The sequence below is a fragment of the Sphingobacterium sp. B29 genome, assembly GCF_001952815.1.
GTDB classification, from domain to species: domain Bacteria; phylum Bacteroidota; class Bacteroidia; order Sphingobacteriales; family Sphingobacteriaceae; genus Sphingobacterium; species Sphingobacterium siyangense.
The window spans coordinates 3,575,628-3,690,970 of record NZ_CP019158.1; the positions used below are offsets into that span (position 1 = coordinate 3,575,628).

Below are 115,343 nucleotides of genomic sequence, written 5' to 3' on the forward strand. Positions count from 1 at the left end.
CTTGACTTTAAGGCCAATACAGCGGTTTCATTTGCACGTCCCTTTGCCGATGAAATACCCTTTAGCAAAAGAGCTGCACTATCGAGATCTTTCACGATCGCATTGACACACTCCTCATAGCTGTTTCTTGGCACCATATAGTCTTTATCATTCAATGTATAGATCTTATTATCAATCGGTATACCTCCATAAAAACGTAACAGCTGTTGATAATAATACCCACGTAGGAAATACGCCTCGCCTAAAAGCTTGTCAGCCTTTGCTTTGTCAAACTTGGGTGAGCTTAAATTAGCAATGGCGATATTTGTTGCCCGTATACGCGTATACATACGTCCATATTCATAAGTATCCATTATATAGCCTTGATCAGCTGGATTTGATCGAGATTCGGTGACAGTATTTATCCCGCGATTAGGGTGTGTAAATAAAGCCTCATCTGTCATGGACGCCATTTCCTGTTCATAAAAGCCTCCTACTCCAAAGCCGTTATAGATTTCTGTCACGAAAGCCTCAGACAACCCAGCATCCGACCAAACAATCTCCTGTGGCACTTCACTGAGTGGCTTTGTACTTACAAAATCGTCATTACAAGCTTGTAATGAAGCAGAAAGTACAAATAGTATAAGTGATATATTCTTAATTTTTTTCATTTTTTTTTTCTTAGTTAAGTTCTTGCGATAACAGCTGGTTAGAACGATAATAATGCGCCGACATTAATCAATCTCGCCTGCGGATAATATTGGCCCAACGCATTCACAGCTTCTGGATCGTACATTTTTATCTTACTCCAAGTAATGAGGTTCATCCCATTTGCATAGAGACGTAATGAACCAATACCAATTTTGCTACAAATACTTGAGGCTAAATTATACCCCAATTCTACGTTTTTCAACCTTAGATAATCTGTACTGCGCATCCAATAGGTGTTGTTATAGGAATAATATTGATTACCACGATCTGTCAAACGGGGGTATACACTGCTCGGGTTACTAATGCTCCAGCGTTTATCGTAGAACTCTTCTACAAAATTTCCGATAGAACCCGATTCATCCGTGCCTACACGTATCTCTCCACCTGTAGCTCCCTGAAATAGTACCGATAGATCAAAGTCTTTATAAGTTAAGCTAAAATTGAACCCGCCCTGGAACGTAGGATCACTATTTTTGTCACGTCTAACTTTATCATCTGGTGTTATTTTTCCATCACCATTGAAATCTTGATACTTCATGTCTCCTGGACGTAAAGTTTTTGTAATGGCGCTGTAATCCAACTTATTGTTGGCAATGTCTTCCATGTCACGGAATACGCCATCATAAACATAATAAATATCCGTTTTGATAGGTTTACCTGTGCTTTGTTGCCATGCTGGCGCGCCAGGAGCTTCATCCCAGAAGATAATTTTGTTTTTCGCATAACCACCATTGACACCTACAGTATAGCCCAAATCTCCCACTTTACCACGGTAACCTAAATTAAACTCCCAGCCCTTATTATCCACTTTACCAATATTTTCTGCTGGCAATGTCATCCCTGTACTTTGCGGTATGGAAGCATTTTTCCGCCATAGAATAGAATTGCGACGATTTTTAAAGATGTCAAACTCGAAATTTAACTTTCCTTGCAAAAACTGAAAATCAAATCCAAGATTATAATTATTGGCGACCTCCCAAGTAATCATTTCGTTAGGAACGCGGCTTTCATAAAGAGTCTTAGCTAGTTTATCGTTGACGATATAGGTTCCAAAAGAATAGGTTGAAAAATACTGATATTCTTGTAACTTGTCATCATAATAGATGTTGTCATTCCCCATCTGGCCATAGGAGGCACGTATCTTGAAATAATTAATTACAGGTACATTTTCCTTCCAGAAATTTTCTTCCGATACGACCCAGCCCGCCATAGCACCTGGGAAAAATCCAAATCTTTCACTTTCAGGGAACATATACGAGCCGTCATAACGCCACAGAAATTCCGCGATGTATTTACTTTTGTAATTATAGCCGAATCGACCAAAGTAATTTAACCTTGCTCTTTTCCATGCAGATCCGTCATTATTTTTTTCCTGTTCTCCACCCGCGAAAAGATAATCGATGGCATTTGAAAGAAAATAGCGACGATATGCACTAAATTTATCATTATCGATTGTTTCTCTGTTGATACCAGCAATAGCATTCACTTGATGGTCACCAAATTTTCGGTCAAAGCTCAAGATCCCTCCAAGCAAGATATTTAGCTGATCTTCATTACTTTGATTTAAATTTGGGTCGGCAGGACCGCGTCTTCCCGGAACCAGTTGTGGTGTAGTACCATCCGCTTCATAGGCCCCTTGCCAAGAATATAATGTCCAGGGTGTAACCCATGTTTTTTGATTTTTTACATATTTGTCAACAGAGGCATTCAATGTTAATTTAAGGCCATCTATCCATGGATTTGTAATCTCAACCTGCCCATTTGTTTGAAAATAGTAGCGTTTATCGTGATCGTAGCCTGTCGCATTAGTGGTAATTACCACCGGATTTTCGCCATTTTCGATATCTGGTCCTGGCATTCCATTGGGCCAAATTGCTGGTTGTGTCGGATTTCCCCGCATCAACATCCTAAAGACAGTACCAGCACTCTTAGTAGGGAAATTCCGATTTTCCTGTCTTCCTAAAACACCAAATTGTGTTTTGATATACTGGCTGATATTAGCATCTAGATTAATCCTTAAATCATATTGTTTATATCCTGTAGCCGAGTTCTTATAATAGGCATCTTGATTTTGATACCCCAGAGACATGAGATACTTTACATCCTCGGTACCACCATTAATTTGCAAGTTATGCCGTTGTTGAGGGGACCAGTCTTTTAAAGTTGCCTTATACCAGTCCGTATTCGGATGTCCCCAAGGATCTGATCCATCCTTGAACTTTTGGATATCTTCCGGTTTAAATGGCGCATCTAATACTCCGCCCCCCTGCTTATTGTAACTACCTTTATCATTGATAGCGGTGTAAGCCGCAGACCATTCTTCAACAGGTAGGTTATAAATCTCCAACTCATTACGGATCTCAGCAAATTGAGCTGCATTGGTCAATTTAGGTATTACAGTCGGCTGAGAATATCCCTGATTAAAAGTATAAGAAAACTGAGGCTTTCCTGTCTTTCCTCTTCTTGTCGTCACAAGGATAACCCCATTTGCTGCCCGGGCACCATAAATAGCAGCGGATGCATCCTTTAAAACCGAGATATTTTCTATATCGCGGGGATTGATCCGGTCGATTCCGCCTTCCCGTGCAGGAACCCCATCGATAACGACCAGAGGACTGCTATTTCCTAATGTATTCGTACCCCGTATTTTGATATTGGAACCATCGTATCCAGGCTCAGCGCTTCCATTGGTCGCTGTAACTCCCGGTACTCGTCCTGTTAATGCATTGGAAACGTTCAACGCCGGAGATTGAGCAAGGTCACTTCCCTTGACAGTAGCTACAGCACCTGTAACCGTTTCCTTACGTTGTTTCCCGTAACCAACAACAACGACTTCTTCGAGATTGGATTCCGAATTCAAAAGCGTGACATCTATCGCATGCCGTCCTTTAACAGATTCATCCATAGACTGCTTACCCACCATCCTAAAATTAATGATCGCATTCATAGGGACCTTATCCAACTTGTACTTACCTTGACTGTCGGTTTTTGTTACAAGGTTCGTTCCATTTACAGATACTGTTACTCCAGGAATAGGAATTCCTGTTTCATCATGTACAGTTCCGGAAACGCTTTGCTCCTGTTGAAAGAGAATTCCATAGCTTGCGAGGGTTGCAGCATCAACGATTTGAGGACTCAGGGCCACTAAAGAGCACAACGATCCAGTCCAAAACGCTCTCTTCCATTGATTTGAGAAATAATGGCAGTTAATCATAAAAACTGTTTAATTGTTTAAATTTTGTGTTTAATTAGTTATTTTTTTACTCCTTAAAGACATATCGGTTTAGGCGTCTTATCAGAAGTGGTTTATAATTGTTTATCTAACATGAAAATACGAAAATAAATATACAAAGCAAGTGTTAATTTTACACTATTTAACACTTTAACTTTAATAAGCTGAAAATAAATAGTTTGCAAAAATAAAAATGGTTCGCCTTATTTTTCGATCAGGTATAAAACAACCTTATTAGGATGATACCTTGTACAAAAACGCTAACTGCTCGTCTTTAAAAGAAATTTCCGACAGAAAAGTATACTCTAGTAAATCGAAAGTATATTATCAATTTTTTAAATAATAATATGCATCTTTATTCCTTATAATTAGATCTATAATTGATTGTTTTAAAACAACTATGTGTGTACAAACAATGGAGCTCAATACGGATCTATTAATAGCAAAGAAATAGTTATATCTACGAACAAAACTATGCACATAAAAATCAGGCAAGAAAAGTCAAGTGATCCAACTATTGTATTCGAACTGATCCGACTCGCTTTTGAAAACGAACATTATAGCGATCATCAAGAGCACATTCTAGTAGAAAAACTGAGAAAGAGAGCGGAATTTATACCACAACTGTCCATGGTAGCAGAGGTTGAGGGAGAAATATTAGGCTACATCCTCCTGACAAAGGTGCAGATTATTGATAAAGAGAATCAAAAAGTTTTCGATTCTCTTGCCTTGGCTCCTGTCGCTGTGCTGCCTCTGTTTCAAGGAAAAGGAATTGGCGGAAAATTAATTCTTGGCGCCCATCAGATTGCAAAAAAATTGGGTTTTGGATCGGTAGTTGTGCTCGGACATGCAGACTATTATCCTAAATTTGGATATGTACCTGCATCAGTCTATGGTATAAAATTTCCATTTGATGTTCCTGATGAAAATTGTATGATAAAAGAACTGACAGACAATTCCTTAAAAGGTATACAGGGCACTGTCCATTATCCAGAAGAGTTTGGTGTTATTTCATAAACCAAACTCTTCATTATGATTTGATGCTAATTAACAATTCTATTTAATATTTAATCGGATAGTCTTGCATAAATTCAAACTGATAACCATCTTTTTTCAATGCATCTATTAAAGAAGACAACTCCTGCTGTCCCTTTTGCGTTTGAAACATATCATCATGCATCAAGAAAACAACATTATTAGGCACCATTGAGCTTTTATTGTTCATGTAATTCCGAATGTGTGACAAAGTAGACTCCTGGCTTTGTATTGGTGCACCAGTGATGCTATTAAGCCGCCACTCGACATCCCAACCATAAATTGTATATCCGTTCTTATGCAATAGATCGGCGGTGCTGGATCCATTCTTCAGGTCGATCTTACGAACATCATCATATATCCAGATATTCCTGCCCGGAAGTCGAACGATCTTATGTTTTAGATTGAGATCTTTTTCATTCTTTTCAAAATCAGCAAATGCATTTTGGGGGTTATTATAAAATCGAGAATACTGATTGTTTGCATGTGTATAGCTATGATTATAACAGGCTATAAGCGGATTGGATTCATAACGGGCAAGATCGCGTTTCCGCCCTTTGCTCATATTAGCGTGCTTACCAATCAAGAATACACTCACTTTAATGTTTTTTTCTTTCGCTATAGAATCAATAAAGGCACTACCAATCAATGGTCCGTCATCGAAAGTAAGGTAGATATGTTTTGGATACGTATCAAATGCTTTCCGCAGGGAATCCTTAAGTTCACGTTTTTGTTGTTTGATCGGAACAGGATGCAAGCTATCTACTGTAAATTGAATCTGATTTTTCTGAAGTGAATCCCACCTATTTAACAAATGTGGTATTTTTTCCTTGACAACCAATTTTTCCGTAAGTGTGTCTTTCAGCTCGCCTTTTCCCAAGACTTTGTTTGAAAAATCCTTACATGCGGTTACACTAAACATTGTACTACAAATGAAAAGTACCACAAACAACCTACTACACTTCATATCAATCGCTATAACTTTAATGAATTTCTTTTTTCAAAATTACTACAAAAACCTATTTATTAACCATAAAATCTTACAAATCCCTACTTTCAGGGATAAGGTTAGTAACCTTCAACAATCCCGTACACCTCTTTTTATGGCTTCAGTTTTTATTATAAATCCGATATAAGAAACAATCGTGCCACTTTTTTCGACAGTTGGTCTCTATTTCTTTTTGAAAAATAGTGCTTTGTTATATTCAAAATTCATGCGCGCTATATTCAAAACTGATATACCTTGTGGGCACTCCACCTCGCAGGCTTCTGTATTCGTGCAGTGACCAAATGACTCCAAATCCATTTGTTTCACCATATTTAAAACGCGTTCACTGCGCTCTTCTTTTCCCTGTGGAAGCAAAGCCATATGGGTAATCTTTGCGGAGGTAAATAGTGCTGCACTACCATTTTTACACGTTGCAACACAAGCACCACAGCCAATACAGGCCGCTGAGTCAAATGCTGACTCAGCTAACTCATGAGAAATAGGAATCACTGTCGCGTCTGGGGCTTGACCAGTATTGATGGATACAAATCCCCCAGAAGAAATAATTCGGTCAAATGCCGAACGGTCCACTTTCAAATCCTTTTTAACCTGAAATGCTGCTGATCGAAAAGGTTCGATAAGAATCGTATCATTATCTTTAAATGAACGTAAATGTAGCTGACAGGTGGTTGTATGCTTAAGAGGTCCATGTGCAATGCCATTGATCATCATACCGCATTGCCCACAGATCCCTTCACGACAATCATGGTCAAACTCTACAGGGTCGTCTCCATGCGTAATAAGCTGTTCATTCAGGGTATCCAACATCTCCAAAAACGACATATGTGGATTGAGATCTGTTAAGGTGTAAGTAACTAATTTTCCTGTAGCGTTGCGATCTTTTTGCCGCCATATTTTAAGGTGTAAATCCATAATCGTTCTATTTATTTATAGCTCCTTACAGTTGGTTGTATCTCTTCAAAAATTAATGGTTCCCGAATTAGCTCAGGTTCTTGCCCCTCTCCCTTCCAGGCCCAAGCGGAAATAAACTGGTATTCAGCGTCATTCCGTAATGCCTCCCCATCTGCAGTCTGATATTCCTCCCGGAAATGTGCCCCACAGGATTCGTTCCGCGTCAACGCATCATAACACATCAATTCTCCAATTTCAAAGTAATCGGCTACACGTCCAGCTTTTTCCAGTTCCGTATTTAAGGTATTGGCTTCACCACTAACAATAACATCTTTATAAAACTCTTGCTTCAACCTATTAATCTCCACAATAGCATGACGGAGGCCTTTCTCATTACGCGCGAGCCCACAATAGTCATAGAGTATTTTACCCAGTGTTTTATGAAAATAATCCACGGTTTTACTGCCTTTAATCTTTAAAAATCGATCAATTTGTGCACGAACACCTACCTCTGCACGTTCAAACTCAATATGGTCTGTAGAAATTTTTCCCGTGTGAATATCGTTTGCCAAATAATTTGCAATCGTATAGGGCGCAATAAAATAACCATCCACAGAGGCTTGGAGTAAAGAATTGGCACCCAATCTATTTGCACCGTGATCTGCAAAATTAGCTTCACCTAACGCAAATAAGCCCGGCAGGCTTGTCATCAGCTCATAATCTATCCATAATCCCCCCATTGAAAAATGCGCGGAAGGTGAAATCATCATCGGTTCTTTATAAGCATCATATCCCGTGATCTTTTCATACATATCGAACAGATTACCATATTTCTCTTGTATTTTTTGTTTCCCCTGTTCTCTAATAGCTTTCGCAAAATCAAGGTAAACAGCATTTTTAAGTGGACCAATCCCAAAGCCAGCATCAATCCGTTCTTTGGCCGCTCGAGATGAAATGTCCCTTGGAGCAAGATTACCAAATGCCGGATAACGACGTTCTAAATAGTAATCTCTCTCTTCCTCAGGAATAGCGTTTGGTTCCCGCTTCTCATCTTCTTTCAAAGGAACCCAAATCCTTCCGTCATTACGTAACGACTCTGACATTAGTGTTAATTTAGACTGATAATCGCCGGACTGCGGCAACGAAGTTGGATGAATCTGAATCCAGCTCGGGGAGGCCATTAATGCCCCCTTCTTGTGTGCCCGCCAAATGGCAGAGCCATTACAGCCCATTGCTAGTGTCGATAGATAATAAATTTTACCATACCCTCCGGTTGCCAATATAACGGTATGTGCAGCGTGTCGTTCAAGCTCCCCTGTATCAAGATTTCGAACAATAACGCCTCGGGCCTTTCCATCTATTACGACGATGTCGAGCATTTCATGTCTGGAGAAAAGCTGTACGGCACCTTTGCCGACCTGACGCATAAGTGCCTGATACGCTCCCAAAAGAAGCTGCTGTCCAGTTTGACCTCTCGCATAGAATGTACGACTTACCTGTACACCTCCAAAAGATCGATTATTCAGATAGCCTCCATATTCACGACCGAAAGGAACACCCTGTGCAACTGCCTGGTCGATTAAATTGAGCGAACATTCGGCCATACGATAGACGTTGGCCTCACGGGCACGAAAATCACCGCCCTTTAGCGTATCAACAAACATACGATAAACACTGTCCCCGTCATTTTTATAATTTTTTGCGGCATTTACACCTCCTTGAGCAGCCACAGAATGTGCCCTTCTCGGACTATCCTGAAAGCAGAAGGATTTTACCTGGTATCCCATCTCCCCAAGAGAAGCCGCGATGGAGCTACCTGCCAGTCCGGTTCCGATAACGATAACATCCAGTTTTTTACGATTTGCAGGATTAACAAGCTTGGCAGTCTTTTTATAACGGGTCCATTTTTGATCCAATGGTCCATCCGGTATTTTTGAATTTAATGTCATAACTTCTCCCCCTTATTTAACTGTAAAAAATATATAAATAGGCATCAAAGCAAAACCAATGCTGATGATGACCGAATAGCTGATACCAATAATCTTAAACCATTTAACAAATTTGGGATGGAATAAGCCTAAAGTTCGAATCGCACTATGAATCCCATGAATAAGATGATAACACAAGGCAACCATCGATAAAACGTAAATAAGAACATACCACCATTGCTGAAAAACCTCGATTACAAGTACATATAAATCCTTGTTACCGCGTTCATCAAGTGGAGGAGCGCCAAATTTGTACACGTACCAAAAATTCTGGAAATGGATAACTAAAAAAATGAGGATCAGGGTCCCTAAAATCCCCATATTGCGCGAATACCACTTACTTGCTCTTCCCCGATGATCTGAAACATAGTGGGCACCGGTCTTTTTATTCTTTACGGTGATGATCAATCCGTCCAACGCATGCAAAATAATGCTGGCATAGAGTACGTAAGAAATAATTTTGATCAAGATATTGCCTGCCAAAAAATGGGAGTAGGCATTAAATTGTAGATGTGCTTGTTCCTGCGGTAAGAATAGCTGTAAGTTCCCTAGAAAGTGAATCAGTAAAAAGAACGCTAAAAATAAACCCGTCAGACACATAAGCATCTTCTTTGACAATGTAGATAACATAATAAGATCTTAATTTTAATAATAGCCTATAACCTTCATCCACAATCCACCAACGCCCATATAAATCACCAATAACACGATACCAATTTCCAGTCCACGCAGCCACCATGATTTTAAATCGACATATCCGCTTCCAAAAAATACCGGTGCAGGGCCGTGGCCATAATGTGTCAAAACACCATAGATAGAGCCCAAGAATCCAAGCATCATTGCAAGCAACATTGGCGGAATACCCAAAGAAACACCAACCCCCAACAAGGCCGCATACATAGCCGCAACATGGGCGGTAGCACTCGCAAAAATGTAGTGACTAAAGAAATAAACAAGAATGATTACCGGAAAGGCTATTTGCCAACTTAAATCACCAATCTGTACTTTGATCAGGTCGCTAAACCAGCCGATAAAGCCAAGCTCATTTAAGGAACTGGCCATCATAACCAAAACAGCAAACCAAACAATCGTATCCCATGCTCCTTTTTCGGCTTTAACATCCTCCCAGGTCAATACAGAGGTCAGTAAAAGTAGTGTCAAACCGATGAAGGCTGTGGTTGTAGCATCAATTGAAAAAGAACCACCAAAAATCCATAATGCCAATAAGATAAAGAACGCCAAAAGCATTAACCATTCATTCCTGGAAATTGGTCCCATCTCTTTTAATTTCTGCGCCGCCATCTTAGGTGCATCACCTGTTTTTTTCAATTCAGGTGGATATAACTTATAAAGAACAAGCGGTACTACAAAAAATGCGACAATACCGGGTATAAATCCAGCAATCGCCCAGGACATCCAGGTAATATCAATTCCTAGGTTCGCAGCAAATTTTTGACACATTGGATTACTGGCCGTTCCCGTCAAAAACATCGAAGAAGCAATTAGATTCATATAATAACTATTTAAAGTTAGATAGGATCCCAATTTTCGATGTGTCTCTGGCTTATCTGGAACAGAATCAAAACTAATTGCCATCGATTTCATGATGGGATAAATAATCCCTCCCCCTCGGGCTGTATTACTGGGAATAGCCGGAGCCAAACAAACATCCGCCAAGCCCAATCCATAAGCAAGTCCTAATGAACTCTTTCCAAAAACTCGAATAAAAAGAAAGGCAATTCGATTTCCCAGTCCTGTTTTAATAAAACCCCGGGCAATGAAAAAGGAGATACCAATCAACCAAATTACCTTATCTCCGAAACCCGTCAAAGCTTTAGTAATCGACTTACCCGCATCTCCAGGGGCTAATACTTGTGTCAGGGCCGTAAACGCGATGGCCATCATACACATGGTACCCATAGGAGCTGCTTTTAAAATAATCCCAAGAATGGTTGCAGCGAAAATTGCAAATAAATGCCAAGCTTCCGGACTGACGCCTTTCGGTATTGGGATAAACCATAAAATGAGTGCTACTAGAAAAGTAATGGCAACATTTTTAATACTGATTTCTTTCATGATAAACGTAGTTTAATAGATTAGAATCGACTTTGTACTTGAACAATAAATAAATTTTTGTTGAATTCGCTGGTATTCTCTGTCTGCTTTTTATATCGGTCCAATTGAAGTCCCAACTGTATCCTTGCACCATAATTTTTTAAAAATTCCAAACCAAACATCGGCGTATATGTTTGACGCGCATTTGCATTGAGTTTATAATTAGGATCAATGTATTCATATCGACAAGATAGCTCGAAAGCGCTTAAATTGAAATAATTTACTTCATACCTTAAGTTCGGTAGAAAGTAGATGCCGCGGACCAGATAGTCACTCAACTTGGATGTCCGCGCACTTTCTTCCAAAGAATAATACAGGTTATGATTGATCGCCTGCTTTGCTTCCAGTTGCATATCAAGATTCCATCGTTTGCCAAAACTGACATTACCAGTTAGATCTACCCCCAATGCATGTACCTGTTTCTTCATCACATCGCCAACGCCACCATTAAGTCCTAAATTAACACCGTACTTCTTTGAAAGTCCAAAAACCAGACGAGTGGCATATTGCTTACCATTATCGTTATCAACAACTTGATTCTTCCCGTTCCCATTCACCACAGATAGGGAATAACTAAAGGGCATATCGCCTAGCGTAGTCTCGCCTGTCGCAGCAACCCCGATTTGAAAACTTGCCCAACCTAATTTACCGAATTCAAGATACTGGTTCGACCAGTCCAAAGATTTGATGATGTCAATAGGATAAGTTTCCTCGATGCCAAACCAAGGACGAAATTGGCCCACTGTGATTGCCAATTTGGGACTAAATGTATATTTCAAGTAGGCATTTTCGAGCACTTTTGTTTTGGGATCACTTTTGAAATCTGCAAGGTTAGCTAATACGGCAACTTCAGTACGCTTACTAATTTGAGCGCGCATCTGTACCCGCATATATTTCACCATAAAATTGTTATCCGTACCTGAACCATCACTGTGATGTAGCCCATTGACATCAACATCTTTTGTCGCACTAACAAGGTAACGGGCCTGAAACAAACCTTTCACCTGAAGCTTGGGATAAGTCGTGTCATCTTTTTTTTTGTTGCACAGAATCAACTTTATTTTCTTGTACAGTACCTGGTTCTTGCCCTTTGACCAAGGTATGGCTCAATAAACATGCAATTGAAATTGGAATGTAGCGTTTCTTCATACTTAAACAATTTTATTCTTAGCCAGTAGCCCAGCTCACTTCTCATTGTTAATAATCTTGTCGTTTAAATCTAATGTTGTATTATCAACACATAGCTTTAAAAAATGTTTTGTTATTCTAATAAAATTTAATAACTGTAAGAAAATCAAACTGATTAAAAAAAGATCAGGTATAAATTCCACGTTTTTATGTAATTTCACAAGCGAATTTCAATACAATCTAAATTTAAAACCTATAGATTGATCTTTTTATGAATTTTGCACTTCATGAAAAAACTTCATCATTTAAATATGTAATACATTTTAGAATCGATAAATATATTATGAAAGAAAAACTAATCAGAACATGCTTTATTGGCCTTGCGCTCCTTTTAATCCAAAGCTTTTCAGTATCAAGCGTTCACGCCAAAGACAAAGAAAAACCCGCTATGTTTTGGACCTGGCTAGATTACAACGCCAAAACAAACTTTGATTCTATTTGCCGTGAGATGAACTATCTGGGGATCGATGGCGTGATGTTAAATGCTGCTAGTCCAGATGAGTATCGTGTAGCGATTCCCATTGCAAAAAAATATGGCATTCAAGTTATCGCCTGGCTTTGGACGATGAACCTGGAACATGATAGAGATAAAATACTCAAAGAACATCCAGATTGGTTCAGCGTCAATCGCAACGGAAAAAGTCTCGCAGATACCACTGCATACGTTGGTTATTATAAGTTTTTATCGCCTGTAGTACCAGGAGTAAAAGAATACATCAAAAAGAAAATTGAATCCTATTGTGAAGTTGAGGGATTGGAGGGTATCTCTATTGACTACAACCGTTATGTGGATGTTGTCCTCCCCACAACCCTTTGGCCTAAATACAATATTGTCCAAGATCGCGAGTATCCCGCTTGGGATTACGGATACCATCCCATTGCTATAGAAAAATTTAAAAAACAATATGGCTATGACCCTCGTGCACAAAAAGATCCATCGAAAGATCTCAAATGGCGCCAATTTCGTTGCGATCAGATAACAGATATCGCCAATATGATTGCAGAAATTGTTCATTCTCATGGCAAAACAATGGCGGCATCCCCTTTCCCGACCCCCAAAATGGCTTCACGTATGGTACGGCAAGATTGGGGTAAGTGGAATTTAGATGTTGTTTTTCCGATGGTGTACAGCAATTTTTATACAGAAGATCCAAGCTTTATTAGCGATTGTACCTTAGAAAATGTGCGCGACAAAGGTGCAAATACGACCTTATACTGTGGGTTGATGGCTAAAAATAATGAGGAAATATTTACCGATATGGATGAAGCGCTAAATAATGGTGCGCAGGGAATTTCTATTTTTACCATCCATAGCCTAAAAGATCCTCAAATCAAGGAAAAATTCAGAACCTATACAGCTGCTGCGAAAGCGAGAAAAGCTCAAAATAATGGAACTTTAACACGCTTGGCGCACGTGAAAATCGAAAATAATCCCTTCAAAAAAGAAGGAATTATGAAATTAATCAACCAAAAGATACAAGATTTGGTCCGTTCAGAAAACCCTGCTGCGAGCCCGATAGCATTATCAAAATATAAAAAAATAGATGCATATGATGTGACTCAAAAATACCTGGTTACTGATAAAGTGAGCAAAAAGAATTTTTACGTCACCTTCTTTTTCTATGGCGGTATACTTTCCGGTTGGAATGTTGATCCAGCTCCAAATGCAGCCTAAGGGATGACCTACTAGGAAGAGGTGCTAAAATGTTATCTATTTAGCACCTCTTTTCTTTTTAATACACTGTTCCCTATCTTTGGAACGAACAAATAATTAAAAAATGAGAAAAAATGTTAGGTTGGTAGCCTGTGTTATAGGCTTGATATGTTGTGGATCAATTCCTGTAGCCTTTGCTCAAAATGGCATTCAAAATCAGCAGGATGCTAAAACCGCAATTATTGATAAAGCATTATTGGATAAAATATTGGATAAAAATAGACAGTCGTTCAAAGAAGGTAAAGTAGCCGATTATATTCCGGAATTGGGTAAAGCCAACGCATCGTCCATCGCTCTTTCGGTTGTAAATAGTGATGGAACAATCGTTAGTATCGGAGATGTGCAACAAAGATTTACAATTCAGAGTATTTCAAAAATTGTTTCATTAATGGTCGCTGTATTGGAAAACGGAGAACGAAATATTTTTGATAAAATGGGGTACTTTGGTACAGACAAACCTTTCAATCATTTTGCGAATTTGGAAACATCGGGTAAACCGCTCAATCCAATGATGAACGCTGGTGCCATTTTAACGACATCGCTTATTAAAGGAACAGGTGAGGAACCTTTTCTTAAAATACTCAATATGATTCGTTTTATAACAAATAATGAAAAGATTGAGTATAGTAAATCCGTATATAATTCGGAACGGGAGACTGGAAATCGAAACAGAGGTATGTTCTATCTGATGCGCAACAATGGACTCATTGATGGTGAAGGTGAAGATAAACTAAATAATTATTTTAAACAGTGCTCAATTGAGATAACCGCAGAGGATCTAGCTAAAATAGGTTTCTTTTTTGCCAATCACTGCGTGCGTTATGACGGAAATAAGCAATACAATAATCCAAGTCTATCTCAGCTAGTTCAATCGCAAATGCTCATTGCAGGTATGTACGAATTTAGCGGCGAATATGCCAGAACTGTGGGACTTCCAAGTAAATCGGGCGTGGGTGGTGGAATCGCGGTAAGTATACCGAATAAAATGGGTATAGGGGCCTATAGTCCAGCCTTGGATCAACACGGTAACTCGGTAGCCGCTTATCGCATGATATTAGATTTAGTGAAAGAGAAATCACTAAGCCTCTTTTATTAACCTTAGTAAATTCTAGTTAACTATAACATGATACGGACAGAACCAATCATCGCAGTGGATAACGTTCCCAAAAGCTCACAATTCTACCAAAAGCTTTTAGGCTGTGCGAGTCAACATGGAGGAGAAACATTTGAAATTCTCACGGATAACGGAACTGTTATTCTTTGTTTACACAAATGGGGTGAACATGATCACCCTACTATGCGGAATCAAATACATGCAGGGAATGGATTCATATTATTCTTTAGAGTAGACAATTTAAAGCAAATTTTCGAAAACGCTACTTTGCTAAATGCAGTCATAGAGAAAGATATACATTACAATGAGAATTCTTTGAAGGATCAATTTATTCTACGTGACCCCGACAACTATTACCTGATTGTATCAGCCTAGTCAGATCTATTTGTTTGTCAATTGCATACAGGATTGTATTCATCGGTAAAATCTCCGTTCTTAAACCAGTTTAACTTTTGTATTGAATGTTTGATGCAACTTTGTCTTATCAAAATTTAAAACAATGACCACACGATTTAATATTGCAAAAGTAGATGCAACCGCCTATAAGGCGATGATGGGATTGGAAACATATCTCAACGATATTTTTTTAAATCCTATTCAGAAGGAACTCATAAAAATACGTGCTTCACAGATCAATGGCTGCGCCTTTTGCTTAGATATGCACACGAAGGATGCACTGAAGTATGGTGAAACTCCACAACGGATATTTTTATTAAATGCCTGGCGGGAAACGGATCTATTCACCAAGGAAGAACAGATATTGTTGGAGATGACAGAAGAGATCACATTGATACATCAAAAGGGATTGACAGAAAGCACTTTTCAAAAAGCAAAAGAAATATTTGAAGAAAAGGAGATTGCACAAATTATTATGGCAATTATTACCATAAATGCGTGGAATAGAATTGGCATCAGCACGCATTTGGAACTATTAAAGTAGTTTTAGGCGCTTTCGCAAAAAAGCCTTGTCCAATATTGGACAAGGCTTTTTCATTTACAAATAATTTCCTTTTATTTTCCTGTTAAAATCCCAATTATCATTTATCTTTATTAGGAAAACCTATATAAATACATGATTATGAAAATTATAAAAAAAATCCTCATTGTTTTAGCGATCATCATCGCTATCCCATTAATTACAGCGATCTTCGTCAGTAAAGACTTCTCGGCCCAAAGTGAGATCACGATCGATAAGCCAAAGCAGGAAGTGTTCAACTATGTAAAAATGCTTAAGAACCAAGATAACTTTGGTGTATGGCAACTCTCAGATCCCCAAATGAAAAAAACTGAACAGGGTGTAGATGGTCAAGTTGGCTATAAATCCAGCTGGTATGGTAAGAAAGTTGGTAAAGGTTCACAGACTATTACAAAAATAGTCGATGGCGAAACGATCGAAACATCCCTCGATTTCGGCATGGGTGAACCAGCCAAGGGTTATTTCATCTTAAAAGAGATCTCGCCTAATCAAACGTCGGTGACTTGGGGGATTTCAGGAAAATCGCCCTATCCATGGAACTTTATGAACTTATTTATGAATATGAACAAAGATTTCGATCAAGGGCTGAAGAATCTAAAAAATAGACTAAAATAGAGACTATACAAAGTAAAAAAAGGTGGTTAAAATAAACTTTACTTTAACCACCGTTTCTTATTTTTAAAAGGAACAAAATTTATCTTCTGCGCATTAAAATTCGTAGAATATACCAAAACAGCAACATTATTGATGAAAATAGCTGTAGGGCTGCCCCAACGTATTGTTCGTTGCCGTAACTATACTTCAGATTTTGAGTTTGATAGAGTATGCTTCCGGAAGCAAGTGCAATCATTGCAACCGAGAACCATAATCCAAGTTCAAAACCAAAAATAGCTCCAGCGACAATTGCCCCCAAGGATAAGAAACCCCCAATTACCAGGATATTCCTGAGAAATGAAAAATCCTTATTGGATACAAATGCAACGACAGTAAGCCCAGTAAACAATGCCAAAGTCATTATACTTGCTTGATAAATGACACTAATTCCTTCGGTCATAAACACCGCCATAAAAATCATTGGGAGGAAGATGATCGCTTCCAGTACAATATAGAAAGCTAGTCCTAGATATTGGGTTTGACGGCTTTGCGAAAGTGTCCATCTTGATGAAAGTGTGGACCCTAACCAAAAACATCCCAATAAGAATAACCAAATAAATTTTCCGCTAACCATCCAAACGATAAAATCATAAGGGATCAATTTGATCAGCAAAGTTTCCAAAACGATAAATGCTAAAATCGAAAGCGCAACATGAAGATAGGTTTTTTTATAAAACACTCCCCTTTCAGCGTCATCATTGATAAGAATGTACTCTTGTGATTCCATAAAACAAATACGATTGATTAAATAACGATTAAAAATAAGCATTAATTCTATTTCCACAAGAAAGAAGTTTGCATAGGCTTATAAAAAAAGAACCCCGCCTAGCGGGGTCCATTCAAACAAACAACTTATTTCCAGCCTCCTCCCAAATCTTTATAGATATTGACAACAGCATTGAGCTGCTGCTTCTTCGTTTCTATCAATTCAAGTTTCGAATCCAGCACATCGCGTTGTGTCATCAAAACCTCCATATAGTCTGCCCTCGCTGATTTAAAGAGATCATTTGACACAGACACGGAATTATTCAGAACCTCAACTTCTTTTGTTTTGAAATCGTAGCTGCGCCCTAGGTTTTCAATATTAGAAAGTTGTGTAGAGACTTCTAAGTAAGCATTCAGAATTGTCTTCTCGTAATTATATACAGCCTGTATTTGTTTGGCGTTGGCCGTATTAAATTCCGCTTTAAGCCCATTTTTATTTATCAATGGTGCTGCAAGCTCCCCTATTAGATTATACAAAACTGATTCAGGCATCTTAAATAGATAAGAAGGCTTGAATGCCTGTAAACCCAAAGCCGCCGAAATCTCCAAAGAAGGGTAAAACTCTTTCCGCGCGATCTGTACGTCCAACTTCGCGGCAGCGAGCTCATACTCTGCCTCACGAATATCAGGTCTATTGCTCAGTAATTGGCTCGGTATGCCTGTTTGAACCTTCGCCGGGATCAAATCGACAAAATTGCTTTTGTCGCGTTTGATCTCTTGTGGAAAACGCCCCAATAGAAAATTAATACGGTTTTCAGTTTCTTTGATCTGTTGCCTCGTCTCAAATTCCATGCCCTTGGTTTTCAATACTTCAGCCTCAAACTTTTGAACCGCCAGTTCTGTTACACGAGCAGCCTGTTTCTGCAATCGGATTACCGAAAGCGCATTGTCCTGTAGCTCGATATTCTGTTTGATAATGGTCAACTGATTGTCCAATGCCAATAATTCATAATACGAACGGGCAACCTCGGCAATAAGGCTACTCAAGACAAAATTTTTCCCCTCTACCGTAGCAAGATAGCGGTTGAGTGCGGCTTGTTCAGAGTCCTTAAGTTTTTTCCAAACGTCGATTTCCCAGCTTGCATACGCACCAATTGTCAAATCTCCTAGTGGATCCGGCATTTCCTTTCCAGGAGCAATTTCTGTACTGGCATCACCCGCCCCCTGGCTGGTATATCGTCCGACTTTTTCAACACCTCCTCCAGCACGTAAACCAACGGTAGGTTTTAACGCCCCTTTTCGTAAAAGAATATCGTTTTTTGCAATTGCCAACTCCTGCAAAGTAACATTCAGTTCCTGATTGTTTTTTAAGGCTGTATCTATTAATACAGCTAGATTTGGATCAGTAAAAAATTCACGCCACTTAACCGATGCTGAATTTGTTGTGTCAGATTTATCTACGTCTGTAAATTGCTGCGGAACAAATTTATTCTCCTGTATTTGTGTCGCTTTCGGAACCTTACATCCCGTCACTGCTGCTGAAAGCGAAAATGCAATGACCCATTGTATTTTTCTGCGATTAGTCATTATTATCAAGTTCTTCAGTTAATGGATTTTCATCTTCGTGTTTAATAAGCTTACGTCTAGAGGCAATAGTTCCGAAGATATAGTACAAGCCTGGTATCACTAAAATACCGAACACTGTTCCAAACAACATACCTCCCGCTGCTGCCGTACCGATCGTACGGTTTCCTATCGCCCCAGGGCCAGACGCCATAACTAAGGGAATCAAGCCTGCGATAAAGGCAAAAGATGTCATCAAGATAGGTCTAAACCTAACTTTTGCACCGTCCAAGGCAGCTTCAATAATACTCAATCCTTGGGAATGCCGCTGAGCAGCAAACTCAACAATCAACACGGCATTTTTACCAAGTAAACCTATGAGCATGACCAAAGCGACCTGTGCATAAATGTTGTTTTCCAATCCCAATAACTTCAATAATAGAAAGGCCCCGAAGATTCCGATTGGTAAAGAAAGCAACACCGCAAAAGGCATAATAAAGCTCTCATATTGAGCGGAAAGTATCAAATAAACGAAACCAAGACAAATTAAGAAGATATAAATCGCCTGATTTCCGCGCCCTACCTGATCCTTGGAGATACCAGCCCAATCAATGCCATAGCCTCGAGGTAACGTTTTGGCAGCGACTTCATTAATCACCTGAATTGCTTCACCACTACTGTAGCCTGGTGCGGCAGAGCCCGAGATTTCGGACGCCATATACATATTGTGCCGAGTGATCTCAGAAAGACCGTAAACCTTTTCCATATGCATAAATGCTGAAAATGGGACCATTTCGTCTTTTTCATTCTTCACGTATAGCTTTAAGATATCTTCCGGCAAAGCCCTGTATTGCGGCAAAGCCTGAACCATAACTTTATATTGGCGGTCATACTTAATGAAGTTCGTTTCGTAATTACTACCAACCAAAGTCGAAAGCGTATTCAGTGCATTATCAATAGTAACCCCCTTCTGTTGCGCCAGATCATTGTCTATATGCAACATATACTGCGGAAAACTCGCGCTGTAGAAGGTAAATACAGACGATAATTCAGGCCTCTTGTTCAATTCACGTACAAAATCCTTACTTACCGTTTCCATTTTCTTGTAGTCACCAGAACCGGCTTTGTCCAGAAGACGAAGCTCAAATCCACCCGCGGCACCATAGCCCGGTACGGCCGGTGGTTGGAAAAATTCGATAGACGCCCCTGGGATATTTTTGGCAGCAGCCTCTAGTTGCTCAATAATCTCTTGCGAGGATTCTTTACGTTCTTCCCAGCTTTTCAAGTTGATCAAACAAGTACCTGTATTTGCCCCAGTTCCTTCAGTCAGGATTTCATAACCAGCTAACGACGATACCGATTGTACACCATCAATGTTTTCAGCTTCTTTTTGCAATGTCTGGGCCGCTAGATTGGTTCGTTCCAATGTCGATCCTGGCGGCGTTTGAATAATGGCATAAATCATCCCCTGGTCTTCATTGGGGATAAAACCTGCAGGAACAGCATTATTCAAAAAATAGGCTCCAATACAAAAACCTATCAATACTAAAAATGTAAACACCCGTTTATCCACTATCCCTTTCAACAGGTAAACATATTTGTTGGACATCTTATCAAACAATCTATTGAAAGAATCAAGAAACTTATCGATAATGGATTTCTTTCTTGGCTTGCCATGATTATTCTTCAGCATGATCGCACATAATGCTGGAGTCAGTGTCAATGCCACAACACCCGATAAGATGATAGATGTTGCCATGGTAATGGAAAACTGCCGATAGAATATCCCTACGGGACCAGACATAAAGGCAACGGGGATAAAAACTGCCGCCATGAGGAAGGTGATCGCAACAATGGCACCGCTGATTTCATGCATTGCTTTTTTGGTTGCCTTATAGGCCGAAATATGAAGCTCTTCCATCTTAGCATGGACGGCTTCAATAACCACAATCGCATCATCCACAACCACACCAATGGCGAGCACCAATGCAAACAGTGTGATCAAGTTGATGGTAATTCCAAAAAATTGCATGAACAAAAATGATCCCACCAATGAAACCGGCACTGCAATGGTTGGAATCAAGGTCGAGCGCCAATCTCCTAAGAATAGAAAAACCACAATAGCAACAAGCACAAATGCTTCCAATAAAGTATGGACTACCTTTTCCATGGATGCATCCAAAAATTTTGAAACGTCATAACTGATTTCGTAATCCAGCCCTTTAGGAAAAGATGCCTTCAATTCCTTCATTTTGCTTTTAACGTCTTGGATTACCTGAGAAGCATTACTTCCATAGGATTGTTTTAAGACAATCGCTGCGGATGGTTTTCCATTCAGTGTAGAATAGATATCATACATCGCCGAACCGAATTTGATGTCCGCAACATCTTTTAAGCGTAACATTTCACCATTCTCACCCGCACGTAACACGATATTGCCATAGCCTTCAGTTGTCGTAAAACGTCCGGGGTATTTCAATACATATTCGAAAGATTGGGAGGTCATACCAGATGACTCGCCGGCTTTACCTGGCGAAGCTTCCAAACTCTGCTCTGATAAGGCTTTCATCACCTCTTCTGCAGAAATCTTGTAGGCTGTCATACGATCTGGTTTCAACCAAATACGCATCGCTAATTCGCGCGTTCCAAGAATATTAGCCACCCCAACACCGTCTACACGACGTAATTCGGAGACAATATTCATGTCCGCATAGTTATACATAAAGTTTCCATCAAGCTCCTTGTCTTTGCTATAGAGATTGATGTACATGAGCATGTTGGATTCTTCACGTGTAATCTTCACCCCCTCACGTACCACAATTGGAGGAAGCTTATTCACCACAGAAGCCACACGGTTCTGCACATTTAATGAAGCCTGATTCGGATCTGTTCCTAGGTTAAATACCACCTGGATGCTTGCCTCCCCGTCGTTACCGGCATCAGAAGCCATGTATTTCATGCCCGGAACCCCATTTATCGCCCGCTCTAGCGGTATGATAACTGATTTAATCATCAACTCACCATTTGCTCCAGGATACTCCGCAGTGATATTCACCTTCGGTGGCGATATAGATGGAAATTGTGTTACAGGAAGCTGTACCATAGAAAGCACACCCAAAAACACAATGATCAGTGATATAACGATCGAAAGTACTGGTCTATTTATAAAACGACTAAACATAGTAATTTAAGTGTAAGGGGTCTATTCTGTTTTTAACTTCAAATTTGAAATGGCGTCTTTAGGTTGCACAAAGCTGTAGTTGATTTTATCATCCTCTTTCGCTTTCTGAATACCGTCCAACAAAAATTTATCATCTTTTTGAAGTCCGCTCGTTACCACATACAGATCTGGTAGGGAGTTACCGATTGTGATATGACGAGCTTTTAATTTGCCATCCTTATCGACTACATACACATATTTACGGTCCTGCATTTCGTATGTCGCTTTCTGTGGAATAATTAAAACCTGTTTCAACGGAAAGTTCATCACCACCTTGCCGCTCTCGCCATGTTTTAATAGACGGTTTGGATTGGGGAATTTCGCTCTAAAAGCAATATTTCCAGTTTCACTGTTAAATTCACTTTCTATGGTCTCTACAAGACCATTTTGAGCAAATAGCTCATTATTGGCCAGTAGCAGGCCCACATGGGTATCCCCGCGTTTACTAACGTTAGTTTGATAACTTAAATATTCTGGTTCGGAAACATTGAAATAAACCAACATCTCACTATTATCGGACAGACTTGTCAATAATTCGCCTTCATCCACCAAACTTCCCAATTTCAATGGAATCCGATCAATGGTTCCGTCAAAAGGTGCCCTGATTTCTGTAAAGGAGAGATGTAATTTTGCAATCGCTGCCGCAGCTTTGGCTTGCTCAAGCTTCGCTTTAGCCATAGCGAGTTCGTTGGGCGATACAACATTTTTATCAGCTAATGTTTTTGTATTTTGAACTTCAATTTCTGCTACATTAACTTCTGCAGAAGATTTGCGGTATTCGGCCTCATACATCTTCGGCATAATCCGAAAAAGGAGTTGCCCTTTATGGACAAATTGTCCTTCGTCCACGAAAATCTGCTCAAGATAGCCTTTCTCTTGAGCCCGAAGCTCAATATTTCGGAAAGATCTAATCTGGGAGACAAAATCCTTACGGATAGTTGTATCCATTTGTACCGGAGAGGTCGCTGTAAATTTCTCTTTTTCTTCCTTTTCTTCCTTTTTGGAAGTACACCCGATTTGGCATAAGCTAATAGCCAAACTAGCGAGTATAAATACTCTTTTCATTTGTAAGCGTCTAATTAAAAAAATAAGTTTGATTGTTTGTTGTGCTGGTTGGTGAAATACCTCTACTTTGGTTTATGGCCGTTTCGACTTGTTAATAGATTGTACAAATCGATTACAACGCAATGGAGCATCCCTTAGGATATCCACCAAAGCATATGAAATTTCGAAGGGTATATTTTAAATTCTCCAGTTTTGTTGAAGAACGTATCTTTGAGGGAAAAGATAGGCTATGAAATTGCAAAAAGGAATCTTCTTTGCAAATCGAAAAACAAAAACAAAAAGGACAATTGCAAAAAGCAGCAGCGCAACAAATTGAGACGTTACCTGCAAATCCTTGGTCAATTGAAAATTCTCGGCATCAAACTCCTCTATAACGGGATTATCACTGTGTATATTACCATAAAATAGCGGATCGATGTGATTAACCGATGCATCAATATACTTCTGCACGTCGGCATGATTATGCTGATACATAAAACTGACAGCTGGTCGATCGGATTCAATGAGCACAGCATGGCTATTACTGCTTCTGATAAATAAGAAGCATAGGAAAAGGAGTATGGTAATAACCGCTTTCATTGCGGAGCAAATATACTAGCGTACAAATAATTTTAACGATCTTTAACACATTTTAACAAAACAATTACAATCCACAGATTTCCGCTAGAAAAGTGATAATTGCAAACCCCGTCCATTTGTTCGCAAAGGTGCTGCATCTCCAAAGACTGTCCTGCCTCCATACTTCCAAGAATCCCTTCGTTCCTCTGCTATAATTTGCTGAATATCAAACTGTGGCTGAAAATCTTTTTCGCTATCCAGGACGATCTGGTGCAACTTGTTGATTGATTTTAACTTTTCACCATAACCCAGTTTAGATTTTTCAACACCTTTTTGTAAAATCTGAATGCTCTCATCGTAAATGGTCAATGGAACCGGAAAAGGATGTCCATCTTTTCCTCCATGAGCAAAGGAAAATCGAGCGGGGTCGTTGAACCGTGAAGGCGCACCGTGGATCACCTCACTAACCAAGGCCAATGACTGTAACGTGCGGGGGCCAACTCCTTTTAACAGCAGCAGATCTTCAAAATGGCTTGGTTGACTTTCTCGGGCGACGTACAACATCGCTCCCAATCTTTTCAAGTCAACATCCGAAGCACGTACATCGTGATGAGCTGGCATAATAAGTTTAGCGAAATCTTGCATTACTTTACTTGAATCCTCTCCCACTATAGTCATGATACCTGCTCTATTGGCTGCCGCTTCTGCAGCTGTCAAGTTGAGGATTATACCTTGCGAAGGCCCACTGATACCAGCATGAGGTTCTTCAACGAACGATTTTACCTTTTCAGAATGCCAATGGTAGCGACGAGCAGTACCATCCTTTTCATGCATACCTTGTTGGACAACAGACCAATTTCCCTGATCTGTTACGATAAAATTATGTAAATACAGTTGGTAACCATCTTGAATGGCTGTGTTATCCACTTTAGCGACAAGCTTACTGCTACGAATCAAGCCGTTGCCATCCAACCCAATTCGATCTGACAACTGAAGTAGTTCCTGTGGAGTCTGCATAGACAACTTGCCTTTCCCCCCACAGATATAAAGCCCCAGCGACTTCGCATCTGGATTAATAGCGCGTTTTAATGCTCCCATAACAGCCGTTGTGATCCCCGAAGAATGCCAATCCATCCCGAGAACGGCACCAAAACTCTGAAACCAGAATGGATCTGCCAGTCTTCTTAAAACTTCATCTTTACCATAATCCATGAGTATAACTTCAACTATTGAACGACCTAGGGAAGCCATACGTTCGTAAAGCCACGCTGGTACTTTTCCATAGTGTAATGGGAGATCTGCAATGCCGGACCGTTTCATTGTAAACTAAATATATTAGCACAAATCTATCTCTTTTTCATATAAAATAAAAACGGCTAGATAATTTCTAGCGTTTTTATTTTATAATCAATCTATATACTACACCTGAGCATATAACTTAGGGCTCATCGAAGTAGCGGCACATGTCACAGCTTCACTATTTACCGGTTAACGCTGATAAAAATCCAGCTCGGAACGAAGGATCTTTCTCTGAAAATTCAATAGAATGCTTATACGTGTCTACATTAAAGAAGAGCTCCGCTGGAGCAGCTTTTTTATTGTCCAAAAATAGTTTAAAGCTATATGCTGTTTTTTTGGACAAGTCAGCATTCACCTTATTGGATGAAAAGACATTCGGAAGAATTACATCTTTTGTAAAAGAATCAGTTGTAGGCGTCTGAAATAAGTCACCTAACGCTTTAATTAAATTATCAGACTGTTGACCCGATGACGAGATTCTAATTTTACCTTTGGTAAAACCGACGTCATCACTCGGCTGACCATCTATTATACCTGCGGGTATAAAATCTACAACCTCAAACTTCGCTCCTACAGTATCTTGTTTGTAAAGAGATTTTGTGATATAGATCCGACTTGAATCGGTTAAGATCTCATCTGTGATACGTAGAAAAAAGTTCTTCTTTTCTGCGCCCGGTGTACCATTCGTAAATTGTTCGATTTTTACACCTTCAATTTTGTTAACCGTTGTTGTATCACTTCCATCAGTTTTCTTCTGATTGGAATTTCCGCAACTAGCCATCAGCACCGTAGCGGTTGCAAGAAATGCTATAGATTGAATCTTGTACATATTGAATTGTTTGTTATCAGTTATTAATGAATATTGCTCTTATAATATTACCATTATTACTGATAACAAACAACTATTATCAATGTTTTTATTTTATTTCAATAAAGCATCGTATAAAATTTCCACAGGATGATAAGATTTTCTTCCTACACCATCTTTAATCTGATGCCTACAGGAAGTACCCGCCGCAGCAATTAGCGTATCGGATGATGTTTTACGTATGGTTGGTAACAAAACCAGCTCGGCCACTTTCATCGAAACATCATAATGTTCAGCCTCATAACCAAATGATCCTGCCATACCACAACAGCCCGAAGGAATAGTTTCTACGCTAAAATTCGTCGGGAATGATAGAACCTGTTCTGTCACAGTCACGAGGTGAAAAGCCTTTTGGTAACAGTGACCATGCAGCTTTATCTTTTTTGTTGTTCCAGTAAACTGTTCCGGATGAATACGCCCAGCCTTCATTTCAGTCAACAGAAATTCGTCAATCATCAACGCATTTTTGGCTACTTTTTGTGCCTCAACCCGCAAATCATCGTCTACTAAACTCAAATACTCGTCTCTAAATGTAATTATCCCTGATGGTTCAACGCCTAAAAGTGGCGTATCATCCGTAATTAACCCCTTTAGGAAATGGATATTTTGATTCGCAATCTTCTTTGCTTCTTTCACAAACCCTTTGGAAAGATAAGTCCGCCCACTTTGCACATGTTTTGGAATGATTACTTCATACCCCAATGCCGTCAATAATTTATATGCTGTAATACCGATCTCTGCATCATTATATTCCGTAAACTCATCCGAAAAAAGATAAACACGACGCTTGGCATCACTTACCACTGCTTGCTTTTTTACCCATTGGGTTAAGGTCGTTCCATTGACGGTTGGCAAGGAACGCTTTGGCGCAAATCCTACTGTTTTTTTGACCATTCCCGACAAGAAATCATTTTTGACCACAAAATTATAAAGAGGTGCAACCCACGATCCAAGTTTCTGAGACTGGGTGAAATTAGCAATTAATTTTGTTCTAAACCCCGCGCCATGCTCATCATAATAGTGTTGTAAAAATTCTGCTTTCATTTTAGCAACATCAACGCTGGAAGGACACTCCGTTTTGCAGCCTTTGCAACTTAAACAGAGATCCATGACCTCTTTGATCTCTTCATGATCGAAACGGTTTTTCTTTGTAGAATTCGTCAAAAACTGACGCAGCATATTTGCCCGTGCCCGTGTTGTATCTTTTTCATCACGTGTAGCCATAAACGACGGACACATTGTTCCACCTGTAATTTCAGTCTTTCGGCAATCTCCCGAACCAGAACACTTCTCCGCCAACCGAAGGATAGACTCATCTTTAGAAAAATCGAAGTAGGTCTTTATTTCAGTTCGGTTGTTATCGTTGTCATAGCGCAAATGAGAATCCATCGGCGGTGTGTTAACAATCTTATTTGCATTAAAAACTCCCTGTGGGTCAAAGATGAATTTGACTTCCTCAAGTAATTTATAAACTTTTTCGCCAAGCACTTTGCCAATAAACTCTCCGCGCAGACGACCATCACCGTGCTCACCACTCAGCGAACCGTTATATTTTAACACAAGATCACTCGTCTTCTCGAGGATTGAACGAAAAGTACGTTTCCCGGCTGCTGTTTTCAGATTTACAAAGGGTTCGATATGCAGCTCTCCCGCTCCTGCATGCGCATAATAAGATGCGTGTACGCCCTCTTCTATCAAAAGCTTTTGAATATCCCGCACGTAAGCAGGTAGGTCCTCAGGTGAAACAGCACAATCTTCAATCAAATTTACAGGCTGACTGTCCCCAGGCAAATTACGGATTAAACCAAGGCCCGCTTTGCGCACATCCCAAACTAAATTCGTCTGTTCAATACCGGTAATATAAGGATAGGCATATCCTAAGCCACGAGCAATTAGATCCGCTTTCAAGGCCATCGCTTTCGATTCTGTTTCAGCTGCTGTCTGCCCCCTAAACTCAACAATTAATAAAGCTTGGGGATCACCCTCAATAAAAAAACGATTATACTTATAGGTTGGATGCCCAACCGTGAAATCCATGATGTATTTGTCTACCAATTCAGATGCTTCTGGCTTATGCTCCAGGGCAATCACGTTGCCATGCATACACTCCACCATATCTGCAAAGTGAACACAGAGTAAACCTAGCTCCTGAGGTGGTAAGGACATCAATTTGAGTTTCGCCTCTGTAACGATAGCCAAAGTTCCCTCGGATCCTGCTAATAAATTACACATATTGAAAGGGGCTGAACGATCAGCAAGAATATCCAATGCATAACCGGTATTTCTTCTTGTGATGGATCGTTTGGGGTAGCCCGCTTCTATAGCACTTAAATGCTGTGGATCTGTCAATAATGCATTCATATTACGATAGATATCCCCTTCACGACCAGCCAATAATAATTTCTTAAAATATGCTGCTTCATCAATCGCCTCAAAAGTCACTTCAGAACAGTCGTCCAAAAGTACGTTGGCCGAAATCAAATTGTGCCGTGTATCTCCCCAGACAATTGAATGCAAACCCGAAGAGTTATTGCCAATCATTCCACCAACCATGGCACGGCTTGCCGTCGAAGTTTCAGGCCCAAACATCAGTCCGAATGGTTTAAGATAACTATTTAAGTCGTCACGGATCACGCCGGGTTGCACCCGAACCCACTGCTCTTCGACATTAAGTTCAATAATACCCTTAAAATGACGCGAAATATCCATAATAATACCATGGCCTACAACCTGTCCCGCCAAAGAGGTACCGGCAGTACGTGGTATTATAGTTATCCTCTGCTGCTGCGCAAAATCAATTAATTTTTTAATGTCATCAATATCAGCTGGTATTGCTACAGCCAACGGCTTTTCCTGATAAACCGACGCATCGGTCGAATAGGCAAGCAACATTGTTTGATCCTTGGTTTCATTGGTATAAAAGAGCTCCCCCTTGAGTTGAGACGCTAATAAGGCTAATTGATTTTGATCTTTCACTTAATCTGCATTTAATGTATGAAACAAATTTAGTCAAATTTATGCATCGGAAAAAGAGATGAATGCAAGAAACGCACAAATCAAAAACAAAAAACGCATAAAAACGCAAAACAGGGTAATTTACCACAAAAGTCAATTTTATTTCGTTCCTTCAAACAATGCGTGTATTTTTGTGGCGCTACATCATTTAGTTAACGATTGATATCTTCCTTATATGCGTAATCTATTCCTTCGCTATACGCTTCATTCTGATTTTATTATATACACCATTCGGGTATTGATTGGCTTCCTTATAGGCTACCCACTCTTTGTATCCTTTCCCCAGTATTCTGTTTCTTGGACACTCATATCGATTATCCTGGTCATTTCGCCGCAAGAGAATGAATCAAAAAAAATAGCTATCGATCGCGCTAAATCCAATTTTATAGGTTCGGCAATCGGGCTTAGTTTATATTTTGTACCTATTTCACAACTGTACGCCATGATTATTGGCATTGTCGCGTCGTTGATCACATGTAAGCTACTCAACATCATGGCTGTGGCGCGAACATCTATGGTCGCACTAATTATCGTCTACCTTCATGAACAGCAAAGCCGCTCCTACTTCGCTGCCTTGGATCGCTTTGGCTGTGTCTGTTTAGGTTGTCTGATTGGATTGGGGGTCATCCTGTCTACAAGAAATATTATTCTGAAATTAAGAAAAAGGTATAATTGTTGAATTATATCGCTAGGCAACCTAAAAAGCAATATACTTACTTTCAGCACCATAACCCAGATGGTTATGATTTCTTTACAATGAATTCGAATAAAATTCACATATCGTTCCGCTTTATCAGAATAATATTCAGAATTGTACAAATAATTTTGAATATTATACTTTTTTACCTACCTTTGCAGTCGAAATGACAAAAGTAGAATATAATTTAGACCAAGTCGACTATAAAATCTTGCGCTTAATGCAGGATAATGGACGGATCAACAATGCCGATATCGCAAGAGAGTTAGGCATGGCACCATCAGCAATTCTCGAGCGCGTAAAGAAGCTTGAGCAAAAAGATGTGATTTTAAAATATAGTGCCAAGATCAATCCTGCCGCGGTCGATCAGAAACTTTTATCGTTTATTTTTATCAAAGCCAATGATATTATTGGCGAACAGGGTGTAGGGTTGGCACTTGCCGAAATCCCTGAAGTTCAAGAAGTACATGACATTGCAGGTGATGATGGTTACCTTATTAAAGTAAGAACTGCAGATTCTACAGGTTTAGTGGATCTCATGCGAAATACCTTAAGTAAAGTTGAAGGTATTATTTCAACGCGAACAACAATTGTACTTCAGACAGTCAAGGAAGATCAGCAGGTTGTGATACCTGAGTAATAGAAAGGAGGTTTAATTATGTTGCAAGGACAAAAAAAGGCAGCTAGCCCAGTAATGGTTGTTGTTGCTTATTTCATTATTTATGTGGTATGGGGCTCTACCTTTTTCTTTATAGAAAAAGCATTGCATAGTTTCCCCCCATTTATTTTGGGTTCGTTTCGATTTGTTGCAGCCAGTGCAATCCTAATGACATATTGCGCCATAAAAGGATATAAATTATTTAACAAGCGTTCTATTCAGGAGGCCGCAATCGTAGGTTTTTTATTGCTCTTTGTCGATATGGCAGGGGTTATTTGGGCCGAGCAATATGTATCTGGTGGTGTTGCCGCTATTATTGCTGCTGCTGCTGCAATCTGGTTTATATTATTGGACAAACCAAAATGGAAAGAAAACTTTAGCAGCATTAGCACAGTTGCTGGTGTAGCATTAGGTTTCTGTGGTGTTGTGATGCTATTTGCTGAACAGATCATGGCGACCAATGACAATACAGATGGCACCCTTAAGGTGATTGCCTTATCGATTTTAGTATTGGGTTCTATCGCTTGGACTGTAGGTTCATTGATTTCCAAGTATTTTAAAAAATCTGAGAAAGAAGAAAAAGAGGATCTACATGTTATGGTGAAGACCGCGTGGCAAATGGTTACCGCGGGTGTACTCTTTAATATCACGGCGCTTTTTACCGGCGAATATGCGTCATTTACACTGCGTAGTGTGGCGCCTGTAGATTGGTTCAATTTGGGGTATTTAATTACATTTGGCTCAATTCTTGCTTTTAGCTCTTATATTTGGTTATTGCAGGTGCGTCCAGCAATGGAAGTAAGTACCTATGCGTATGTGAACCCAATTATTGCACTTATTTTAAGTCATTTTTTCACTTCGCACGCGGTAACCTCCTTGCAAATTGTCGGTTTAGCCGTTATTCTATTTTCAGTCTTGTTGATGAACTGGAAAGCGTATCGCACCAAACTGTCGTCGCGCAGCAAAAGGAAAAAGATCATCCAACAAGGTAATAAGCTGGAGAACTTGAAATCAGCAGATCGCCAAATGGATGCCAATACTATTCCTGACACGGAATTAGTTCACTAGGTTGTTATTTTTCTAATTATATGGACAAAGCTTAATGTGTAACAATGTTAAGCTTTTGTTGTTTTTAAAAATTAGCTAACATTGGATAAGATTTGTTCATATATAATTGGCTAACTTTGCAAAGTATTTGGTTAAATTAAAAAGAATGAATATATCGAAGCAAATTGCCTTTATTGGTAGCCTTGGTGTCGCTTCGCTTTTGATGGTTACAGGTTGTACAAAACAGCTCCATCCAACGCAAAAAGATTTCCAACAATATCATATCAATAGCGATATGCAAGCTGATCCTGCAGTCGTATCAATCTACGAGCCCTTCAAGCACAAAATGGAAGCGGAAATGAACCGTGTGATTGGACATGCGGACAAAGCATTGACAAAAGAGAAAACAGCGGAAACATTAATGGGCAACTTTTTTTTGTGAAGCCTTGTTGTGGATGAGTGAACATAATGCCCATAACCCTGCGGATTTAGCTTTCGCAACAAAGGGTGGGATTCGAAATGACCTTAAAGCAGGAGATATTACCGTAGGACATATTTTCGAGGTTATGCCCTTTGAGAACACGTTGACTATACTCGAACTAAAGGGTAGTCAGATTCGTCAGCTTGCTGACTATATCGCAACAACACATGGTCAACCTATTGCTGGAATGACTTTGAAAATTACAGGCAACAAAGTTCAGGACATCAAGATCAAAGGTCAAGCTATTGAAGACGATAAGTTATATAAACTAGTGACCTATGATTATCTTGCCAATGGTGGTGACAACCTTACCCTGTTGACACAACCTGTATCGCGGGCAGATTATCCGCAACGTATGCGTGAAGGTTTGATTGAATATGTGAGTGAATTAACGAAAGAAGGCAAAAAAGTAAATGCAGAATTAGATGGAAGAATTAAAATCAATTAACCGAAGATCATTTATCAAGCAAGTTGGGGGATTTTCTGCTGCAGTTGCTTTGGGATCACTTCCTTTTCAAGTCGACGCGAAAAGCAAAAAGGTAAAACTTACAATTTTACATACCAACGATGTTCATAGCCGTATTGAACCGTTTCCAATGGACGGCGGTAAATATCAGGGATTGGCTGGTGTTGCGCGCAGAAGTACACTTATCAATAAAATCCGCAAAGAAGAAGAACATCTTCTATTACTAGATGCAGGCGATATGTTTCAAGGTACCCCCTATTTTAATCTTTTTGGAGGAAAACTTGAACTTGATCTCATGACAAAGCTGGGTTATGATGCGGGAACATTCGGAAATCATGAATTTGACAATGGTCTTAACGGCCTTGTAAAGTATCTGGATCACGCTAAATTTCCGTTCTTAACGGCCAATTACGACTTCAAAGGAACTGTATTGGAGGGGAAAACCCAGGATTATACCATATTCCATAAAGGTGGAATAAAAATAGGCGTGTTTGGACTAGGAGTAGATATTGAAGGATTGGTTGACCCCAATAACTTCAAGGGAATGAAATATTTGGATCCTATTGAAGTATCCGACAAGGTGGTCCGCATATTGAAGGAAAAACACAAATGTGACTTGGTCATCTGTTTATCGCATTTGGGCTATCAATATGAAAACGATAAAGTGTCAGATCTAATCCTTGCCGCTAAAACCTCAGATATTGACCTAATTATCGGCGGCCATACTCACACCTTCTTAAATGAACCAACACTGGTTACCAATTTAAAAGGAACGAAGACCGTTGTGAATCAAGTCGGTTTTGCCGGGATTAATCTGGGACGAATTGACTTTATTATGGAACCGGGGTCTGAGAAGAAACAAATGGTCGCAAGTACCTATCAAGTCAATCCTTCAATTCCGGAGTCCATGTTGGCATAATGTGATCTAATTTTAATAAATGCCAAGTTGACTAATCAATTTGGCATTTTTTTTACCAATACTACAAGAAGACGTATGAATTAAAAAACTTATACGATCTATACAAGCTGATTCATCATTCAATGAAAAGAATTTTATCGATATACCTCGACTCCTTTAAGGGACTGTCTCAAGCCGCATGGCTACTTGCCATAGTTATGCTCATCAATAGAATGGGAAGTATGGTGATTCCCTTTCTTGGTCTCTACATGACCCAGGTTCTACATTTTGACATTAAACAGGTCGGTGTGGTATTGATGAGTTATGGATTCGGCTCCGTTTGTGGTTCCTATATCGGTGGCTGGCTGACTGATCGGATTGGTAGTTTCAAGGTTCAGTTCGGAAGTCTCGTATTGGCTGCTCCTTTATTCTTACTGATTCCACATTTCAAAGAGGTGCAGTCGTTATCCATCATGATTTTTACGTTAAGCTTAATCTTTGACGCCTTTAGACCTGCAAACTCGGTGTCAGTGGCGAGTTACGCTAAACCAGAAAATATCACGCGTGCTTTTTCATTGAATCGCCTAGCCATAAATTTGGGATTTTCAATCGGCCCAGCGGTTGCTGCTTTTTGGCCACCATCTCATTCAATTGGATCTTTTATGGAAATTCTTTTGCCGTCCTTTGCGCTGCAGTCATTTTCTTTGTCTTTTTTCATAAACGACAAAAAAGAAGCGATATCAAATCAAAAAAAGAGATTATCTCCGAAAACGAATTACCTCAAAAAGGACGAAATCCTTATACAGACCTGCCCTTTGTCTTATTCAATATCTTTTGTTGTATTTTCTCATTTTGTTTCTTTCAACTGATTACCACTTTACCTATCTTTTACCGTGAAGTCCACCATTTGAACGACCACCAAATCGGATTTCTACTCGGTTGGAGTGGTTTCGTTATCGTATTGCTGGAGATGTTTATCGTCCATATCGCTGAAAAAAGATTCTCGTTAATTAGCACGCTCGTCTTTGGAACATTTTTATGTGCCAGCTCTTATGCCATGCTAAATTTTACAGGCGGGCTGGGTTGGTTATATTTCACATTCTTTATTTTTGGTCTCGGCGAAATGCTGACATTACCCTTTATGGCAACGGTCTCCGTTAACCGCTCGACACCCAAAACACAAGGAGCATACATGGGCTTCAATTCCCTTGCTTTTTCAGCTGCAAATATATTTTCACCACTTTTAGGGACAAGCATAGTTGACTCCTTTGGTTTTACAACACTATGGTGGGCAACTGCATTGACTTTATCTGCAACGGCAATCGGGTTCTATTTGGTTCTGAAATGGATGAAATAGTATAAACTAAATAAACAAAAAACGGGTGTATTTAATTTTAAATACACCCGCTTTTCATTACCTATAGCCGAAACCTACCAAATTTTGATACGCTTATCGACTGGAACAAACATTTTGTCGCCGTTCTTTGTATCCCAAGCTTTATGGAAAGCATCCAGGTTAATGATCGGCGCAAAAGCACGGTACTGTGCCGGAGAATGCGGATCAGTTTTCACTTGATTGACCACAAACTCGTCTGTTGTCTTCGTTCTCCATATGGTAGCCCAGGAAAGGAAAAAGCGCTGGTCCTGCGTAAAACCATCTATTAATCCAGGATTTCCCTTATCTTTCAGATAGAGTTGCAATGCATCAAAAGCAACTGATGAGCCTCCCAAATCCCCTATATTCTCCCCTAATGTAAAGCGACCGTTCACAAAAACGCCTGGTACAGGTTCATAGGATTCAAATTGACGTACCAAAGCATCAGCCGCTGCTTCAAATTTCGCCTTATCACTGTCGCTCCACCAGTTGTTCAGGTTTCCGTTTCCATCGTATTTCGCACCCTGGTCGTCAAATCCATGCGAAAGTTCATGACCAATTACCGCACCGATACCACCAAAATTAACTGCAGCATCAGCCTTATAATCATAGAACGGCGGCTGGAGAATAGCTGCCGGAAAGACAATCTCGTTAAACAATGGGCTATAATAAGCGTTTACAGTCTGCGGAGTCATCCCCCATTCTGACTTGTCTACTGGCTTATCTTGTTTCGCCAAATTTTGGTAAAATGCCCATCTACTCGAAGCCAATACATTTTCATACAACGATGTACCAACATCAAGTTTGCTATAATCTTTCCATTTATCCGGATAGCCAATTTTAACTTTAAACTTAGCCAGTTTGTCCAATGCCTTTACTTTCGTTTCATCCGACATCCAAGTTAATCCCTTGATATGCTGCCCGAAAGCTTTAACAAGATAGCTTACAAGTTCTTCAGCTTCAGCTTTGGCCTTCGGAGGGAAGTTTTCTTTCACATATAATTTTCCCAATAACTCCCCTGCGATCGAATTGACAAATTCCACACCACGCTTATCTAAAGCACGCTGCTCCTTTTGTCCTTTTAACTTACGACCCCAGAAGTCAAAATACAGATCATTAAGCTCCTGTGTAGTATATGACGCTGCATTATTTAAAATATGAAATGTCAATATCTCTTTGATTAGCGGTAGATTTTCAGGATTGAAAACTCGATCCAAATTCTCATAATACTTTATTTCCGGCACAATCACAGTATCAGCCTTAAAACCGACATCCTTTAGGTACTTTGCAATATCCACGTTTTTCACCATCTTTTTTAGATCTGCTACAGCGATCGGATTATATCGACCATTAGCATCACGTGATTGCTCAACAGTTTTAAGGTTTGCGGCCATCTGCTTTTCAAAAGCAACAATTTTTGGACCTTTTAAATCCTTCGTAACTTGGCCCGATTTAGCATAAAGTGCAGAAATATAATTTGAATAGTCAGTTAAGGTTTCTTCGTTCTTCTTGTCTTTTACTTGATAATATGAACGTCCTAAACCTAGACTTCCGCCACCAAGGTATACCGTATTAACATCGGAATTTTTAAGATGTGCATATACATAGCCACTAAAAAAAGGATTTCCACCAATGGGTGCTACCTCAACAAGATATTTATATAAATCATCGAAATTCTTAACGGCTGCAATTTTAGTGAGATAAGGTTTAACAGGCGCTAAACCAAGTTTATTGCGCGTTTTCATATCCACAAATGATTTATACAAATCACCTATCTTCTGATTGTCTGTACCCTTTTGGAACTGTCCAGATAATGATTCTTGCAAAACCTTCAAAGTAGCAATATCGGTATTTTCACGCAATTCGTCAAAAGAACCCCAACGTGCTTTATCAGAAGGTATTTTGACCGTTTTCATCCATTGCCCGTTCACAAAATTATAAAAGTCATCTTGCGGACGAATACTCTTATCCATGTAACTCACATTGATTGCATTGTTTTGCGCATGGCTTGCCAACGAGCCACAGGCTAACAAGGCTGCTAAAAGTAGATTTTTCTTCATATAAAAATTTAGTTTGTTTATCGCTATACACAAACTTAAGAAAAGTTCTTCTATTGTTGATGCAACAAATATGGTTCTAATGACAACCAAAAGTAAGAAGCATAGCTGGGTCTATGCTTTATTGCGGGTTGATTTGCGTAGTATAAGGATAAAAATAAGGAAGAATAAAGCGATACCAGCGATCCAGACCCACGGATTAGCATACCATAAAGTACCATTCGCTTCTTTCAGTTTTTGATTTTCTTCTTGCGTAACCTGTGCTTTCAATACAAAAAATGAAAGAACAGAACCAACTAGTAAAGCAGTCTTTTTCATATTTAATCACTTAACATGAATAGAATGCTTTTTTAGCCGTTTTTGTTTGAAATGAATTAAATTATCCTTGTTTGATTTCGCCTAAGTAAACCACATCTTTCAGATCAAAAGGAGTTTCTTGATACACGAAGTAATTCAACCAGTTATTGAAAAGCAGGTTCGCATGGCTTGTCCAACGCACTAGAGGACGATTTTCGGGATTGTCATCGACATAATAATTTGCAGGCATAGCAATCTCCTGCCCTTTTTCTAAGTCTCTTTTATACTCTTCGTCCAATGTAAAAGGAGCATATTCTGAATGTCCCGTCAAATAAAATTCTCGTCCACCTCGTGAAGAAACAATAGCAATACCTGCTTCCGGCGATTCCGAAAGAATTTCTAAACCCTCTTTCGCCAGTAGATCATTCTTCTCAATGGTCGTATGGCGGCTGTGCGGTATAAAGAACTCATCATCAAATCCACGGAATAGCGGATGTCTTTTGTTTAACGTAGTATGCTTAAATACACCAAAAAGCTTTTCCGCTAATGGCTTCTTCTCTACACCATAGAAATGATACAATGCAGCTTGAGATGCCCAACAGATATACAAACTTGATGTTACATGGGTTCGTGCCCAATCGAAGATGGTCTGAATTTCTGCCCAGTAGGTCACTTCCTCGAAAGCAACCATTTCAACTGGAGCCCCCGTAATAATCATTCCGTCGTAGAAATTCTCCTTAACCTCAGTGAGGCTCTTATAAAACATTTCCAAATGCTCTTCAGGAGTGTTCTTTGACACATGCGTTTCAAGTCGCAAAAATTCCATTTCCACCTGCAAAGGATTATTTGACAGCAAACGAATAAAATCTGTCTCTGTCGTAATTTTAAGCGGCATCAAGTTCAGCACTAAAACGCGAAGCGGTCTAATGTCCTGCTCATTTGCTCTTAAATCACTCATGACAAATATATTCTCCTTTTTCAACAGCTCAATGGCAGGAAGGTTATTAGGAAGTTTGACCGGCATAGATAATTTCTCCTTATACAATTAGCATGCAAAATTAGCAAGAAAATGCCATAAATGCTAAATGAAACATAAATTATCTTCCATTATATTAATATAATCTCCAACATCAAAATCTATTCCTTACTTAAATCCAATAGGGATTTTCTGAATTTCTGCGACCCAAAATTCATTCCACCTACATGCTTAATGACCAGCTTACCAGCCTTGTCCAAAATAATTGTTGTGGGTATGCTTGTGGTACTCAATCCATTCGGCAACGCCGAATTTAATTGATAGACAGGTAGACTATATTTCCTTTTCGCCATAAATTTCCTCGAAGCGCTAAGATTTCCATCAATATCGACAGACAAAATAATAATACTATCGTTGCTTTTAAAATCCTTATAGAGTTGATCCAATGAAGGCATCTCCGCAAGACAAGGTGGGCACCATGTCGCCCATAAATTAATAACCACAACTTTCCCCTTGAGTTGATTTAGGGTCAACACATTGTTTTTACTGTCCCTAAAACTAAGATCATATCCTTCGGTCCAGCCATTGTCCTCCCCTTCGGCAACAGAACGTGTACTTGCTTTACCCGGAAATGGGCTGCAAAACAACAAACTAACCAAGAAAAGGACAGTATAATTTACTCTTTTTCTCATACAACACTGTTTCTAAGCATAAACATTAACATAACGTTTGCATCCTAATTTGATTGTCTCTAAATCAGAAAAAGCAATCTTTTTTTATCCTATTTTTTAATTCATTATTTAGCGCCGATATAGGCATAAATTCCGTTTTGGAATACAAAAGCCGAAAGATATGTGTAAAAGATATTACAAACAAATTCGGGGATATGTGTATTATATAGTATGAAAATAAGTAAATGAATATGAGCAAAGAGAAATCAATACGAGAAATTGAAATTAACGGAAAAGTTTACCAGTATAGTGCTATTAAAGATCTTCCTGAAGGTAATATCACGCACCTGCCATTTAGCATCCGGATACTACTGGAAAATGTATTGCGTAACCATGATGGATTCAGTATCACGGACGAGCATGTCAATACCCTGATTCATTGGACTCCACAGCCTGTTGACAAAGATATACCCTTCAAACCGGCCAGAATTTTAATGCAGGATTTTACCGGAGTACCTGCTGTAGTCGATATGGCTTCCCTACGTGCCGAATTCATCCGTCATGGCAAGGATGGACAAAAAATAAATCCCGCTATCCCTGTGGATCTAGTCATAGATCATTCCGTTCAGGTCGACTACTTTGGCACAGACTACTCGTATGACAAGAATGTCGAGTTGGAATATGAACGCAACCGCGAGCGTTATGAACTCCTTAAATGGGCACAGAAAGGATTGAAAAATTTCACTGTTGTTCCTCCGGGTATGGGTATCTGCCATCAGGTCAATTTGGAATATCTTGCCAAAGGAGTAATTGAACGCGACAATTGGCTTTTTCCGGATACCTTAGTAGGGACGGATTCGCATACACCAATGGTCAATGGTATTGGTGTACTGGGTTGGGGAGTTGGTGGCATTGAGGCTGAAGCAGCCATGCTTGGACAACCCATCTTTTTCACCTGTCCTGAAGTTATCGGCCTTAAACTTATGGGCAAGATACCAGCGACATGCACCGCCACAGACATGGTCCTTTCGATAACAAAAATACTTCGCGATAAAGGTGTTGTGGGTAAATTTGTTGAAGTATTTGGCGATGGATTGGACAGCCTTTCGGTGACAGATCGTGCGACAATCTCCAATATGTCCCCAGAATTTGGCTGTACGGTTACCTATTTTCCGATTGATGACCGAACCCTTGAATACATGCATAGCACCAATCGTAGTGCAGAGCAGATTAAAATCGTTGAAGATTATTGTAAAAGCAATTTACTCTGGCGCACTGGCAAGGAAGAAATTCAATATTCGTCGGTCGTTGAATTCGATTTATCAAGCCTTGAACCAACTGTATCTGGACCCAAAAGGCCTCAGGATAAAATTCTAGTGAAGGATTTAAAAACCACATTTTCACAACTTTTGGACAGCGAACACCATCGACAATATGTCCCTGTTTTGCAGCGATCGGAATCTGCCTGGCTTGCTGACGGCGGTTCAGGAACAGAGTTTACCTTTGGTAAAGTACCTGTCGAACATGATTCACCGCATGAAGTTATTCAAGAGTCTATTCATGCCGTTCGCATCAAACACAATCATAAGGAGTATATTGTCAGTGATGGCAGTATTGCGATCGCAGCTATAACAAGCTGTACCAATACTTCGAACCCTACTGTCATGATCGGTGCAGGATTATTGGCCCGTAACGCCATCGAGCGCGGACTGCGCACCAAATCCTGGGTAAAGACCTCTTTAGCCCCTGGCTCAAAAGTCGTTACACAATACCTTGAAAGATCAGGACTTAGTGCTGATCTTGATGCCCTGCGTTTTCATACCGTAGGTTACGGTTGTACCTCCTGTATTGGAAACTCCGGTCCTCTTCCGCCACAAATAGCAGAAGCGGTGGAAAAAGGTGAATTGATTGTTGCCTCGGTATTATCCGGTAACCGAAATTTTGAGGCCCGTGTGCATCCACAGGTCAAAATGAACTTCTTAATGTCGCCAATGCTTGTTGTTGCCTATGCACTGGTCGGAAGAGTGGATATTAATCTCCTGGAGGAACCATTGGATTACGACCCTAACGGTCAGCCCGTATATCTGAAAGATATTTGGCCAAGCCGCGAGGATATTATCGAAACCGTCAATGCCTGTGTCAAACAATCGGATTTCCAAGAAGTCTATGATGTCATCTTCGACGGGTCGACAGACTGGCAAGAACTTGAAGTGAATCTTGATCAAAATTACCAGTGGGACAATACGTCCACCTACATCAAAGAATCGCCATTTTTTGAAAATTTACAAGCAATTCCTAATCCAATACAGGATATTCAGAATGCAAGGGTATTACTTTATCTTGGTGACTCGGTGACAACAGATCATATCTCACCCGCTGGTTCATTCAAAGAAGAAACTGCAGCTGGACAATACCTCAGATCACATCAGGTAAGTAAAGAAGATTTCAATTCTTATGGATCTAGACGTGGGAACCACGAAGTCATGATGCGCGGAACATTTGCCAATGTGCGTATTAAAAACAAAATTACCGATCGTGAAGGTGGATTTAGCCGTTACTTTCCCACAAATGAGGTGAAGACGGTGTATGAAACCGCAATGGAATATCGCAAAAACAACACAGCGCTCATCGTACTGGCAGGAAAAGAGTATGGTTCGGGTTCCTCCAGAGATTGGGCAGCAAAGGGAACATTTCTCCTTGGCGTGCGTGCGGTTATTGCTGAAAGTTTCGAGCGTATCCACCGAAGTAATCTTGTCGGTATGGGCGTAGCACCGCTTGTATTTATCAATGACGAAAACGCAGAGAAATTAGGACTAGATGGGACAGAAGTCTATAGCATCTCAGGACTTGAGACCGATTTAACACCCCATAAACTTCTTTCGGTAAAGGCGGTACATGACAATGGAACAGTAACCAATTTTCAAGTGAAAGCAAGACTCGATTCAGCCATTGAAATAGAGTATTTTAAGAATGACGGTATTCTACAATATGTACTGCGTCAGTATTTAAAGAACAACTAACATTGTGCAAATAGAGAATCGGAATACCTAAAATAGTAAAGGGCACTGATCAGTGCCCTTTAACAACTATATAAAAACCTACCAGAGTTCTACAATACTTCAGTCTTACACCCAGCACCCCAAGAAGTATGTTTTATGGCTACGCCAAAAATAGCCATAAAAAATCCCACTTTTTATCCCTGAAATCAGGTATTTTGTTCGCAAGCGAAAATAGCGCCTTTGACTTTATTTTAAAGTAAAATCATTCGGCAGAATTCCTTATTTTCGCTAAAATCAATGCCAACACGATACAGAATGGAAGAACTTGTCGAAAAAACAATCTCTAAACAAACATTTACAGCTGAACTGAAGCAAGTTCAGGAATTCTACAAATGCACCTTTGAGCAATGTGATTTCCAGAACGCAGAACTCGTAGATCTCCTATTCACAAATTGTGAATTTAAATCATGTAATCTTTCCAATGTCAGTCTAAAGGGCACACAATTAGATCATGTTGTTTTTAATGACTGCAAAATGCTCGGCATACACTTTAATGAATGTAGTTCATTTTCCTTTCATGCCAATTTCAGCAACTCGGTTCTGGATTACTCCTCTTTTTTTGAAAGAAATATAAAGAAGTTCCAGTTTGAACAATGCTCTTTGCAACATGTGGATTTTGAACGGGCCAACCTCCAACAGGTGCTGTTTAAAAAAACGAATTTGCTAAATGCCCGCTTTGTACAATGCAATCTCGAGGGCTGCGATTTTCGGTCTTCGATCAATATCCAGCTAGATCCAGAGGTCAATCGTATGAAAAAAAGTAAATTTGGCCCGGAACAACTGCCTGGCCTACTACTTAAATATCAGCTGGTTATTGATTAAATATGGGGAAGACCGTTCAGCTAACTCCCCAAATCAATGTATTCATTTGAAACATGTTGATTTATCGTTAAATAACGGATTTCAGGGATAAAACTCCCCACTTTGAATCAGGATATTTGTCATTCAAAGTTTAAGAAGATGAAAAAAATATCCCTATCATTCGCAGCTATCTTAGCGGCCAGCACAATGTCGTTTGCACAGATCAATAAAGCATTCAAGATCAACTATGCTATTACGTATGCTGTCGATCCCAGTGAAGAAGCACAAGCAGCTCCAGTTTCTGTGTACGAAGCGTATGTTAACAATGATAAAATAAAAGTCATATCGGCTTCCGGAGACGGCGAAGAGTCAATCTTTCTCATTAAAAAAAATGAAGAGCAATCAATTATATTGTACCCAGGACTGGCAAAATACGTCGTTAAAGAAAATGCGCTCAGCCCACATGCAATCAAATTCGTCCCAAACCAGACGAAAATGATTGCCGGTTATCCCTGCAAACTAGCTCAGGTCGAAATTCCTATTTCAGAAGATAATGACGAAAACAGCACCTTATCGATCTGGTATAGCGATAAATTGCCAGCCACCTATTGGGAGGGATTTGATCTGTTTAAAAAAATCCCCGGGGCGGTGCTGCAGTTAACAACACCTCTTGGAATGGATATGATTGCCCAGAACATCGCCGATAGCCAACTGGACGATAAAGATTTTATCGTTCCTGAGGATTATGAGCAAGTAGCATCCATTTATGACGACGAGGAAGATTCTGAAGAAAGCAACCAGATTGCTGAAAACCTGTATTTATTTGAAGATGCTGCAACTAATCTCCTAGGGGTACAAGACGGTGAAGAAAAAACAATTGTACCAGCACAATATCTATACATCGCACCATTTGTTGGCGATATTAGTATAGTTCAATATAAAAATGAAAAATATGGTGCCATTAATCTGGCCGGTAAACCAATCATTCCCTTCCAATACGATTATTTAGGATACGATGATCACCTTGGACAACTGGTTTTTGGACTAAACGAAAAATATGGGGTCATGGATAAATCTGGCAAAATTTTAATTTCCGCAAATTATGATATGATATCGTTCATTAACGGTGGTTATGCCGTATTTCAGCAGAAAAATAAATATGGTATATTGAATCAGGCGGGCAAAATAATTGTCCCGGCGACCTATAGCTATATTTCTGAAAATAATTCAACGCATTTCATCAGTATTGAAAACGACACGTATAATCTTACCGAAATAAAAACCAATAAAATCGTTGCTCCCGACTACGATTTGATTTCAGTTACAGAAGAACCTAATCTTTTCCTTGCTAGTAAAGATGGAAAATATGGTTATTTAGATGGCCAGGGAAAAGTGGCCATACCGTTTATATACAGCGGGGCCACCTCTTTCAGTGATGGTGTAGCTTCTGTCTCATTAGCGGATTCGGACGATGTAATTTTGATTAATACAAAAGGTGAACGTGTAGAAATGGATGCCGCGGCAGAGGCAACAGACACAATTTAAGAACCAGAAACCAAAAAAGGCAGCAGATATACCTGCTGCCTTTTTTGTTATACGCTTGCCGATCATCAAAGATCAATAGGAGTTTATTTTTTCCTTTTAAACAGCTTTTTGCCGATCGTAAATAAAATCACCACGATAATACCTCCTCCTAGGCCAAATAACAGCTCTTTTATCATTCCTGGCAGAGTTGGTAGCGCATGGTGTAAGAAATCAATATAATGCGCAAATATTCCGCCTGAAACCAGAATTAAAGCAAATGTACCTACAACAGCCAATAATTTGATAACAAAGGGTAGCGCACGGACTAAAAACCGACCTAGGCTCGCAACAGGACCTTTTTCACGGGAGGTTTTAATTAATTTATAACCTGCATCGTCCATACGAACGATAAGTGCTACAATACCATAGACTCCGACTGTGGCTAGAAAAGCAACAACCGAAACCGTAATAATTTGTAAGGATAAGCTTTTTCCCAGAACCGTTCCCAAAGCAATAATGACGATTTCCACAGAAAGAATAAAATCTGTAGTAATAGCCGATTTTACCTTCGCTTTTTCAGCGGCAACTGAGTTTTCAGCAACGACAGTCTCCACTTTTGTTTCCTCCGTAGGATGTTTGCGATAGAACAGGTATTCAATAATCTTCTCAACACCTTCAAAAGCAAGATAGAAGCCTCCCAAGATTAAAATATATTTGATGGCAATTGGAAAAAAGACATTCAGTAATAATGCTATTGGTACAATTATCAACTTATTGAGCAGTGAGCCCTTTGTAATTGCCCATAAAACCGGGAGCTCGCGTGAAGCTAAAAAGCCAGTCGCTTTCTCGGCATTAACCGCTAAATCGTCACCTAAGATTCCAGCAGTTTTTTTTTGTTGCGATTTTACTCGCTACTGCCACATCATCCATCAACGCTGCAATATCATCTAGAATTGCAAATATTCCTGAAGCCATATTTATATAAAAATTGAACGTAAAAATATAAATTTAATTCAATTTTGAAATAAGGAATTTAATCCATTTGCAATATCAAGCTACATTACTTTTGAATTAAATACGTAATTTTAATACCACAAGGACAACCATTATGAAAAATTTGCTTACACAAGAGGAACAGTCAATGCTACTTGAAACGCTAAAAGAAAGGTTTCAGAAATTCCCCAAACGACACCCACAGATCAGCTGGGACGAAGTAGTGCATAAATTGCTTGAAAGCCCCCAAAAATTATGGAGTTTGTTCCAAATGGAAAAGAGCGGTGGCGAGCCCGACCTTGTTATTATTGATCCAAACAAAAAGCAGTATGCTTTTGTGGATTGTACAGAAGAAAGTCCCAAAGGAAGAAGAAGTCTCTGTTTTGACCAAAAAGCCTTAGATGACAGGAAGGAAAACAAGCCTATTGGAAGCGCTGTCGAAGAAGCTAAAAAAATGGGGACCGAGCTGCTTTCTGAACAACAATATCGCCAACTCCAAATGTTAGGTGAATTTGATTTAAAAACTTCCAGCTGGATACAAACTCCAGCGGGTATTCGTAAGCTTGGTGGCGCCTTATTTGGTGACAGACGTTACAACCAAGTTTTCACCTATCATAATGGCGCGATCTCCTATTATGCGGCACGGGGCTTTCGTACCATACTTTTTCTTTAAATAAAAGCACTTAAGCATCAAAATATAAAACCTATATGAAAACAATTTTAATCGCCACCCTACTCTTTTGCTTGGGAGCTGCTCAACCCCTTTTTTCACAAGTATCTTTTCCTTCTTTCTTGGAAGGGACGTGGAAGGTTGACAATAAAGAGGAATACGAACAATGGGATCGTATAAACGAACATGAATTAAAAGGCCTTTCCTATGCGTTGAAAAATGGCCAAAAGATAGTTAGCGAATACCTAAAATTGACCAAAATAAAGGATAAAATTATATATACAGCACTGGTCATCGGACAAAACAATGGGAAAGAAGTCAATTTTGAGCTAAATTACCAGGATAGTACCTATTCTTTTGTCAATGAGGTCCATGATTTCCCTAATTTCATTCGATATACACGCGTCGCTACAAACCGACTTCATATTGCAGTGGAAGGAAAATCGGGAAAAGTCAGATCTTTTTATGCGACTAAAATCGTACCGACAACGACCGTAGCGAACCCAAATTACGATCATGAACTCGCAAAAAAATTAGGGGCCGATGATTATGGAATGAAATCCTACATCTTTGTCCTCCTGAAAACTGGCGAGAATAAAACAACAGACAAACAATTTATTAATGAATGTTTCAAAGGTCACATGGAAAATATCAATCTTCTCGTAAAAAATGGGCAACTGATTGTTGCTGGCCCGTTTGGGAAAAATGACAATAACTTCCGGGGGCTTTTTATCTTAAATAACATGGCTTCTATTGATGCGGCAAAGCATATTTTAGAAAACGATCCAGCGATAAAGAATGGTCTCTTAGAAGCTTCATTTTACCCTTGGTATGGTTCAGCTGCTTTGGCAGAATACCTGTCCCAAGTAGATAAAATCTGGAAAAAACAACATTAGCTGTTTGTTCGTGACATACAGCTGTCATTTGCCGATCTAACTTTGGGGAAAACTAAAAGACATGAAAAATCAAACAATCCCTTCATTCAGTATAATTGGCCTCGCCATCCGTACGAGCAACCAAAATGGACAGGCAGCTAAGGACATTCCGGAACTTTGGGCCCGCTTTTTTAAAGAAGATGTATTAAGCCGTATTCCCAACAAGATATCCAACGAACTTTACTGTATCTATACCGAATATGAAAAGGATCATACCCTACCTTATACGACTTTCTTGGGCTGTAAAGTAAGCAATCTTGAAGAAGTACCCGAAGACTTGGATGGTATTCATATCGCTGAAAATCATTACCAACACTTTACCGCGGAAGGAAGTTTAGAAGATGGCATCGTTTATGAAACTTGGCAAAAGATATGGAGTTCGGATTTACCAAGAACGTATGCCGCAGACTTCGAAATATATGGCGAAAAAGCCCAAAATCCACAAGATGCAAAGGTGGATATATATATAGGTATCCATTAGCGGTATACCGTAACAAAAAGTATGTCTTAAGGTATTTATCATTTATTTTAAACTAAATAACCCTTACCTTTGTGCCGATTTAAAGAAAAACATTATGCAAGGCAATACGACATACAGAAAAAAAGTTGTTCGATATAGCTATTTAAAATTAATTGGAAGTTCAGCTCTCGTTAGTATCATTTGTTGCTTATTGGCATACAGCCTCAAGCACAGCACAGGTTATGTACAGGAAGAATTGTTTGAAAGAGTATCTTCCTGGAATCCTAAACTGTTTATTATTCTACCCAGCATCGGTATTACAGCTATTTATTTCTTACGGAAATACGCTTTTCAAAACAGAAAAAACAAAGGGATCAAAGAAATCTATACAACATTGGAAACAAGAAAAGACCATTTGCCTTTTTTTAAGATTCCTTCACATTATATCAATGGTTTTCTAACTGTAATTTTCGGTGGTTCAACCGGTGTTGAAGTCTCCACAGTTGTTGCCACAGCTACAGTAGGCAACCAAGCGTATAAGAGATTACATCCGGCTTGGGCCTACAAAACCGAGTTGATCTGCGCAGGCGTAATTGCTGGAGTCACACTGTTGTTTGGAAGCGCATTGGGTGGTTTTCTTTTCGCTTTTGAGGTAATTGCACGGAGATATAATAAGACTTTACTCATTAGTGGAATAACTTCAATGGCTGTGGCGTCCGTATTTGTTTATTACCTTGAGGCAAGTCCTTTATTTACATTTGAAGTAAAAGCATGGCGATGGCAGGCGATCCCTTTTGTCGCTATTTTAGGACTGATTGGCGGGATCTTAGCGTTATATTTCACTAAAATTGTTATTTATGCAAAATCCTATTTTGCAGGCATAAAAAGTAATTTTATCCGTGTCAATTTGGGCGCAATCACCGTTGGGACGTTTATCTTTTTCTTGCCGGCACTGTATGGCGACAGCTATCATGGTCTTGGAGAAATTCTAAAAAGCAGTCTGCATGATTCTGTTAATTTACTGTACTTTCTTCCGCTGATTCTGCTTGTTCTCTTAAAACCTTTTGTAGCCTCTTTGACTTTAGGTGCAGGTGGTGATGGCGGCGTTTTTGCCCCAAGTATTGTTACCGGTGCATTGTTAGGCGTTTTGTTTGCACAGCTTTGTAATCATTACCTGGGCACACAATTGGTGGTTATAAATTTTGCTCTTTTTGGTGCTGCAGCAATGCTTTCTGCGGCTATACACGCACCATTTACGGCAATCTTTATTATTGCAAGCCTTGTTCCTTCAGGCTATTTATTACTAGCACCGCTACTCATCAGCAGTTTTATTGCGAAAGCGCTGGCAAAAAAACTATATCCTTATAATGTATACACCTATAAGGAAGTGGCGACAGCCAAACCACTTTAATCTCACGCATTGATCAACAAAACATGATCAAATTATAATAAAAAAGCGTCTCAAATACATTTGAGACGCTTTTTTCATGATTTAATCTTCCCTGCTCCCATCATCTGCCATACGGACTATCTTGGGCGAAAATTTTGCCACGACATCAACAAGATCTTTTTGTGAAGCCATTACGGTATGGATGTCTTTATAGGCCATCGGCGCTTCATCCATCCCTGCCCCAAGCAACATAATACCTTTATCTTTAAGCATCGAATGGAGATCATGGGAAGATAGCGTTTTAATCGCTTGCGTACGGCTCATCAGTCGACCTGCCCCATGAGATGCCGATTGTATCGCATTCGACTCCCCTTTTCCACGAACCAAAAATCCTGGTGTAGCCATGGAGCCTGGAATAATCCCCATTACCCCTTTTGCAGCCGGTGTAGCACCTTTTCGATGGACAATAACCTCTTGACCATTCCAGGTTTCCTTCCATGCAAAATTGTGGTGATTTTCAACCTTCGCCAACGATTCGGCCCCTAAAGCCAACGTAATCTTTTCATGGATCACTTCATGGCAAGCTGATGCATAATCGCCGGCGAGATTCATCGCTAGCCAATATTCTTGCCCTTCATGGCTGTCCAGGTCCAGATAGGCCAGATTTTCCGCTTGGTAAGGCAACTTACACAAGGATTTGGCTAATTTTGTATAATGTGCAGCAATGGTAGCGCCCATTCCTCTTGAACCTGAATGGGTCAATAAGCCTAAATAGGCTCCGCTATCAATGTTCAAAACCTCATCTCTTTCTTCAAATTCGACTATACCGAACTCCACAAAATGATTCCCCCCACCCGAAGATCCCAATTGCGTCCAGGCCTTATCCTTCAATGAAGAAAGCAAACTGTTTTCCCTAAACAACTTGTTATCTAGTACCTCATGATCGACACGTTCATGTCTCAAATATCCATTGCCAGCACCAAACTTACTATTACGCAGAATAATGTCTTTCAAGGTCATTAAATTGTCTTCCAAAAATGAGGCTGGCAAATCAAAGATCGACAAAGCCATACGACAGCCAATATCGACACCGACCCCATAAGGAATCACCGCATTATTAGTCGCCAGTACTCCACCAATTGGCAACCCATATCCTTGATGCGCATCTGGCATCAATGCTCCCGCAACTGAAACAGGTAATTTCATGGCGACACTCATTTGTGCTTTCGCCCCTGTTTCGATCTCAGACGCACCATAAATCGTATATTCCGCCGGAGTCTCGTTCAATGCAATTAACGTCTTATCAATAGCCTCTTGCCCAAGTATGGCATGGGCCAAAATTCCGAAAACAGCATCTTCTGAATAGCCGATTGGATCTTCCAAGACAGCCTTGAACTTTTCGAGTATTTCTACCCGCGTAAAACCGTGTCTTTTACTGTTGATTTTCAATGCAACACCCAAAGTATGATTCTCTTTATATCCTAATGCAATTAAATCATTGCCATTTATTCTCTTATTTTCCATTTTTTTACTTTCTTTTTTGATGGAGCAGCCATACAACTTCTCCAAAGCAGGTAACAACATCTCTTTACGTTGCTACCTGCACCTCTTTCAACTTATTAATCTTTTATTTCACAAACAATTGCTTGAGCTGATCAACAATCTGTCCATTTCCGGAAACCGAAATCGTATTGATCTTTTCAGCAATCTTTTCAACATATTCCATTTCCTTCAATTTAAACAACATACTGTTTTCTTCCATCAGCTTCGCAGTATTCAACAAACTCCGTGTTGAAGCAGTCTCTTCACGACGCATGATGCTATTTGCCTGCGCCCTCTTCTCTGCAATCAACACCTGGTTCATGATGTCTCGCACATCTCCTGGTAAAATAACATCTTTAACACCACAGGTCAACAGTGTTATACCCAAGCCCGCGACTTGTGGCAATGTGTTTTCTAAGACATAGCCCTGTATTTCAGTCTTTCGCTCCATCAACTCGTCTAAAGTCATCTGGCCAATATAGGACCGTAAGGTCAACTGCATCAACGAATACAATTGCTTTTCATATTCTTTATTATCCAATAGCGCTTTGACAATATCCACAATCTGATATTGCAGCGTGAAATTGATTCTGATCTGTGCCTTATCTTTGGACAAGATCTCCTGTCCTACCACTTCCAATGTCAAGACCCTCATATCAGCTTTTAAAATCGCTATGGTTTTTGCATTCTTCCACCAACAATACGTTCCCGACTTCAAAATATCCACAAACACACCGTCTACAAAAAGCAGCGCTTTCTCATTTGGTTCAATCTTATATTGACGTACATAATAGCCTAAGCTCTGCTTCTCCAGCAATTGACGATTAACAGATGCAGGGATCTCAATCTCCGTAATGTCTTCCAATTGAAATCTGCGTTCGCGCAATTCCTTCCAAAAAACATGCCTGCCAGACGCTAACGTCTTTTCAAAATTACCATTCAAAAAAACAAGACAGATCTCCGTATCACCCACTTCAACGATATCGACCAATTCGCGAAAACCTGTCAACTGCAACAGTACATCGACATTGCGACTGGAAGGAAATGGATGAGTAATCGTGTACTTCTCCAGTTTTTCACCAAATCCCAACCAGTAGTTACCGGATTTCAAAACACGGATCACCGCATTGTTCTTAACAACCAATCCGATTTCGTCTGTGGTTAGCTGTACTCTTTTCATTGTATATTCTTTTAAATTTTCCTCATTTCTATTATAAAACCTGCTATTTTTTATCCCTTGACCTCAAGCGGGATTCGAAAGTCCTGGTACCCTTTTTTAAAATCAAAAGTCGATGAACAAATACCCCATCTTATTGTCATGACTTTTTATGATAAATCTAGACACCTCATCTTAGGAATCTCAGGCCATCAATCAATTGCTCAATCGCATGAAAACAGCGTATAAGCAGGATAAAAGATAGCAAGCTTCTACCAAATGACCTTTTTGAAGAAAGTCTTAACTTTGAATGTCCGAATGGACAGTTCGATGCAATACCCTTATGCTATTCCATCCGAAAATGGAAGTGGGATTCGAACCCACACGATTGTGTTGTTATTCTAACCAGACTGAACTATCCTGATTGCTCAAGAGTAGGAATCGAACCTACGACCCACAACTAAATGCTTTGCTCTACCCTTGAGCTACCTTTTTTACAGGAGAGGATTCGAACCTCTATCACGAGCACTTTCCTTTCAACTTCTCGTTTTATCAGTATATTGAAACTCATAGAGAACAATACTAACCTGCTATACTGAAACAGGTGACCAGGATGCAATCTGAAGAAGAAAGGCTCTTTTATACTTCATAATAAAGTATATATCTTAAAGCTTTTCGCTATAATTTCCATCAAAGAACGTTTGTCATTGTTGACATTACAAATATCATTGGTTTAATACGCAGGGAATTTGCGTAACAATAAAAAGAAATAAGAAAAACTCATATAAAATTATATAGATCTGATATACAGGTAATAAAAATAAATAATTGTTGTAAAAAAAGATTAGAAGTCCTGAACTACGCAAATTCATTGCGTCTTAAATCGACATGGTAGACTTACGGCCCGCTGCATTATTTCAAAAAGAATGGAAAATTAGATTTTTTGATGAATATTCTGTTGAATATAGTGGTAATCCGTGATCATGTTATCCAATTTATATCCTAATTTTATTCCAATATTAAGACGATATCAAAAAATGAAAAGTTTATGTACAACAATAGGGCTGTTTTGCATGTTAGCAAGCTGTACAAATTCAGCGCAAGACCATAAAAGCGCTACGGCAAATCATCCTGCAAAGCAAATACCATTCAAAGACAGCACAAGGACAGCGGAGCAAGACACGGCAGTGGGTGAGAATCAGCAAGCAGAAGCTTGGTTGAAAGGAATTTTTCAATGTACAGGTTCCGCATCTGGAAAATATTGTTACTATCTGGATAAAGAGGACGCATTATGTACCAAGCGATTCCAAGCCTTTTTAAAAGATGCGAATGAAATTTACGGGCCCTCCAACCTCACAGATGAAGAACTACCCAAAGCTGAGGCAGCTTACAAGGCAAAATGGGAAAAAATCTACCCCTTATATACAGCGGAAACCTGGTTATTTGGAAGAGGTAATGACGACGCATTGGATATCAAGGATGTCAAAATCGACAAAGTAACTGAAAGCAAATTTATCGTATTTATTGATTACGGTAATGACATCCGAACAAAAAATGAAGTTCAATTGGTCAATGAGCAAGGTGCTTATAAAATAGATTATTGCAAGACGACTTTCCTACACTAAACGTTACCCCCCAGCATTGAAAATGCCAATTTTCTAGACGATAAATTGGCATTCTCAATTTATGATTATTTGCTACTTTCAATTAAGCTTGGAAACTATTGTTCCATTTGACCACATTTCCCTGATGGATAAGCCCATCGACGGTTGAGATGCGAGAAACTGCTTCTGCAGAACAACTCGCATCGACAAAAAGGAGGCTAGCATCATCTCCAACTTTCGGCCATACGGAATTCCCTTGATCATCAAGCGGAATTTTGCCATTGGTCGCATAACGAAGGCAACGGGATAACTCGAATTCAGTTTCATAACCATATAATTCCGCAGCTAGATTGGCTTTTTGAAGCATATTACCGCTACCGAAAGTACCCCAATGGTCCTGAACATTGTCGTTTCCTACAAAAACTTCCACTCCCGCTTTTTTCAGTTCCCGAAATGGCATCAACATATTGCGAAAAGGAACCGAACTGCAGATACCAACTTTCGCTTCTGCCAATCGTTCGGCCGTATGTGCTAAGTCCTTTTTCGGCATGTAACCTAAGGCGAAAGCATGACTGATAAATGTACGTCCCTGCAATGCCGGATTTTCCAATGCTTTATCAATCAAATAATGTATGGTCTTAACACCTGATTCCCCACCCTCATGCAAGTGGATATCGATTCCTTTGTTATTATCCAATGCAAGTTGAACTGTCAAGTCCATCGGTTTCTCAATACTGCCGTCAATACTAAAGGGATCCAAACCACCAATAAAATCTACCTGCTCCCATTTAGCGACTTCCTCCATCAGCTTCGCTGATGCTGTGTAGAATAGACCGTGCTGAGGGAATGCAACCAGTTCTGCAGCAAATGAATATTTTAAATGTTCCAGCGCCTGTAACAAATGCTCCAATGACTTCGTCCCCGATGTAGGGTCTACATTAAAATGCGTACGTGCAAAATTTGTTCCGTAGCCCTGCAATAGCGCGATTAACTTTTCGGCCCGTTCGACAGAGGTTTTCAACAACTCGGGGATAATCACCTGTTCCTTGGCAATCATATCTTTTACAGTCCTATTTTTTGGAAATACCGCCTTCCAGGGCAGGCCATATAAGGTTTTGTCCAAATGAATGTGCATGTCACGGAATGGCGGCAATGCCAATTTACCTTTCACATCAAAGGCTTTTCCGCCCCCTGCCGATTGCGCAGGCTCAATACTTTTTATTTTATTTGCCTCAATTTGAATATCAAATAATGCTGTTTTCGTAGCAACAATTTCTTCCTTCTCATAAAGAAAGCCTGTTTCTAGCAATACATTCTTCAACAAATATGTCTCTTGATTCTGATTGATCTCATTCATACCTATATCATTTTTACCAAAGCTAAGTGATTTGAGACAATGATCTTTGTACGAATTATCACAGCTTATGTAGATATTATGGCTGCGCTTTAAACTGGCTTGGCGTCATATTCGTATGACTTTTAAAAAACTTGCTAAAGCTTGCATTATCGTAAAACCCTAAATCAAAGACAATAGCTTTGATCGTTTTATCCGAAATTTTAAGCAACCGCTTTGCTTCCAGTAACACACGTTCCTGAATCAAAAATGAAGCTGATTTCTGTAAAACCCGATTACTTAACACATTCAGATAATTTGCCGAAATATTTAGCTTCTCGGCATAAAAAGCGACTGATTTTTCACTTTTATACCATTCATCGATAAGCTGCACAAATTTTGCCATAATTGGATTAGCCTGATATTGTTCATAATCATCATAATTATCCTGAACGATCTTGCTGATCAGAAGCGTAATTACTTTGACCCGTGCGTAAATCAATTCCCATAGGATCTCACCATCCTGTAAATCATTTGCAATTGCCTTGAATTCTGTCAATAACGACTGAAAATTGGTCGTTGAAAGATCAATGACCAAATGCTTAAGATAATAAGAAATAGGAAATCGCAACGCAGGTAATAAACTTTCGAACCAATGTCTGCTGATCATGAGCTGCAGCGCATAGGTAGGATCAGCCATCTGCCACTGATGTACCTGTCCCGGAAAAACCAGATGTAGCTGATTTGCGCCTAGTACAAAACGGTCAAAATCTATTGTATGTGTACCTACAGACTCCTGGAATAATAAAAGGATAAAAAAATCGTGTTTGTGCGGTTCACTAATTTCTCTAGGGCCAATGAGTTCATGAAAAAGTAAATCGCGGTCAGCGATAATCCCTTCCTGGAATTTCTGCAGGTCTAATATTGGAAAATGGTCGTTGGGTTGATACATAAACAGTATTCCAAAGATAGTATCTAAATATTAAAACAAAAAACAAAAGCTAGTGAGAGCTGGTAACAATGCTAAAAATTACGACTAACTTATGACCAACTTCGTCATGTAAGCACAGTGAGTCCACAGTAAGTCCACGTTGAGTCCACCTTTTTAAGTGCATTTACTATGGATGCATCGTACAGACATACTGCTTACAGTCCGAAGTTGGTTACTTGTAGTCCATAATTTGTTCAAATGAAACTCTTATTGTTTGGACTCCTTGTATAAAAGAAAATTGTTACGATTATAACTATTGTTTAATATAAAAAAATGTTACTTTAACGCGGTTGCCAGGGTGTCAAGGGATATTGAATGCCGACGCCCCCATATCTAATTTAAAATCGAGAAATGCAAATCGAAATCGGTCGTATATTTTATGAAATAGTTCCCTGGAATAAAGATTATATCCAAATTTCGGGTAGTTCATCACCCTATCGTGTACATGCTCCGGCACATTGCGATGTTGCTTTCCTTAAAGAATACATCAAGTTAAACCCGCCAGAAAGTAAATCGGAAGGTATATCCTATTCCTATCTAGAAAATCCCTACTACCTATTTGGAAAACCTTATTTGGTCAAAATCTATCCTTCCACAACGCTAGCAACCGTTGAACTGACAGCTACAAGTATATGTGTATATCAAAAGAAGAGCACGAATACATTGAAATTACTGCACAAATGGAGTCAGGAATTACTCTATCATGAAATAATCAAGCAGATTGCTTATTGGGAAGAACAGTTGGATATATATGATGTAGCTACAGTAACCATCCATAACTTATCCAAAAACGATTTTAGAATCGTTGAAGGTGGATTTCATTTTTCAAATCGACTCATTGATTTCGAAAAAGAACACATCAATCTAATTATTCTAAAGGCTTTCTGTAAATTTGCTCATAAGACGCGAAAAGAAACAGAAGCAATCTTCAGTTTATATATTCCAAACTGGAGAGATCTTTATTAGTACAGCATAATAAGATGACAGAAATTAACATCAGAATCCAACTAAAGAAAGACGATCTAATCATACCATTCAGCAATCAAGATCTTATACCATTCATCGCCAAACATCAGCAAGAAATCAATGATTACGTTATCGAGCAATTGGAAGATAAAGATGGCGCACCGCATTTAAGTGACTTTAGCATAAGTGGATTAACTTTTTATACAAATAGTACCGAAGGTTCATTTAGACTTCATTTTAAAATTGATCGTCAATTTTGCTGCAGTGATCTCTCATCGTGTCAAATGGATTATATAGACTTTAAGTTTAATAAATCAAATATTAGTATCACACTAACTGGAAGTTATACCGTTTGGACAATTCAATAAAAGATATGCGAGTACCCGAACGTTATCAAGTTAATACAAGTTCATTTTCTTTTTATTGGTCGAAGGGTCTTGGTGTCGAATTGCTTCGCAAATTGCCGACGAAACTTTCCCTCGCTGCTGCCGATCAATTTACTCCTTTACTCTATCAATTTGACAATAGCTGCGACCAACTTGTCGAGCAGCTACACCTAAAAATTGGTTTCCATCAAGGTCAACAACTGCTTAAAGATGCACTTGCAGGCAAGCCTATTGATGCAGCATACGAACATGTATTGCTGAATTTTTTAAATACATTAGATCTCAGCCCTTCTTGGTTAGATTGGGATAAAATAGAACAAGGCATTGGGCTCAGTCAACGTTCTGGTTTATCAGGACTTATTGTGTTACGGGATTATGTCCTCATGGGGGGCTATGAATCCAGTGCGATCAATAAACCCTTAATCTTTACAGGTGCGTTAAAAAAAGGGGCTGTCAAACGACTCACCGAAACGGTAACCTTTTGGGTGGATATCACAGGCGATGATGCACTGAAAAAGGGTAATATCGGCATAGAGGCCATTCTACTCACCCGGTGTATCCATTCGTATGCGCGATTAAACATCCTAAAGCACGGTCAGTGGCAAACAGAAAAATGGGGTATTCCATTAAATATGTGGGATATGCTTGCAACCAATCTCGGATTTTCTCTTGTTTACCTAACAGGACTAAAACGCATGAAATTCAATGTATTGAAAAACGAGGTTGAAGGTTTATTCCATGTCTGGAAATTTATCGGAACATTGCTGGGTATTCCATTGCAACTTCTCCCCGACACAGAGGAGCAAGCCATTGAAGCTTTGTATTATTGGACCATGACACAACAATCAGGAGATCAGGATAGTTTAGCTTTAGCAAAATCACTCATGGAAGAGCCCATTAAAGCGGCCTACCCCACAAACAAATGGGGACGAAAGCTCATGCGCGAAATTCACCTCTACTACAATCATTATCTATTGGGCGACTATTCGTGTTCACTATTGGGTTTAAAGAAGACGGTACTCGGTAAAATTGCTTATGTGAATATCTTAAAAAATAAAAAAGCAAATCGTATGGTTACCGACAGCTTATGGCGACAACAACAAATTGAAAAAGGAAGAAAAGTACACGAAGGCGTGAAACAAATCTATCTTAAATACAATTAACCAACGTTGCGCTCGTAAGGCACCCGTGTCGCAATGGAGCGTCCCAGGGTTAGCTCATCGACATATTCCAACTCGCCACCAAAGGCAATACCGCGGGCAATCGTTGTAATTTTTACATCAAATTCACGCAATTTACGGTATAAATAAAAAATGGTGGTATCCCCTTCCATTGTTGCTGAAAGGGCCAAAATAACTTCTTCTACCTCACCTCTCTGGATTCGGTTAATTAACCCTTCGATTTTTAAATCAGCAGGGCCAATACCATCCATAGGCGAAATTAATCCTCCCAATACATGATATACACCTTGATAGGAATTTGTATTTTCGATGGCCATCACGTCTCGCGTGTCTTCTACAACACAGATCAAATTTTTATCGCGTTTGAATGAGGCGCATATCTCACATATATTGTGGTCAGAAATATTGAAACATTCTTGGCAATATTGAATATCTTCTTTCAAGCGATCGATAGAGGCCGTAAAACGCGCTACATCTGCATCGGATTGCTTCAACAGATGCAAAACCAGTCTTAATGCCGTCTTTTGTCCCACGCCAGGTAATTTTCCAAATTCGGCAACTGCGTTCTCGAGAAGTTTAGAAGAAAAATTCATAATGCAAATGTAAGAATAATCAGAAAAAGTAGCTAGTATTAAAAAAATAGCTATATTGTATTCCTTTTTGAAAAATTAGGTTTTAGAAATTAAATGTATAACGTTATATATGGACATTACAAAAGAAGATAAAATTATCCGCGCATTTGAAAACAAAACATGGCAGGAAATTAAAGTAAAGGACTCTTGGCAGATTTTTAAAGTGATGTCAGAGTTTGTGGATGGGTTTGAGAAATTGGCGAAAATTGGCCCCTGTGTTTCAATATTTGGATCAGCACGTACCCCACGCGAACACAAATATTATCAAATGGCGGTAGATATTGCTAGCTTATTGACGGAACGCGGTTATGGTATTATCTCTGGTGGTGGACCGGGTATTATGGAGGCAGCCAATAAGGGCGCCTACGAATCTGGAGGGAAGTCTGTTGGTCTAAACATTGAATTGCCATTCGAGCAATTTCACAACAAATATATTGACCGCGACAAATTGCTTGAATTTAAATACTTTTTCGTCAGAAAGGTCATGTTTATGAAGTATTCTCAAGGGTATATTGTTATGCCTGGAGGTTTCGGAACCATGGACGAACTTTTTGAAGCAATCACACTGATTCAAACCGGTAAAATTGCACGTTTTCCAATCGTATTGGTCGGCTCTGAATATTGGAAAGGATTAATAGACTGGGTTCAAAATACGATGATTTCAAACAAATATATCAGTGAAGAGGATTTAAAACTATTTCGAATTGTGGATACGGCCGAGGAAGCAGCTGATCATATTTTCCGATTCTACGATAAATACTTGTTGAAGCCAAACTTCTAAGAAGTACTTCTTAAAAAAAGGAGTATCTGTTGATTCAGATACTCCTTTTTTTTGTCTATTCGAAGCTGCTATCCTTTGTAAAATATGCGTTTAGCTGCTTAAAGCCAGCTTTTATATATTAAAGTTGCATTATTCATAATTTAGTCCCTACATTTATAGCGCAATTAGCATTTCACGTCGTATAACCATAGAAAAACAAATTATTGTCTTGCATGAAAGATTTTGGAGGCCATTCAGATGAAGAGTTGATCGTGTTGATTCAACAAGACGATAGCTTAGCTTTCGAAGCTTTGTATGATCGCTATTGGAAAACGCTTTATTACCAGGCTGCCCGCAAAACAAATTCACTGGAAGATGCGCAGGAAATTGTACAAAATATCTTTACTTCACTTTGGCTGAGACGCCATCAACTCCAAATCAAAAGCAATCTCGCCTCCTACCTCGCTGTGGCCGTTAAATACAAAGTATTTAAATATCTCGCACAACAATACAAACAGAAAGCTTTTAAGCATGATACGGAATGGGTGGATTTTGATAACTCGACGGAAAATTGGCTCCAGTTTGAAGAGCTTCGTGTTCGGCTAGATCAGCTTGTTTCGGAACTGCCTGAAAAATGCCAGCTTGTTTTCAAATTATCCCGCGAGGAGGGCCTCTCCTACAAACAGATCGCTGAAAGCATGAACATCTCTGTGAAAACTGTCGAAACCCAATTAAGCCGTGCTTTAAAAAAAATACGCACTGGTATTCAGCGCTTTCTGATTACTTTGTAATTTTTTTTTCTCTTCTTGTCAGGGTATCAGCCCGATTTAGGGACTCTACATATAAATAACCCCTAAATATGGTTGATCATAATCAATTCCGGATAAAGCAATTGGCTTATAAATGGCTTCAAGGCACATGTACCCCTGAAGAAGAGGCCGAACTGCAACAATGGTATGAAACAAGTAATGGCGAACCTCTCCCTATCCCCGAGGAGCTCGCAACGGATGAACAACAACTCAAAGAGCTGTTATTCTTAAATATAAAGCAGGAAATCCAAGCGTCAAAAATCAAGCGAATTCCACAATGGGTGAAATTGGGTGGAATAGCTGCTGCTTTAGCACTGTTATTTATATTCCCCCTTTACCTTGTTAAAAGAACAACCGGAGATACCCCACAGGTAGCCGTGAAGACGCAACAGCAAGTTCATCCGGGCATTAAAGCAGCCGTATTAACTTTAGCCGACGGAACTAAAATTGACCTTTCTGCCCACCAACAGAGCGTTCTTCATCAGGATGAACAGGTGAAAATTGTTACAACTGCTTCCGGAACCGTGCAATATCAATTTACAGCCAGTAAGAATACTGCTGCTAGCCGAACCAATACCATTGAAACGCCGATTGGAACAGAATATACGATCATTTTGGCCGATGGCAGTAAGGTATGGCTAAACGCTGGCTCCGTGCTGACATTTCCTGAATCTTTTGCGTCAAATAGCCGTGAAGTAAAATTATCTGGTGAAGCCTATTTTGAAGTCAGCCACGATAGTAAGCGACCATTCTATGTGCGATCGAATGAACAAACCATTCGCGTATTCGGAACACATTTTAATGTAAGCTCCTATCCAAATGAAAACAATAAAACCACACTTATAGCGGGCTCTGTACAAGTCTCGCAATTCGGCAAGTCAAAAATGCTGAAACCTGGTCAAGCAGCATTTACCACAGGCGGGAATCTTATCGTAGCAGAAGCCAATATCGAAGAGGCAATGGCCTGGAAAAATGGCTTTTTCTATTTTGAATCGACACCAATAAAAGATGCACTCGCCGCCATAAAACGCTGGTATAATGTAGATATTGTCTATAAAGGAACAAATGAAAAGCGTGAACTGACAGGAAAAATAAAACGTAATTCAACGGCCCAGCAACTGGTTGAGACCCTCAACTTCCTGGATATAAAATGTCGATTGCAAAACAATAAAATTGAAGTTGAACTCTAAATTATTTAATATAAAACAAACTTACCCAACTAATTATGTATAAACTTAAAACCATCCAAGGGGCTGGTAAAAAGGCAAAACTATTTGCTGCTTTACTTGCGATCCAATGCGTTTCCCATGCAAATAATTTGGCGATGGCGAATGTAAACCAAACTAAAATCAAGTTACAAGACAAGGAATACACTTTGGCTAAGTTTGCTAAAGAGATCGAACGTCAGAGTTCTTATGTGTTTCTGTACGATAACTCACAGATTAATGATAACCAAAAAATCCGAATAAACCATAAAGATGGTTCTATTGTTGAAATTCTGGATGACAACCTAAAAGAGCTATCGTATTCTTATAAAATTGTCAACAACACCATTGTCCTAAAAAGGAAAACAGATGATATGCCCTTAAGAAACACGATCAATGTGCAACAGCTTGTCAAAGGACGCGTTTCCGATAGCGATGGTAAAGCATTAACAGGGGTCACAATCCGCAATACAACAACAGGTAAACAAACGGAAACAGACAGTAAAGGTGAATTCTCGATTGAAGCGACCCCTACACATCAACTCAGCTTTAGTTCGATAGGTTATGAGACTATCAGTAGTACGGTAGGCTCCAATAGCTTCCTCAACGTGCAGATGAAAACTGCCAACAACCAACTGGAACAGATCGTTGTGGTCGGTTTTGGAACACAGAAGAAAAAGGACATCACGGGAGCCATTGCAACCATGAGCACAAAAGATATTGAAGATCGCCCTGTGACCCAATTGGCGAGTGCCATGGAAGGTAAGATGGCGGGGGTAGAAATTGTAAAATCCTCCGGACAACCGCAAGCTGGCTTCTCCATTCGTGTTCGTGGAACTTCAACAATCACTGCAGGTAGCAATCCATTATACATTGTAGATGGCGTTCCTACCGAAAATATATCGGAGCTCAATCCATCAGATATTCAAAGCATTTCGGTATTAAAAGATGCTGCTTCTGCCGCTGTCTATGGATCTTCTGGAGCCAATGGCGTTGTGTTGATTACGACCAAAAGAGGAACAAACGGTAAGACACAGGTAAATTTCGAAACCTATCAAGGATTTTCAGCCATCAGAAAAAAGCCTAGCGTTCTAAATGCGGCACAGTATAGAGAATTAATGACTGAGGTGGGAGAAGCCTTGGATTGGTCGAAATATACCGCTGATACGAACTGGCCAGATCAGCTATTCCGCACCGGCCACAGCCAAAAATACCAGGCTTCAGTACGCGGTGGAGATGAAAAGACAGGGTTTTACATTTCTGGATCTTATCAAAAAGATAATGGCACGGTCATCACAAATACAGTAAACAAGGTCAATTTTAAGGTTAATTTGGATCATCAGATCAATAAAATCTTTAAAGTTGGAACAAGCTTATCTTACAACCGTTGGTACGATGTGGACATTAACGAGAACTCCCGAAATGGAGTCATCATGAATGCTTACCTGGGCTCTCCAGTCATCGGCATATACGGTGACAAGGGGGCTTTCACAGTAGATCCATTCTATACGGATCTTGACAACCCCGTTGCATTGGCAACAGGCAACGAGCACAGCTATATCAACAACAGATTTACAGGAAATGCCTTTGTGGAGGCTAATATCCTACCGGGACTAAAATTCAAATCGCTGTTTGGGTATGAGAAATTTAACAACCAGTATCGCACTTTTGTGGATCCGTTCCGCACGACAGAGGGTAGAAAATATAAAGGGATGGCGACGCTCCAGCAGCAGGACAATCAGTATTGGATGTCCGAAAATACATTAAACTATGACAGAACTTTTAGTGACAAGCACCACTTCACAGGTTTATTAGGTTATATTACCACTAAAACACAAACAACAATCTCAAATATTGCTACCCAGAATTTTGCTAATCCAGCGATTCACACCGTCAATGGAGGTTCGATGATTACGGCGATGCCAACAGCGATAGATGCTGCTGTATCCACTGTCTCCGGCATTGCAAAAATCGGTTATGATTATAACGACAAGTACTTATTTACAGCCAATCTGAGAGCTGACGCGTCATCTGTATTTGGGCCTAATAACCGTTGGGGGTACTTCCCTTCTTTCTCTGCCGGCTGGCGTTTATCCAATGAAGATTTCTTTAGTTCGCTGAAAAATACAGTAAACGATTTGAAAATCCGCGCTAGTTGGGGTAAGGTTGGAAATAGCCAAATCCCGGCCTTTTCCTATCTTGGTTTAGTTGACGTCACGGGATCGTACAATATCGGCGATCAGGTTGTACCGGGGTATACACCTTCTACCTTGGACAACCCCAATCTAAAATGGGAAACAACAAACCAGACCGACATTGGTGTGGATGCCAGTTTCTTTAATTCCAGATTGATATTTGGTGCAGATTATTATGCAAAAAAAACTGTAGGCCTACTTCTCAACTCAAGAGTTCCGTATAGTTCCGGTTATAGAACTGCGCTGAAAAACCTCGGCGACCTACAGAATAGAGGTTTCGAATTCGAATTGAGTAGCCGAAATTTCGTTCACGATTTCAAATGGAATACAACAGTCACCTTTGGGCTCAATCGCAATAAAGTACTGAATATTGATGGCGGAACCTACTATGACGGAAATATTGATGGCCGCGGCAATAGTACGATTGCGAAAGAAGGGGTTGCATTGGGATCATTCTGGGGTTACGTCGCGAAAGGTGTCAATCCAGAGACCGGAGATATGATCTATCAGATGGCCGACCCTGAAGCAGGTCTTCAAACGAGTGATATGTCTATCATTGGTAATGCTACACCAAAATTCTCTTATGGCATGACAAATGATTTTAGTTATAAGAACTTCAGCTTTTCTTTTTTCTTACAGGGTGTACAGGGAAATGATATCCTTAATGCGACACGTATTTATACAGAAGGTATGTGGGAACCGAGAAACCAAAGTACTGCCGTGTTAAACAGATGGACAGTCAATAACAAAAATAGTACTATGCCACGTCCGGATCTAAACAATACAGATGACAACTACAATTCACAGATTTCTTCCCGTTTTGTAGAGAAAGGTTCCTACCTCAGGGTAAAATCGATGACTTTGGCCTATACCCTACCTAAACAAGTGCTTGAAAGATGGAAGCTCAATAAGGTCCGTTTTTATGTGACAGGCGAGAATCTGTTAACATTCACAAAATACTCAGGTTTAGATCCTGAGGTAAGCATGTATGGGGGAGCTAACCAGGAAACCGTGAGCTCCAATATGGCGCCGGGCATCGATTTTGGCACTTCGCCGCAGGCACGCACCTTTATTGTTGGTTTAAACCTAACTTTTTAACCTTTTAGCTTACAAACAATGAAATCAAATAGATATACGTCATTAGCCATCGCCTTATTGGCTTCTCTTGCTCTAAATTCCTGCAAAAAGTTTTTAGATCTTCAGCCTACCTCCACGGTAACGAGTGAAAATGCCTATCTCACCGGAGACAATATTGAGAAAGCATTAAACGGGGCCTATAATTCTTTTATAGGCAATGGTACCCGCCCAGGAAGCAATGCCAATTATTATCAATGGGAGATGATTTTACAGACCGATATCCGTTCGGACAATGCGCATGCGGCCGGTGGTGGTGAGATAGACTTTGCACAAATTGACTATAATACCATTACCAATACCAATGACATGGTACGCAGGGATTGGGAAGAACTGTATGGAGCAATCTCAAAATGCAATATCGTTATCGACAATGTTGATAAAGTCACAGATCCTACTTTTTCGGATGAAAGACGCAAACAAATTCTTGGAGAAGCTTCATTTTTAAGAGCCTTCCATTATTATCAATTGGTCAAACTTTATGGTGGTGTACCCTTGGAAAAACACTCCAACAGTACAGATGCCGAAGTATTACGCATCAAGCGATCAACTGTAGAGGAGGTTTATGATTTTATAGATTCGGATCTACAAGTGGCAGCAAACAATCTTCCCGATGGATTTGGACAAGCCTCTATTGACAAGGTTAGAGCTACAAAAGGTGCTGCAAATGCCTTGCTGACCAAGATATGGGCACAACGCCCTGATCGAGATTACAATAAGGTATTGCAATACGCCGATGCAGTGATTACTGGAAAAGGTGGCTATCAGCTCCTTCAAAACTATGCGGATCTTTTTGACGGTAAACATAACTATAACAGTGAATCTATCATAGAGATTCCCTATATCGCCGGCAGTCCCAATCTAAGCTGTTGGGGTGGCGCATTCTTTTTCCCGGATCTTGATGAAAATGGCCAAATCAACGAAAACGAATGGCGCCGGTATGGCACACCTTCGAAAGATCTAGTCGAAGCTTATGACAACGCTGGCGACACTGAACGAAAGAATGCCAACATCTGGTTTTTCTCTGTCCCTTGGGCAGATGAGTTCTGGAACCCTTGTGGAGATGCCGATACAGAAATCCCATTTAATGTAAAGCAAAAACATGCCAACAGCTTCCAAAGTGGCGATCATTTTTACCTTTTGCGGCTTGCGGACATCATTCTGCTTAAAGCAGAGGCTCAAAACGCCTTGGGAAATACTTCTGGTGCGATAAACACCATTAATGTCATACGTCATCGCGCAGGGCTGTCCGATTTATCCGGTGTCAGCTCCAGTGCGCTAAAGGCCATCATTCTCAACGAGCGCCGATTGGAACTTGCTTTCGAAGGTCAACGTTGGGATGATTTAAATCGTTATGGTGTCACGGTAGATGTAATGAATAAACTAAATGAAATAAAATTTACATGCGATAACGGCAAACAGAGCAACCCTACGTTGATTAAGTATAATTTTAACCAAAATAGCCTGCTCCTTCCAATACCATTATTGGAACTGCAGGCAAATCCGAGCCTGACTCAAAATCCAGGCTATTAATTAGACCAAGCATAGGCTGTTCAAAGGATTAATTCCTTGAACAGCCTTTTTTACGAATATACTTTATTATGACTCGTTTTAAATCACTGGATATTTTCCGTGGGTTTACACTCGCGGCTATGATTCTCGTCAATAATCCCGGCAACTATCATCATGTATTTCCTCAACTTGAACACTCCATCTGGCATGGATGTACGTTTACAGATCTTATATTTCCATTTTTCTTATTTGCTGTTGGAAACTCGATGGCATTTTCTTTAAAAAATATAGATCAACAGGCTCCATCAGCCTATTGGCAAAAAGTTGCGAAAAGAACGGGCATCCTTTTTATGCTGGGCATCTTTTTAAATGTTTTTCCTTTTGTTGAATGGAATAGCCTTCACAAGCTGGAATGGATTCCATTTGCCAAGTACAGGTATTTCGGCGTATTGCAACGTATCGCTATCTGTTATTTCAGTTGCGCCATGTTAATATATTATTTTAAAGATAAAGGCACAATTATCATCGGTGTGGCCTTTCTCTTGTTCTATTGGTTGATTTGCTACTATAGTAATCCATCGGATCCCTATAGTTTGGACGGTTGGTTCGGAACAGCACTCGATATCCGAATCTTTGGTGCATCCCATCTCTATCACGGCGAGGGCACAGCATTTGATCCAGAGGATATCTGGAGCGCATTACCGGCCATCAGTCAAACAATATTCGGGTATATTACCGGAAAGTACATTATTCAAAAACTGACAGGAAAAAGGGAGCTGATGAACCTCGTTGTCGTAGGTCTGTCCTTTATCCTTATTGGCTATCTATGGTCATTTGTTTTTCCTATTAATAAGAAGATCTGGACCAGCAGCTACGCCGTATTCAGCACTGGAATTGCACTCTCTTTTCTTGGTATATTAATCTATCTTATCGAATTTCAAAACATCAAAGGGATAATTTACACTGTCCTTGACGATTTCGGTAAGAATACACTATTTATCTATTGTCTTAGCGGCTTAATCCCCACGATTTGTTCTTTTATTCTCATCGGGGATACACATCAAAATCTTTGGAACTTAAGCTACCATTTCCTGTTTGATAGCTGGCAAAACCAACGATTATCGTCCGCCCTATTTGCGCTGCTATTTGTCGCTTTGAATTGGTTGATCGCATATTGCCTACGGAAGAAAAAGATCTATATTAAAATCTAGGTCGAGGTACCGTTGGCTTAAAATAGGCAATCTGAATAATAGGAATAAAAAAAAAAGGGCCAAGGCCCTTTTTATATATAAAGATATGGATAAGATATACCGCAGCTACTTTTAGAAAACGCCCCATCTTTGTTTTACTATTTCGCTATTACAGTATGCTGACACTAAAATAGCTCAAACTAACTATACAGAGAAAAAACTTAGGGGGACAAAGGGGGGACAAAATACAATCGCTTGAAAAACAGCAAATTGAAACACGTATTTAAATTAAAAAAAGCGCTACTTTATTTTGAATAATCATAATAGAAGTCATACTTCGCGTAAAATTCTTGTCCGGAAATATTAAAAAAAGAAAACCTGAGGTTGGGAGCCCCAGGTTTTAACTAACCAATTATTAACCTAAATTATGAAAAGTCTTTTTTTAATATTCTACACAAAGAATATTTCAACTATTGGACCAAAATCGCGCGTAATTTACTATTTCACATTTCTTTAACAGATTACTGAGATTGAAATGACTAAAGGGAAGACATTTCCAAAATAAGAATAGAACATAAACTGTTAAAAGAAATTAAAGAGACTATTCGGAGCCAATTTTTCATAAGAGAAATCAGGTTCTGCCGCAACATCAGGTAAAATCTTTGATTTTGTTAGGAAATGTATTTTAGCGGGATGTCTTTCTGCTGCCATTTTGACCAATTCCATCATGTAGTGATTGCTCTGATATCTTTTTACTTGTCCTTTTATATCTTCAAACCCGCTATACTGGCCGTATTGATCAATATATCCCATTCCATAAAAAACACCATTTTCAATGACGATACAGCTTTTTTCATCGGAATTACGTCCTTTATCGATCAATACAAAGGATGGCTGCTGTTTGAGCCAATCCTCGATACAACGTTCCACCCGGGTATTGTGTAGGTCTCGATCGGGCAATTCGGTCTTCTTTAGCGCTTTCGTAGACAAACTGGCGTGCCCAAACTGACAAAATTGCGGATTAATAGCGTCATGCTGAATAAAGTTTTGCAGCAACTGAATAGCGTCATATTCGCGCTGAAACAACTGAATACATTCTTGTCCCCTTGTCGTCTTCCCAATAGCCAGATGGAGATAGCCATTTTGATCCTCATAAGAAAACAAACCGAATTTAGGCTCATACCGTTTAAGTGCTCTATTATATTTTGGCCAGAACTTTTTGATTTCCGCACATTCCAACAACAATGACATCAGCTCTGTCCCGCAGCACTCATAACTTATATGATGAATTTCCTTTAAGAAATGTTGCCTTTGCGCTTGAATATTATTCCCTGTAAAATGAGACAATACTCTTTTTTTTATATTGACGGCTTTGCCAACATAAATTACTTTTCCAGCTTTGTCGTGAAAATAATAGACTCCAGCCTCGTTGGGCAATTGTTCATACTCCAAGGGATTTAAATGCGGTGGAAACCGTTGATCTAGCGCTTTATGTTTAATCATATCCTGAAATACCTGTTCGGTATCTAGCACTTTCAAATAAGCAAAGAGAATGGCTGTTGCATCGGCGTCGCCACCTGCACGGTGCCTATTTTCAATCGGGATATCTAAATAATCACATAATCGCCCCAAGCTATAGGACAATAATCCCGGCTTTATTTTTCGCGCATAGCGTACTGTACACAATTTAATCGCCGACCACTCGAAGCCCGATTCCTGAAGCTGAAATCGAATGAATGAATAATCAAAATTTACATTATGTGCAACAAAAATACGGTCTTTGAGCATTTCATAAATCTGCTCGGCTACTTCATCAAATAATGGAGCGTCCTTCACCATGTCATTGTTTATACCCGTAAGCGCAAAAATCGAATTCGGAATCTCTTTCCCTGGATTCACCAAGGTCTCCCAACGTTCCAAAACCTGATTACCATCATGAATAACAATGGCAACCTCTGTGATCCTGCTCGATTTTGCATTGCCACCTGTAGTCTCTATGTCCACAATGGCAAATTCTTGTCTTTTGCTTTGATTTACACTCATAACGCAAAGCAAACATACTAAAAATATTAGCTATCCAAAAGAATCATCGCAATTTTACAAAACACGGACGCCAATTATACAATCTAGCTGATAGAAATAGCTGTTTTTCTAAACTACTGTTCATGTTATATATTGCTGGATTTTGTTTATTTTGGCTTTTCTTAATTAAATTCATGCTCATGGAAATAATACAAAAAAATAACGATAAACATGGTAGCTTTGAGGTTATCGATCAAGAAAAGTCAGTGGCACAAATGACCTATACCTGGGCTGGCCCTACAAAATTCATTATAGACCACACGGAAGTAAATTCAGAATACGCAGGAAAAGGGCTAGGTAAACAGCTATTGATGGCGGCAGTGACTTATGTACGTAAAGAAAATTTAAAAATTATGCCTTTATGTCCTTTTGCAAAATCAGTTTTTGATAAGGATCCAGCATTAGCCGATGTGCTTTTTTAAGACCTCGCCAATGTGAAAAAAGATGGTTAGATTGCTGTCGCAATGTATCTAACCATCTTTTTTGCCTCCTGTTTAGCTAATGAGCAGTTGCTAATCAAGTTTGATTGCTAATTTGTTTATCAACTTAAAAATGAGATCAGCCGTTAGTTTGGCCGTTCTGGAATCAATATCAAAATGGGGATTGAATTCGGCAAAATCGACAGATTTTAGATTAGGCAGATCCAGTAGCATATCGTAGATCGTAAAAAACAAATGATCAGGAACTATACCGTTAAATGCCAATGCACTTACTCCCGGTGCATAGGCTGCAGCGAAAGCATCAAGATCAACCGTCAAATACACATAATCCACTAATTTGGAGAAACGAACAATTTTCTCCCTAATTAAATCCAGCTTTTCAATGACCAAACTCTCTCTTTCAATAATCTGCACATCCTTCTCTTTGGCATAGTCCAGCAATCCCTTGGTGTTACTAATTCCCTGAATACCGATCGCCAAGTAATGAAATGGCAAATCAGCTTTAGACTGATCCTGCTCGATTTGAAAGAAGCCCGTTCCAGAATTCCCTTTGCCATCCTGCAATGGACGGATGTCTAAATGGGCATCCAAATTAATAATGCCAAGACTTTGGTTACGACTCTTTAGAAATTCTTTAACACCCAAATAATGGCCGTAAGTTACTTCATGGCCACCACCTAAGATGACTGGAAATCCTTCTTGTTCGAGAATACAATTTAATGCAGCCCCAAGCCCCTGTTGAGATAGCTCTAAATCACTGTCTTTTATAAGTATATCACCGCAGTCTTTAAGTTTTAGTTTATCAGAAAAATGTACAGGAAGGTTTGTTAATACATTCCGAAGTGCTGTCGGTCCATCTTTGGCTCCTACACGACCTTGATTGCGTCCAACCCCCTCATCGCTACAGAATCCGAGAAAAGCAATGGACTGCCTTAAATCGGGCTGCCCGAGAAGATCAACACAATCCATTAATTGATGCCAGCGCATCCATTCACGATCCTGCCCATCGATACGCCCCTTCCAGACCGCTTGGTCTCCTTTGTTGTATATTTCCGGATTATTCAACAATAAGTTCATTCGCTCAGATCAAATAATTGTTCGATAATATCGTCATCTACAAGTTGGGCGCGGGTAACTTGCAATGTCGTATTTTTCTCCATTGCACGATCTAGCGCCTGATTAGCTTCCTTATTTCTAGCCCAGGCGCGCCTAGCAATCCCATTATTCACATCAAAATACAGCATCTTTTCTAACTTAAAAGCTGCTTCTTCAGAGCCATCTAGCAGTAGACCGAAGCCTCCGTTGATGACTTCACCCCAACCGACTCCGCCGCCATTGTGAATAGATACCCAAGTGGCCCCCCGGAAACTGTCGCCAATGACGTTATGAATAGCCATATCTGCTGTAAATTGACTGCCGTCGTAGATATTGCTTGTTTCCCGATAAGGTGAATCGGTACCGCTCACATCATGATGGTCTCTTCCCAAAACAATAGGTGCTTCAAATAAGCCACTTTTTACGGCTTCATTAAAAGCCTTTGCTATGGCAATACGTCCATTGGAATCTGCATAAAGAATACGCGCCTGAGAGCCTACTACAAGTCTATTTTTACCAGCTTCTTTGATCCATTGAATATTATCTTGCATCTGCTGCTGAATCTCCACAGGGGCTTCTTTTCGGAGCTTTTCTAAAACTGTCATGGCTATTTCGTCTGATTTTTGGAGATCCGAAGTCTTTCCAGACGTGCAAACCCAGCGAAATGGTCCAAAACCATAGTCAAAACACATTGGACCAAGAATATCCTGCACATAAGATGGGTAGCGGAACTGATCCTTTTTATCATTCCATACGGCTGCACCAGCACGACTGCTTTCCAACAGAAACGCATTGCCGTAATCAAAGAAATAGGTTCCCTTGGATACATGCTTATTGATGGCATCGACATGTCGTACTAAGCTTTCTTGTACACATCGCTTAAACCGGTCAGGATCGGTCGCTAATAGCGCATTGGATGCTGCAAAGGTCAGCCCCATTGGATAATAGCCCCCGGACCAGGGATTATGTAATGATGTCTGATCAGATCCTACCGTGATGTGGATATTTTCGCGATCAAAGGCTTCCCACACTTCGACAATATTACCGATATAGGCGAAGGAAATTGTTTCCTTTTGATCCATCGCCAACTGTACCTGTTCAACGAGTTCATTGATATTTTCTATCAATCGGTCTACCCAACCCTGTTCATGCCGCTTTTTTGCCGCAGCGGGATTGATTTCAGCGCATACGGTGATACAGCCGGCAATATTACCTGCTTTGGGCTGTGCGCCACTCATACCTCCCAAACCAGAAGTCAAAAACACCTTGCCTTGAATGGTATCGTCTACTGCTAAATGTTTTCGAAAAGCGTTCATGACAGTAATTGTGGTGCCATGCACAATACCCTGCGGACCAATATACATATAGGAACCTGCTGTCATCTGTCCATATTGTGTAACACCTAAGGCGTTAAAACGTTCCCAGTCATCCGGTTTCGAATAGTTTGGAATCATCATGCCATTGGTTACAACAACACGAGGTGCATGTTGTGAGGAAGGGAAAAGCCCCATTGGATGACCACTGTAAAGATGTAAAGTTTGCTCATCTGTCATCTGCGAAAGATACTGCATGGTGAGGCGATATTGAGCCCAATTTTGGAAAACAGCTCCATTCCCACCATAGGTAATCAGTTCATGGGGATGTTGTGCTACAGCTGGATCGAGGTTGTTCTGAATCATCAACATAATAGCTGCCGCCTGCTTACTCACTGCTGGATAATCATCTATCGGTCGAGCGTGCATTGCATATTGGGGTCTAAAGCGGTACATGTAGATTCGCCCAAAACTACGAAGCTCCTCTAAAAATTCAGGTGCTAAAACCGTATGCCATTGTTTTGGAAAATAACGCAATGCATTCCGTAGGGCCAGCTTCTCTTCCGACTTGGTGAGAATATCCTTTCGTCTGGGGGCATGACTTATTGTATGATCTCGTTCTACTTTTGGAGGTAATACGGTCGGAATACCTTCCGCAACCTCACTCTTAAATGTATCTTCCATGTTGTTATATTGAGAATACTTCCTGACCATTTTTCCATACTGCTGTAGGCTGCAAGCTTCCTTGGTAGTAGGTAATATCCTGATAATTATCTGTTTTAAATAAACTAAAATCTGCTTTCATGCCCTTGGTCAACACGCCGCGATCCGACAGGTTTAAGGCTTTTGCAGCACGGTAGGTTAGTGCCGCAAGCAGCTCAGCATTCGTCAACTTTTCTGCTGTTGCCAAAATACTCGCACTCGTCAGTAACTGTCCCATGGGCGCGGAACCTGGATTCCAGTCACTTCCTATTGCCAAACATGCCCCTGCATCCAGCAACTTTCTAGCAGGTGTAAAACCACATCCCAGACCGATTGAGGCGGCAGGCAGCGCCACAGCAACAGTAGCTGAGTGTGCGATGAGTTCTATTTCAGCCGCAGTTGATGCTTCAAGATGATCCGCGGATTGCGCACCGAGTTCTACAGCAATCTGACTTCCCGAAGTGGTAAACTGATCGGCATGAATAGTCAGATCAAAACCCATTTCTTTTGCTTTTCGTAAATAGGCCACAATGTCTTCCCCCTGAAAAGCCGTTTTTTCGATAAATGCGTCAATCCGATTCGATAGCCCTTCTGATTTCAATAGGGGAAAAAGATCTGTTGTGATCAGATGAAGATAATCTTTTGCGGATCCGTCGAAGTCCCGTGGGAGCATATGTGCAGCCAAACAAGTTGGAATAAGGTCTGATGCTGTACGACGATCCGATTTCTGAATGCCCCGTAATATCTTAAGTTCTTCTTTAACATTGAGGCCGTAACCACTTTTAACTTCAATTGTTGTGATTCCTTGCCTTAATAGAAAATTTGCGCGCTGGATAGTGAGATCAATCAATTCTTCTGCCTTACAATCCCGCGTATGGGAAACGGTGCTCCAGATCCCACCTCCTGCCGCTGCAATCTCCAGGTAGCTTGAGCCTGCATTTCGAAGGGCGAAATCATTCGCTCGATTACCGGCAAAAGCAATATGTGTATGGCAATCAATAAAGCCTGGCAGAGCGACCTGATCTCCTTCTACAAGTACAAGTGCCGCCTCCTTTCCCCATTGCAGTTGTAATTGCTCAAAATCCCCCACTTCCAATATATGGTTACCCGCTATTAAAATACCTCCTTCTTTAATAATAGCCAATTGTTTATCGTGGAGTGCCCCATTTACGGGCATATTTGACAGCGTTAATACCTGCCTAAAAGGTCCAACTAATTTCAGCTCTTTTTCCATCATTCTTCGTTTAAAACATTTCAAACCTTTGTTTCAAATCCGCTTCAATCTCACCTGTAGCATATTGACGATGCAATGTGATCAGTTCGCCTGATTTTACGAGGCTTAGTGCCTCCGTCAGCAGCTCTTCCATCGGTTGATCGGATTCAATATGCGGAATGGACTGGCGAATTCTTGCATGGATAGCTTCCAATGCTGCAGTCGATTTTAATGGCTGATGGTAATCTTTGGCCTGTGCCGCACATAACAGTTCAATACTTAGTATTTTATCGACATTGTCAATGACCTGCAGTAATTTTCGGCCGGCAATAGATCCCATACTGACATGATCTTCCTGGCCTAAAGAGGTAGGAATACTATCTGCACTTGCAGGAAAACAAAGTCCTTTATTCTCACTTGCTATCGCGGCAGTGCTATATTGTAAGATCATAAATCCTGAATTGAGACCGGTTGACTTCATTAACAATTTTGGGACGCCGTTGGTTTGACCTTCTAAAGACAAATAGACCCTTCGGTCCGAAATATTGCCAATTTCCGATGCGGCCAGTGTGGCATAATCCAAAGGCAGAGCAATTGACTGTCCGTGAAAGCTACCGCCACTAATGGTTAGTTCATCATTAATGATCACAGGATTATCGGTCACTGCATTTATTTCGATTTCTATGGTATCCTTCAAATGAAACCAAGCATTGCGTGATGCTCCATGGACCTGAGGGATACAGCGCAGCGAGTAGGGATCTTGTACACGAGAACAGTCTTTGTGGCTTTCCAAAATGGCCGAGCCATGAAGCATGTTAAAAATGCTTGCAGCGACATAGCGGTTTCCTGGGTGCGGGCGTAATTGATGTAATTCTGTAAAAAATGGTTTTATTGAACCATTTAAGCCTTCAATCATTAAGGTAGCAATAATGTCAGCGTTCTGAAGTACACGATTTAACTCGGCAACAGCCATCACACCATGTGCCGCCATAAATTGAGTTCCATTGATTAAAGCCAGCCCTTCTTTTGCGCCCAGCTGAACCGGTGCCATACCGTGTTTTTCCAAAACGGCAGCTGTCTCCACAATCTCCCCTTCTACGTTAACTTTTCCTAAACCAATCAATGGTAAAAATAAATGTGACAATGGGGCCAAATCACCCGATGCGCCCACAGAACCTTGTTTGGGGACCACAGGAATGACATGATTTTCAATATGCCAAATAATCCGCTCAATCGTCGCATACTGAACTCCTGAAAATCCTTTAGAAAGCGCGTGAACTTTAAGAATAAGCATCAATTTGGCCAAATCGTTGGCTATAGGTTCTCCCATACCGACAGCATGGCTTTTTAGAATATTTTCCTGTAACAGCTGCGTTTGACTTGCATCAATAAGTGTGGTGCACAATGGACCAAAACCTGTATTGATCCCATAGACAACCTCACCGCGCTCTACTATTTTCCTGACATAACTGGCGCTTTGCTCGATCTTATCCTTGACTTCGGGGGAAATTTCCCCGGTAACCGTTCCTTTTGCTATCGCTAAAGCTGTGGAGCATGTTAGCTGCCCACTGCCATATAAAAATTTTTCCATTATCATAACTGCTTTACTCAAATGTACTTGCTATATTTGATAATTAGAAATACCATTTTTATCATCAATTGATAACCATGAATTATCAAATAGAGCTAAGACATTTACTGTATTTTAAAGTATTGGCGGAAGAACTGCATTTTAGAAGGGCTGCCGAAAAATTGTTTATTGCGCAGCCAGGCTTGAGCAGGCAAATTAAGCAGCTGGAGGAATCCTATGGCGTAACATTCTTTGAGCGTAATAAACGAAATGTTCAAATGACTGAAGCGGGGATGTATCTCTTTCAGGAGGTGAAAGAACTATTTAGGCACTTGGATCAGATTGAAACTCAACTTCAAAGTTTTGCCAACGGTAAAATAAGCACCTTAAAGCTGGGGTTTATCGGGTCGGCTGTTCAAACAATCTTACCGCAATTGCTTGTCACCTTAAAACAGCAGCAGCCTGATATCGAGTTATCACTTCACGAACTAGCGAATGAAACCCAGCTGGATCTGCTGGAGAAAAAAGAACTGGACTTAGGGTTTGTTCGTCTTTCCGAAACGCCCCCCGGGTTATGTAGCCTGCCTCTACATACAGAGCACTTTAGCCTCGTTTTACCCAACGATCATCCCCTATTGAAGTCGCCGCAACCAAGTCTTGATGCGTTCAAAAATGAATCATTTATCTTATTTTCCAAAAACTATAGCCACTCGTATTATGATCTCGTGATGAGCATTTTTAGTGATCATAAGTTTATCCCCAAAGTTACTTTACGCACAGTGAATGCTTTAACTATTTTCAATATGGTTGCTCAGGGACTGGGTGTTGCAATAGTTCCTTCATCTTTAAAGAACGGATACCATGTTGATGTCACTTTCCTTGAATTGACCACTTTACCACAACGAACAACGCTCTCTTTAGTTTGGAATGCCCAAAATCGTAATCCCGGTATTCCATTAGTTATTCAGATCATCGCTTCGCAACCCAACAAAACTGGACCTGATACTGCCGGCATAAACAATAATAGCTAAGACTGCATCAAAAGAATGCCAAATAAATTGTTCGGATAAGCTTGTTATTGTATTGCATATAAAAAACAAATTCTCTAAGTTTGATATATTTACTAAACTTTATTTAAAAAACGAATTATGATTTTAGAAGTAGCTGTATTACAAATTATTGAAGGAAAACAGTCCGATTTTGAAAGAGATTATAAAACAGCTTGCCAGTATATTAGTGCGAGTAAAGGTTATATCACGCATTCCTTACGTAAATGTATTGAAAAAGATAACCAGTACATTTTGTTGGTTGAATGGGAAACTTTAGAAGACCATACCATTGGTTTCAGGGAGTCGGCATTATTTAAGGAATGGGAGAAACTTTTACACCATTACTACGATCCATTTCCAACAGTCGAACATTATGAAGTGTTAAAATAGTAGTTTTGTCGTCCTTTTCTACAATAATCTAGTATCTTTGTAGAAATTTTTGATATTCAACTTTTAACCCCTATAACGTCACAAGCGTTATAGCTTTGAACAGAACAAGATGTACACAAAAGAAAAAGCAAAAGTAAATAGTTTTACGGTAGATCATACCAAGTTAAAACAAGGGATCTACGCTAAAGCTTCTACAACCAATAACAGCAATGTTGAGAGTTATACAACTTACGACATTCGCATGATCAGACCGAATTCTCCGGAGCGTATGCTATCACCTGAGGTCATGCATACCTTAGAACATTGTTTTGCAACAGAAATTAGAACCATCTTAGGTGATGAAGTTATTTATGTTGGGCCAATGGGCTGTTGCACGGGATTTTATGTTGTATTGGCTGGAACAGCGAAAACTCCTCAGAACGTGGCGGAATTGATGAAAGAAGTATTAGAGACTGTTCTTACAGAAGGATACGAAGTACCTTTCCAAAATCCAATTAGCTGCGGAAACTACACATTCATGGATTTTCCCACCTCAAAACAGGCTTGTGTTAACTTCTTAAATCTAATTACTGCCGAAGAATTGGAATTTGAGTATCCATATATCGAAGAAAATTAAATGATCCTGAATAAAGATATTGAAACGATTATCTTGGTAGCAAATAAAAATGAGCTATCTTTTAATTCGACAAGTGAATCGACTTTTGTATACGAAATTGGTGTAGGTAAAGTAAATGCGCTCCTGTCCGTAGCTACGCTTTACGAAGACATCAAAGCATTAGGGATCAGTCCTGTTCTTCTCAATGTTGGCACGGTAGGTTGTACAAGGCATCCGATAGGCCATGTCCTTTATCCGGCATACTATGCACAAGGGGATGCTTATACGGATGGATTTTTCCTGGAAAACACCTTGTTTTTTAAAGGTCAAGGCGTATTGGAATCCATATCTCGTGATGAATTTCGCTACGAAGATGCACTTTTGACATCGGATCGTTTTATCAATGTAAATACTGCTTTTTATCAGGATATCAAACATTTTAATCCTTTGGCATTTGATATGGAATCTTATGCCCTAGCGAATTTCTGTTTTCAAAAAAATCTCACCTTTCATAGTATTAAAATTGTTTCAGACAATTGTGATGGCACAGTTAAAGATTGGGAAAGTATTTTAGGAGAAATTTCAGGGAGATTAGGTGATATTCTCGATCAATTCATGAAAAAGCTGGATAACGAAAAAGCTGCTGCGGTCAGTATATCGTAATCTAATGAAATAGCAAAAAAAAGACCTGTAGAAATAAAGGTCTTTTTTTTTTGCAAATTACCGTGTTCTTTCTTCAACAGCTTCCCTCTTGTCTTTCTAATTTGAATTTATTCAAACTATTCTCTCCCGAGGTTGTTCAGATAAGTGGATTACAAGCCCATCGTTATTTCAATATAACTCTTCCACACTGCAAATAAATCGATCTAATATTCTTATGAAGAAAAAGAAGAAAATAATAATTTCAAATAGACTGCCGATACAAATAGAACGAAAAAAAGAAAAATTAATCATCAAGCCGAGTGCGGGCGGACTGGCAACCGGTTTAAATTCCGCCTTTGATACGGATGAAATACTTTGGGTTGGCTGGCCGGGAATTGTTCCCAAAGATGAAGAGGAAAAAGAAAAGATTGTCGAGCTTCTCAAACCGATGAGCTTACTTCCTGTTTTCTTATCAAAAGATGAAATACATAATTTCTACGAAGGTTATTCCAATGAGGTCCTCTGGCCTATTTGCCACTATCAGCCGAGCTACATCCATTTTGACCGCGAATATTGGTCTACCTATGTCATGGTAAATAAGAAATTCTGCGAGGCTGCGCTTTCTATCGATGAGCCATCCGATTTTATTTGGGTCCATGATTATCAGCTTATGCTGCTCCCTCAACTGCTGCGTTCAGAGAAACAAGAGCTCAACATCGGTTATTTTCACCATATTCCTTTTCCTTCGGAGGAACTCTTTATGAACATTCCGCAACGTAAAGAATTGGTTGAAGGTTTACTGGGAGCAGATCTTATCGGATTTCATACTTTCGCCGATAGTCAGAACTTTCTAAATGCCTGCAAAAAAATATTGCATGTATCATCTGGACATAACCAGCTCAAGTACAAAGACCGTCATATATTTATAGAATCCTTTCCGATGGGCATTGATTTTGATAAATTCGTCGAAGTCAGCAGTCAGCCTAAAATCCAGTCGATTGCAAGCCAATTCCGGAGCCATTTTCCCGATCAAAAGATTATTATAGCTGTAGATAGGCTCGATTATAGCAAAGGCATATTAGAGCGATTACGTGCTTTTCTCACTTTCCTTGAAAAATACCCCGAATGGCATACAAAAGTTATATTGTATATGCTTATCGTACCCTCTAGGGATAAGGTATCGCAATACAAAAAACTGAAAGATGAGATTAACCGGAAGGTGAGTGAAATCAACTCCATTTATGGCAATCTAAGCTGGACGCCGGTACTATATTTTTACAAATCACTTCCATTCGAGGAGCTGGTTGGATTATATGTTGCATCCGATATCTGTATGATTACATCTACGCGAGATGGGATGAATCTTGTAAGTAAAGAATACATCGCCAGTAAGACTTTATCAAAGGGGGTATTGATTTTAAGTGAGTTTGCAGGCGCCTCCAAGGAACTCGTTGATGCCTTGATTATTAACCCCTATAATCGTACAGAAACGGCAGACAGTATTTACCAAGCGCTTAAAATGCCGCCCGAAGAAATTCAGGAACGTACCGATGCCAATATTCAGATTATACAGAAGTTTAATGTGCAGCATTGGGTGCAGCTCTTTACCAATCGTTTGGCCGAGACCAAAGCCATACAACGTGACGAATGGGCAAGACGAATCTCGGATAAGGTATTGAATAGTATTTCAGAAAGGTATAGCAAAAGTAGCAATAGACTCTTTTTTCTGGACTATGACGGTACTTTGGTCAAATTCCAGAATCATGCCCAGAAAGCGAGTCCGACGACCCTGTTGTATAACCTTTTGGATAATATCATTTCTGATCCACTCAATACATTGGTCATCATAAGCGGCCGATCACAAGAGAGCTTATCGTCTTGGTTTGACGGTCGATCATACTATTTAGTTGCCGAACATGGCATTTGGTCAAATTTCCCAAATTTCAACTGGTCGTATAAGAAAGGATTGGCCCTCCACTGGATGCCTGAAGTAAAAAAGCTGATGGAAAAACTCGCCGATCAAACTCCGGGGGCTTACATCGAGGTCAAGCCCTACTCGTTAGCTTGGCATTATAGAAAAGTGGAACTGGGCTTAGGCGAACTTAAAGCAACCGAGCTAAAGGAGATCTTAAACCCAATGCTCAACGACTATGGATTACAGCTACTGGACGGAAATGCTGTCATTGAGGTCAAAAATACAGAAGTTAATAAAGGTAAGGCGGCATTGGAAATCGCAGGACATATAAAAGCAGATTTCATGTTGGCTATTGGCGACGACATTACCGACGAGGATCTATTCAGGTATCTACCGCAATCGACCATAAGTATTAAGGTAGGCAGCAACAAATCTGCAGCAAAATATTATTTAGATGAACAAGAAGATGTTCTTCAATTTTTAAATCAACTTATCGTAAAATAATGAACGAAAATACAACAGAAAACAGACATATCTACCAATCTGGAATCATTGGAAATTGTTCCTACATAGCGCATGTTGGCATCGATACAAACATATCATGGTTGTGCTGGCCATCGTTCGAAGATAGCTTTGTATTCGGCAGTATGATTGATAAAAATCAAGGTGGAACTTTCAAGATCAGTTCAGAGGAAGCAGTTGTGGAAACCAAGCAGTATTACATCAAAAACTCCAATGTGCTCTGTACGGAAATCCACACGGAATCCTACGCCTATCGTATTACAGATTTTGCACCTCGTTTTGAACAATTCGGGCGGTATTTTAAACCATTGATGCTGATACGAAAGATCGAACCACTGCATGGTGCCCCTAGCGTCAACATTAGATGTCAGCCGACTGCTGACTACGGCCGATTGGCACTTAAGCCTACCCGTGGCAGCAACCATATTCTTTATAGCAACGATCAGGTCGGAGAACGAATTCGACTTACCACTGATCTGCCTATTTCACATTTCTTCCAAGAGGAAAGCTGGACCATTATCAGTGAAAATAAATACCTTATACTGACGTATGATGCTGCTTTCGAATCGGCCATTGTAAGCACCTGTGAGGATTTCCTCCATAAAACGCTCAGTTATTGGCAGCGATGGATTAAAAGGTGTAGTATCCCTAACATTTATCAAACAGAAGTTATACGATCGGCTCTGGTGCTGAAACTTCATCAATATGAGGATACCGGAGCAATTATCGCTGCATCAACAACTAGTCTGCCCGAATATCCAGGTTCGGGCAGAAACTGGGACTACCGTTATTGCTGGGTACGTGATAGTTATTATGTCTTAACAGCATTGACGCACATCGGTCAGTTTGAAGAAATGGAAAGCTTTGCTAATTATATTGCTGGTATCACGCATCGCAACCCTGGAAGACTTCAACCTTTGTATGGTATCCTTGGTACCACCGAACTGACAGAACATATCTTACCTTACCTAAAAGGCTATCAGGATAACGGTCCAGTGCGGATTGGCAATCAAGCTTTTGAACATATCCAAAACGATGTATACGGCCAAGCAATGATTGCCTTGTTACCTCTTTTCACTGATCAGCGTTTTAAAATCCATGAAAACAAGAATGTTTTAGGCTGGGTAAATTTCATTCTCGAAAAGATTGAGGCTACTATCGAGGAAAAAGATGCCGGTATCTGGGAGTTTAGAAATTTCGCCAACCACCATTGTTATTCCAATCTTTTTCAATGGGTCGGATGTAAGGCGGCCCTATTGATTGCGCGTCAAAATGGTTATCAAGATATGGAGGATCGCGCGAATGTCCTCTTAAAAAAAGCAGAAGCTTACATCGAGGCCTGTTATGACGAAGAGCGAAAAGTCTATCAGAATGCTATTGATAGCCGGAATTTAGACGCCAGTACCTTGCAGCTCATTGTCATGGATTACCTTGACCCAAAATCGGAACGCGCCCTTCATCATCTCGAAATGCTGGAAAAGGAATTAAAAGGTGAAAATGGACTTTTCTATCGCTATAAACATCAGGATGATTTCGGCAGACCCAAATCCACTTTCTTAGTCTGTGCATTTTGGTACGTGGAAGCGCTAGCCTGTGTCGGCCGTGTGGAGGAAGCGAAAGAGATCCTCGAACGTTTGCTGACCTACAGCAATCACCTGGGGCTGTTCAGTGAGGATGTTACCGAGGACAATGGCAGCCAATGGGGCAATTTCCCACAGGCCTACAGTCACGTTGGCTTGATGAATGCCGTTTATCGTCTTGCCATCAAATTAGATAAACCAATTTTTCAATGACATAAAAACAAAATGTGCGATCAAAATAAATTGATCGCACATTTTTGCGCTTATAATTGCCAATTAAATGGCCTTGATAAAATATTACAATTTATCCAGCCAGTTTTCTACCTCTTCTTTGGTTTTTCCGGTCTTTTGTTGCAATTTACCCAACAATTCATCTTCCTTTCCCTCGGCATACAACAGATCATCATCGGTTAAATCTGCATATTGCTGTTTCACTTTACCTTTCAGCTCGTTCCAACGGCCTTTCCATGTTAAATTACTCATAAATGCTCCTTGTTTTTAAAAAATGAAATGTATGTGCTTTTATATTAATGTCTGTTTATAGCTGTCAAAATGTTCACAGATCTCCTCCATCCCGATTTGCTTGCCCATCAAGTCTATAAAACGGTTTTTATACAAGGAAAATATGTATAGTCCCGTTGCCAAACTCCCTATGACAAAAATACCTTCCAGCTCATTGCTCTTCACAAGCTTGTTGTTCAGGTGACACTCTTTGAGTAATGGAATGTTATAAGAAGACCATTTACCCATTTTATCTTTGAGTACCAAACCAATATTTTTTGTCCCTGTCATCATTTCAGCTCCTTTTATTAGAAAAACAGCTACTTTACTTCAAATGTTTTCTAATTTTTGTCATTTTGAAAAGAATAGGTCTTTCATACACAAGAGCAAGTAATTATACGGTGGCGTCCAAAAAAAATGTTTCCAATTGATTAATTGGAAACATACTGTTAAAGATTGCTTTTACTATTTTTTGTTAGCGTTTACCTGGTAAATAGATTTGAAAACCTACGCCAACGCCTAAACCACTCGCACCGCTGCCTGTATTAATATTAGCCTTGCTATAATTGTAGCCAAAGGTAGCTTCCAAAGCAACAGTTCGTGTGATAAAATGTGCATATCCAACATTGGCTCCTACAGCCAGTGCGACATCTTTGCCCCTAGAACTTCCTGAAATACCAATGTCTCCCTGTCCAAAAAACCGACCTGTACTTGATCCCGCATTTGGAAAGTAATAACGCACAAATGGCGCTACACCATAAGTCCATTCATTATCAGCATCTTTTTGAGTAGCCAAGCCAAGATTTGCCTGTGCACCAATAGCCAATCCATCGGACACGAAATAACCAGCTCGTGGTTGAAGTGCTACATTAAATGATTTTCCTTCAAAACTATAGCCAAGATTACCGATCGATCCACCGACCATCCAATTTCCTTGTCGAATAGGTTCAATTCCGACATCCGAGGACATCTGTGGCGTAGTTTCAATTTTCTGAGCATGGGCCTGATACCCAATTCCTGCTGTTATTAATAAAAGAAGTGTCAATTTTCTCATAGTATCTCTATTATCTAAATTACTTTAGTTTAATAACAAGATCGACAAATGAAAAGTTTTAAATTTATTCTTAAAATATATCGTTTTGTCATTTTGTAAAAAAGAGAACCAATCAGATTTGACTCATGTTCCTATTAAAAAGACGATGAATACAGCAATTCAATTTGGTGATGCTATTTCAGATTATTTCCAAGAAAGCTCCCTATTCTTGCACGAAATAGCCCCAATGGAAAACCAACCGGACAGCTACAGTCTTAAGTCCGTATTTAGTCCATCCAAGGTTTCGGATCGAGATACGTTCAATCTCAAACTAGACTCTCCAAAAAGTATGGCTGGCCCCGATCCAAGTGAAGAAGAACAACGCGACCGCACCACTAAAGAAAAGATTAATACAGAAGAGGATCAACATAAAGAGAAACCAGATCATTCAGAAGAAGATATTTATGATGCTGATTCAGATCAAAAGGAAAAGGACAAAAAAAACTCCCACAACTAAGGGAGTTTTTTTGTGAATATAACGAAGAGGTCCGAGTGACCTTTTCTGAGTGCTCCTTTAAGGTTTAGATTGTATAGCATTGATGCTATCCTTCCTAAGCGTGTCTGCTAAACTGGTATCCTTCTGCATGCTCATTTTTTGTTGCTCGCTTAAATTGTATCTTGTTTCATCGGCAGCGCTCGGAGCGATATTGTCTGCCTGACCACTTCCCTCTGCTGGATTTTTGTTTGGATTTTGGCACGCAAAAAATAGTGTGCTGCAAAATAATAACGTTCCCAAAACTACCGTAAATTTCTTGCTCTTTTTCATATTCTGTTTTGTTTTTGTGATCAACCTTTTTCTTAAGAACCACATTCAGAACTTATTAGTTTAATAAAAACTGATAAAAAACAATCATTTAAACTTCTGCTTAAAAAAATAGACAGTTCCCATACTCCACCTAATACAGAAGGATACCCGTAATAAAGACATTTTTTAATGGAACAAATACCCAATTGACCGGCCCCTAATCGGCCGCCTATTTTTATCGGGACGCTTTCAATTGTGTATTCTTGTAGCGTTTAGGCTACAAAACGATCAATACGCATGTGTACGTATTTTCCCCCTATGCCTGTTTAAACAAGTTTTAGATGAACCTGAAAACGTAAATGTAGCACTTAAATTGCACCTCCATGTATCAAATAAACATCAATCAATTTAAAAAACGGTACTATGAGCAATTCCAATTTGAATATTTTAGTCGAGGAAAAAAGAAGTCTTTTGAAACATTTTGCTGGAAAATTCACCAATGATCCCGATGAAAAAGAGGATTTAATTCAAGAGACGCTTATTCGTGCATTGAAATCGATCGATGATTTTATCCGTCATCCAAAATTAATGTCGTGGCTCTACGTTATTATGAAAAATGTTTACATTAACCAATATCGTAAAGCCAAACGTACAAACGACATCCATGAAACATACATCGGTCTAGAAAGCACGAACACTGTAGAATCCAATAAAAGTGACAACAAGTTTATCGCTGATGATATTCAAAAAGCGATGTGCAGTTTGTCCGAAGAAAATTATCAAGTATTTCAATTATTCCTTGAGGGATACAAATACCATGAGATCGCCACCTATTTTGGCATGCCCGAAGGAACAATCAAAACAAGGATACATATGACGCGAAAAAAGCTTCAAAAACAGCTTAAAATTTACAAATTAAAATAAAACAAAATGTAGCTTTTGAGGTTATTTACCTAGAGTAACTTAACCAGATAGCTGACAATTCGCTAAATAATAAATATATGAAATCAGAAGTTAAAACAAAAAATCAGCACAATATGGTCATTACGCTGATTATCTGTGGCGGTCCCATTGGAAAGGGAAATGGTAAGACCATTGTACAAGCGGCCGTTACGGACACATTAGACAAAAATCAAACTAAAGTAGAGACAGAAAAAGCTAAAAAATCTTCTTCTGTAAATAAAACAAAATAGATGAGAATTTACTCATAGAACATTTGAAATTTATCCATAGAAAGGGTTGTTTTTGTTAAGAAAGTAACCCTTTTTAGTATATTTTTCTTTCTATTTACATGATAGTCCGCCCCCCCGCCCCCTTTTCCTGTATAAAACCCTTGATTTATGTAAATAATACGCATCTTATCTTTTTTGAAAACTGGAGAGACCTCTCATCCGTTCTTACAAGAAAGATTAAAAATTCACTCATCAGCATGATACAATGGAAACCAACCTTATAAATGACCATAGAATGATCATCGATCTTATACAGATCAACCATGATCGAATTGCTGATTAACAAATGGCAACTGATATGGTCTCAAGCATCCACATAAGAAATTTAAATAACATTTTTGGGTTTAAGCATACATTGACTTTGGAGATTATTATATGAAAGTAAAAGCTGGTTATACAAGAAAGAAAATAGGCAAGTCTTTTAAATATTTCGATACATCAGGAACAGAAGTATCTGATAAAAAGATCTTAGAAAGAATTATGAAACTGGTTATTCCACCCAACTGGAAGGATGTATGGATTGCCAAAAGTAAGACCAGTGATCTGCAAGCTTTTGGATTCGATCAAAAAGAGCGTAAACAATATATCTACCATACGAAATTCGTTGACCAACGGCAAGCGGCAAAGTTCAGCAATATTCTTTTTATGGGTAAATATTTACAAGAATTAAGAAAGATCAGCACTAAACATCTAAAAAAACAGGTCTGGGATATGGATAAATTGTGTGCAATTGCTTTTAAAATTATGGACAGCACATTAATTCGTATCGGCAATAAGCGCTATACACTGACCAATAAGTCATATGGCCTAAGTACACTGGAAAAAAGGCACGTCACCATCGAAAACAACACGATATCTTTGGCTTATAAAGGTAAAAAGGGTGTTTTTCAGCAAAAGTCATGGTCCAATAGGCAACAAGCTAAGCTTTTGGAAGAACTTTTAAAAATGAAAGGAAAAAGGATATTTCAGATTGATAGTGCTACGTGCGAAAGCACGTTCTGCGGTGCGGCCTTTAATCAGTATCTCCGGGAGAATTCTACAGGTCAGATCAGCTGTAAAAGCATTCGTATTTGGGGAGCCAGTCGAGAAGCTTTTTACCAGCTCGCCCAAACAAAACAGGCTGAGTCGCTTAATGCCCGAAAAAGACAGTTAAACAAAGTCATTAAACATGTTGCTGAGCAACTCGGCAATACAAAGACTGTTTCACAGACTTATTATATCCATCCTGCCATACAACGTTTATTTATGGAGGGAAGATTCCCCAGTATAAAAAGTAAATTACCGCTTGCGAAATTAGAGGATAAATTGTACCGTTTTCTGCTTAAACACACCGATAAGGCAATTGTTTAACGTCCAAACCTAAACCATTCGTCCAATGGATGGCTTAGGTTATTCATCCAGCATGATGCCATATCCATGGCGGCAACAGAAAAAGTGATACCATTTCCACCGAAACCACACACAAAGTATGAGTTTTTAAACTTTTCATGTTTTCCAATATAGGGCAATCCATCTTTGGTTGTTCCAAAAGTACCAGCCCAGGCGAAATCTGCATGAAAGACCCTATCGGTAAAAATTTTGTTAAATGACTTTTCCAATTTAAGTGATTTCGCTGAAATGAGACTATCTCGCTTGATGGGGTCTTTAAATTCTTCATCTTCTCCCCCAATCAGAAACCTATGATCATCTGTGGTACGCATATACAGATAGGGTTCAGCAGTATTCCAAATGAGCAGATCGCGATACCGATCATAATTGTCTTTATCGACTTCTGACACGATTGCGAATGTACTCAATAGATCGACAAATTTTTCAGGAATAAGGTTTGTCGTTTCGTATCCTGTACAATAAATAATTTTCTTCACTTTGATTTTAGCTCCTGTCGAAGTGGTTACAAGATTATGCCCCGACTTATATAATACAGAGCCTAAGGCTGTTTTGTCGAAAATCAATAATCCCTTTCTAACGTTGTATGCCAGCAGTTCATGTGTAAAGCAAAAGGCGTCTATGCTTGCCCCTAAAGCCGAGAGAATTCCAGCATAAGCGCCATGTATAGCATAACGAGCCCTGATATCTTGTTCCGTTAACCATTTAACATCAAAACCCGCCGCTTGTCGGGCTTCAAACTCTTGCTTCAACCAGGAGATATCTTTTTTCCTTGCCGCGTAGTAGAGTGACTTTTTTGTTTGAAAACCAGCTTTGGACCGGATTTTCTTTGCAATTTCCCCCAATTTGACAATTGCTTCACCACAGGCTCTGTAGCTCGCTATTGCGCCCTCTTTACCAATTAATTCCTTTAATCTATACAAAGGCACATCAATTTCATATTGCAACATAGAGGTTGTTGCCGCCGAACTCCCATTCACAATTTCACGCTTGTCGATTAGAATACATTTCTTTCCATCGTTTATGCATTGATGTGCGATCAGCGCCCCTGTAATGCCGCCCCCAACGACAAGAATATCACAGTTAAGATCATCTTGCAAGGAAGGATAACTGTTTAGAAGACCGTTTTTTATTAACCAGAAAGGTTCATTTGACTTTAAATCCATTGTAATAAAAGCTTATTGAATGTTTGTATAACTATTTCTTTTCAGAAATAGTTTGGTTGGCATTTTATTAAATTTCAAACCATTTGAGCATTACCAAGGTTATCCTATTAGCAATTAATAGATTACTTATGCGAGCAATTTGGACGGGGGCTATTGGTTTTGGTTTGGTCAATATCCCAATTAAAATATATAGTGCAACGGAGAATGCAGCTTTAGATCTGGATATGCTTGATCGAAATGATCTATCCAATATTAAATTCAAGCGGGTAAATGAACAAACCGGCAAAGAAGTAAAATGGGACAATATCGTTAAGGGATATTTCATGAAAGACCACTATGTCGTGCTGGAAGATGCAGATTTTGAAGACGCAAGTCCGGAGAAGACCAAACTTATCAATCTTCATGCTTTTGTCAAACTGATGGATGTAGACAGTATATATTTTGAAACGCCCTACTATCTGGAGCCACAGAAAGGTGGAGAAAAAGCCTATCAGTTATTGCTCAAAGCATTAGAAAAAACTAAAATGGCGGGCTTAGGGTCGTTCGTCATGCGAAATGTAGAACATCTAGCTCTTATAAAGCCCTACCAAAATGCATTGGTTTTAAATAAAATACGTTATCAACAGGAAATTAGAGCACTTGATGAGCTTAAATTACCTGCTGCAATTAAAATTCAAAAAGCAGAAATGGATATGGCTACACAGCTGATCGAGCAACACAGCACATCCTTCGATATCAGCAGCTATAAAAATGAATATATGGACGAGCTCCTCAAAATAATCAAACAAAAAGACAAGGGTAAACGTCCTACCATTCGAAAGATGAAAATAGAGCATACAAAAGCAGATGATTTGCTTGCAAAACTTAAAGCAAGCCTTGGTTAAACAAAACACCCTGTGCCATGATACGTAAACTAAAATCGGGTCAATATCGAATATATGCCAAGCATCCTGATAAAGAGACTAACCGACGTCGGAATCTGGGTACTTTTGATACCCTTGAGGAGGCAAAAAAACACGAGCAAGAAATTCAATATTTTAAGCATAAGAAGTGAAATAAGATGAAGAATATCATACCAGAACAGAAAGAAGGCAAGCAACTGGATTGCTTTGAATCCCTCGAGTTTCCAAGTGAGGCTATTGCCGATTTAGCCTATACTTCGGCTATAAACAATCTTAGAAAGGTCAATCATTGGTATGAACTCGCTCAGATTCCTTCCACTGTATTTCAATTAACGACGGGTTATGGTACTCCAATAGATCGTTTACTCGAATTACACGATTATATCAGACTCGATATTCCAGGACCGGGACTTCCCAGTAGTAATGGTTATGATTGGGTGAATGTAGTCAGCCTCATATCAGACAAAACGGACGATTATAGGGTTTTTGCCATAACATTAAAACCTTGCCCCGATCCAAGCCATCCTGGAGATAAAAATACAGCTCATTTTTTTGAAGGGATTTCATCTTCTACCTTTTTGATCGAACAACGGAGGAATAGTATTTTGTTCCAGTACGCTGGAAGAAACGAGATCATCAATGTCGACAATGAGAATATAAGTGATAATGTCAGGAATTATGTTATTGGACTAGCAGCTAAAATTGGGGCATCTTACCCACAATGGAAATCACTTCTTAAAGGGATGGCTCATGCAATCGCCAAAGAGTTTAATGTTCAGCATTAGTTCCTTCTGCCGAACGGAAATTGGCAGCTGCTTTAATTTAAAAGTAAAAAAAAACCAATAAGACAATTTTATATAACTTTATAACATTCTGTTAGCAAAGATTCGATCTATGTAGTCGTAATTTTTTTTGTATATTTATGTATATCATAAGAAGTTTTGGGGTATTATGAATCATACATTTCAACCGAACAATCAAACCATCATTACGCTTCAATCTTTTGGCAGTCTGGTCATCTTAGATCGACATTTTAATGTCGTTGGGATAACCGAATCTGTCGTAAATGATCACGACGCCAAAGAGAACCTATTAGGAACTCATTTCTTTGATAGCTTTAGCAATACATTCGGTGAAGCGTTATCCAAAATCAAGAATGCAGTAACTGATCTACTTGAAAACGGGCAGTCGCGCCATATTATACCCATTAAAATGAGAAAAGAACGTGTTTATGTAAAATTGCGAAGACACGATGAATACTTCTATATCGAGTGGGAACAACAACACAAAAAATACATTGCTGCAAAAAAAATAAATGAACTTAATTTTTTGCTAGATACTATTCAACCAAATAATTGGGACCGTGTTTGTTCGGCCATCAACAAATTACTGAATTACGATCGGGTTTTCGTTTTGCAGGTTCAGGAAACGGGTTATAGTTCCGTGATTGCGGAACATACAGCAGATGGACAAGCTCATTTCAAAGGAATGGAGTTCTCGAAAGATTTCATGCCCGAAGAGGTCTTGTCGTACTATCGGAGCTATTCATATCGATATGCTCCCAATATTAATATCGAGGGACAAGAATTCTATTATACGGACGAAGGAATTGATCCGGTCTCGAGCTTATTATCACCTTTACCAGAACTTCACCGGATTTTTTTAAAAAAGATAAATGTCGAAAGCGCCTTGTTTTTTAGAATCTGTATCGATGATGACTTTTGGGGTCTTGTGGTCGCACAGAATGATGAAGAGCGGGTGGTCGATCTGCAGCAGCGAAAACTATGTACGTTTGCCATCCAGGCAGCCACCAGCAAATATGAGAGTCATGTCAAACAGAATCTGTTGGAAAGAACGGAGCTTCTTAAACTCGCTGAAGAAGAGTTAAAAAGGAGCCTTTCTGAAAATAAAATGGTGAATTGTGCTTTGATACAACATATGGATATTCTTACCCAGCTGGTCAATGCAGATGGATTGGCCATATTCAATCAGGGCGATGTCTTTAACTATGGTCACTCTCCGCAGAAAGCACAATTTTATGAAATCATTCAATTCCTGCAGAAACATACCGATAAAGCGCTCTTCAAAGATTATAACTTTCGGCTGAATCATCAGGATAACTTTAACGATAAACTTGATTTTGCGGGTCTCATGTATCTAAAGGTTGGCTTGGAAAACGATTATTACCTGGTTTGGTTTAGAAAGGAAAACCGCAATCAAGTGATGCAGATGGAGCTGAAAAATGAGCCGCATGAAAACAAACAGCTCAAAATTTGGGAAGATATGCGCTATGACGTTGCCAAACCCTGGAATGATGCTGAAATCAATTTTGTCCTTCGTCTGAATCAGATTATCAAGGAATCCATTTTTGCAAAACTAAAGGAACGTCAGTTGCTGAATGAAGAGCTTCTGAGCTTGAACAATGAGTTGGAAATGTTTACACATACCCTTTCTCATGATTTAAAAAATCCCTTGTCCATCTTAAAAATGGGCATACAGTTTCTCCAGCAGCACTCCGACAATATTGATTTTACAAAAATCAATAAGTGGTACCAGAATTTCAGCAGAAGCGTTACAAACATTGAAGATATTATCAACAATATGGTCCAGTTGAGCCAGCACCGTTCCAGCGTTTTAGACAAGGAACCACTTCCTATGGCCTATACAATTCAGCGCATATTTCAAGAAAACAGCATTTTATATAACGCCAATAATTGCCAACCCACTTTTGGTACTCTATTACCAATTTGGGGCGAAAAAAGTGCCGCGTATCAAATTTTTTCAAATTTAATTGTTAATGCAATAAAATATTCTGCACAAGCAGACAGGCCTTTAGTGACAATAGATAGCTCCAACGAAGACAATTATACCCATTATCGGATTAAGGATAACGGTATTGGCATACCAAGTGACCACCTACCCCACATTTACGAAATGTTTACCAGAGCCGACAATGTGGGATCAATACCTGGTACGGGCATTGGGCTTTCGCTGGTGAAACGGATAATGGAACGATTGGGAGGAAGTATCGAAATTGAATCAGAGGTTGGTGTAGGCACCGTCGTCCACCTTTATTTCCCTATTGTTAAACCATTTCCTGAGCAAATGCTACTTGATTGATCGTTGTTTCAAATCCTGAACTCTTTCAAACTATTTTCCATCTAAAGTTGTTCATTTAAGGAGAGTATATCATCCAATAAAAAGGATCGTATCACTTAAAAAAGAAATTGAAAATGGAAGAGATATTGCAACATGCAGTAGTAAAACGAGGTTTAATTATTGCCTATTATTTTAGTAACATCTGGTATCGTAAAGGATTGTTCGGGGAACGTACTATTCCCGATTCAAATGACACTGATCCCATCGAACATCCTGAACCTGATATAGATGAAACCGATCCTGAAGAAGAGGAGAATATCAACTACACACATAAAAACCCGCAGCCAAGAAACAGTATAAGTCCTGGAAAGAAGTCTGCCGCTAACTGGGACGAAAATGTAGAAAATCGGGCCATATCCAAAAAGACAGATTGACCCAGGGTCAATCTGTAAAGATATTCAACTGTCCTTTTTCATCAAAAAAAACATCGCTAATAAAAACGATACGCTGATCTCCCGTCTTTAGGGTGCGGCCATGATATACACAGCGGATTTTTCCCTCCTTGTCCTGAAATAAACTATTATGCCCAGTGCCCGAAACCACTCCACCTCTATTGGTATTCTTTTCAATGATCGGATTAGATGCCGATTTTTGATAGCTTCCCAAAGGAGCAGTTGCTGTTGCGTAGCCAACAGCATAATTGGCTCCTGCAAAATAATTGGCCGAATACATCATGTAGTATAATCCGTTTTCTTTGACCAAAAAAGAACCTTCCGTCCATCGTCTATTGACCTCACCTGAAGTTACCGATCTACTTTCCCATTCTGATTGAGCATCGTTCATCGTAATTGGGGGGCGCATTAAAAGAACCGGATTCCCTATCACCTTTGTCATACTGCTATCCAATTCGACTCCGTAAACCCAGCTTTCTTCAATATTCTTATAGCCAAATTTCTTTTCTGCCCAAGTTGCAATTTCTGATTCCACAGGATGTTCGTAGCAGCAGCGTGAATAGAACAGATAATTTCTATGGTCTGTATCTCTAAAAACATTCGCGTCAATGATGGGATATCCAGGATCAAAAATAGGTTTCCCGCTCAGATCTTTAAATGGCCCCAATGGACTATCCGACACTGCAACTCCTATACGATAGTTTTCCAGGTGTTTTTTCGGATTTTCTTTCCAATGAGCACTATAATACATGTAATATTTGTTATTCACACGATAGACCTCTGGCGCCCAGAAATCCTTTTCCCCCCAACCATTCGGCTGTTTGGCATCGTATACTTTTCCCTCCTTTTTCCATGTCTTTAGATCTTTGGAACTATAGGCTATAAATCCATTTTCAGTCCCGCCGGTTCCATATAAATAGTATTGATCCGAAGGTGGATCGAATACAATAAAAGGATCACCAAAGGCTACATCTGTTTGATAGGATTTTCTAGGTTGTCTCGATCGTTGATCTGTGCTTAAAAATCGAAACTTTGCAGTTTCGAATTGGGGAACCAAGACACCGCTGCTATTTGCCACAAATTGAATCGGTACTATGGCTGTCCGCCGAGGTGCAACTTTTTCATCTGAAAAATGTGTATGACAGACGTAATACCATTGCTTTCCTTTTTTGAAAATGTCGCCATGTCCAGTTCCGGCAAATCCGCTATTTTTTCGGCTTAATGCTGGCTGACCTTCTAGTTTTTTCCAGGGTCCATAAATATTTTCGGCGATAGCAACACCCACAGCGTAGTCCTTATTCCGAAAATCATTTGCCGAATAGAACATATAATAATATTTTCCCTCTCGAATGATGGTGGGACCTTCACTTACTGTCCAGTCGGCATTTGCCGTATTTTCCCAGGCAAGTTCTGCATGGAGACATTCTTTCAGCGTTTCTTCCTTTATTCCGGAATAATCTGACTTCAGCTCCGCCACAAAAATTCTATTCCCTTCCTTTAACCTTACATGAAATAGGTATTTTTTTCCATCTTTATCGCGGAATACAAACGGATCAATTTGCTTTTGTCCGATAGCAATTGGCACTTTAGCTGTTTGCTTAAAAGGACCCGCTGGAGCATCACCGACTGCGATTGCAATATGCTCATCGGCTGTGTAAGCCATATAAAACTTACCATTCTCAAACCATACTTGCGGTGCCCAAAAACCTTTTGATCCAAAGATATCGCCCTTTACAGCCGCAAAACCTGAATTAATTCCCTCCGGACTTACCCAGGAATCTAAATCCTTGGACTGGTATACTTTAAAACCCTGTTGTTCATCATGATCACCATTCGTACCATAGAGGTAATAATTTCCTTTGTGATAGAATATGGTCGGATCCGCTTGAAAAATGCCATTTATCGGCATGTGCACATTTTCAATCTGATCTTTGTTTACAGTTTGCGCAAATGTACTTTGGACAAAAAACAGCAAGAGAGCAATAGGCAGCAAATATATTTTGTTCATTGATTATAATACATCATATAGGTGAAAACCTAAAATTGAACAAATATTTGCTAAGATTGGAGGTAAATCGTATCAATTGAATATCATTTTGTATCAGATTAAAAATCTCCTGATAAATTTATTGAAATCCATTCCTCTTCTATTCCCACAACCCCATTTTTTATCCAGACTTTTTCTATCCGAAAACATTTCGATATATACACCAACATACTGACACTATCTTTACGGATCAAAATTTCCCTGATCATTTGCCCGCAAAATTTTCGCTAATTCAAAATTCCTCTTTCAAAAGCAAACTTAACCAGATGTGCCGTGTTTTTTACTCCCGCTTTGTCTATGAGGTTCTGACGATGGCCCTCAACAGTACGCTTACTTAAAAAAATCTTATCTGCAATTTCGACATTCGTGTAGCCTTCCGCAATCAGTTTTAATACTTCCAATTCCCGTTCCGAAATATCAAAATCCGTTTGCAATTCTCCTGGGATCTGCGCATAGCTTTGACCAGAACGGACTTGATCTAAAAGTATCATGGCGATCTCTTCGCTCATGTACCGTCCGCCGTTAGCAATATGATTCAACCCGAAAAGCAATTCGTGATAGCCAACATTTTTGACCAAATAGCCAGCCAGACCAGATTCAAACGCCTCAATGACATAATTAATCTGATTCAGCATGGATAGTATAACCACTTTAATAGATGAATACTGTTTGTTTAGGACCTGAAGCAATTCCATGCCGTCCATTTCATCCATACTGATATCCGTTAAGACGATATCAGGAACAGGATTTGCACTTAGGAAGTCGAGCGCCTCTTTGCCATTCGACGCTTCGCCAACAACTTCAAATCCTTCTTGAGATTCTAATAGTAATTTTATTCCGTTACGTACAACCATGTGGTCTTCAACCAATAGGATTTTTATCATTATTATCTTTTTAAATAGTCAATTTTAGTAAAATACCTGTCGCAAGCGTATCATTCATAATCCGCGCATTATAGAGCTCAGCAATCTTTATCAAACGCATTGGGCTGTCTTCGAGTTTTAATACTGACAAGGCTTCTCCTTGTTTGAAAAACGGCGATACTTTGACAAAGATTTCAAATTCGATTACCTGCACTGAAATTGAGATCGCATGTGCGGGTACTTCATCATTTAAGTACTGAAAAATAGCTGTCAGGAGCTTAAATAGATGAACTTGTGCCTGTTGATGCAGCTCTCTCAGATGAGGATCAAGAAGGATATCAATTATAAAACCAGATCGTTTCTTGTAACTGGCAACGGCTTCATCAACGGCGTGAAAAATTCCCAGGTCATTTAATATGGGATTGTAAAGCAATCCCGCTTTATTGCGGATTTCTATAACTAAGGTAGTCAATGAATCACGTAGGCAACGTAATTCTTCAAAATCGCCATAACGATTAGTAAAATTCTGAAGCGATATACGCATTCCGTAAAGCTCCTGAGCCAGTTCATCGCGAAAATACCGTCCTATTTTTCCGATATCATCCTGTTGATTTCTAATAATCGATTTATAAAAATCTTCTTGGCTACCGTCCCATACCTCCTTTAACTCCGCCTGATCTTTTAGACCTTCAGATTGGCCTTTCGGTCCATCTGATAGGTCAAAATATAGTTTTTTGTTCACGTCCCCCATATTGTTTTCCATTTCATGTTGTAACTAATAACCACTTCAAGGCACGAACAGTTTTAAAAATTAACACCTATTTAGCTAAAAGATGTATTCTTTAAAGTACTACGTATAAATACGTGCAAGAAAAAGATAAATGGGGGAATTTAGACAGGAAAACACTTGTTGTTAAAGTAAAAAATTTCAAATAAAGCACCAATACACTTAGTGAATAATCCGCGCAAAACACTGTACAACAACAATTTAGAGTAATAAATAAATCTACTCGGTTGATAACACTTGCCTCAATCCATCCTTCCAAATTGTTTTTTCTAGCATCTTAATTGCAGAGAATGTAGAAAAGATAGACACTTAAAATTTGATAATATGGAAAATACAACAATCGATCAACTGTTTAAGGAAAAAAGGCCTACGTTAAAATATTTGGCAGCGCAATTTACGAACGATCCGGATGAACGGGAAGATTTGGTTCAAGAGACCATGGTGAGGTCACTAGCATCTATCGAAAAATTCCTGAAACATCCGAAATTGATGTCTTGGCTCTATATCATTATGAAAAACACGTATATCAATCAATATACACGTAACAAAAGGTTAGAAAATTACAGAAGCGAATACATCAGCACTGGTTATCGCAATGAAATAACAACCAATCGCGGAGAAGATAATTTTGTTGCTTCTGATATACAGCATGCGCTCAATAATTTATCGAAAGACTATTATGACGCCTTTGCTATGTTTTTGGAAGGATTTAAATATTATGAAATTGCAGAGCATTTGCAAATACCGGAAGGAACTGTGAAAACACGTATACACATGGCACGAAAGTCCTTGCAAAAACAGCTTAAGATTTACTCAAAAAGTATTAATTAAAAAAAATAATCTTATTTAAAGAACAAAAAGCAGGCTATAGCCTGCTTTTTGAATTTACACCCCGTTATTTTGGCTAATATTGTTTTAGTCACTGCCCCTACCTCTGAATATATTTATTATATTTAGGGTGAAACTTACTAATTAAAATATCACTTTGAACATCATGTAATATGAAAAAGCAAACAATCGCTATATTTTTTATATGCTTGAGCAGCATAATTTTAATATCGTCGTGTGGTTCGGTATCAAAGGAAAGTGAAAACAGAATTCGTGTAAGTGGCGAAGGAAAGATTAGGATCATGCCCGACCAGGTCACCCTGACCATCAATACGACTTTCACAAAACCCAGAATGGTAGACGCGGTACGAGAAACACAAGCAACAGTCGACACCGTAATAGCGTTGCTCCAAAAATATGGACATCAAAAAGAAGATATCAAAACGAGTAGCGTGTCTGCAAATAAAGACTATCAATACATTGGTAATACCAATAAATTTATAGGTTATCAAGCACAGCAAACAATCGATTTCGTTTTACATGATTTATCGAAATTCACAGAATTAACGGGAAAATTGCTAGAAACAAAAATTAGTGGAATCGGTTCCATCTCATTTGACCACTCCAAAGCAGATAGTATTTTAAGAGAGGCAGATCTTATTGCATATGATGATGCTTTAAAATCGGCAAAAAAACTTGCATCTAGGGCTGACGTTAAAATTGGTAAACTGTTATTTTTGTCCAATGATGGAAGCGCATCCAACGAATCAACGCAGTACAGAACGGGGATGGCTTTAGAAACATTCAATAAAGGCTATGGTGGTGAAGGTTTTAAAATTGCTCCCGAAGTTTTAGAATTTAAAAGAACGATATTTACGGAATTTGAAATCAAATAGAGGCCACACCGATTCTGTCTCCAATCAACCAGCTTCATCGATTCAATAGTTGAATGAAAAAATAACGCTCGAGGGATAGTGTTTTAGCCGTTACGCGGACGAATTAGCTACCGATGATCATCGAACTATTTTTTCGTATATTTAACATATAGTTTATATCCAGTTCATATAAGTTCTGTTACTTTATAATGCGATAATTAATGTAGTCAACGGAGTTAATGTATCTATTATGAAAACGATAAACTATTTTTTCCAGCGGATTATATTTAGAATCTTTTTAGGTCGATTCAGTTCATTCTATTCACCATTAAGATTCCACAAAACTTAATTGTTTTTAAAAACGGCATTGAGGTCCGATAATTTTATTTTTGTAAATGCTATTAACCAAAGATGCCTTTGGCAAAGATTTTATTTGGGGAGTTTCTACAGCTGCCTACCAGATTGAAGGAGCACATGATTTGCATGGAAAAGGCCCTTCTATCTGGGATATATTCGTCAAAAAAAGAAACCGTATATTTCAAAATCAACATGGTAATGAGGCCTGTGATTTTTACAATCGCTATGTTCAGGACCTGTATTTGATGCAGGGAATGCATATTCCTAATTACAGATTCTCTTTATCATGGAGTCGTATATTTCCTGCTGGTATTGGTGCGGTAAATCAATCTGGATTGGATTTTTATGATCGTTTGATCGATTTATCCCTTGAGTTAGGGATAACACCTTGGCCTACCTTATATCATTGGGATCTTCCACATGCATTGGAAAAGAAAGGTGGCTGGGTAAACCGTGATGTGAAAGATTGGTTTGGAGAATTTGTTTCCAAATGTGTGCAAACCTACGGGGACCGGGTCAAGCATTGGATGGTTCTCAACGAACCTACAGTATTTACTGCTGCAGGTTATTTCTTCGGTGTACATGCGCCAGAGAGAAAAGGTCTGGGCAATTTTTTGGCTGCGGCCCATCATGCTGCATTAGCACAGGCTCAAGGCGGCCGAATTATTAAGTCTTTACAGCCTAATAGCGAAGTAGGAACGACTTTTTCTTGCTCCCATGTTGAGCCCTTTACGTCGAAAGACAGAGACATTCTTGCGGCAAAGAAAGCAGATGTATTGCTCAACCGCCTATTTATAGAACCGCTACTAGGAATGGGCTATCCAACACAAGAGATTAAAATACTGGGTAGAATTGAAAAGTATATGCACGCGAATGATGAGCGAGATCTGAAATTTGATATGGACTTTATTGGCGTACAAAATTATACACGGGAAATTATACGATACGCCATGTTCGTTCCTTATCTTCAAGCGAAGATAGTATCGGCGAAAGAGCGCAAAGTTGAGATGACCGAAATGAACTGGGAAGTTTACCCAGCCTCCATTTATTATATGCTCAAGAAATTTAGTGCCTACCCTAATATCCCCACTTTAATTGTTACCGAAAATGGTGCAGCATTTCCTGATCAAATTGAAAATGGTTTAGTGCATGACCCCAAAAGATTGAGCTATTTACAGCAAGCTTTACAGCAGGTTTATCGCGCAAAACAAGAAGGAATAAATGTCAACGGGTATTTTGTATGGACATTCATGGACAACTTCGAATGGGCTGAAGGATACCGTCCAAGATTTGGACTAGTTTATGTTGATTTCAACAATCAACAGCGCATCGTCAAATCCTCTGGACATTGGTACGGAGACTTTTTAAAATAAATAAATGGCTTTTCCATCGTTATGAACGATATATCAAATTTGTAATTTTCAATAAAATCAGGCCAAGAAACAATGCGGCAACAATACTAAGTATTGTGACCAATGTATTCCTTCCGTTGTCTGCAAAAAAATAGATGGATAGTCCAGCCAACATACATGGAATACCGATAACAATAAGCTTGACCCAATATATTCGGTCTTCTTCCTTACGGATAATTTTTGTTTCAACTGCGGCTAAAACATCCGGTCTATTCTTTCTAAAATATTCGAGAATAATTTCGATTTCTTCTGAACGCAATTCACGAGGACGTACAATCTGCTGTTGTAAGGCAATAACTAAACTATTTCCATCTCGTTGAACTGAAATAACTGCTGACATTGGAAAGCGCTTTTTATACCCCATAGGGTTCATTGCATATCCTTTGTAGTCACTGTTATCTGGACTTAAACATACAAAATACTCCGAACTCATTGCGAAGATCACATCGGTATGTTCCTGTTTGGTTTCTTTCCATATAACGATAGCAGGCTTAATGGCTGCTAGTAATAGACATTGGAAAATAAATATACCAAAAGACAAGCTGAATATCCATGACAAAGAAAATGAAAGGAGTAAAAAAGCGATGATAAACCAAATAACATTTGACCAAAAGTCAATTTTCCGCTCGATTAAATAGAAGATAATGACGCAGACTATTGGCGCAATACCGGCTTTCCAATCCCAAAATATACTCACAATTCCGAGAATTGAAAACAGCGCATAATTCAACAGCTGAAAGTATGCTGACTTCCGCTGAAAATTAGTTCTTTTAATTTCAATGATATTTTCCAATGCTTTCTTTAATGAAATAGCAAAATCTCTGTCGCTAAGATAGCTCTGATTGCATAAATATAAATATCTTTACTAAAATAAAAATGCGTAAAAATAGAAGCCACTGCTATGAATACCTTTCAATTTAAATCACATAATGTTAAAAAGGGCTTGATCTTTGGATTTGGTTACCTAATTGTTGTATTTATCCTATGCTGTTTAATTTTTGGCGGTATAAACGGACTAGCCGATGCAGTAAACAATTTTGGTTCGGCAAAAGGTCTTGGGATATTGGTTGCTGTCGTTGTAATCGGTCCCCTAGTCATACTATTGCAATTCATCAATCCCAAGATAGAAATACAAGTTGATAAAAATAACTTATCTATTAAACAACCGAGAAAGGAGGACAAAATTATTCCGTTAGAAGTAATTCATTCCATGGAAATAAATCATTCCTTGGTTAACCAACTTCAACTGTTCGACCAAAATGGAAAACTACTTACGACTATTCACCCTCAAAACGATATGAATGTTATTTTCTCCATTGCAAATATAATCGCGCAACAGGGTGGATTTACACAAAAAAAAAGGAACCAAAAAGATCTTTGGTAATCCCGTTGAAACGAGCTCATATTTCAGGCAATAACACTGTAGCACATTCGTTTCGATGAAACCAAAAATACACTATCTACTTTGCGTTGCTTTAACCATCTTCATGGGTTTGTTGTCACGGAAAATATCCGCCGTTCCTACCATTACCGGCGATGTACTTTATGCGGTTATGATTTATTGGTTGTCACGTTTTTTATTTACGAGGAAATCGTTATTATTTTCTTTTACGACGACACTTATATTTTGTTTTGCCATCGAATTTTTACAGCTTGTACAACATCCTTTACTTATATGGATAAGAAACAATCCGCTTTTGCGGCTCGTGTTTGGACAGGGCTTTTTATGGTCGGATCTTGTGGCTTACTGCCTGGGAACCGTCGGAGCTGCATGCATTGATTATCTTAATTATCAAATGTTAAAGACAGACCCTACGTTAAGAACTAAATAGACCTACTTCGTAGTTTTGGCCCCCAAATCGATGCCCATCTTTTCATAAGCAAGATCATTGGGCTGCCAAAGCTCTATTTTGTTTCCTTCAATATCCATGATATGAGCAAATTTGCCGTAGTCAAAGGATTCGATCGTATCAAGTACCGTAACGCCCTCCTTCTTCAATTCTTCGATTAAAAGCTCAATATTGGCTACCCGATAATTGATCATAAAATCTTTTTCCGAAGGGCCAAAATAGGAAGAGCTCTCTTTAAAAGGGCTCCATTGCGTAAATCCCTTTTTCGTACTGTCGGCTCCCTGATGCCACTCAAATACAGCGCCGTAAGAATTTGTAGCCAGTCCCAAATGATCGGCATACCAAGCGCTTACTTTTTTAGGATCTTTACATTTGAAGAAAATTCCACCTATACCGGTTACTCTTTTCAACTCGGTGGATCGATATGAATGGCTCAAGTTATTAAAAGCATATCCCATTCCAAATGCCAGCGAAATACTTGCAACAAATATGAATCTTTTCATAATTTAATAAGGACAAATCAGTTATTCTGCCTTCTCTCCCGAATTTAATCATTAGTTTTGACAAAACATTTACGGTGCTCCAGAAAACATTCTTATTCTACAACATCAATACTTAAAACGCATAGCTTTTGTCCTAATTTTTTCCAGATCAAGATTGTTAAAAAATGAGATTGTATGTATACATTTGACCTACACAAGACTCGAGCAGCCTACCCTAGGAAAAGAGTTTAATAAAGCATCCGCATTAAATAGATAAATTTATGTACAACTTTAAAAATGACTATTCAGAAGGGGCACATCCCCGCATTTTAGATAAGCTTATTGAAACGAATCTGATACAGCAATTGGGCTATGGGGAGGATGACTATTCCAATGAAGCCAAATCGATTTTGAAGAAAAAGATAGCTAATCAGCAAGCCGTTATCCACTTTTTATCTGGGGGCACACAAACGAATCTTCTTGTCATATCTTTTCTTTTACGTATCCATGAAGCAGTGATCAGTGCAAAAACAGGGCATATATCTGCAAATGAAACTGGTGCTATAGAAGCAACTGGACATAAAGTCATTACTGTTGAAACGTCTGATGGAAAATTGACACCTAACGATATTACTACGGTACTCAAGGAACATGCCCTGGCGCCACATGTGGTAAAACCAAGAATAGTTTATATTTCTAATTCCACTGAAATCGGCACAATATATTCTTTGGCAGAATTGGAAGCGCTATATGTGTGCTGTCAGCAGCAACAGCTGTTACTTTATTTGGATGGCGCACGATTGGGCCATGCTTTGACGGCGAAAAACAACGATTTAACCTTTGCAGCTATTGCTAAGTATACTGACGTTTTCTACATTGGCGGAACAAAAAACGGAGCTCTTCTGGGTGAGGCAGTTGTGTTTAACCGTCCCGAATTAGCCGTAGATTTTGACTATGCGATTAAGCAGAAAGGCGCCTTGCTCGCCAAAGGCAGAGTGCTTTCAATTCAATTTCTAACGCTATTTCAGGATGATTTGTATCTTGAGCTGGCATTAAGAGCTAATTCGCTTGCGATGCGTATGGCGAAGGCCATCAAAGGCAAAGGATATTCCTTTTTAACGGAATCAACCACCAATCAGATTTTCCCCATTTTACCTAAATCGCTCATCGAAGCACTGCTTATAAATTATCAATTTTATATATGGAAGGATATCGATTCAGATTATGCAGCGGTTCGTTTGATCACGTCCTGGGCTACGGACGAGAAACAGGTTACTAACTTTATAAGTGATATATTGAATTCCTAGGGATTGTTCCGCCCCAACCAATAAATCTTATATACACGAAAGCGCCCAATAGGTAATCTCTTACGTATTGGGCGCATCTTATAAAATTGAAAAACTAGTCTTTAGGTTCAAGGGCTTTCCATACCCCTGCTGCTACAGCTGCCCCTACTAATGGTGCTACAATAAAGAGCCAAAGCTGCGATAAAGCCTGACCGCCAGCCAGAATCGCTGGCCCAAATGAACGAGCAGGATTAACCGAGGTACCTGTTACAGGAATAGCAACCAAATGGATCAAAAGAAGCGTAAAGCCGATTGCAAGCCCAGCCATTGTGCTGTTTCCTACCTTCGAAGTTGTTGCCAATATCACAAACAGAAAAATGAAGGTTAACACGGCTTCAATCAAAAAGGCGGAAGCAGTACCATACTCGTTTTGATATCCTTTACCCCAACCGTTTGAGCCATACGCCCAGTCTCCTGCCGTAAATCCGGCCAATTGCCCACTTAAAATCTGCTGAAGGACAAATGCCCCCAAAAGTGCACCAATAAACTGAGCAACAATATAGACAACCGCATCCTTGGCAGACATTCTACCTGCCAATAACACACCAACGGTCACCGCAGGATTGATATGACAGCCTGAAATTCCACCGATCGCGTACGCAAATACCACCACCGAAAGACCGAATGCGACAGCAATACCCAAAAGACCAAGACCAGAAAGCCCAGCTGTGGTATTGGCTCCTGCAATAGCGGCCGCACCGCAACCAAAAAGTACCAAACCAAATGTTCCAATTAGTTCGGCGATAAATTTTGAAGATGTTTTAATTTCCATATGAATCTGTTTATAACTTAGTTAACTCTAATTTAATCATTTTCCGTATAAAATTATACTGCTCAATAAATTATTGTAGAACAATATCCACACCGCTTTAAAACCAACGTTAATAAGCTTTTCTATATTAATTTAACCAGATTTCATCACAGGCTATAAGAGGCTTTCGCTTAGGATGATACCGCCATTCGGGTAGTTTTGCCAAAGGTGCAGCATAAACTCGGATCACTTTAACACTGTCATTTAATAATACTTGATAAGGTATCTTGTCCAAGGTGTAATCCTCCTCAACGGATTCAAGCTTACTGAGAAATACATCTTGGAAATCTTTTCCATTCTTAGATACCGAAATTCGAATTTCTTTTGGTGGAAATATCCAATGTCGCGCATCCTTTAGAAAATTAAGCGCTATGGTATCTATTCGCCTTTCCTTTTCAAAATCAAAAGTAATATCCATCGGCTCCCCGTTCCATAGCAACCAATTATAGCTATAATCCATATAGCCCGGCACACTATCTGTAAGTGTTTTTAGCCCATTGGCAGGGAAAGAAGGATCAAATGGATATCTCAACTTAATATTTGCTTCAGAGGCCTTATTTGCTCTAACGCCGGCTTTGAATATTTCAGACCACTCCTTTGCATAACTATCGGGTGATGCGCCACCTTCGGCAAGCTCTATAACGCCCAATTTTTTTGCATCTTCAACAAATTGTGTTACTTTACGACCTACCTTTGGTCTCACACCCCAACGCTCCCCCTCTTGTTCAAATATGCCATGTTGATGCGGTCCATAGAATCTTGCTTGTTGCAAATAGGTATAATCCAACCCAAGTCCAATACGCCTGACACGGGATTCCAATAAAGGATTACCTTCACTGGCTATTTCCGCTTTTTCTAATAATGTACTATATTTATCCATGGCCTCTGGACTTAAAAAGTCATGTCTATTATCGATCGGGTTTCCGTAAATAGATAAAGCTGATGAAGGCCCAGGCAAGTGATTTCTTCGTTCAGCAAGGTATGCTTTAATAAAGGGTGCAGCCTTGCCGTAATAACCCTCGATAAACTCGTTGGTTAGCTGTTCTTCTGAAAGCGTCGTATCCCAGGCGAGGTTAGCCAATATATAGGCATTTAGCTCTGCCATATCGCTATAAGTCGCTCCTCCACCTTGCAAAAAGACCCCTTCGACACCTTGCGTTTTCAAATATTGTAGACTTTCCTGCATGGTTCCTTGGATCGGAAATGGCGCAAGATAATTGGTGAACTGTGTCAGATAATCCCATACAAATACATGCTTGGCTTTAGCTTTCCAAGCTCCTAATTGTCTACGAAAAGTTGCTGCTGATGGTTCGCTTCCAATGTCATTTTTTCTAAAAGCATCGATATTACTTAATATAACAGAAACATTATCGGCAACCCTGAGGTGTGTTGGGGCGTTTGCTGATTCTAAATACGCCAGTGTTGTAATTTTTTTTTCGGGAAATTGTGCGGCCACTCTATTCACAAAGTGAATCAGTGAGCCTTGCGCTCCACCTTCCCGCTTATCAATAGCCTGACAACGATCGCAAGTACAGCTTCCGATATCGTCATTGGCCGCGATAGACCAATAAGTAGCTGTGGGATTTTCGCTTATCCTACGCTTGAAATAAGCTACTGTAAGATTAAAAACGTCCTCGTTAGATAGACAAAGTTGAATAGGTTGGTGTTTTCCATCATAAAGGGAGTAATACTCCGGATGTTCTTTAAAATAAACTGATGGCGGCAATATTTTACTGAAAGTGTGCCCCCAATCTCCCCAGCGTTCTTCCAAATTATGTAAACCATACCAATCCATATACTCCTGATCTAATTCAACAGGGAAATAAACCTCTCTAAACTCAAAATTTGGTTTGGAATAAATCTTAAGATCTGAATCCACTGCCAGGAATGTCAATTTTGGAACATATGTATTTTCTTTACCTACATACCACTTTCGTCCGCCAATAATATCCCTGACATAACGATATGCCGCAAATAGCACACCTTTACCACTTCCCTTGAGATAAATATTCTTTCCTACAGCTTGTATGGAATAACTGTCTTCGGGAAACGTATTAGTTATTGAGCTTTTTTCCAAAATAATGGCATGTGTGACTTCGCCTTTAGCTTGTATTGCAAAATTTACGCCTGTACTTTCTTTTGTAAAAGTGTTTATCACTGCAACCGCTTTTTGTAAAACAGGATCATTTGCATCCGCTTGAATGACATAATCCGTTCTCCCTTGATCAACCAATGTAATTCTTTCTTTACCCTGAACTATCGTTACCATTGACAATAGACATAACATAAACTTCCACATCATATTAAAAATATTTCCTTAATGATAGATTTAGGTCATACTGATTCATAAATCTATTTTCAGCAACTTTGTAACAGCTCCAACCGCCCATGAGTGTAAAACCCCAGTTGTCTATACGATGTTACCAGCCAGCGTTAATTGATCGTGATCCCCCCTAAATAGACCAGCCCTCACCTTCGAAAAAGGATCGAATGAAATGGATTATATGTTCAATTTTACTAAGCATGACCTATTCTTAATCGTACTCGAGATATAAGTTCTGACGGAGAGATAGGCTTTTTAATATAATCATTGGCTCCGACTTCAAAGCCTTCCACAATACTATTATCATCACGGTAACCAGAAATAATAATAACAGGTACCTGATTATTCGTATCGCTTTTCCGAATGCGATTGATTATTTCGTAACCATTAGCAAAAGGTAATGCCAGATCTGTTATGACCAAATCAATGGTTTCGTCAGAAACCAACGAGAGCGCTTCCTTGCCAGATTTAGCAAGTAATAGGTCATAGCCCTCCCTTACAAGAACAAATTGCATTGTGCTTAATAGAATCTCATTATCTTCGATAACAAGAATTCTCTTTTTTTCGTTCCCCATAGCGGTAAAATTTTAGTTTTTCACGGTGACACAAAGTTTCAAAAAAAAAAAGAGAATTCGTTGTAGATTAACCACTACAACTCCGTTTAAATAATTTAAACAAAGATTTTAGTTATTAGTTTTAATTAAAATGACCGTATGTTGACAGGAGGCGGACGCTATTATATTATTAAACAACTAAACTAGTATGCAAATTTTCAACTTCTCGGATTAACGTTTGCATAATATCTGTTGTCGAAAGTTCACTGTAAGAATGGATCGATTGTCCGGCCCAAATATTTACAAAATCGACATTTTTATTGGCCTTGGCTATTCTTCGTAATTCCCCGGTGAGTTTATTTTGATAGGGATATGGTAAGATGTATTGCGACTTGTCCAAAGCTTCAATAAATGTATTCTTTATACCTCTGGCATAGCGCCCTGAAAAACTCCTTGTCAAGACAATATCTGATTCCTGAACATGAGAAAGACGCGCTTTCTCAAAGTCCAGCAGTGCGCTTTCTTTAGATTTGAGCAATAAACTGCCAATCTGAAAACCATTGGCACCTAATAACTTTGCAGAATGGATCGTGCTTGCATTATATAATCCACCGGCATAAATAAGCGGAACGTTTACATGCTCTTTCACTTGTGGTAGCAGAGAAAATCCGCCAATCTCAGGAACAGGTGCCTCCTCAAAACTTCCGCGATGTCCCCCAGCTTCTAATCCCTGTACACAGATCACATCAATACCAGCTTCTTCCAAAGCAATTGCTTCTGCCACTGAAGTGCATGTACCAATAATCATCACATCATTGTCTTTCAATCGTTTTATACTCTGTGCATCCAGATTTCCAAAAGTAAAACTCACAACTTTACACTGATGGCTTATGATCGCGTCAATTTGTTCCCTGTAATCTGTAATATGGATGCTATCGAGCTCCGGTAAAGCTACTTCTAAACCATATTGCAAAGCTAACTGTTCCACAAAAACCTTTGTTTCATTATATGCCAGCCTCAAATTCACTGAAACTTCAGGAACATGATTTACAAAAATATTGACTGCAAAAGGCTTCTTGACATATGCAGCGGTTGAACGAATAAGCTCACTACAGCGTTCTGCTGGTAGATCACCCAACGATAACGACCCGAGCGCTCCGGCACGCGATGCTGCAATGACCATTTCTGGTGTGGTAACACCAAACATGGGTGCCTGAATAATCGGATAATCAATACCTATTAATTGTGTAATTTGATTTGACCATTTCATATCGGAAGTAATTAATATGCTTAAGATTCAACTAAAATAGCTTTCATGTGATTGTTCTAATTTAAGCTATTTTAAAACAAATTATACTATAATACTAGAAAATCATCCTGCATTGCGATTCCAAATAAGCGATTTATACCGTATATTTATACTATAGTATTACGTCACAAACAATTTTATGAAAATCGCTTTCTTTTCGACAAAACCATACGACAGATTATTCTTTGAGCAAGAAAACAGCACCTATGGCTTTCAGTTTAATTTTTATGAAACGCATTTAGGTCCACACATTGTCAATGCTATTGAAGATGAGAAGGTAGTCTGCGCATTTGTCAATGATAAACTTAACCGGCAAGTTATTGAAGTACTTGCTCAAAAAGGTGTTGAGCTGATAGCCTTACGCTGCGCCGGCTTTAATAACGTTGATCTGGAAGCTGCCAGGGAATTTGGGATAAAAGTTTGTCGGGTGCCCGCCTATTCCCCTGAAGCGGTCGCTGAACACACCATGGCCATGTTATTGACATTGAATCGTAAAACACATAAAGCCTATAATCGCGTACGGGAGCAAAATTTTGCATTGAATGGACTTTTGGGATTTAATCTCCATCAGAAAAAAATTGGCGTTATTGGTACTGGAAAAATTGGAAAGGCTTTTATCAAAATCGCATTGGGATTTGGAGCAAATGTAATTGCCTATGATTTATACCCAGACCAGCAGCTTACGGCACAAGGTGTCAATTACAGATCGTTGGATGAAGTCTTCAAAGAATCAGATATTATTTCTCTTCATTGCCCGCTTACTCCCGAGAACCACTATCTCATTAATAAGGAGTCATTGGACAAGATGAAAGATGGGGTAACAATTATTAATACAAGCAGAGGCAATCTAATCAATACCAATGATGCTATTAAAGCGCTTAAAGAACGGAAAATTGGCTTATTAGGTATTGACGTCTATGAACAAGAGGAAAAGTTGTTTTTTAAAGACTTATCGACAACAATTATTGAAGATGAAACAATACAATTATTGATGAGTTATCCGAATGTTTTGGTTACGGCGCACCAAGCTTTTTTTACCACAGAAGCATTAACAGAAATTTCTCAAAGAACGCTTCGGAGCATCTCCGACCTATCAACCAAAGGGATCACTGACGCAGAGGTCTTGCTATAGCAAGACTTCGTATCAAATTTAGTTCGGATAAAACAATGAAAAACCATGTTTTGAAAGGATTCCTCTTGGCATTCGGGGCGGCTATTCTTTGGGGGGTATCGGGTACTTTTGGCCAATTTCTTTTTCAGAAAAGGGCAGTTAACGTAGAATGGCTTATTACGGTACGAATGCTTGTAACAGGTATTGTATTATTGCTTTTGGCTGGAATACACAAGAAAAATGAGATTTGGCAGATTTGGCGTCATCGTAAAGATAGTTTAGCACTTTTTCTATTCAGTATTTTCGGTGTATTAGCCGTCCAATATACTTATTTTGCCGCCATAAATTATTCCAACGCTGCTACCGCAACAGTGCTACAATATACTGGTCCGGTCCTGATCGCAATCTACATGGCGTTGAACAAGAGAAAATTCCCTTCGAAAGTTGCCTGCCTGGCCATACTTTTAGCTATACTGGGCACATTTCTTTTAGTCACACATGGGAATTTTGGTTCTCTCTCGATTTCTCCGCTCGCATTATTTTTTGGTTTAATGTCGGCTGTTACGCTTGCTTTTTATACACTACAACCAATCCACTTGTTAAACAAGTATAATGCGGCAATCCTTATCGGTTGGGGAATGCTATTGGGAGGTCTCGTTTTTTGCTTTGTCAAACCTCCTTGGGAAGTTGATGGAATCTGGGATATATATACCTATAGCTACACTGCTTTTATTGTAGTCTTTGGCACACTAATCCCTTTTTATGCTTATCTAACAGCTGTTAAGCTTATTGGTGGACAAAAGACAAGTCTTCTGGCTTCTGCCGAGCCTCTATCGGCAGCCCTATTAGCTGTCTTGTGGTTAAATACGCCATTTAGAGAAACAGACTGGATAGGCACTTTTTGTATTATCAGTACAATCGTCTTATTGGGCATCAGCAAAAATGATGAGCAAGAAGGGATAAGCTAAACGCCTACCCCCTTTCGCGTTTGTAATCTGACCACCACTCATCAAGTCTTTCAATGACGGGCAGTAAAGTTTTACCTAATTCGCTAAGTTTATATTCCACGCGTGGTGGCGATTCAGCGTAAATCTGTCTACATAAAATACCATCACGTTCGAGCTCACGGAGCTGAACAGTCAATGTCGTTTGCGCCAGATCTTCCATTTCCCGTCGTAGCTCACCAAATCTTTTGGGGCATTGTTTAGCAACAGCCTTAATGAGCAAAACTTTCCATTTTCCACCTATTATCTTAAAAATTCCATTGACATCACAGCAGGCGCCAAAATTTTCACTTTTTTTTTCATTCATAATCACCTCATACTGACCATTAGTTCATAATAACATACCAAGTATATAATTTATAACTACTTGATTGGAGAAAATATCCACGCTATTTTTAACCATAAAATTATTAAAAACTTTCTATATGCGCTTTCAAATTAAAGATTTACTTCATATTTTCCTCCTTTCAACTGGTATATTTCTTTTTGTCATAGATCTCTTTATTATTAATGTTTCCCTTCCCACAATTCAACATGGACTACATCTACGAGATAGTGATACGCAATGGATTATAATACTTTATATCATTGGGTATGCAAGTTTGCTAATCAATGCCGGGAATGCCGGAAATCATTATGGAAAGAAGAAATTATATTTAATTGGGATGGCTTGTTTTACTGTAGCCTCCCTTTTATGTGGCTTAGCCAATAATCTTTACATTTTATTGGCCGGAAGATTGATCCAGGGGATTAGCTCTGGACTTATGGTTCCACAGGGCATCGCATTGATCACCTTACTTTTTGAAAATCCCGAGAAGCGGTCGATGGCTTTGGGCATCTATGGAAGTATAGCAGGTATTGCCTCAGTAATAGGTCAATTGTTAGGCGGAATTCTGCCGGATCAGACGTGGTTACATGAAAGTTGGCGACTTATTTTTTTGATCAATGTTCCCATTGGGGTACTTGCCTGCTTTGCTGTCTATCGCTATACATTCAATGATCAAGTTACTGGAAAATCTAAGATCTCTTTTATCCCTATGATAACGTTGTTTATCCTTTTAATGGGAATAATTTTTCCTTTAATCATGGGACCTGAGTTGAAATGGCCATTCTGGTCATTACTGCTATTGGGAGCAGCAATTGTTCTCGTCCTGTTGTTTCTAAAAAAACAACGTAAATTAGAACAAACGGGCCGTTCTAGTCTACTCAATTTCTCCTTATTTAATAATCGGGTTTTCAATTTAGGCCTTCTAGCGGCTTTAGCCTATTATATGGTCCAAGATGCTTATTTTATTATTAACTCCAATTACCTTCAAAATCAAAAGAATTATACGGCAACAATGACAGGAATTGCGTTTGTTTTTCAGGGTATTGGTTACGTATTGGCAAGTGTTATTGTCAGCAAGTTAATACAGCGCCACGGAAAGATCATTGTCCTATATGGATTAGGAATAATGATTTTGGGTTTGCTGTCTCATCTTTTCGTTTTCAATACGATGATCATAGATAGCAACCAAATACACGCGCTCTTCTTTTTTTATGGTATTGGCTGCGGTAGTGTACTGCCGGCATTAATGACACTTGCATTAAAAGACCTTAACGAAAAACTAATCTCCGTAGGATCCGCCATCTATCTTACTGTACAACAGTTATCTATATGCTTGGGAATCGCTTTTATTGTCGGTATATTCCTCCATCGGAAAGAGACTAAATTTCTTATTTTGCAGAACATCTCATCTGCCTATGGCTACTCGATCGTACTATCGGTCATATTACTCTTATTTGTCGTATGTACAATAGCTTATTTACCCTCAAAAAAAGTAAAATAGCAGGTAATTCGTTCATGATTTCGCTGGGTCTATCATACTTTCTCTCAGGATTAATGTAGCTAATTTGCTGCTTCATACTTGTCTACTAAAGCGTAGTCGTAAGGAATACGGATGCTCAGCGGGCTGGCTTCCCATAAGTCTGAACCGCTGGGCAAATAGAAATCATAGGCATTACGCAGGAAATTCTCCCCATTGGGAGCTTCTTGCCAGTTTTTCTTCTCCCTATTGTAAAGTAATATCATACAACTCACGCAGGTGCCCTTATCTTTCATGGTCGAATTTTCATAACACTTCCCTATTTTTACAGTTAATTTTTGCTGAATAATAACATCAGTCAACCGCCCATTTGTAAGGTGAATTAGAGCGATCTGTGCATCGTCATCTGTTGGTGAATGTTTTGCTGCTTTCAATTGATCGAACTGAGCCCGATATATTCGCGCTATTTCAGCCTGCCTCACATCCAATGGTAAGAGATTTGTATCTACGGGATGGAGGTCTTCAACATCACCCGCCCGGGTAACACCAGCACTTAATACAATATTTTGTTTGGATGTATCAGTATCAGCGGCAGCTGAGCCTTCATTTTTATCGAATAGCTGCGTAAGTTCTGAAATATGATGCCCTATTTGATTAAAACCCACAACGTAATTTAAGATAACGAAAGCCAACAGGGCAAGGACTGAAAAGATAAAAAGTGCCTTCCAAATACTAGTTCGCCCACGCTCATTTGTTTCTACTTCCAAAAAAGAAGATCCTTTGTGATCTGCTTCTTGAGAATCGCCGCGATGTTCAACAAGATCATAATCAGCCAAAAACAGGTCTTTACCATCAAAAAGATCAATATGGTCTTCTTTAAACATCTCTACAATATCCCGAGCAGTTTTATACTTTACATTTGCCTGGATGGCAATCAGGTCAATAGCAGCATTTACATCACCCTGTTTAATGAATTCACGAATAGTATCTTTATCAATTTCGATCGTATTGACGAGAATATTTTTGGTCATATCTTTTAATTTTCTATGAATTAGAATGCTTTGCTACCTACGCAAAGTAAAAGCATTCTACTTCAAAAATGAGATTAATAAATGAGAGATCAATGAAAATTTCTTCCCCCATGAAAAATATCCGCAGCATGATCTCCGTCTGTGGTCAGATCTTTTAACAAACCTGACATATCAAAGCATCGTTGCGCTATTACATGAATAACTTCACCTTCAACTTGGATTTTACCCGCAACCATAAGGAGTTTTGCCCGAAGGATTTCTTTACGATATTTTTCAAATACATTACTCCAAACGACAATATTTGAAAAACCAGTATCATCTTCAATAGTGATAAATAAAACACCTTTGGAGGTTCCTGGTCGTTGTCTAACAGTAATCAACCCGCATACTTTCACAGGCATATCATTTTGTATCAAGCCCAATTTTGCTGTGGGCACTACATGGAGAAGATCGAGCTTTCCGCGCAAGAAACTTACTGGATGTGCTTTAATGGATAGCGAGGTCCTTGCGTAATCAGCCACAACATGCTGGCTTTTTGTTAGCAATGGTAATTCAATTTGCCCCTCCATGATACTTTCAGATGCTTGGCCTTCAAATAATGCAATCGGCCGATCACCCAATGCTGTAATTTCCCAAAGCGCTTGCCGACGATCAATACCTAATGATGTAAAGGCATCTGCATCAGCCAATTTCTCCAACGCAATAAGAGATAGTCCAACATCCATCATACCAGTAATGGATGAATAGGCAGACTGCCGACCTTGAGTCAACACAACGGCCTCTTCCCTTGAAAATCCTTTGATCTGACGTAAACCCAATCGAAGAGCATGTGGTTTTCCAATTTCTCCCTCTAAAGTATTGTCCCATGAAGAATGATTGATATCAATAGAACGTACTTTTACGCCATGTTTCTGTGCATCAATAACAATTTGAGCAGGTTGATAAAAGCCCATGGGCTGACTATTGAGTAAGGATGCCGCAAAAATATCGGGGTAGTAATACTTAAGCCATGAGGACACATACACCAGTAAGGCAAAAGACGCTGCGTGACTCTCTGGAAAACCGTAACTCCCAAAACCTTCCAATTGCTTAAAAACTCTATTGGCAAATTCTTCCGTATAGTTTTTCTTTACCATACCATCGACCATTTTTTTGTGAAAAGCAGATACCTGTCCTTTTGCTTTGAATGTAGCCATGCTACGCCGCAATTCGTCGGCTTCCGCAGGAGTAAATCCGGCAGCGACTATGGCAATTTCCATGGCCTGCTCCTGAAAGAGAGGAACCCCCAAGGTTTTTTCAAGAATGGTTTGGATCTCAGTGCTGGGATAATCAACATCCTCTTCTTTATTCCGACGGCGCAAATAGGGATGCACCATATCGCCTTGTATCGGTCCAGGCCGAACGATAGCTACTTCAATGACCAGATCATAAAACTCTCGTGGTTTTAATCGCGGCAACATCGACATCTGGGCCCGGCTTTCGATCTGGAATACACCTAGAGTATCTGCATGGCAGATCATATCGTAAACCTTTGGATCGTCTTCTGCCCCAATATCAGCCAGGGTAAGCTCTTTTCCATAATGCTTTTTAGCGAGATCAAAAGCTTTGCGAATACAGGTCAACATCCCCAAAGCAAGTACATCAACTTTTAGAAAGCCGAGTGCTTCAAGATCATCTTTATTCCACTCGAGATTTGTCCGATTATCCATGCGGGCATTTATTAAAGGACAAAGCTCATGCAAATTACCTTGCGTAATAACAAATCCGCCTGTATGCTGCCCTAATTGACGTGGAAAGCCAATATACTGATGTGTCAATTCGAGAACTTTTCGCAAATGTTGGTCTTCAGGATTAAAGCCCTGTTCAACCAAACGTTCCAAATTGATATAATCGTCCCAATGGCTACTCACAACC

The 115,343-nt window shown here is 39.4% G+C and carries 103 protein-coding genes, 1 tRNA gene and 1 pseudogene (2 of these 105 cut by a window edge); 56 read left to right on the forward strand and 49 right to left on the reverse strand.

The window, feature by feature from the left end; genetic code table 11:
- Positions 1 to 650, reverse strand: the 5' portion of a protein-coding gene (locus tag BV902_RS15095) for a RagB/SusD family nutrient uptake outer membrane protein (RefSeq protein ID WP_075992648.1). 1,228 nt of this gene lie to the left of the window's left edge; the window shows 650 of its 1,878 coding nt (coding positions 1-650); its start codon is at positions 648 to 650; its stop codon lies beyond the left edge, outside the window.
- Between the two features lie 38 nt (positions 651 to 688).
- Complete coding sequence (locus BV902_RS15100; RefSeq protein ID WP_083663633.1) at positions 689 to 3,904, reverse strand: SusC/RagA family TonB-linked outer membrane protein; 3,216 nt, start codon at positions 3,902 to 3,904, stop codon at positions 689 to 691.
- 492 nt (positions 3,905 to 4,396) lie between these two features.
- Here BV902_RS15100 and BV902_RS15105 point away from each other — a divergent pair, with 492 nt between their 5' ends.
- On the forward strand, positions 4,397 to 4,939 hold the full coding sequence (locus tag BV902_RS15105; RefSeq protein WP_172840692.1) for a GNAT family N-acetyltransferase: 543 nt from the start codon (positions 4,397 to 4,399) through the stop codon (positions 4,937 to 4,939).
- A gap of 43 nt (positions 4,940 to 4,982) precedes the next feature.
- Here BV902_RS15105 and BV902_RS15110 read toward each other — a convergent pair whose 3' ends face one another.
- The 6 genes from BV902_RS15110 to BV902_RS15135 form a co-directional block, all read right to left on the reverse strand.
- Complete coding sequence (locus BV902_RS15110; RefSeq protein WP_075992649.1) at positions 4,983 to 5,879, reverse strand: polysaccharide deacetylase family protein; 897 nt, start codon at positions 5,877 to 5,879, stop codon at positions 4,983 to 4,985.
- A gap of 249 nt (positions 5,880 to 6,128) precedes the next feature.
- Positions 6,129 to 6,878: a succinate dehydrogenase/fumarate reductase iron-sulfur subunit gene (locus tag BV902_RS15115; protein WP_075992650.1), complete on the reverse strand. Its 750-nt coding sequence runs from the start codon at positions 6,876 to 6,878 to the stop codon at positions 6,129 to 6,131.
- A gap of 11 nt (positions 6,879 to 6,889) precedes the next feature.
- Positions 6,890 to 8,806 carry a fumarate reductase/succinate dehydrogenase flavoprotein subunit gene (locus tag BV902_RS15120; protein ID WP_075992651.1) on the reverse strand — a complete coding sequence of 639 codons (1,917 nt, stop codon included), beginning with the start codon at positions 8,804 to 8,806 and terminating at the stop codon, positions 6,890 to 6,892.
- Between the two features lie 12 nt (positions 8,807 to 8,818).
- Positions 8,819 to 9,475, reverse strand: a complete 657-nt coding sequence (locus tag BV902_RS15125) for a succinate dehydrogenase cytochrome b subunit (protein WP_075992652.1) — start codon at positions 9,473 to 9,475, stop codon at positions 8,819 to 8,821.
- A 15-nt stretch (positions 9,476 to 9,490) separates the two neighbouring features.
- Positions 9,491 to 10,921, reverse strand: coding sequence for an anion permease (locus BV902_RS15130; RefSeq protein ID WP_075992653.1), 1,431 nt, complete (start codon positions 10,919 to 10,921; stop codon positions 9,491 to 9,493).
- 20 nt (positions 10,922 to 10,941) lie between these two features.
- On the reverse strand, positions 10,942 to 12,015 hold the full coding sequence (locus BV902_RS15135; RefSeq protein WP_237241660.1) for a porin: 1,074 nt from the start codon (positions 12,013 to 12,015) through the stop codon (positions 10,942 to 10,944).
- Positions 12,016 to 12,431: 416 nt separating this feature from the next.
- Between BV902_RS15135 and BV902_RS15140 the strand changes: the two genes are divergently transcribed.
- The 5 genes from BV902_RS15140 (at position 12,432) to BV902_RS15160 (ending at position 16,567) form a co-directional block, all read left to right on the forward strand.
- On the forward strand, positions 12,432 to 13,823 hold the full coding sequence (locus tag BV902_RS15140; RefSeq protein ID WP_075994807.1) for a hypothetical protein: 1,392 nt from the start codon (positions 12,432 to 12,434) through the stop codon (positions 13,821 to 13,823).
- A 103-nt stretch (positions 13,824 to 13,926) separates the two neighbouring features.
- Positions 13,927 to 14,958, forward strand: coding sequence for a glutaminase A (glsA, locus tag BV902_RS15145; RefSeq protein ID WP_075992654.1), 1,032 nt, complete (start codon positions 13,927 to 13,929; stop codon positions 14,956 to 14,958).
- A gap of 27 nt (positions 14,959 to 14,985) precedes the next feature.
- Entirely contained in the window at positions 14,986 to 15,351 is a 366-nt protein-coding gene (locus tag BV902_RS15150; RefSeq protein WP_075992655.1) for a VOC family protein, read from the forward strand.
- Positions 15,352 to 15,475: 124 nt separating this feature from the next.
- Positions 15,476 to 15,916, forward strand: coding sequence for a carboxymuconolactone decarboxylase family protein (locus tag BV902_RS15155; RefSeq protein WP_075992656.1), 441 nt, complete (start codon positions 15,476 to 15,478; stop codon positions 15,914 to 15,916).
- Between the two features lie 138 nt (positions 15,917 to 16,054).
- The gene (locus tag BV902_RS15160) at positions 16,055 to 16,567 is read left to right on the forward strand and encodes an SRPBCC family protein (RefSeq protein WP_075994808.1); all 513 of its coding nucleotides are present in this window, start codon (positions 16,055 to 16,057) and stop codon (positions 16,565 to 16,567) included.
- 79 nt (positions 16,568 to 16,646) lie between these two features.
- On the opposite strand, the gene BV902_RS15165 is transcribed toward BV902_RS15160, so the two are convergent.
- The 8 genes from BV902_RS15165 to BV902_RS15200 all read right to left on the reverse strand — a co-directional run bounded on the left by BV902_RS15165 (position 16,647) and on the right by BV902_RS15200 (position 28,860).
- The gene (locus BV902_RS15165; protein ID WP_046673344.1) at positions 16,647 to 17,333 is read right to left on the reverse strand and encodes a Bax inhibitor-1/YccA family protein; all 687 of its coding nucleotides are present in this window, start codon (positions 17,331 to 17,333) and stop codon (positions 16,647 to 16,649) included.
- Between the two features lie 125 nt (positions 17,334 to 17,458).
- Complete coding sequence (locus BV902_RS15170; protein WP_075992657.1) at positions 17,459 to 18,898, reverse strand: TolC family protein; 1,440 nt, start codon at positions 18,896 to 18,898, stop codon at positions 17,459 to 17,461.
- Entirely contained in the window at positions 18,891 to 22,055 is a 3,165-nt protein-coding gene (locus tag BV902_RS15175) for an efflux RND transporter permease subunit (protein WP_075992658.1), read from the reverse strand. Before BV902_RS15175 ends, BV902_RS15170 begins: the two co-directional genes overlap by 8 nt.
- A gap of 21 nt (positions 22,056 to 22,076) precedes the next feature.
- On the reverse strand, positions 22,077 to 23,159 hold the full coding sequence (locus BV902_RS15180; RefSeq protein WP_075992659.1) for an efflux RND transporter periplasmic adaptor subunit: 1,083 nt from the start codon (positions 23,157 to 23,159) through the stop codon (positions 22,077 to 22,079).
- Between the two features lie 177 nt (positions 23,160 to 23,336).
- Positions 23,337 to 23,738 carry a hypothetical protein gene (locus BV902_RS15185; protein ID WP_075992660.1) on the reverse strand — a complete coding sequence of 134 codons (402 nt, stop codon included), beginning with the start codon at positions 23,736 to 23,738 and terminating at the stop codon, positions 23,337 to 23,339.
- An 84-nt stretch (positions 23,739 to 23,822) separates the two neighbouring features.
- Positions 23,823 to 25,037, reverse strand: a complete 1,215-nt coding sequence (locus BV902_RS15190; protein ID WP_075992661.1) for a DUF763 domain-containing protein — start codon at positions 25,035 to 25,037, stop codon at positions 23,823 to 23,825.
- A gap of 157 nt (positions 25,038 to 25,194) precedes the next feature.
- Positions 25,195 to 25,845 carry a hypothetical protein gene (locus tag BV902_RS15195; protein ID WP_075992662.1) on the reverse strand — a complete coding sequence of 217 codons (651 nt, stop codon included), beginning with the start codon at positions 25,843 to 25,845 and terminating at the stop codon, positions 25,195 to 25,197.
- A 93-nt stretch (positions 25,846 to 25,938) separates the two neighbouring features.
- The gene (locus BV902_RS15200) at positions 25,939 to 28,860 is read right to left on the reverse strand and encodes an FAD-binding and (Fe-S)-binding domain-containing protein (RefSeq protein ID WP_075992663.1); all 2,922 of its coding nucleotides are present in this window, start codon (positions 28,858 to 28,860) and stop codon (positions 25,939 to 25,941) included.
- Positions 28,861 to 29,074: 214 nt separating this feature from the next.
- Between BV902_RS15200 and BV902_RS15205 the strand changes: the two genes are divergently transcribed.
- From BV902_RS15205 to BV902_RS28130, 8 genes and pseudogenes are all read left to right on the forward strand, one after another.
- A complete protein-coding gene (locus tag BV902_RS15205; RefSeq protein WP_075992664.1) occupies positions 29,075 to 29,578 on the forward strand; it encodes an FUSC family protein in 504 nt (167 codons plus the stop codon).
- Positions 29,579 to 29,762: 184 nt separating this feature from the next.
- Complete coding sequence (locus tag BV902_RS15210; RefSeq protein WP_046673335.1) at positions 29,763 to 30,236, forward strand: Lrp/AsnC family transcriptional regulator; 474 nt, start codon at positions 29,763 to 29,765, stop codon at positions 30,234 to 30,236.
- Positions 30,237 to 30,254: 18 nt separating this feature from the next.
- Positions 30,255 to 31,322, forward strand: coding sequence for an EamA family transporter (locus tag BV902_RS15215; protein ID WP_075992665.1), 1,068 nt, complete (start codon positions 30,255 to 30,257; stop codon positions 31,320 to 31,322).
- 145 nt (positions 31,323 to 31,467) lie between these two features.
- A complete protein-coding gene (locus BV902_RS28120) occupies positions 31,468 to 31,743 on the forward strand; it encodes a hypothetical protein (protein ID WP_237241661.1) in 276 nt (91 codons plus the stop codon).
- A 13-nt stretch (positions 31,744 to 31,756) separates the two neighbouring features.
- A complete protein-coding gene (locus BV902_RS15220; protein ID WP_237241664.1) occupies positions 31,757 to 32,230 on the forward strand; it encodes a 5'-nucleotidase C-terminal domain-containing protein in 474 nt (157 codons plus the stop codon).
- On the forward strand, positions 32,208 to 33,167 hold the full coding sequence (locus BV902_RS15225) for a bifunctional metallophosphatase/5'-nucleotidase (RefSeq protein WP_075992666.1): 960 nt from the start codon (positions 32,208 to 32,210) through the stop codon (positions 33,165 to 33,167). The genes BV902_RS15220 and BV902_RS15225 overlap by 23 nt, the downstream gene beginning before the upstream one ends.
- A 248-nt stretch (positions 33,168 to 33,415) precedes the next feature.
- Positions 33,416 to 33,898 (forward strand): annotated as a pseudogene (locus BV902_RS28125) (MFS transporter); the annotation flags it as partial.
- The gene (locus BV902_RS28130; RefSeq protein ID WP_335682282.1) at positions 33,802 to 34,503 is read left to right on the forward strand and encodes an MFS transporter; all 702 of its coding nucleotides are present in this window, start codon (positions 33,802 to 33,804) and stop codon (positions 34,501 to 34,503) included. The pseudogene BV902_RS28125 and the gene BV902_RS28130, both read left to right, overlap by 97 nt.
- A 74-nt stretch (positions 34,504 to 34,577) precedes the next feature.
- On the opposite strand, the gene BV902_RS15235 is transcribed toward BV902_RS28130, so the two are convergent.
- The 4 genes from BV902_RS15235 to BV902_RS15250 form a co-directional block, all read right to left on the reverse strand.
- On the reverse strand, positions 34,578 to 36,581 hold the full coding sequence (locus tag BV902_RS15235) for a M13 family metallopeptidase (protein ID WP_075992667.1): 2,004 nt from the start codon (positions 36,579 to 36,581) through the stop codon (positions 34,578 to 34,580).
- 111 nt (positions 36,582 to 36,692) lie between these two features.
- Positions 36,693 to 36,896 (reverse strand): hypothetical protein, encoded by a 204-nt coding sequence (locus BV902_RS15240; RefSeq protein WP_075992668.1) that lies wholly within the window; start codon positions 36,894 to 36,896, stop codon positions 36,693 to 36,695.
- Positions 36,897 to 36,957: 61 nt separating this feature from the next.
- The gene (gene metA, locus BV902_RS15245; RefSeq protein ID WP_075992669.1) at positions 36,958 to 37,899 is read right to left on the reverse strand and encodes a homoserine O-acetyltransferase MetA; all 942 of its coding nucleotides are present in this window, start codon (positions 37,897 to 37,899) and stop codon (positions 36,958 to 36,960) included.
- A 113-nt stretch (positions 37,900 to 38,012) separates the two neighbouring features.
- Positions 38,013 to 38,543 (reverse strand): TlpA family protein disulfide reductase, encoded by a 531-nt coding sequence (locus BV902_RS15250; RefSeq protein WP_075992670.1) that lies wholly within the window; start codon positions 38,541 to 38,543, stop codon positions 38,013 to 38,015.
- Between the two features lie 230 nt (positions 38,544 to 38,773).
- Between BV902_RS15250 and acnA the strand changes: the two genes are divergently transcribed.
- The 3 genes from acnA to BV902_RS15265 all read left to right on the forward strand — a co-directional run bounded on the left by acnA (position 38,774) and on the right by BV902_RS15265 (position 43,927).
- Positions 38,774 to 41,542 (forward strand): aconitate hydratase AcnA, encoded by a 2,769-nt coding sequence (gene acnA, locus BV902_RS15255; RefSeq protein WP_237241669.1) that lies wholly within the window; start codon positions 38,774 to 38,776, stop codon positions 41,540 to 41,542.
- A gap of 276 nt (positions 41,543 to 41,818) precedes the next feature.
- Positions 41,819 to 42,403, forward strand: a complete 585-nt coding sequence (locus tag BV902_RS15260; RefSeq protein ID WP_083663636.1) for a pentapeptide repeat-containing protein — start codon at positions 41,819 to 41,821, stop codon at positions 42,401 to 42,403.
- 138 nt (positions 42,404 to 42,541) lie between these two features.
- Entirely contained in the window at positions 42,542 to 43,927 is a 1,386-nt protein-coding gene (locus BV902_RS15265; protein ID WP_075992673.1) for a WG repeat-containing protein, read from the forward strand.
- Between the two features lie 83 nt (positions 43,928 to 44,010).
- On the opposite strand, the gene BV902_RS15270 is transcribed toward BV902_RS15265, so the two are convergent.
- Positions 44,011 to 44,784: a DUF808 family protein gene (locus tag BV902_RS15270; RefSeq protein WP_237242169.1), complete on the reverse strand. Its 774-nt coding sequence runs from the start codon at positions 44,782 to 44,784 to the stop codon at positions 44,011 to 44,013.
- Positions 44,785 to 45,014: 230 nt separating this feature from the next.
- Here BV902_RS15270 and BV902_RS15275 point away from each other — a divergent pair, with 230 nt between their 5' ends.
- From BV902_RS15275 to BV902_RS15290, 4 genes are all read left to right on the forward strand, one after another.
- Positions 45,015 to 45,572: a DUF4256 domain-containing protein gene (locus BV902_RS15275; RefSeq protein ID WP_075992674.1), complete on the forward strand. Its 558-nt coding sequence runs from the start codon at positions 45,015 to 45,017 to the stop codon at positions 45,570 to 45,572.
- A gap of 35 nt (positions 45,573 to 45,607) precedes the next feature.
- Positions 45,608 to 46,465 carry a DUF6265 family protein gene (locus BV902_RS15280; protein WP_075992675.1) on the forward strand — a complete coding sequence of 286 codons (858 nt, stop codon included), beginning with the start codon at positions 45,608 to 45,610 and terminating at the stop codon, positions 46,463 to 46,465.
- Between the two features lie 61 nt (positions 46,466 to 46,526).
- Positions 46,527 to 46,985, forward strand: coding sequence for a GyrI-like domain-containing protein (locus BV902_RS15285; RefSeq protein ID WP_075992676.1), 459 nt, complete (start codon positions 46,527 to 46,529; stop codon positions 46,983 to 46,985).
- Between the two features lie 94 nt (positions 46,986 to 47,079).
- Positions 47,080 to 48,375, forward strand: coding sequence for a chloride channel protein (locus BV902_RS15290; RefSeq protein WP_075992677.1), 1,296 nt, complete (start codon positions 47,080 to 47,082; stop codon positions 48,373 to 48,375).
- An 81-nt stretch (positions 48,376 to 48,456) separates the two neighbouring features.
- Here BV902_RS15290 and BV902_RS15295 read toward each other — a convergent pair whose 3' ends face one another.
- From BV902_RS15295 to BV902_RS15305, 3 genes are all read right to left on the reverse strand, one after another.
- Complete coding sequence (locus tag BV902_RS15295; protein WP_075994809.1) at positions 48,457 to 49,878, reverse strand: RtcB family protein; 1,422 nt, start codon at positions 49,876 to 49,878, stop codon at positions 48,457 to 48,459.
- A gap of 103 nt (positions 49,879 to 49,981) precedes the next feature.
- On the reverse strand, positions 49,982 to 51,076 hold the full coding sequence (locus tag BV902_RS15300) for a slipin family protein (protein ID WP_075992678.1): 1,095 nt from the start codon (positions 51,074 to 51,076) through the stop codon (positions 49,982 to 49,984).
- Positions 51,077 to 51,481: 405 nt separating this feature from the next.
- Positions 51,482 to 51,547: transfer RNA gene (locus BV902_RS15305), tRNA-OTHER, on the reverse strand.
- Between the two features lie 542 nt (positions 51,548 to 52,089).
- On the opposite strand from BV902_RS15305, the gene BV902_RS15310 reads away from it, so the two are divergent.
- Positions 52,090 to 52,677, forward strand: a complete 588-nt coding sequence (locus BV902_RS15310; RefSeq protein ID WP_237241671.1) for a hypothetical protein — start codon at positions 52,090 to 52,092, stop codon at positions 52,675 to 52,677.
- Positions 52,678 to 52,759: 82 nt separating this feature from the next.
- Here the strand turns inward: BV902_RS15310 and BV902_RS15315 are convergent, their stop codons facing one another.
- A complete protein-coding gene (locus tag BV902_RS15315) occupies positions 52,760 to 54,013 on the reverse strand; it encodes an amidohydrolase (RefSeq protein ID WP_075992679.1) in 1,254 nt (417 codons plus the stop codon).
- Between the two features lie 76 nt (positions 54,014 to 54,089).
- A complete protein-coding gene (locus BV902_RS15320; protein ID WP_075992680.1) occupies positions 54,090 to 54,941 on the reverse strand; it encodes an AraC family transcriptional regulator in 852 nt (283 codons plus the stop codon).
- Positions 54,942 to 55,331: 390 nt separating this feature from the next.
- On the opposite strand from BV902_RS15320, the gene BV902_RS15325 reads away from it, so the two are divergent.
- From BV902_RS15325 to BV902_RS15335, 3 genes are read left to right on the forward strand one after another with little or no spacing between them, the layout of a single operon-like run.
- Entirely contained in the window at positions 55,332 to 55,946 is a 615-nt protein-coding gene (locus BV902_RS15325) for a hypothetical protein (protein WP_075992681.1), read from the forward strand.
- A gap of 14 nt (positions 55,947 to 55,960) precedes the next feature.
- Entirely contained in the window at positions 55,961 to 56,314 is a 354-nt protein-coding gene (locus BV902_RS15330; protein WP_075992682.1) for a hypothetical protein, read from the forward strand.
- A gap of 5 nt (positions 56,315 to 56,319) precedes the next feature.
- Positions 56,320 to 57,495 (forward strand): oxygenase MpaB family protein, encoded by a 1,176-nt coding sequence (locus BV902_RS15335; protein WP_075994811.1) that lies wholly within the window; start codon positions 56,320 to 56,322, stop codon positions 57,493 to 57,495.
- On the opposite strand, the gene recR is transcribed toward BV902_RS15335, so the two are convergent.
- Positions 57,492 to 58,106: a recombination mediator RecR gene (gene recR / locus BV902_RS15340; RefSeq protein WP_075992683.1), complete on the reverse strand. Its 615-nt coding sequence runs from the start codon at positions 58,104 to 58,106 to the stop codon at positions 57,492 to 57,494. The two genes, BV902_RS15335 and recR, sit on opposite strands and share 4 nt — an antisense overlap.
- A gap of 115 nt (positions 58,107 to 58,221) precedes the next feature.
- On the opposite strand from recR, the gene BV902_RS15345 reads away from it, so the two are divergent.
- The 6 genes from BV902_RS15345 (at position 58,222) to BV902_RS15370 (ending at position 66,971) form a co-directional block, all read left to right on the forward strand.
- Entirely contained in the window at positions 58,222 to 58,926 is a 705-nt protein-coding gene (locus BV902_RS15345) for a TIGR00730 family Rossman fold protein (RefSeq protein WP_075994812.1), read from the forward strand.
- A gap of 212 nt (positions 58,927 to 59,138) precedes the next feature.
- A complete protein-coding gene (locus BV902_RS15350) occupies positions 59,139 to 59,696 on the forward strand; it encodes an RNA polymerase sigma-70 factor (RefSeq protein WP_075992684.1) in 558 nt (185 codons plus the stop codon).
- A gap of 68 nt (positions 59,697 to 59,764) precedes the next feature.
- A complete protein-coding gene (locus BV902_RS15355) occupies positions 59,765 to 60,904 on the forward strand; it encodes a FecR family protein (protein WP_075992685.1) in 1,140 nt (379 codons plus the stop codon).
- Between the two features lie 35 nt (positions 60,905 to 60,939).
- Entirely contained in the window at positions 60,940 to 64,212 is a 3,273-nt protein-coding gene (locus BV902_RS15360; protein ID WP_075992686.1) for a TonB-dependent receptor, read from the forward strand.
- An 18-nt stretch (positions 64,213 to 64,230) separates the two neighbouring features.
- A complete protein-coding gene (locus tag BV902_RS15365) occupies positions 64,231 to 65,781 on the forward strand; it encodes a RagB/SusD family nutrient uptake outer membrane protein (RefSeq protein ID WP_075992687.1) in 1,551 nt (516 codons plus the stop codon).
- Positions 65,782 to 65,849: 68 nt separating this feature from the next.
- Positions 65,850 to 66,971, forward strand: a complete 1,122-nt coding sequence (locus tag BV902_RS15370; protein ID WP_075992688.1) for an acyltransferase family protein — start codon at positions 65,850 to 65,852, stop codon at positions 66,969 to 66,971.
- 561 nt (positions 66,972 to 67,532) lie between these two features.
- Here BV902_RS15370 and BV902_RS15375 read toward each other — a convergent pair.
- Positions 67,533 to 68,993, reverse strand: a complete 1,461-nt coding sequence (locus BV902_RS15375) for an exonuclease domain-containing protein (RefSeq protein WP_075992689.1) — start codon at positions 68,991 to 68,993, stop codon at positions 67,533 to 67,535.
- A 122-nt stretch (positions 68,994 to 69,115) separates the two neighbouring features.
- On the opposite strand from BV902_RS15375, the gene BV902_RS15380 reads away from it, so the two are divergent.
- Positions 69,116 to 69,454: a GNAT family N-acetyltransferase gene (locus tag BV902_RS15380; RefSeq protein ID WP_237241674.1), complete on the forward strand. Its 339-nt coding sequence runs from the start codon at positions 69,116 to 69,118 to the stop codon at positions 69,452 to 69,454.
- Positions 69,455 to 69,544: 90 nt separating this feature from the next.
- Here the strand turns inward: BV902_RS15380 and hutG are convergent, their stop codons facing one another.
- From hutG to hutH, 4 genes are read right to left on the reverse strand one after another with little or no spacing between them, the layout of a single operon-like run.
- Positions 69,545 to 70,549, reverse strand: a complete 1,005-nt coding sequence (gene hutG, locus BV902_RS15385; protein WP_075992690.1) for a formimidoylglutamase — start codon at positions 70,547 to 70,549, stop codon at positions 69,545 to 69,547.
- Positions 70,546 to 72,564 (reverse strand): urocanate hydratase, encoded by a 2,019-nt coding sequence (locus BV902_RS15390; protein ID WP_075992691.1) that lies wholly within the window; start codon positions 72,562 to 72,564, stop codon positions 70,546 to 70,548. Before BV902_RS15390 ends, hutG begins: the two co-directional genes overlap by 4 nt.
- A 4-nt stretch (positions 72,565 to 72,568) precedes the next feature.
- The gene (gene hutI / locus BV902_RS15395) at positions 72,569 to 73,819 is read right to left on the reverse strand and encodes an imidazolonepropionase (protein ID WP_172840693.1); all 1,251 of its coding nucleotides are present in this window, start codon (positions 73,817 to 73,819) and stop codon (positions 72,569 to 72,571) included.
- A 7-nt stretch (positions 73,820 to 73,826) separates the two neighbouring features.
- Positions 73,827 to 75,386, reverse strand: coding sequence for a histidine ammonia-lyase (gene hutH, locus BV902_RS15400; protein WP_075992692.1), 1,560 nt, complete (start codon positions 75,384 to 75,386; stop codon positions 73,827 to 73,829).
- Between the two features lie 77 nt (positions 75,387 to 75,463).
- Between hutH and BV902_RS15405 the strand changes: the two genes are divergently transcribed.
- The 6 genes from BV902_RS15405 to BV902_RS15430 all read left to right on the forward strand — a co-directional run bounded on the left by BV902_RS15405 (position 75,464) and on the right by BV902_RS15430 (position 82,271).
- Positions 75,464 to 76,396, forward strand: a complete 933-nt coding sequence (locus tag BV902_RS15405; RefSeq protein WP_075992693.1) for a LysR family transcriptional regulator — start codon at positions 75,464 to 75,466, stop codon at positions 76,394 to 76,396.
- Positions 76,397 to 76,513: 117 nt separating this feature from the next.
- Positions 76,514 to 76,804, forward strand: a complete 291-nt coding sequence (locus BV902_RS15410) for an antibiotic biosynthesis monooxygenase family protein (protein WP_075992694.1) — start codon at positions 76,514 to 76,516, stop codon at positions 76,802 to 76,804.
- 109 nt (positions 76,805 to 76,913) lie between these two features.
- Entirely contained in the window at positions 76,914 to 77,420 is a 507-nt protein-coding gene (locus BV902_RS15415; RefSeq protein WP_075992695.1) for an S-ribosylhomocysteine lyase, read from the forward strand.
- A complete protein-coding gene (locus BV902_RS15420) occupies positions 77,421 to 78,062 on the forward strand; it encodes a 5'-methylthioadenosine/S-adenosylhomocysteine nucleosidase family protein (protein ID WP_075992696.1) in 642 nt (213 codons plus the stop codon).
- A 214-nt stretch (positions 78,063 to 78,276) separates the two neighbouring features.
- A complete protein-coding gene (locus BV902_RS15425; protein ID WP_075992697.1) occupies positions 78,277 to 80,460 on the forward strand; it encodes a bifunctional alpha,alpha-trehalose-phosphate synthase (UDP-forming)/trehalose-phosphatase in 2,184 nt (727 codons plus the stop codon).
- A complete protein-coding gene (locus BV902_RS15430) occupies positions 80,460 to 82,271 on the forward strand; it encodes a glycoside hydrolase family 15 protein (protein ID WP_075992698.1) in 1,812 nt (603 codons plus the stop codon). The genes BV902_RS15425 and BV902_RS15430 overlap by 1 nt, the downstream gene beginning before the upstream one ends.
- Positions 82,272 to 82,355: 84 nt before the next feature.
- On the opposite strand, the gene BV902_RS15435 is transcribed toward BV902_RS15430, so the two are convergent.
- The 3 genes from BV902_RS15435 to BV902_RS15445 form a co-directional block, all read right to left on the reverse strand.
- Positions 82,356 to 82,541, reverse strand: a complete 186-nt coding sequence (locus BV902_RS15435) for a CsbD family protein (protein WP_075992699.1) — start codon at positions 82,539 to 82,541, stop codon at positions 82,356 to 82,358.
- Between the two features lie 39 nt (positions 82,542 to 82,580).
- Positions 82,581 to 82,853 (reverse strand): hypothetical protein, encoded by a 273-nt coding sequence (locus BV902_RS15440; RefSeq protein WP_157626102.1) that lies wholly within the window; start codon positions 82,851 to 82,853, stop codon positions 82,581 to 82,583.
- Between the two features lie 181 nt (positions 82,854 to 83,034).
- Positions 83,035 to 83,613: a hypothetical protein gene (locus BV902_RS15445; protein WP_075992701.1), complete on the reverse strand. Its 579-nt coding sequence runs from the start codon at positions 83,611 to 83,613 to the stop codon at positions 83,035 to 83,037.
- Between the two features lie 145 nt (positions 83,614 to 83,758).
- On the opposite strand from BV902_RS15445, the gene BV902_RS15450 reads away from it, so the two are divergent.
- Positions 83,759 to 84,109 (forward strand): hypothetical protein, encoded by a 351-nt coding sequence (locus BV902_RS15450; protein ID WP_075992702.1) that lies wholly within the window; start codon positions 83,759 to 83,761, stop codon positions 84,107 to 84,109.
- A 57-nt stretch (positions 84,110 to 84,166) separates the two neighbouring features.
- Here the strand turns inward: BV902_RS15450 and BV902_RS15455 are convergent, their stop codons facing one another.
- Positions 84,167 to 84,418, reverse strand: a complete 252-nt coding sequence (locus BV902_RS15455) for a hypothetical protein (protein WP_153848526.1) — start codon at positions 84,416 to 84,418, stop codon at positions 84,167 to 84,169.
- A gap of 402 nt (positions 84,419 to 84,820) precedes the next feature.
- Here BV902_RS15455 and BV902_RS15460 point away from each other — a divergent pair, with 402 nt between their 5' ends.
- The 3 genes from BV902_RS15460 (at position 84,821) to BV902_RS15470 (ending at position 86,979) form a co-directional block, all read left to right on the forward strand.
- Positions 84,821 to 85,321, forward strand: a complete 501-nt coding sequence (locus tag BV902_RS15460; protein WP_075992704.1) for an RNA polymerase sigma factor — start codon at positions 84,821 to 84,823, stop codon at positions 85,319 to 85,321.
- Positions 85,322 to 85,398: 77 nt separating this feature from the next.
- Positions 85,399 to 85,590 carry a hypothetical protein gene (locus tag BV902_RS15465; protein ID WP_075992705.1) on the forward strand — a complete coding sequence of 64 codons (192 nt, stop codon included), beginning with the start codon at positions 85,399 to 85,401 and terminating at the stop codon, positions 85,588 to 85,590.
- Positions 85,591 to 86,004: 414 nt separating this feature from the next.
- Positions 86,005 to 86,979: a DNA topoisomerase IB gene (locus tag BV902_RS15470; protein ID WP_075992706.1), complete on the forward strand. Its 975-nt coding sequence runs from the start codon at positions 86,005 to 86,007 to the stop codon at positions 86,977 to 86,979.
- Here BV902_RS15470 and BV902_RS15475 read toward each other — a convergent pair.
- The gene (locus BV902_RS15475; RefSeq protein ID WP_075992707.1) at positions 86,976 to 88,181 is read right to left on the reverse strand and encodes an NAD(P)/FAD-dependent oxidoreductase; all 1,206 of its coding nucleotides are present in this window, start codon (positions 88,179 to 88,181) and stop codon (positions 86,976 to 86,978) included. The genes BV902_RS15470 and BV902_RS15475 overlap by 4 nt on opposite strands.
- A 128-nt stretch (positions 88,182 to 88,309) precedes the next feature.
- Between BV902_RS15475 and ku the strand changes: the two genes are divergently transcribed.
- The 5 genes from ku (at position 88,310) to BV902_RS15495 (ending at position 92,616) form a co-directional block, all read left to right on the forward strand.
- Complete coding sequence (gene ku / locus BV902_RS15480) at positions 88,310 to 89,065, forward strand: non-homologous end joining protein Ku (RefSeq protein WP_075992708.1); 756 nt, start codon at positions 88,310 to 88,312, stop codon at positions 89,063 to 89,065.
- A 17-nt stretch (positions 89,066 to 89,082) separates the two neighbouring features.
- Complete coding sequence (locus tag BV902_RS27570; RefSeq protein WP_172840694.1) at positions 89,083 to 89,235, forward strand: hypothetical protein; 153 nt, start codon at positions 89,083 to 89,085, stop codon at positions 89,233 to 89,235.
- A 6-nt stretch (positions 89,236 to 89,241) separates the two neighbouring features.
- Complete coding sequence (locus BV902_RS15485) at positions 89,242 to 89,868, forward strand: hypothetical protein (RefSeq protein WP_075992709.1); 627 nt, start codon at positions 89,242 to 89,244, stop codon at positions 89,866 to 89,868.
- A 166-nt stretch (positions 89,869 to 90,034) separates the two neighbouring features.
- Positions 90,035 to 92,203 carry a GAF domain-containing sensor histidine kinase gene (locus tag BV902_RS15490; RefSeq protein ID WP_075992710.1) on the forward strand — a complete coding sequence of 723 codons (2,169 nt, stop codon included), beginning with the start codon at positions 90,035 to 90,037 and terminating at the stop codon, positions 92,201 to 92,203.
- 113 nt (positions 92,204 to 92,316) lie between these two features.
- Entirely contained in the window at positions 92,317 to 92,616 is a 300-nt protein-coding gene (locus BV902_RS15495; RefSeq protein ID WP_075992711.1) for a hypothetical protein, read from the forward strand.
- Between the two features lie 7 nt (positions 92,617 to 92,623).
- Here BV902_RS15495 and BV902_RS27760 read toward each other — a convergent pair whose 3' ends face one another.
- The 3 genes from BV902_RS27760 to BV902_RS15515 all read right to left on the reverse strand — a co-directional run bounded on the left by BV902_RS27760 (position 92,624) and on the right by BV902_RS15515 (position 96,286).
- Positions 92,624 to 94,642, reverse strand: coding sequence for a glycoside hydrolase family 43 protein (locus BV902_RS27760; RefSeq protein ID WP_216640359.1), 2,019 nt, complete (start codon positions 94,640 to 94,642; stop codon positions 92,624 to 92,626).
- Positions 94,643 to 94,908: 266 nt separating this feature from the next.
- Positions 94,909 to 95,565, reverse strand: coding sequence for a response regulator transcription factor (locus tag BV902_RS15510; RefSeq protein WP_075992712.1), 657 nt, complete (start codon positions 95,563 to 95,565; stop codon positions 94,909 to 94,911).
- Between the two features lie 10 nt (positions 95,566 to 95,575).
- Positions 95,576 to 96,286, reverse strand: a complete 711-nt coding sequence (locus BV902_RS15515; RefSeq protein WP_157626104.1) for a hypothetical protein — start codon at positions 96,284 to 96,286, stop codon at positions 95,576 to 95,578.
- 369 nt (positions 96,287 to 96,655) lie between these two features.
- Between BV902_RS15515 and BV902_RS15520 the strand changes: the two genes are divergently transcribed.
- From BV902_RS15520 to BV902_RS15530, 3 genes are all read left to right on the forward strand, one after another.
- Positions 96,656 to 97,162 (forward strand): RNA polymerase sigma factor, encoded by a 507-nt coding sequence (locus BV902_RS15520; protein ID WP_075992714.1) that lies wholly within the window; start codon positions 96,656 to 96,658, stop codon positions 97,160 to 97,162.
- A gap of 170 nt (positions 97,163 to 97,332) precedes the next feature.
- On the forward strand, positions 97,333 to 98,055 hold the full coding sequence (locus BV902_RS15525) for an SIMPL domain-containing protein (RefSeq protein ID WP_075992715.1): 723 nt from the start codon (positions 97,333 to 97,335) through the stop codon (positions 98,053 to 98,055).
- Between the two features lie 374 nt (positions 98,056 to 98,429).
- A complete protein-coding gene (locus BV902_RS15530) occupies positions 98,430 to 99,764 on the forward strand; it encodes a GH1 family beta-glucosidase (RefSeq protein ID WP_075992716.1) in 1,335 nt (444 codons plus the stop codon).
- 19 nt (positions 99,765 to 99,783) lie between these two features.
- Here the strand turns inward: BV902_RS15530 and BV902_RS15535 are convergent, their stop codons facing one another.
- Positions 99,784 to 100,596: a hypothetical protein gene (locus BV902_RS15535; RefSeq protein WP_075992717.1), complete on the reverse strand. Its 813-nt coding sequence runs from the start codon at positions 100,594 to 100,596 to the stop codon at positions 99,784 to 99,786.
- Between the two features lie 108 nt (positions 100,597 to 100,704).
- Here BV902_RS15535 and BV902_RS15540 point away from each other — a divergent pair, with 108 nt between their 5' ends.
- Positions 100,705 to 101,187 (forward strand): hypothetical protein, encoded by a 483-nt coding sequence (locus BV902_RS15540; RefSeq protein ID WP_075992718.1) that lies wholly within the window; start codon positions 100,705 to 100,707, stop codon positions 101,185 to 101,187.
- 103 nt (positions 101,188 to 101,290) lie between these two features.
- The gene (locus BV902_RS28720; protein ID WP_420833024.1) at positions 101,291 to 101,635 is read left to right on the forward strand and encodes a ribosomal maturation YjgA family protein; all 345 of its coding nucleotides are present in this window, start codon (positions 101,291 to 101,293) and stop codon (positions 101,633 to 101,635) included.
- A 2-nt stretch (positions 101,636 to 101,637) separates the two neighbouring features.
- Here BV902_RS28720 and BV902_RS15550 read toward each other — a convergent pair whose 3' ends face one another.
- The gene (locus BV902_RS15550) at positions 101,638 to 102,156 is read right to left on the reverse strand and encodes a VOC family protein (protein WP_216640360.1); all 519 of its coding nucleotides are present in this window, start codon (positions 102,154 to 102,156) and stop codon (positions 101,638 to 101,640) included.
- A 260-nt stretch (positions 102,157 to 102,416) separates the two neighbouring features.
- Here BV902_RS15550 and BV902_RS15555 point away from each other — a divergent pair, with 260 nt between their 5' ends.
- On the forward strand, positions 102,417 to 103,442 hold the full coding sequence (locus BV902_RS15555; protein WP_075992720.1) for a threonine aldolase family protein: 1,026 nt from the start codon (positions 102,417 to 102,419) through the stop codon (positions 103,440 to 103,442).
- 94 nt (positions 103,443 to 103,536) lie between these two features.
- On the opposite strand, the gene BV902_RS15560 is transcribed toward BV902_RS15555, so the two are convergent.
- The 4 genes from BV902_RS15560 to BV902_RS15575 all read right to left on the reverse strand — a co-directional run bounded on the left by BV902_RS15560 (position 103,537) and on the right by BV902_RS15575 (position 108,439).
- Positions 103,537 to 104,253 (reverse strand): MIP family channel protein, encoded by a 717-nt coding sequence (locus BV902_RS15560; RefSeq protein WP_075992721.1) that lies wholly within the window; start codon positions 104,251 to 104,253, stop codon positions 103,537 to 103,539.
- Positions 104,254 to 104,380: 127 nt separating this feature from the next.
- The gene (locus tag BV902_RS15565) at positions 104,381 to 106,561 is read right to left on the reverse strand and encodes a DUF4838 domain-containing protein (RefSeq protein ID WP_075992722.1); all 2,181 of its coding nucleotides are present in this window, start codon (positions 106,559 to 106,561) and stop codon (positions 104,381 to 104,383) included.
- A 248-nt stretch (positions 106,562 to 106,809) separates the two neighbouring features.
- The gene (locus BV902_RS15570) at positions 106,810 to 107,190 is read right to left on the reverse strand and encodes a response regulator (protein WP_075992723.1); all 381 of its coding nucleotides are present in this window, start codon (positions 107,188 to 107,190) and stop codon (positions 106,810 to 106,812) included.
- Positions 107,191 to 107,359: 169 nt separating this feature from the next.
- The gene (locus BV902_RS15575) at positions 107,360 to 108,439 is read right to left on the reverse strand and encodes an NAD(P)H-dependent flavin oxidoreductase (protein WP_075992724.1); all 1,080 of its coding nucleotides are present in this window, start codon (positions 108,437 to 108,439) and stop codon (positions 107,360 to 107,362) included.
- Between the two features lie 178 nt (positions 108,440 to 108,617).
- On the opposite strand from BV902_RS15575, the gene BV902_RS15580 reads away from it, so the two are divergent.
- Both BV902_RS15580 and BV902_RS15585 read left to right on the forward strand, forming a co-directional pair.
- Positions 108,618 to 109,610, forward strand: coding sequence for a 2-hydroxyacid dehydrogenase (locus BV902_RS15580; RefSeq protein ID WP_075992725.1), 993 nt, complete (start codon positions 108,618 to 108,620; stop codon positions 109,608 to 109,610).
- A gap of 35 nt (positions 109,611 to 109,645) precedes the next feature.
- A complete protein-coding gene (locus tag BV902_RS15585) occupies positions 109,646 to 110,557 on the forward strand; it encodes an EamA family transporter (RefSeq protein ID WP_075992726.1) in 912 nt (303 codons plus the stop codon).
- A 4-nt stretch (positions 110,558 to 110,561) separates the two neighbouring features.
- Here the strand turns inward: BV902_RS15585 and BV902_RS15590 are convergent, their stop codons facing one another.
- Positions 110,562 to 110,900: a winged helix-turn-helix transcriptional regulator gene (locus tag BV902_RS15590; protein WP_083663640.1), complete on the reverse strand. Its 339-nt coding sequence runs from the start codon at positions 110,898 to 110,900 to the stop codon at positions 110,562 to 110,564.
- A 118-nt stretch (positions 110,901 to 111,018) separates the two neighbouring features.
- Between BV902_RS15590 and BV902_RS15595 the strand changes: the two genes are divergently transcribed.
- The gene (locus BV902_RS15595; RefSeq protein WP_075992727.1) at positions 111,019 to 112,422 is read left to right on the forward strand and encodes an MFS transporter; all 1,404 of its coding nucleotides are present in this window, start codon (positions 111,019 to 111,021) and stop codon (positions 112,420 to 112,422) included.
- A gap of 59 nt (positions 112,423 to 112,481) precedes the next feature.
- Here the strand turns inward: BV902_RS15595 and BV902_RS15600 are convergent, their stop codons facing one another.
- Positions 112,482 to 113,429: a hypothetical protein gene (locus BV902_RS15600; protein WP_075992728.1), complete on the reverse strand. Its 948-nt coding sequence runs from the start codon at positions 113,427 to 113,429 to the stop codon at positions 112,482 to 112,484.
- Positions 113,430 to 113,518: 89 nt separating this feature from the next.
- On the reverse strand, positions 113,519 to 115,343 hold the 3' portion of the coding sequence (locus BV902_RS15605; RefSeq protein ID WP_075992729.1) for an error-prone DNA polymerase. The gene runs 1,316 nt beyond the window's last position; the window shows 1,825 of its 3,141 coding nt (coding positions 1,317-3,141); its start codon lies beyond the right edge, outside the window — the gene reads right to left on this strand; its stop codon occupies positions 113,519 to 113,521.

Bases quoted from the DNA above. Each gene is read 5' to 3' on its own strand.
- BV902_RS15100 (WP_083663633.1), bottom strand. From the start codon at position 3,904: ATGATTAACTGCCATTATTTCTCAAATCAATGGAAGAGAGCGTTTTGG.
- BV902_RS15105 (WP_172840692.1), top strand. From the start codon at position 4,397: ATGCACATAAAAATCAGGCAAGAAAAGTCAAGTGATCCAACTATTGTA.
- BV902_RS15110 (WP_075992649.1), bottom strand. From the start codon at position 5,879: ATGTTTAGTGTAACCGCATGTAAGGATTTTTCAAACAAAGTCTTGGGA.
- BV902_RS15115 (WP_075992650.1), bottom strand. From the start codon at position 6,878: ATGGATTTACACCTTAAAATATGGCGGCAAAAAGATCGCAACGCTACA.
- BV902_RS15120 (WP_075992651.1), bottom strand. From the start codon at position 8,806: ATGACATTAAATTCAAAAATACCGGATGGACCATTGGATCAAAAATGG.
- BV902_RS15125 (WP_075992652.1), bottom strand. From the start codon at position 9,475: ATGTTATCTACATTGTCAAAGAAGATGCTTATGTGTCTGACGGGTTTA.
- BV902_RS15130 (WP_075992653.1), bottom strand. From the start codon at position 10,921: ATGAAAGAAATCAGTATTAAAAATGTTGCCATTACTTTTCTAGTAGCA.
- BV902_RS15140 (WP_075994807.1), top strand. From the start codon at position 12,432: ATGAAAGAAAAACTAATCAGAACATGCTTTATTGGCCTTGCGCTCCTT.
- glsA (WP_075992654.1), top strand. From the start codon at position 13,927: ATGAGAAAAAATGTTAGGTTGGTAGCCTGTGTTATAGGCTTGATATGT.
- BV902_RS15150 (WP_075992655.1), top strand. From the start codon at position 14,986: ATGATACGGACAGAACCAATCATCGCAGTGGATAACGTTCCCAAAAGC.
- BV902_RS15155 (WP_075992656.1), top strand. From the start codon at position 15,476: ATGACCACACGATTTAATATTGCAAAAGTAGATGCAACCGCCTATAAG.
- BV902_RS15160 (WP_075994808.1), top strand. From the start codon at position 16,055: ATGAAAATTATAAAAAAAATCCTCATTGTTTTAGCGATCATCATCGCT.
- BV902_RS15165 (WP_046673344.1), bottom strand. From the start codon at position 17,333: ATGGAATCACAAGAGTACATTCTTATCAATGATGACGCTGAAAGGGGA.
- BV902_RS15170 (WP_075992657.1), bottom strand. From the start codon at position 18,898: ATGACTAATCGCAGAAAAATACAATGGGTCATTGCATTTTCGCTTTCA.
- BV902_RS15175 (WP_075992658.1), bottom strand. From the start codon at position 22,055: ATGTTTAGTCGTTTTATAAATAGACCAGTACTTTCGATCGTTATATCA.
- BV902_RS15180 (WP_075992659.1), bottom strand. From the start codon at position 23,159: ATGAAAAGAGTATTTATACTCGCTAGTTTGGCTATTAGCTTATGCCAA.
- BV902_RS15185 (WP_075992660.1), bottom strand. From the start codon at position 23,738: ATGAAAGCGGTTATTACCATACTCCTTTTCCTATGCTTCTTATTTATC.
- BV902_RS15190 (WP_075992661.1), bottom strand. From the start codon at position 25,037: ATGAAACGGTCCGGCATTGCAGATCTCCCATTACACTATGGAAAAGTA.
- BV902_RS15195 (WP_075992662.1), bottom strand. From the start codon at position 25,845: ATGTACAAGATTCAATCTATAGCATTTCTTGCAACCGCTACGGTGCTG.
- BV902_RS15205 (WP_075992664.1), top strand. From the start codon at position 29,075: ATGCGTAATCTATTCCTTCGCTATACGCTTCATTCTGATTTTATTATA.
- BV902_RS15210 (WP_046673335.1), top strand. From the start codon at position 29,763: ATGACAAAAGTAGAATATAATTTAGACCAAGTCGACTATAAAATCTTG.
- BV902_RS15215 (WP_075992665.1), top strand. From the start codon at position 30,255: ATGTTGCAAGGACAAAAAAAGGCAGCTAGCCCAGTAATGGTTGTTGTT.
- BV902_RS28120 (WP_237241661.1), top strand. From the start codon at position 31,468: ATGAATATATCGAAGCAAATTGCCTTTATTGGTAGCCTTGGTGTCGCT.
- BV902_RS15220 (WP_237241664.1), top strand. From the start codon at position 31,757: ATGAGTGAACATAATGCCCATAACCCTGCGGATTTAGCTTTCGCAACA.
- BV902_RS15225 (WP_075992666.1), top strand. From the start codon at position 32,208: ATGGAAGAATTAAAATCAATTAACCGAAGATCATTTATCAAGCAAGTT.
- BV902_RS15235 (WP_075992667.1), bottom strand. From the start codon at position 36,581: ATGAAGAAAAATCTACTTTTAGCAGCCTTGTTAGCCTGTGGCTCGTTG.
- BV902_RS15240 (WP_075992668.1), bottom strand. From the start codon at position 36,896: ATGAAAAAGACTGCTTTACTAGTTGGTTCTGTTCTTTCATTTTTTGTA.
- metA (WP_075992669.1), bottom strand. From the start codon at position 37,899: ATGCCGGTCAAACTTCCTAATAACCTTCCTGCCATTGAGCTGTTGAAA.
- BV902_RS15250 (WP_075992670.1), bottom strand. From the start codon at position 38,543: ATGAGAAAAAGAGTAAATTATACTGTCCTTTTCTTGGTTAGTTTGTTG.
- acnA (WP_237241669.1), top strand. From the start codon at position 38,774: ATGAGCAAAGAGAAATCAATACGAGAAATTGAAATTAACGGAAAAGTT.
- BV902_RS15260 (WP_083663636.1), top strand. From the start codon at position 41,819: ATGCCAACACGATACAGAATGGAAGAACTTGTCGAAAAAACAATCTCT.
- BV902_RS15265 (WP_075992673.1), top strand. From the start codon at position 42,542: ATGAAAAAAATATCCCTATCATTCGCAGCTATCTTAGCGGCCAGCACA.
- BV902_RS15275 (WP_075992674.1), top strand. From the start codon at position 45,015: ATGAAAAATTTGCTTACACAAGAGGAACAGTCAATGCTACTTGAAACG.
- BV902_RS15280 (WP_075992675.1), top strand. From the start codon at position 45,608: ATGAAAACAATTTTAATCGCCACCCTACTCTTTTGCTTGGGAGCTGCT.
- BV902_RS15285 (WP_075992676.1), top strand. From the start codon at position 46,527: ATGAAAAATCAAACAATCCCTTCATTCAGTATAATTGGCCTCGCCATC.
- BV902_RS15290 (WP_075992677.1), top strand. From the start codon at position 47,080: ATGCAAGGCAATACGACATACAGAAAAAAAGTTGTTCGATATAGCTAT.
- BV902_RS15295 (WP_075994809.1), bottom strand. From the start codon at position 49,878: ATGGAAAATAAGAGAATAAATGGCAATGATTTAATTGCATTAGGATAT.
- BV902_RS15300 (WP_075992678.1), bottom strand. From the start codon at position 51,076: ATGAAAAGAGTACAGCTAACCACAGACGAAATCGGATTGGTTGTTAAG.
- BV902_RS15310 (WP_237241671.1), top strand. From the start codon at position 52,090: ATGAAAAGTTTATGTACAACAATAGGGCTGTTTTGCATGTTAGCAAGC.
- BV902_RS15315 (WP_075992679.1), bottom strand. From the start codon at position 54,013: ATGAATGAGATCAATCAGAATCAAGAGACATATTTGTTGAAGAATGTA.
- BV902_RS15320 (WP_075992680.1), bottom strand. From the start codon at position 54,941: ATGTATCAACCCAACGACCATTTTCCAATATTAGACCTGCAGAAATTC.
- BV902_RS15325 (WP_075992681.1), top strand. From the start codon at position 55,332: ATGCAAATCGAAATCGGTCGTATATTTTATGAAATAGTTCCCTGGAAT.
- BV902_RS15330 (WP_075992682.1), top strand. From the start codon at position 55,961: ATGACAGAAATTAACATCAGAATCCAACTAAAGAAAGACGATCTAATC.
- BV902_RS15335 (WP_075994811.1), top strand. From the start codon at position 56,320: ATGCGAGTACCCGAACGTTATCAAGTTAATACAAGTTCATTTTCTTTT.
- recR (WP_075992683.1), bottom strand. From the start codon at position 58,106: ATGAATTTTTCTTCTAAACTTCTCGAGAACGCAGTTGCCGAATTTGGA.
- BV902_RS15350 (WP_075992684.1), top strand. From the start codon at position 59,139: ATGAAAGATTTTGGAGGCCATTCAGATGAAGAGTTGATCGTGTTGATT.
- BV902_RS15355 (WP_075992685.1), top strand. From the start codon at position 59,765: ATGGTTGATCATAATCAATTCCGGATAAAGCAATTGGCTTATAAATGG.
- BV902_RS15360 (WP_075992686.1), top strand. From the start codon at position 60,940: ATGTATAAACTTAAAACCATCCAAGGGGCTGGTAAAAAGGCAAAACTA.
- BV902_RS15365 (WP_075992687.1), top strand. From the start codon at position 64,231: ATGAAATCAAATAGATATACGTCATTAGCCATCGCCTTATTGGCTTCT.
- BV902_RS15370 (WP_075992688.1), top strand. From the start codon at position 65,850: ATGACTCGTTTTAAATCACTGGATATTTTCCGTGGGTTTACACTCGCG.
- BV902_RS15375 (WP_075992689.1), bottom strand. From the start codon at position 68,993: ATGAGTGTAAATCAAAGCAAAAGACAAGAATTTGCCATTGTGGACATA.
- BV902_RS15380 (WP_237241674.1), top strand. From the start codon at position 69,116: ATGTTATATATTGCTGGATTTTGTTTATTTTGGCTTTTCTTAATTAAA.
- hutG (WP_075992690.1), bottom strand. From the start codon at position 70,549: ATGAACTTATTGTTGAATAATCCGGAAATATACAACAAAGGAGACCAA.
- BV902_RS15390 (WP_075992691.1), bottom strand. From the start codon at position 72,564: ATGGAAGATACATTTAAGAGTGAGGTTGCGGAAGGTATTCCGACCGTA.
- hutI (WP_172840693.1), bottom strand. From the start codon at position 73,819: ATGATGGAAAAAGAGCTGAAATTAGTTGGACCTTTTAGGCAGGTATTA.
- hutH (WP_075992692.1), bottom strand. From the start codon at position 75,386: ATGGAAAAATTTTTATATGGCAGTGGGCAGCTAACATGCTCCACAGCT.
- BV902_RS15405 (WP_075992693.1), top strand. From the start codon at position 75,464: ATGAATTATCAAATAGAGCTAAGACATTTACTGTATTTTAAAGTATTG.
- BV902_RS15410 (WP_075992694.1), top strand. From the start codon at position 76,514: ATGATTTTAGAAGTAGCTGTATTACAAATTATTGAAGGAAAACAGTCC.
- BV902_RS15415 (WP_075992695.1), top strand. From the start codon at position 76,914: ATGTACACAAAAGAAAAAGCAAAAGTAAATAGTTTTACGGTAGATCAT.
- BV902_RS15420 (WP_075992696.1), top strand. From the start codon at position 77,421: ATGATCCTGAATAAAGATATTGAAACGATTATCTTGGTAGCAAATAAA.
- BV902_RS15425 (WP_075992697.1), top strand. From the start codon at position 78,277: ATGAAGAAAAAGAAGAAAATAATAATTTCAAATAGACTGCCGATACAA.
- BV902_RS15430 (WP_075992698.1), top strand. From the start codon at position 80,460: ATGAACGAAAATACAACAGAAAACAGACATATCTACCAATCTGGAATC.
- BV902_RS15435 (WP_075992699.1), bottom strand. From the start codon at position 82,541: ATGAGTAATTTAACATGGAAAGGCCGTTGGAACGAGCTGAAAGGTAAA.
- BV902_RS15440 (WP_157626102.1), bottom strand. From the start codon at position 82,853: ATGATGACAGGGACAAAAAATATTGGTTTGGTACTCAAAGATAAAATG.
- BV902_RS15445 (WP_075992701.1), bottom strand. From the start codon at position 83,613: ATGAGAAAATTGACACTTCTTTTATTAATAACAGCAGGAATTGGGTAT.
- BV902_RS15450 (WP_075992702.1), top strand. From the start codon at position 83,759: ATGAATACAGCAATTCAATTTGGTGATGCTATTTCAGATTATTTCCAA.
- BV902_RS15455 (WP_153848526.1), bottom strand. From the start codon at position 84,418: ATGAAAAAGAGCAAGAAATTTACGGTAGTTTTGGGAACGTTATTATTT.
- BV902_RS15460 (WP_075992704.1), top strand. From the start codon at position 84,821: ATGAGCAATTCCAATTTGAATATTTTAGTCGAGGAAAAAAGAAGTCTT.
- BV902_RS15465 (WP_075992705.1), top strand. From the start codon at position 85,399: ATGAAATCAGAAGTTAAAACAAAAAATCAGCACAATATGGTCATTACG.
- BV902_RS15470 (WP_075992706.1), top strand. From the start codon at position 86,005: ATGAAAGTAAAAGCTGGTTATACAAGAAAGAAAATAGGCAAGTCTTTT.
- BV902_RS15475 (WP_075992707.1), bottom strand. From the start codon at position 88,181: ATGGATTTAAAGTCAAATGAACCTTTCTGGTTAATAAAAAACGGTCTT.
- ku (WP_075992708.1), top strand. From the start codon at position 88,310: ATGCGAGCAATTTGGACGGGGGCTATTGGTTTTGGTTTGGTCAATATC.
- BV902_RS27570 (WP_172840694.1), top strand. From the start codon at position 89,083: ATGATACGTAAACTAAAATCGGGTCAATATCGAATATATGCCAAGCAT.
- BV902_RS15485 (WP_075992709.1), top strand. From the start codon at position 89,242: ATGAAGAATATCATACCAGAACAGAAAGAAGGCAAGCAACTGGATTGC.
- BV902_RS15490 (WP_075992710.1), top strand. From the start codon at position 90,035: ATGAATCATACATTTCAACCGAACAATCAAACCATCATTACGCTTCAA.
- BV902_RS15495 (WP_075992711.1), top strand. From the start codon at position 92,317: ATGGAAGAGATATTGCAACATGCAGTAGTAAAACGAGGTTTAATTATT.
- BV902_RS27760 (WP_216640359.1), bottom strand. From the start codon at position 94,642: ATGAACAAAATATATTTGCTGCCTATTGCTCTCTTGCTGTTTTTTGTC.
- BV902_RS15510 (WP_075992712.1), bottom strand. From the start codon at position 95,565: ATGATAAAAATCCTATTGGTTGAAGACCACATGGTTGTACGTAACGGA.
- BV902_RS15520 (WP_075992714.1), top strand. From the start codon at position 96,656: ATGGAAAATACAACAATCGATCAACTGTTTAAGGAAAAAAGGCCTACG.
- BV902_RS15525 (WP_075992715.1), top strand. From the start codon at position 97,333: ATGAAAAAGCAAACAATCGCTATATTTTTTATATGCTTGAGCAGCATA.
- BV902_RS15530 (WP_075992716.1), top strand. From the start codon at position 98,430: ATGCTATTAACCAAAGATGCCTTTGGCAAAGATTTTATTTGGGGAGTT.
- BV902_RS15540 (WP_075992718.1), top strand. From the start codon at position 100,705: ATGAATACCTTTCAATTTAAATCACATAATGTTAAAAAGGGCTTGATC.
- BV902_RS28720 (WP_420833024.1), top strand. From the start codon at position 101,291: ATGGGTTTGTTGTCACGGAAAATATCCGCCGTTCCTACCATTACCGGC.
- BV902_RS15550 (WP_216640360.1), bottom strand. From the start codon at position 102,156: ATGAAAAGATTCATATTTGTTGCAAGTATTTCGCTGGCATTTGGAATG.
- BV902_RS15555 (WP_075992720.1), top strand. From the start codon at position 102,417: ATGTACAACTTTAAAAATGACTATTCAGAAGGGGCACATCCCCGCATT.
- BV902_RS15560 (WP_075992721.1), bottom strand. From the start codon at position 104,253: ATGGAAATTAAAACATCTTCAAAATTTATCGCCGAACTAATTGGAACA.
- BV902_RS15565 (WP_075992722.1), bottom strand. From the start codon at position 106,561: ATGGTAACGATAGTTCAGGGTAAAGAAAGAATTACATTGGTTGATCAA.
- BV902_RS15570 (WP_075992723.1), bottom strand. From the start codon at position 107,190: ATGGGGAACGAAAAAAAGAGAATTCTTGTTATCGAAGATAATGAGATT.
- BV902_RS15575 (WP_075992724.1), bottom strand. From the start codon at position 108,439: ATGAAATGGTCAAATCAAATTACACAATTAATAGGTATTGATTATCCG.
- BV902_RS15580 (WP_075992725.1), top strand. From the start codon at position 108,618: ATGAAAATCGCTTTCTTTTCGACAAAACCATACGACAGATTATTCTTT.
- BV902_RS15585 (WP_075992726.1), top strand. From the start codon at position 109,646: ATGAAAAACCATGTTTTGAAAGGATTCCTCTTGGCATTCGGGGCGGCT.
- BV902_RS15590 (WP_083663640.1), bottom strand. From the start codon at position 110,900: ATGAATGAAAAAAAAAGTGAAAATTTTGGCGCCTGCTGTGATGTCAAT.
- BV902_RS15595 (WP_075992727.1), top strand. From the start codon at position 111,019: ATGCGCTTTCAAATTAAAGATTTACTTCATATTTTCCTCCTTTCAACT.
- BV902_RS15600 (WP_075992728.1), bottom strand. From the start codon at position 113,429: ATGACCAAAAATATTCTCGTCAATACGATCGAAATTGATAAAGATACT.